This window comes from Pseudomonas shirazensis (assembly GCF_014268785.2).
GTDB lineage: Bacteria > Pseudomonadota > Gammaproteobacteria > Pseudomonadales > Pseudomonadaceae > Aquipseudomonas > Aquipseudomonas shirazensis.
Genome location: NZ_JABWRD020000001.1, coordinates 57,179 through 172,521 on the forward strand (window position 1 = coordinate 57,179; position 115,343 = coordinate 172,521).

The window sequence follows — 115,343 nt, forward strand, 5'->3', positions numbered from 1 at the left end:
GCACACTGCGGCAATCGCGGTGGGCGCAAAGCGCCGTGCGTGGCCGGCGATCAGCTCGGCGACCATTTCGCCCTGGGCCATGGCGCGGTGCGCCAGCATTGGCTCACCCGCCACATCGCCGATGGCCCAGACGTTGCGCATGCTGGTCTGGCAGCGCTCATCAATGGCCACGGCAGCACCGTTCATACTCAGCCCCAGACTTTCCAGATTGAAGCCTTGCGTGCGTGGCCGGCGACCGACGGCGACCAGCACCTGATCGGCCTCCAGCAGCAGTTGTTGGCCGTCGGCAGTGCGCGCCTGCAAGGAGCCGCCCTCATAGCCTTCGACGCTGTGGCCCAGGTATGTGGCGACGCCGAGCTTTTTCAATGACTCGGCAACCGGTGCAGTCAATTCGGCATCGTAAGTCGGCAAGATCCGCTCACGCGCCTCGACCACGCTGACCTGTACCCCAAGCTTGCGATAGGCGATACCCAGCTCCAGGCCGATGTAGCCGCCGCCGACGACCACCAGGTGCTGGGGCAGTGCCTTGGGCGCGAGTGCTTCAGTGGACGAGATCACCGCGCCGCCCAGCGGCAGCATCGGCAGTTCGACGCTGCTGGAGCCGGTGGCCAGCAGCAGATGATCACAACGGATCAACTGCCCATCGACCTCGACGCTTTTGCCATCGACGATCTTCGCCCAGCCATGGATCACGGTTACGCCGTGCTTTTTCAGCAAGGCCGCGACACCACTGGTCAAACGATCGACAATGCCGTCTTTCCAGGCCACGCTGCGGCTGATGTCCAGCTGCGGTGTGGCCACGCTGATGCCCAGGGCGGCGTGTTCGCTATGCCGGCAGGTCTGGTGAAACTGCTCGGCTACATGGATCAGCGCCTTGGACGGGATGCAGCCAACATTCAGGCAGGTGCCGCCGAGCGCCTGACCTTCGATCAATACGGTCGGGATGCCCAGCTGGCCGGCACGGATCGCTGCGATATAGCCGCCAGGGCCGCCACCGATGATCAGTAGGGTGGTGTTGAGGGTCTGAGTCATGCTCACTCCACGAACAGGCAGGCGGGTTGCTCAAGCAAGCCGCGCACGGCCTGGATGAACAAGGCGGCGTCCATGCCATCGACCACGCGGTGATCGAACGAGCTGGACAGGTTCATCATCTTGCGCACGACGATCTGGCCGTCGACCACCACCGGCCGTTCGACCATGCGGTTGACGCCGACGATCGCTACCTCCGGGGTGTTGACCACGGGCGTGCTGACAATGCCGCCCAGGGCGCCAAGGCTGGTCAGGGTGATGGTCGAGCCGGACAGCTCGTCGCGGCTGGCCTTGTTGTTGCGCGCCGCGTGGGCCAGGCGGGTGATTTCGCTGGCATTGCTCCACAGGCTGCCGGCCTCGGCGTGACGCAGTACCGGGACCATCAGGCCGTTGTCGCCCTGGGTGGCAATGCCGACATGCACCGCACCATGACGGGTGATGACCTGGGCTTCGTCGTCATAGGTGGCGTTGATCTGCGGGAAGTCGCGCAGGGCGACGACCATTGCCCGCACCAGCAACGGCAGCAGGGTGAGTTTGCCGCGGCTTTCGCCGTACTTGCGATTGAGCTGTTGGCGCAGGGCCTCCAGCGCGGTCACGTCGATTTCTTCAACGTAGCTGAAGTGGGCAACACGGCGCTTGGCATCCTGCATGCGCTGGGCGATCTTGCGGCGCAGACCGATCACCGGGACCTGTTCGCTGTCGGTGCGCCGGCTATAACCACTTGGCGCTTGCCCGGCAGCGGACTGTGGTTTGCTCATGAAGTTGTCGAGGTCTTCGTGCTGAATACGCCCGGCCGGGCCACTGCCGTGCACATAACGTAATTCGATACCGGCATCCAGCGCGCGCTTGCGCACGGCAGGGGAGGCCAGTGGTTTTTCGTTGGCCTGGCGCGGCACGATTTCAGCGCTGGGCTTGCTCGCCGCAGGCTGGCTGGTGACGCTGGCCGGGGGAGCTACTGGCGCTGGCGCTTCAGTGTGTGCAGTGCTGACGGCAGGTGCCGTAGCTACTGCAGCCGGTTTGCTGTCAGGCGCATCAACATGGTTGCCACTGCCTTCGACTTCGATGCGGATCAGCTCGCTGCCGACCGCCATTACCTCACCCGGCTGGCCGCCGAGGGCCATTACCGTGCCGCTGACCGGCGAGGGGATTTCCACCGTGGCCTTGTCGGTCATGACATCGGCCACTACCTGATCTTCGGTAATCACATCGCCGACCTTGACGAACCACTCAACCAACTCGACCTGCGCGATGCCTTCGCCGATGTCCGGCATCTTGATGACGTGCGTGCCCATTCAGACCTCCATGACCTTTTTCAGTGCCGCGCCAACCCGCGAAGGGCCTGGGAAGTACGCCCATTCCTGTGCGTGCGGGTAGGGCGTGTCCCAGCCGGTGACGCGCTCGATCGGCGCTTCGAGGTGATGGAAGCAATGCTCTTGCACCAGCGCGACCAACTCGGCACCAAAACCGCAGGTGCGTGTGGCTTCGTGCACGATCACGCAGCGGCCGGTTTTTTTCACCGAATCGACAATGGCGTCCAGGTCCAGCGGCCACAGGCTGCGCAGATCGATGACTTCGGCGTCGACGCCGGTCTCTTCGGCAGCCACTTGCGCGACATAGACGGTGGTGCCGTAGGTCAGCACGGTCACGTCGTTGCCAGGCCGCACGATCGCAGCCTTGTCCAGCGGCACTTTGTAGTAGCCGTCCGGCACCGCGCTCTGGGCATGCTTGGCCCATGGCGTCACCGGGCGGTCGTGGTGGCCGTCGAACGGGCCGTTGTACAGGCGCTTGGGCTCGAGGAAGATCACCGGGTCGTCGCATTCGATCGAGGCAATCAACAGGCCCTTGGCGTCATACGGGTTGGACGGCATGACCGTGCGCAGCCCGCAGACCTGGGTGAACATCGCCTCAGGGCTCTGGCTGTGGGTTTGCCCGCCATAGATGCCGCCGCCGCAAGGCATGCGCAGGGTCAGCGGCGAAATGAACTCACCGGCCGAGCGATAGCGCAGGCGGGCCATCTCCGAGACGATCTGATCGGAGGCCGGGTAGAAGTAGTCGGCGAACTGGATTTCCACCACCGGGCGCAGGCCATAGGCACCCATGCCGACAGCAGTACCGACGATGCCGCTTTCGGAAATCGGCGCATCGAATACCCGCGACTTGCCATACTTGGTCTGCAGACCTTCAGTGCAGCGGAACACACCGCCGAAATAGCCGACATCCTGGCCATAGATGACCACATTGTCATCGCGCTCAAGCATCACATCCATGGCCGAGCGCAAGGCCTGGATCATGGTCATGGTCGTGGTGGACATGGCGGTTTCCAGGTCGATGCTGTTGTTGTGATCGTTCATGTTCAGACCCCCAGCTCTTGGCGCTGACGGCGCAGGTGCTCAGGCATTTCCTTGTACACGTCCTCGAACATCGAGGCGGCACTGGGGATCTGGCCATTGCTCATGGTGCCGTACTGCTCTGCTTGCTTCTGTGCCTTGATCACTTCGGCTTCGAACTCGGCAGTTACTGCCTGATGTTCTTCTTCGGACCACTGGCCGATGTGAATCATATGCTGCTTGAGGCGGGCGATCGGGTCGCCCAGCGGGAAGTGGCTCCAGTCATCGGCAGGGCGGTACTTGGAAGGGTCGTCCGAGGTCGAGTGCGGGCCGGCGCGGTAGGTGACCCATTCGATCAGGGTTGGGCCAAGGCCACGGCGGGCGCGTTCAGCGGCCCAGCGCGAGGCGGCATACACCGCAACGAAGTCGTTGCCGTCGACGCGCAGCGAGGCGATACCGCAGCCAACGCCACGGCCGGCAAAGGTGGTCGACTCACCGCCGGCGATTGCCTGGAAGGTCGAGATCGCCCACTGGTTGTTGACCACGTTGAGAATCACCGGCGCGCGGTAGACATGGGCAAAGGTCAGGGCAGTGTGGAAGTCCGACTCGGCAGTAGCGCCGTCGCCGATCCAGGCCGAGGCGATCTTGGTATCGCCCTTGATCGCCGAGGCCATCGCCCAGCCGACGGCCTGGACGAACTGGGTGGCGAGGTTGCCGCTGATGGTGAAGAAGCCGGCTTCGCGCACCGAGTACATGATCGGCAGCTGACGGCCCTTGAGCGGATCGCGCTCGTTGGACAGCAGTTGGCATATCATGTCGACCAGCGACACGTCGCGGGCCATCAGGATGCTTTGCTGGCGGTAGGTCGGGAAGCACATGTCGCTGCGGTTCAGCGCCAACGCCTGAGCGCTGCCAATGGCCTCTTCGCCAAGGCTTTGCATGTAGAAAGACATCTTCTTCTGGCGCTGGGCAACCACCATGCGGCTGTCGAAGATACGCGTCTTGAGCATGGCGCGCATACCCTGACGCAGGATCTGCGGGTCGATGTCCGCAGCCCATGGGCCAACCGCGTTGCCGTGCTCATCGAGCACGCGCACCAGGCTGTTGGACAGGTCTGCGGTTTCCGCAGGCTCGACATCGATAGGGGGCTTGCGAACCTGGCCTGCATCGTTCAGACGCAGGTAGGAGAAATCAGTCTGGTAGCCTGGCCGGCCGGTAGGCTCGGGCACATGCAAACGCAGGGGGGCGTACTCGTTCATGCTGTTTACGCTCGCTCGAATATTGTTTTTGTGAGCTTTGAAGCGGTCGCCGCTGAATGCCGGCTCGTGACCAGCAGGTCAGTGCTGATTACATGGTAGTGGGAGCGCAGGAGAATATTTCTCTCTTGTTGATTGCCTTTGCCGTCAGGCCCAGATAAACATTCCGCATAAACACAAAAAACTGGTGATTTTGTCTCATGCGCAAACTCGATCGCACCGATATCGGCATTCTCAACAGCCTGCAGGAAAACGCCCGCATCACCAACGCCGAGCTGGCCCGCTCGGTCAACCTGTCACCGACGCCGTGCTTCAATCGCGTCAAGGCGATGGAGGAGCTGGGCGTAATTCGCCAGCAAGTGACCTTGCTGTCGCCTGAGGCGCTGGGGCTGGACGTCAATGTGTTCATCCATGTCAGCCTGGAAAAGCAGGTCGAGCAGTCGCTGCATCGCTTCGAGGAAGAGATCGCCGAGCGGCCCGAGGTGATGGAGTGTTACCTGATGACCGGCGACCCGGATTACCTGCTCAGGGTGTTGTTGCCGAGTATTCAGGCGCTGGAGCGGTTTCTCGACTACCTGACCCGCTTGCCGGGGGTAGCCAACATCCGCTCCAGCTTCGCCCTCAAGCAAGTACGTTACAAAACGGCGTTGCCGCTGCCAGCCAATGGCATGACCTTGCGTGAATGAGATGGACGATGTACGAGGGTGTGTAGGAACTCTGCCGTGACCCACTCATCGAAGCTAGACATTTTTGCTGACTGCGGCCTGCAGCCCGGCCTGTTTGCCCTTATGCTTGCCAGCATACCCTCCACCTGAATCGGGAGCCCCTCAGGGACGCATGCGCCAGATCTGGAAGTCTTTTCGTTCACTGTACTTTGCTGCGCTGATGATGCTGATCGGCTCCGGTCTGCTCAGTACTTACCTGGCGCTGCGCCTGGCGGCTGACAACGTTGACAGTCTGTGGGTAGGTGCCTTGATGGCGGCCAACTACTTTGGTCTGGCGCTGGGCGGCAAGATCGGCCACCGACTGATTGCCCGGGTTGGGCATATCCGCGCCTACGCGACCTGCGCCGGTATCGTCGGCGCGGCGGTGCTGGGCCATGGCCTGACCGACCTGTTGCCGGTGTGGGTCGGGCTGCGGGTCATCGTCGGTCTGGGCATGATGTGTCAGTACATGGTCATCGAGAGCTGGCTCAATGAGCAGGCCGATGCCAAGCAACGCGGTGCCGTATTCAGCGGCTACATGATCGCTTCGTATTTGGGCCTGGTGCTGGGTCAGTTGATTCTGGTTGTGCACCCTGAACTTGGCCCTGAGCTGCTGATGCTGGTCGCCATGTGCTTCGCCCTGTGCCTGGTGCCCGTGGCGATGACCCGGCGCATTCACCCGGCGCCGTTGCATCCGGCACCGATGGAGCCGAAGTTCTTCATCAAGCGTGTGCCGCAGTCGCTGAGTACCGTGCTTGGCGCGGGTCTGATCGTCGGCTCGTTCTATGGTTTGGCGCCGCTGTACGCCTCCAATCAAGGCCTGAGCACAGAGCAGATCGGTTTGTTCATGGGTTGCTGCATCTTTGCCGGGTTGTTGGTGCAGTGGCCGCTGGGCTGGTTGTCCGACCGTTATGATCGCGCAGTGCTGATCCGCAGCGCGGCGGGCGGCCTGGCGCTGGCGGCGTTGCCGCTGGCGATCCTGCCCAGTGTGCCGTTGGAAGTGCTGTTTGCGGTCGGCTTTGTCATCTCGTTGTTGCAATTCTGCCTGTATCCGCTGGCGGTGGCTTTTTCCAATGACCATGTCGAGAGCGAGCGGCGGGTGTCGTTGACCGCGATGTTGCTGGTTACCTACGGCGTGGGCGCCTGTATCGGGCCGTTGGCGGCAGGCGTGCTGATGAAGCTGCTCGGGCCGCAGATGCTCTATGCATTCTTCCTGTTCTTCGCGCTGGTGCTGGTGTGGCGGATTCGACCGAAGGCGGTTACCGGTTTGCACCAGGTGGAGGATGCGCCGCTAGGACACGTCGCGATGCCGGCTGCTGGCTCGCCATTATCGGCGGCGCTCGACCCGCGGGTGGATGAGCAGACTGTGCAGGATGTGATGCAGACGCCAGTGGCGGCGGAGGATACCGAGGAGGATCAGGTCGGTCCTGAGGGCAGGCCTTCCGAGCTGTAAGGGCTGGGCCCGCATAGCGGGCCCGGAATCTCAGTAATCGTCTTTATCGAATCGCCGCGCTTCACGCTGCAGCTGGTAGACAAAACTTTCGATCTTGCGCTGCGCCTGGCCACTCAGGTTGTGGAAGCGTACGCCAGCGAAGGTGGTATTGATGCGTTCTTCGAAGTGCAGATGACGCAGCTCGACCATCACGTCCACCAGCCCCAACGGGTTGCCCGCCTTGAATCGCTCGTAAACCTGGCCCAATTGCAGACGCTCTTCTACGTCGCCTTCAAAACGCATCTTGCAGCCGGTGGCGGAGATGTCCAGCAGCTTGCCGCGCAGTGCGCCATTGCCCTTGATATGGGTACCATCAAGCGTCACATCGACCAACTGGGAGAGTTTCAGCGCGGCGCGGAACGCGTTGCGGCGCTGGTGGTAGACGACTTCTTCCGGCAGGGGGCCGCGGTAGCTGCGGTGGCCATCGACCTCGGTGATGGTCAATGGCGAGTTGCAATCCCAGGCGATACGCACGCCGTCATGGAAGCCTTCAACGCGGAACGGTTCGCCGTTCTCTATGAATTTTTCCCCGTCGCGCGGGATCATTTCATCCAGTGCCACGCTGTTGCTGTCACGGTCAACATCCACTACATAGCTCTGGAACCGCTGGCTACGCTCGTGGAAGGTGATGATCAGCGGATCGTGGCTATCCAGCAGTTGACGCAAGTTGGCGACAATTTCCAAAGGGGTATTGAGCACCTTTGGCGGCTGGGGAGCATCGGATTCATTGAACACGGGTTATAAATCTCCAGGCAAAAACGACACACGCAATTAACGGCATTTTGCCAGTAGTACCGTGCAATGTCAGAAAAATCACACTTGGCTAAGCGCCCGCGGTTTGACCATTGGCGAGGTTGCGCCACGGCTGTCATACAGCGACGGAGAGTCGCCGCCCATGAGGATGCGGATTTGATTGGATGTGGCGTTTTGCTGGACCTGGATGATCCGCCCGTTGGTCTCGTTGACCTGTTGGCAGGTATCCATCAGCTGGGTCAGCACACCGAGCTGCTGCATGATCAGCTCGCCGTTGGGCGAGAGGTCGGCAACTGCCTGCACACCGGCGCGATCCGCCGTGAGGCCGAGGCTGGTGAGCAGGTGATTGCGGCGCTGGCCCTGCTGCTCGAGCAGCACGATCAAAGACTGCTTGCGGGCGAGAATGGTCTCGAGCACTTCGATTTCACGGCCATGCAGGGCGACTGCCTCGTTCTGTAGCAGCTCGAGCAGTTCCTGGGTGGGCGCGATGTCGTCTTCGATCAGTTGCAGCAGGGTTGTGTCGTGCATGGCTGGCTCTTTGGCTTGTAGCGTCCTTGAAGTCAGCGCGCCGAAGGCTTAGCGCTGAGCTTCGAAATCAAGCAGTTTACTGGCGACTCGACCGGCATCGACCTGGTAGCTGCCGTCGGCGATCGCTTGTTTCAACTCAGCCACGCGGGCGCTGTTGACTACGGGCTGGTCGCGCAGCTTGTCGCTGATCTTCTGCAACTGCTGAGCCTCTTGGCTGAAATGTACCGCTTCTCCGCTGACGCTGGAGCGCGCTGGTGTTTCGCTGGCTTCACCGCTTTTTTCGGTGCTGCCGGCCGCGGTGCCACCGCGTACGCCGCCAACTGATGGCGAATTGTTCAAACGACTGAAGTCGATGACCATGATCAGAAACCTCTGGGTATTAAGACGCTTGCCTTGTTTTCGGCCAAGCCGAAGAAAACTTTAGGCACGAATACGAAGCTGCCTGTCAGCAAGCCTTCGCTACCCGATTTCTGACACAGTTTAGGTAATGCGGTTCCTTACCGCCAGCACTGTTACATCGCTACTTCGACCTGGCCGGGGCCGGTAACCCGCGCCTTGACCACCCGCTTGGAGTTGAGGTTGCGCACTCTGATCTGTTCGCTGAAGCCGCCCTTGCTCAGTGCTTCGCCGGGCATGCGTACGCTGAGGGTGCCGCTGCGGGCCACGATCACCACTTGATCGCCCTTGCGGATCAGCTCTGCCTGTTCAAGGTGCTGCGGGGTGATCACCTGGTCGAGCACCACCGGTCGCATCAGTTTCATGCCCACAGCCTGGTCCAGACTGCCGAGAAAACCCTGGCTGAGGGTGCCGACGTCGCGCTCGCGCAGGGTCACGTCGTCCTCGCTTACCACGCTTTCGCGCTTGAGCGGGCGGGCCATGACCACCACTTCGCGAAACAGCCTGACCTGGGCCGGTACAAACACCGTCCACGGCGCCGCGCTGTCACAGCGCACGCGTACCGTCACACGTCCGAGCGGCTGCGCCGGGCTTTCCAGCGACGCGTCCAGCGGCTGGCTGCACAATGGCATGCGCAGGCGCGGGTCCAGGTTGTTGATCTGGATTTCGTAACGCCCGGTGGTCTGGCTGGTGGCCAGATAATCTTCGACGGTGAATTCAAGAAACCCTTGAGTGACACCGATAAGCTGTTCAGGCAAGGTTACCGCGTCGGCCAGCGCCCGAGCGGCAGGTGCCAGCAGGCACAGCGCAGCCAGGCTAGAGGCCAGCAAGCGGGTCAATCGTCGGGAAAATGTCGTTTTCATGTACATGACGCTCAAAAAAGCAAAGCCCGTGCCGACTTTAATAAGAAGGCAGAAACGTTAAGGAGTCTGGCATGGCTGGTGTTATGGATTCGGTCAACCAGCGCACGCAGCTGGTTGGGCAGAATCGTCTGGAACTTTTGCTGTTTCGCCTCAATGGCGCTCAGTTGTACGGGATCAACGTGTTCAAGGTCCGTGAGGTGCTGCAGTGCCCGGCATTGACCGTGTTGCCCAAGTCGCACCCGGTGGTGCGCGGCGTAGCCAATATTCGCGGTGCGACCATTCCGATTCTTGATCTGTCGATGGCAACCGGCTTGCCCGGCCTGCAGGAAGACATCCGCAACAGTTTCGTGATCATCACCGAGTACAACACCAAGACGCAGGGCTTTTTGGTGCATTCGGTCGAGCGCATCGTCAACATGAACTGGGAGGAGATTCATCCGCCACCCAAGGGTACTGGCCGCGACCATTATCTGACGGCAGTGACCCGGGTCGACAATCGCATGGTCGAGATCATCGACGTGGAGAAGGTGCTGGCAGAAGTTGCGCCATCGTCCGAGTCGGTGTCTGTCGGCGTGGTCGACCAGGAGGTGCACAGCAAAGCGGTGTCGCTGCGCGTGTTGACGGTGGATGACTCGTCGGTAGCGCGCAAACAGGTCAGCCGTTGCCTGCAGACGGTCGGGGTCGAGGTGATCGCCCTGAATGATGGCCGTCAGGCGCTGGATTACCTGCGCAAGCTGGTCGATGACGGCAAGCGTCCGGAAGAGGAATTCCTGATGATGATTTCCGACATCGAGATGCCGGAAATGGACGGCTATACCCTGACTGCGGCAATTCGTAGTGATCCGCGCATGCAACAATTGCACATCGTCCTGCATACTTCGTTGTCTGGGGTGTTCAACCAGGCCATGGTCAAGAAGGTCGGGGCCGATGATTTCCTGGCCAAGTTCCGGCCGGACGATCTGGCTCAGCGGGTTGTTGACCGGATCAAGGCTACGCATTAAACCGGTCGGGGTACGCCCCGGCCTTAGCGATTGAAAAGAGGCGGTTGCATTGTCTACGGGTAATTTGGATTTCGAACAGTTCCGGGTCTTCCTGGAAAAAGCCTGTGGCATCCTGCTGGGCGAAAATAAGCAGTACCTGGTCTCCAGCCGTTTGAACAAGCTGATGGAGCAGCAGGGGATCAAGTCGCTTGGTGAGCTGGTGCAGCGTATCCAGACCCAGCCGCGCAGCGGTCTGCGTGAGCAGGTAGTCGATGCGATGACCACCAACGAGACTTTGTGGTTTCGCGATACCTATCCGTTCGAGGTGTTGAAGAACAAGGTCATCCCGGAGTTCATCAAGGGCAATCCGGGACAGCGCCTGCGCATCTGGTCGGCGGCCTGTTCGTCGGGGCAGGAGCCTTATTCTCTGTCGATGTCGATCGATGAGTTCGAGCGGGGCAATCTTGGCCAACTGAAAATGGGCGCGCAGATCGTCGCGACCGATTTGTCGGGGACCATGCTGACCAACTGCAAAAGCGGCGAGTACGACAGTCTGTCGATCGCCCGTGGTTTGTCGCAGGAGCGTCTGCAGCGCTACTTCGATGTGAAGGCGCCGGGGCGCTGGGCGATCAAGGCGCCGATCCGCAGTCGGGTCGAGTTTCGTTCGTTCAACCTGCTCGACAGCTATGCGAGCCTGGGCAAGTTCGATGTGGTGTTCTGCCGGAACGTGCTGATTTATTTCTCGGCGCAGGTGAAGCGCGACATCTTGCTGCGCATCCATGCCACGTTGAAGCCTGGGGGGTATTTGTTCCTGGGGGCTTCGGAGGCGCTCAATGGGTTGCCTGATCATTATCAGATGGTCCAGTGCAGTCCCGGGATTATTTATCAGGCCAAGTGATATGGCCCCTGTTCCGTTGCGCTGACTGTTGGGGCGGCCTTGCCGGATCGCCGGCCATCCATGGCCGTCACCTCCCTGCGCAAGACCTGCGCTCGGGCTCCTGAGTCGCCGGTGGATCAAGATCACCAGCAGATCAAGATCAAGAGCACGCCTCGCTGCGCTGGCGCAGATCAAGAGCGGGGCGCCCGCAGCGGCCCCAGCTTCAGCGCCATCACCACACAGCCAATAAAAAAGGCCAGCGTCAATCGACGCCAGCCTCTTCCAGAACAACAACCAATCAACCCCTCACAAGGTCAACTCAGAAGTCATACCGTACCTTGGCCGAGAACACATCGGCATCAAATCCGGACTTGCCGATGTAGTCATAATTCAGACCCACCGTCACAGCGCCCAACTTGTAATCAGCCCCCACGCCCGCTTCGTAACTGTTGCGCACCGCATCAGCTCCGTTCGTCACGAACGGCGTATTGCCCAGCAGGAAGGTAGACGTACTGCTGGCCTGGTCGGCCGCGAAGTCGTGATAGCCCATCAACTTGAACTGCGGTTCCAGCGTCCCGGCGCCCAGGCCAACGCTTCCGGCAACCCGAACCCCAGCCCCCAGCTCGATCGCTTCATAACGCTGATCTTCGATCTTCAGCGCAGCAGAAGAACCTTTCTCACGGTAACCATCGATTTCCACTCGGCTGTAACGCGCTGCCAGGCGCGGCTCGATCAGCAACTGTGGGTTGATCCGGTAGGTATAACCTCCAACCAGATTCAGGCCCAGCAGGTCGCTGTCGTAGTCAGCCTTGGCGCGGGTGCCGGCGATGTCGCGCTTGCCTTCGTTGTCGTTGAAGCCGTAAGTCAGGCTGGCGTCAACGAAGTAGTTACCCTGCTCAAAGCCGCCGTACAGGGTGAATGCGTGGCTGTCGACTTCGGTCTGGTTGCCGCTTTTGCCGTTGACGTCGGTATTGATGAAGCTGTACGCCAGGCCCAGGGTCAGCTGGTCGTTGAGCTTGCCATCAGCACCTACCGCGATGCCGCGGCTGTAGGCGTTGTAGCCGGCAATGCCGTCGCGCTGGCCTTGGCTCGCATCGCTGTACAGCGACTGAATCCACACGCCGGTCTGCTGGAGCGTGTCGCCCGACGAAGCGCCGCGCAGGCCGCTGGTGCGGCTGGTGGTCACGCCGTTGACCAGGCTTTGGCTGGTGGTCGCTGCCTGGGTAGCACCGCCGTTGGTTTCCGGGGTCAGCTGTTCGGCAATCTTGGCCAGCTGCTTGCTGTCGGCGTTGGCCGCAGCGCGCAGCAGGGGGTCATTGGCGGCAAGCTTGGCGAGGACGCCGTCCTTGGCCAGGGCGCCGAGCGCGCGTTTGTGGTTGATGGTGCCGCCATTCAGATCCAGCACGTGGTCGATGCCTTGCTGATTCTTGGTGGTGACCACCGCCACGACCGTGTTGCCTTCGACAGCGCTGGTGTCGACATCGAGCAGTGCCGAGGTGCTGGTGACCAGCGGAGCACCTTGCAGCTCGCCGGCCTCTATCAGCTTGAAACGGCTGCCGTTGGCGCTGAAGTCACTACCGCGTGCAGTCAGTTTCAGTTGCGCACCTTCGCCGAATTCAGCGGTGCCGCTGACGCTGACGACGGCGCGAGCAGGGTTGGTGTCGGCGCCCAGGGTCAGGCCCAGTGCCGAGTTGCCAGCAACATATAGGTTGCCGTCGATGGTGGTGTGCGCCGACTGCAGTGCCAGGGTCGCCGAGTTGCCGCCTGAAACCGAACCGACGTCGATCCAGCCGTTGTCCTTGAGGCGAATGTTGGAGCCGTCAGCGGAACTGTCGGTGCCCGTGAAGGAGGTGTCGGCCTCGACTTCGATGTTCGACAGGTCGATCAGGTTGCCGACGATCACGCTGCCTTTGCGCAGGATCAACTCGACCGGGCGGTTGGCTTCGGAGGCATCGATCGCTTCATCCTGAGAGATGATGGTGCCGCTGTTGAAGATGTTCAGATCGCCGTGCAACTGGTACTGAGGTTGCAGGCCCGGGCCGTCGAAGTCGACGTTGCCGATGGTGATTGCCGCGTCTTCGGCAATGATGGTGCCGGTGTTGAGCAGGTGTACGCCATCGGCGGTGCTCAGGCTGGCGCCGTCGAGCATGATGCCGTTGGCGTCGTTGCCGGTGGCGATGATGGTGCCGTGGTTTTCGATGCCGGCCAGGTCGACCATGTCGCCGCGGTTGCTGGTGGTGGCGTCGATGGCAGTGGCGCCTTCGCCGCTGACGACGATGCTGCCGTAGTTGATCACCTTGCCATTGATGGTGCCGCCTTCGAGGTTGATCCCGCGGGCGCTTTCGCCGCTGGCCACGATACGGCCGCTGTCGGCGTTGATCAGGTCGCCTTCGATCAGCGAGGTGCCGGAGAAGTCCAGCGCGCGAGCGACATCGGTGCCGCCGCCGTCGGTCAGTGGCTCGCCGATGGCCGACAGCAAACCCTGGTTGATCAGGCTGCCGCCGATCCGCGCTGGATCGATCATGAGCGCGTTGGCGCCGCCGCCGGTGGCGCTGATGCTGCCTTTGTTGATGACGTCGCCGGCGATGTCGTTGCGTGCCCAGCTCAGGCCATCTTCCCAGCTGTCCATGTCCACGCCGCCGGCAAAGTCGCCGCTGCTGTCGATGGTGCTGTTGAGGATCAGGTCGCCGGTAATCGTCGAGCCGTTCAGTTCAATGGCGTCTTCATCGCTGCCGCCGGTGTAGCTGCCGGTGAATTCGAGATTGCCGTAGTGAGTCTGGTGCTCGCTCTTGAAGCCGGCGTTGGTCAGGTTGACCACCTGGTTGGCGAGCGGTACGGCAAAGGCGGGGAGGGCGCTGGCGGTGATGGCCAGGGCCAGCAGGGTCTTGCGGAAGATAACGGGAGCCACGGTTCTGTCCTTGAAAAACGGGGGAGCAAACGGTGCGCATCCATGCATGGCTCTAGGCAGTAAGTCAGGCGACTACGGCCTGAGGGGCCGCATGTTTGCGCGGCGCGAATCCTATCCTAAAATAGTGGCCAATTGATATTTTCGTTGGCGTCAATTTTTTGATTTGCCGCTTTTGCCGCCTAACTATTGCCGCCCGCCCCCCATTAAGCGGAAGCACTTTGCCGCTTTTCTGGCATCCATATGCTCCCAAGCAAGGCTGAACGCCCTGATTCCGTGCCTTCCAGCTCTTTGGCACAAGCCTTGCTATAACTTCGCCAACGTCACTCCGGCCCACCGGCGAAGGTTTGCATCCATGAGCATCAGTTTCGACAAAGCGCTTGGCATCCATGAAAAAGCCTTGGGTTTCCGCGCCCAGCGCGCAGAAGTCCTGGCCAACAACATCACCAACGCCGACACGCCCAACTACAAGGCGCGTGACATGGACTTTTCGTCGGTGCTCGCTGCCGAGAGCGACAAGCAGCAAAACGGCCGCTTCGCGCTCGACCGCACCAACACCCGCCACATCGATGCGCAAGGTCTGGCCATGGGCGACGACGCCCTCAAGTACCGCACGCCGACACAGCCGTCGGTCGACCAGAACACCGTCGACGCTCAGGTCGAGCAGGCCAACTACACCGAAAACGCGATCGGTTTCCAGGCCAGCTTCACTTTGCTCAACAGTAAATTCAAAGGGCTGGTATCGGCCCTGCGCGGAGAGTAACCATGTCCCTTTCCAACGTTTTCAATATCGCCGGTAGCGGCATGAGCGCGCAGAACACCCGCCTCAACACCGTCGCTTCGAACATTGCCAACGCCGAGACGGTCTCGTCGAGCATCGATCAGACCTACCGCGCACGTCACCCCGTGTTCGCCACCACCTTCCAGCAGGCTCAGGCCGGCATGGGGCAGTCGTTGTTCGAGGACCAGGGTGAAGCGGGGCAGGGCGTGCAGGTGACGGGCATCATCGAAGACCAGAGCAATCTGGAAGCCCGCTACCAGCCTAATCACCCGGCGGCCAACAAGGACGGCTACGTCTACTACCCGAACGTCAACGTGGTCGAAGAAATGGCTGACATGATCTCGGCGAACCGTTCGTTCCAGACCAATGCTGAGCTGATGAACACTGCCAAGACCATGATGCAGAAGGTACTGACCCTGGGTCAGTGATAAGGAATCCGGACCATGGCTATCAACAGTACCAACCTCAATGACGTGATCACGGCTTCTGGTGTCAGTACCGGCACCAAGAAAACGGCCACCGACACCGCCTCCAAGACCGGCACCGATTCGCTGGGCAAGGACGCGTTTCTGCAACTGCTGGTTACCCAGATGCAGCACCAGAACCCGCTCGATCCGCAGGAGAACGGTGAGTTCGTCGCTCAGCTGGCGCAGTTCAGCAGCCTTGAAGGCATCACCTCGCTGAACGAGTCGGTCAACAGCATTACCAGTTCGCTCGGCTCGTCGCAGGCGCTGCAGGCGTCGTCGCTGGTCGGTCGTTCGGTGATCGTGCAGAACGACAAGGCCGTGGTCGACACCGCCGATAGCTTCAACGGCCAGATCGTTGTGCCGCAGGCCATCAGCGAAGCCAAGATCACGGTCAAGGACAAGGACGGCAACACCGTCAAGACCATCGAGCTGGGTGAGCAGAAAGCCGGTTACGCCGACTTCATCTGGGATGGCACCAACGACAAGGGCGTCAAGGTCGATCCAGGTACTTACACCTTCACTGCCAGCACCACCTTCGAGGGCAAGTCGGTACAGATGAATACGCTGTTGCCGGCCAAGGTCACCAGCGTCAGTTTCAGCGCCAGCGGCGAAATGGTGCTCAACCTTGCCGGCGTCGGCAAGGTCTCTCTCTCCGACGTCCAAACCATCGGTATCTAAGGCCAGAACGGCACAAGGAGCAACAGCATGTCTTTCAATATCGGCCTTAGCGGTCTGTACGCAGCCAACAAGCAACTCGACGTTACCGGCAACAACATTGCCAACGTCAACACCACCGGCTTCAAGTCTTCCCGTGCGGAATTTGCCGACGTCTACGCCGGCGCCAACCGCCTCGGTGTGGGCAAGAACCAGATCGGCAACGGTGTGCGTCTGGCGGCGGTCTCGCAGCAGTTCAGCCAGGGTGACGTCAACAACACCGGCAACGTGCTCGACATGGGTATCCAGGGTCAGGGCTTCTTCGTGCTCTCGGACAATGGCAGTCAGGTGTACACCCGTGCCGGTGCGTTCCAGAACAACAAAGACAACTTCGTGGTGACCTCCGATGGTCTGCGTCTGCAGGGCTATGCCGCTGACTCCAACGGCAAGATCCAGAAGGGCATCCTCACCGACCTGAGGATCGACACCTCGGCGCTGGCGCCAAAGGCCACCACCCTGATCGATCAGGGCATCAACCTCAACTCCTCGGCCACCTCGATCCCGCTGCCGGCTTCCCCGCCTGGCCCGGGTGACATCGTCTTCGACCCGTCTGACGAAACCTCGTACACCAAGTCGTTCCCGACCAAGGTTTACGACAGTCAGGGCAACGAGCACACCATGGAGCAGTTCTATCGCAAGACCGACAAGAACGAATGGACCATGTACACCTTGATCGATGGCCGTAACCCGATGGACCCAACCAGCACCGCACCGCTGGTCGGTACTGTCAGCTTCAACGAAGATGGCAGTGTTGCTTCCATGGCCGCCGATCAGGCAGGCCTGCCTGCTGGTGGTGAGTGGAGCGTGACCAATAACACCTTCACCATGAAGGGCTGGATCCCGGCCGAGAAAGACGCTGCCGGTAACTGGGGCTCCAATGGCTCGGCAGGCAATGCCGATGGCATGCGTCTGTCGATGAACAGTACCAGCTCGTACAACAACGAGACCGCGCGCACGTCGCAGTCCCAGGATGGCTACGCCACCGGTACCCTGTCGAGCCTGAGCATCGACTCCACCGGCGTCATGTTCGCCAGCTTCAGCAACCAGCAGTCGCGTGCGATCGGCCAGGTGGCGCTGGCCAGCTTCGCCAACGAGCAAGGCCTGCAGCAGATTGGTGGTACCCGTTGGACCGAGACCTTCTCGTCAGGCATTCCGGGCATCGATTCGCCGAAGACCGGCACCCTGGGCGGCGTCGAGTCCAACTCGCTGGAAGCCTCCAACGTCAACCTGACCCAGGAGCTGGTCGAGCTGATCAAGGCGCAGAGCAACTACCAGGCCAACGCCAAGACCATCTCGACTGAAAGCACCATCATGCAGACCATCATCCAGATGGCTTGATGAAGTACTGAAGTCCAGTGGTAGACGGGCCCCTTCACTGTAAGGGGCTTGTCGTTTTCAGGGGGGGGGACATGAACAAGCTGATCATCGCCGGCGCTGCAGTGTTGTATCTGCTGCAGGCGCAGGCCGGCACCGCGCCGTGGTGGCGTTGGGAGAGCCAGGTGGACGGCCGGCTGGTCTGTTCACAGTGGTCGCCGGGCGATGGCTGGAAGCGTTTTGCCGGCCCGTTCAACAATGCCGGTTGCCGCGAGTTGTAGCCTGTTGCCGGCGGCGGCAAGCAAGCGCCGGATATCCGGCGTGGGTATTTCCCCTTTATCGCCCAAGAGCCCGTAAACACGGGCTTTTTCATGCTTTGCCAAAGTTGGTTCGGAACTTGCTTTATTGCCTGTATAGCAGCGGCGAGCGGCAAGCAATCGCCAGTGCAGCGGAGGAAGACTGTGGACAAGATGCTTTACGTGGCCATGACCGGCGCCAGCCAGAACGCGCTGGCGCAAAAGGCCCATGCCAACAACCTGGCGAACGTTTCAACCAATGGCTTCCAGCGTGACCTGGAGCAGGCGCGCTCGATTCCGGTGTTTGGCGACAGCTTTCCGTCGCGGGCGTTTGCTCTGTCCGAGCGTCCGGCCACCGACTTCACTGGCGGTGCGCTGGTCGAGACCGGCCGTGAGCTGGATGTTGCTGTGGCCGGCAATGGCTTCATCGCCGTGCAGGCCCCTGATGGCAGCGAAGCCTATGTACGCACCGGCAGCCTCAATATCGATGCCTTGGGCGTACTGCGCGCTGGCAACGGCATGCCGGTGATAGGCAATGGCGGCCCGATTGCCGTGCCGCCGGAGCAGAAGGTCGAGATCGGCGAAGACGGCACTATCAGCATTCGCGCTATGGGTGAAGATCCGCGGGTGATGGCCGAGGTCGACCGGATCAAGCTGGTCAACCCGGATATCAAGGGCCTGACCAAAGGCATCGACGGCATGATCCATACCGCCAGCGGCCAGCCGGCGGATGCCGACATCAACGTCAAGGTAGTCTCGGGCTTCCTCGAGTCGAGCAACGTCAATGCCGTCGAAGAAATGACCTCGGTGCTGGCCTTGTCGCGCCAGTTCGAACTGCACGTGAAGATGATGAACACGGCCAAGGAAGGCGATGAAGCCATGGCTCGGGTTTTGCAAATCAGCTAATCAATTTTGAACGGGTGCCGAAAAACAGGCGCGCGAGGAGAACACTATGCTTCCGGCACTTTGGGTCGCCAAGACTGGTTTGTCCGCCCAGGACACCAACCTGACGGTCATTTCCAACAACCTGGCCAACGTTTCGACCACCGGCTTCAAGCGTGATCGCGCCGAATTTCAGGACCTGCTGTATCAGATCAAACGCCAGCCTGGCGCCCAGTCGACCCAGGACAGCGAGCTGCCTTCGGGTCTGCAGGTCGGTACCGGTGTGCGCATCGTCGGCACCCAGAAGAACTTCCAGACCGGCAGCCTGCAAACCACCGAGAACCCGCTCGACCTGGCTGTGAACGGTCGCGGCTTCTTCCAGGTCTTGCAGCCTGATGGCACCGTGTCCTACACCCGTGACGGTACCTTCCACCTGAACTCCGATGGCCAGGTCGTGACCGCCAATGGCTTTGCCCTGGAGCCTGCGATTGTCGTACCCAACGACGCCCAGACCTTCACCGTGGGCCAGGACGGTACCGTGTCGATCACCACCGCCGGCAACCCGGCGGCGCAGATCATCGGCAACCTGCAGACGGCTGACTTCATCAACCCGGCAGGCCTGCAGGCAATGGGCAACAACCTGTTCCTTGAAACCGCCGCCAGCGGCGCACCGCAGGTCGGTACGCCTGGCCTGAACGGCTTTGGCACCACCTTGCAACAGACCTTGGAAAACTCCAACGTCAGCACCGTGGAAGAGCTGGTCAACATGATCACCACCCAGCGTGCCTACGAGATGAACTCCAAAGTCATCTCGACCGCCGACAAGATGCTCGGGTTCGTCACCCAGCAGCTGTAAACCTTAGGTCGCTGTTGCAGCGCCAGTTCTACCGTGAGGGAAGCGTCATGAGTCGTCTGTTGTCCGTATTCGCCCTGGGTGGGGCGGTGTTGTTGGCCGGTTGCGTCGCGCCGACGCCCAAGCCCAACGACCCGTACTACGCGCCGGTGTTGCCGCGCACCCCATTGCCGGCGTCGGCCAACAACGGCTCGATTTACCAGGCCGGTTTCGAACAGAACCTGTATGGCGACCGCAAGGCGTTCCGGGTGGGTGACATCATCACGATCACCCTCAACGAGCGTACTTCGGCGAGCAAGAGTGCCAACTCGCAGGTGGGCAAGGACAGCAAGGCCAACCTCGGTTTGACCTCGTTGTTCGGCGCCATCCCTAACACCAATAACCCGTTGGGCAGTGGTGACCTGTCGCTCGAGGCCGGCTACAGCGGTAGCCGCGCCACCAAAGGTGACAGCAAGGCGGCCCAGGGCAACACCTTGACCGGTTCGGTCACGGTGACCGTCGCGGAAGTCCTGCCCAACGGCATCATCGCCGTGCGTGGCGAGAAGTGGATGACGCTCAACACCGGCGACGAGCTGGTGCGGATTGCCGGGCTGGTGCGCGCCGATGACATTGCCACCGACAACACCGTGCCGTCGACCCGCGTCGCCGATGCGCGCATCACCTATTCGGGTACCGGCTCGTTTGCCGATGCCAGCCAGCCCGGTTGGCTGGACCGCTTCTTCCTCAGCCCGCTTTGGCCTTTCTGAGTACGGATGCCCATGCTTAATTTCAGGCAGCTGATTGCCGCCACCGTGCTTGTATCCTGTGCGTTCAGTGCCCACGCCGAGCGCCTCAAGGACATCGCCAGTATCTCCGGCGTGCGCACCAACCAGTTGATCGGTTATGGCCTGGTGGTCGGCTTGAACGGCACCGGCGACCAGACCACGCAGACCCCGTTCACCCTGCAGACCTTCAACAACATGCTCTCGCAGTTCGGCATCAAGGTGCCGCCAGGCTCGGGTAACGTGCAGCTGAAGAACGTCGCCGCGGTGTCGATCCATGCTGATCTGCCGGCGTTCGCCAAGCCGGGGCAGGTGGTGGATATCACCGTGTCGTCGATCGGTAACTCCAAGAGCCTGCGCGGTGGCAGCCTGCTGATGACCCCGCTCAAGGGTATCGACGGCAACGTCTACGCCATCGCCCAGGGCAACCTTGTGGTCGGCGGTTTTGACGCCGAAGGCCGCGATGGCTCGAAGATCACCGTCAACGTGCCCTCGGCTGGGCGCATCCCTGGCGGTGCCAGTGTCGAGCGGGCCGTGCCGAGTGGTTTCAACCAGGGCAACAGCCTCACCCTGAACCTCAATCGCCCTGACTTCACCACCGCGAAGCGCATCGTCGACAAGGTCAACGAGCTGCTCGGCCCAGGTGTTGCCCAGGCCCTCGATGGCGGTTCGGTGCGGGTCACCGCGCCGATGGACCCAAGCCAGCGCGTCGACTACCTGTCGATCCTGGAGAACCTCGAGATCGATCCGGGCCAGGCCGTGGCCAAGGTCATCATCAACTCGCGTACCGGCACCATCGTCATCGGCCAGAACGTCAAGGTTTCGCCGGCTGCGGTTACCCACGGCAGCCTCACCGTGACCATTACCGAAGACCCGATCGTCAGCCAGCCGGGGCCGTTCTCCAATGGCCAGACGGCTGTGGTGCCACGCTCGCGCGTGAACGCCGAGCAGGAAGCCAAACCGATGTTCAAGTTCGGCCCGGGCACTACGCTGGATGAGATCGTCCGAGCGGTCAACCAGGTCGGGGCAGCGCCCAGTGACTTGATGGCCATCCTTGAAGCGCTGAAACAGGCCGGTGCTCTGCAAGCCGACCTGATCGTGATTTGAGGACGCTTTAGATGAATTCCAAGAGTCTGGTTTCCAGCCAAGCCGACAGCGGTGCCTACACCGACCTCAACCGCCTGACCTCGCTCAAGCACGGTGATCGTGACAGCGAAGCGAACGTGCGCAAGGTCGCCCAAGAGTTCGAGTCGCTGTTCATCAGCGAGATGCTCAAGGCTTCGCGCAAGGCCAGTGACGTGCTCGCTGAAGACAACGAGCTGAACACCGAAACGGTCAAGCAGTACCGCGACATGTACGATCAGCAGCTGTCCGTGAGCATGTCCCGCGAAGGTGGCGGCATCGGCTTGCAGGATGTGCTGGTGCGGCAGTTGTCCAAGCAGAAAAATCCAGTGGCGACGCCTAACCCGTTCCTGCGCGGCGAAGGCGCTGGCCCGGCGCTGTGGGGGAACAAGGTGGCGACTCCGGTACACGGCGATACCAGCAGTGCTGCGCGCAATGACGTGGCTGCGCTCAATTCGCGGCGCTTGTCGCTGCCTGGCAAGCTGACCGATCGGCTGCTGGCCGGGATTGTGCCGTCCGCCGGTAACCCGGCACTGGCCGGCAATGGTGCGGCGCTGCCGGCGCGTGACGGGCAGCTGGTCAATGGCGTGGTCAAGGGCGACTGGGAGCCAGCGCAAGCGTTTGCTGCCGCCGATGGCGGTACGCGCATCCTCGGTCGGGCCATGGCCCAGCCACCGTTGGCGCCGAAAAGGGCCTTCGGCAACAGTGACGAATTCGTCTCGACCATGCTGCCAATGGCTCAACAAGCGGCCAAGCGCATCGGCATCGACCCGCGCTACCTGGTGGCTCAGGCCGCACTGGAAACCGGTTGGGGCAAGTCGGTTATGCGCAACACCGATGGCAGCAGCAGCCACAACCTGTTCGGCATCAAGGCCACTGGCAGTTGGCAGGGCGGTGAAGCGCGGGCGATCACCAGCGAGTTCCGCGATGGCGCCTTCGTCAAGGAGACCGCCGCGTTCCGTTCCTACGACTCCTACCAGGACAGCTTCCACGACCTGGTCAGCCTGCTGCAGAACAATGCGCGCTATCAAGATGCGGTCAAGTCGGCCGATAACCCAGAACAGTTTGTGCGAGAGCTGCAGAAGGCGGGGTACGCAACCGACCCGAACTACGCCAGCAAGATCTCGCAGATTGCTAAACAGATGAAGTCGTACGAGAGCTACGCAATGCTCGGTACCACCACGCAACGTTAAGGGTAGAGAACCATGGCGAGTTTGCTCAATATTGGCATGTCAGGGCTTGGAGCCGCACAGTCAGGGTTGTACACCCTGGGTAACAACATCGCCAATGCCGATGTCGAGAGCTATTCGCGCCAGCAGAACGTGCAGAAGACCAAGGGCGGCCAGCAAACTGGTCAGGTCTTCATCGGTACCGGCACCACTCTGGCCGATGTGCGACGGGTGTACAACGCGTTCCTCGAAAACCAGTTGCGCACCACCACTTCACTGTCCAGCGATGCCAACACCTACCTCAGCCAGATCACCCCACTGGACAACGCCCTGTCCAGCGCCGATACCGGTATCACCGCCGCGCTGCAGAGTTTTTTCAGCGCGATGCAGGATGCCTCGGCCAAACCGACCGAAGATGCCTCGCGCCAGTTGCTGCTGACCAGCGCGCAGACCTTGGCCAAGCGCTTCAACACGCTGTCGGCCCAGCTTAATCAGCAGAACAGCAATACCAACAGCAATATGGCTTCGCTGGCGACCCAGGTGAACAACCTGACCAAGACCATTGCTGATCTGAATACGCAGATCTCCAAGGTCGGCGTGGTCACTGGCCAGCCCAACGATCTGCTTGATCAGCGTGACGGCGCGGTTCGCCAGCTGACGTCGCTGATCGGTGCCGATGTGGTCGAGCAGAAAAACGGCAACTACGACATCTATCTGAAGAACGGCCAGGCGCTGGTATTGGGCAATACCACCCAGACCCTTGGCGTCGAGCCGAGCGCGACCGACCCGACCCGCATGAGCCTGATCCTCAATCGCGGCTCGACCAAGATGGACATCACCAACAGCACCAGCGGTGGTGAACTTGGCGGCCTGATCCGCTACCGCAAGGAAACCCTCGACCCGGCGCTCAACGAGCTCGGTCGCGTGGCACTGGTGGTGGCTGATGCAATCAACAGCCAATTGGCCCAAGGTATCGACAAAGAGGGCAACTTCGGTGCCAGCCTGTTCGGCGACATCAACAGCGCCAAGGCCATCAGCGAGCGCAGCATAGCCAAGCAGGGCAATGCCGGCACCGGCAATATCAACGTGACCATTGCCGACAGCGGCAAGCTTGGCACCAGCGACTATCAGGTTACCTTCAACAACCCGGCGAACCTGAAAGAGTACACCGTGCGCAAGTTGCCGGAAGGCACCGACATGGGCACGCATAACCTCGACGACGACCCGGCGCCGGTGTTCGATGGCTTCAGCCTGTCGGGCAATGGCGGCACCTATGCTGCCGGTGACAGCTTCAAGATCACTCCTACGCGCAATGCTGCGGCCACCATCGAGTCGGTGCTGACCGACCCCAAGCGCCTGGCCATGGCCTCGCCGCTGACCGCTACCAGCGGTTCGGGCAACAAGGGCACTGGCGTGATCACCCAGCCAACCCTTACCACCAAGTTGGACATCTACGACGCAACCGAGCTGAACAAGCTGCAGACCGGCCTCAAGTATTCCACCCCGGTCAAACTGGTGTTCGGCGACGATGGCGCCTCGCCGCAGAGCTACACCCTGTACAACGCTAAGGGTGACTCGATCGGCACCGGCACGATCATCCCCGGCCAGGACAACAAGCTGCAGTTGTCGGTCCCGCTGACCGATGCCAATGGCAACGCCTTGGGCGGCAACTTCACCTTCGAGATGAACGTCAACGGCGCGCCGAAGACCAGCGACAGCTTCAGTGTGGCGCTGACCGGTTCAGGCTCGGCGGATAACCGCAATGCCCAATCGGTTATCGACCTGCAAACCAGGTCCACCGTGGACGTAGGGGCCAATGGCAAGGGCATCAGCATCAGCGACGCCTATGCCAAGCTGGTCTCCAACGTAGGCGGCAAGGCCGGCCAGGCGAAGATGGACAGCGACGCCACCGGTGCGTTGCAGAACTCTGCGCTGGACAGCCGCAATTCCTTGTCGGGGGTCTCGGTCGATGAAGAAACCGGCAACCTGATCAAGTTCCAGCAGTACTACACCGCGTCGTCGCAGATCATCAAGGCGGCCCAGGAAACCTTCGCCACCTTGATCAACAGCCTTTAAGGAGCCGTAGACCGTGCGCATTTCCACTTCGCAGTTCTACAACACCACCAGCGCCAACTATCAGCGCAACCTTGCCAACACGGTGAAGAGCCAGCAGGAAGCCAGCGACAACCTGCGCATCCGTACCGCGGCCGACGATCCGGTAGGCGCCGCGCGTCTCCTGCAGCTTGAGCAGCAACAGAACATGCTCAAGCAGTACAGCGGCAACATCACCAACGTGCGTAACGCGCTCGGCACCAGCGAGAGCACGTTGAATGCCATTGGCAATATTCTGCAGCGGGTCAACGAACTGGCCATCAGCTCGGGCAACGCCGGTTTTACCGACTCCGATCGCAAGGCCAACGCTGATGAACTCGGCTCGCTGGAAGAGCAACTGTTCTCGCTCATGAACAGCAAGGACGAGAACGGCAAGTACCTGTTCTCCGGCTCCAAAGGCGATACCCAGCCTTATGTGAAGAACGCTGACGGCACCTACAGCTACAAAGGTGACCAGACCAGCCTGCAGCTGCAGGTGGGTGACATGCTTAGCCTGGCCGCCAACGAGACCGGTTACGATGCCTTCGAGCAGGCGCTCAATACCAGCCGCACCGAAGCCAAGTTGACCTCGCCTGCCGCGGCAGACTCGCGCATCAACATGTCCAATGGTCAGGTCGCGGGCAGCTCGGTATTCAACGACCGCTTCCGCAGCGGCGAGCCGTACACCATCGAGTTCACCAGCAGCACTCAGTTCAAGATCACGGCCGCCAATGGCGATGACGTGACCAACGAAGCGTCCCAGGGCGGTAAGTTCGACCCCAAGGGCACCAATACCTCGATCAACTTCCGCGGTGTTGACCTGCGCCTTGATATCAGCTTCAAGCCTGGTGACGAAGCCGACTATGATGCCGCGCTGCAAGGCCACTCGTTTACTCTCGGCGCCAAGCCAGACAGCATCAGCGGCACCCGTAGTGCCGGCAATGGCCCGTCCGGCAGCCAGGTCACCGGCGCAAGCATCAGCGATGAAGCCCTGTACAAGGCGGCATTCCCCGCTGGCGGCGCAATCCTCAAGATTTCTGAAACCGACCCGACCCAGTTCGACCTTTACGCCGCGCCGTTGAGCGCTGACAGTCGCCCGGTCAGCAGCGGTACATTGAGCGGCACCGGCACCGCCGCTGACCCGTATACCGCTACTGCGGCCGGGGTGACGTTCACGCTGTCGACCGCCCCGGATGCAGGCGATTCGTTCTCGGTCAAGGCTGATACTCACCAGACCCAGAATGTGCTCGACACCCTCGCCCAGTTGCGCACGGCACTGCGCACGCCGATCGATTCGGACCCGGTCGCCAAGCAGAACTTCAAGGCTTCGCTGGATGCAGCCATCGGCAACATTGGCAGCGCGATCAACCAGGTCAGCTCGTCTGTCAGTGCGATCGGCGGCCGTGGCCAGGCACTGGATGTGCAGGCAGAAACCAACGAAGCGCTGAGCACCGAGAACAGCAAGACCCAGACCTCGATTCGCGAAAGCGATCCGGCCGAAGTGATGCTGCGTCTGCAGCGCCAGACCAACATGCTGCAGGCGTCGCTGCAGGCCTTTGCCAAGGTCGCCGGGTTGTCGCTGGTCAACTACATCTGATTGTTCCAGGCCGGCATCGCCATCCATGCAGGGTCCCGTGAGGGCCCTGCAGCGTGCCACACACTGGATTCGCCATGCTGGCTGTCACAGTGAACCGTAAACCTTGTCAAGGTCGTCATCGTGAGTGATCAGCCCGTCGTCAGCATTGCCATCCCCGCCTTCAATGCTGAATTCTTCCGCGCCACGCTGGCCAGTGCCATCGCCCAGGATTACCCCAATCTTGAGATCGTCGTTTGCGACGACAGTGGCGATCAGCAGATCGAGACCATCTGCGCCGAGCTTGGCAAAGACAGCGCGGTGCCGCTGCGTTACCTGCGCAACCCGGTGCGACTGGGCTTTGCCCGCAATCTGCAGGCGTGTCTGGCACAGGCTTCGGGTGAGCTGATCAAGTTTCTTTGCGATGACGACATGCTGCTCGACAGCTGCATCAGTCGCCAGGCCAAGGTTCTGCAGGAGTTGGCGCAGGTCAGTATGGTCATCTGCCAGCGCCTGGTGTGCTCGGCTGATGACATCCTGCTGCCTTCACGCTCGCTCAACAGCGTCATTGCCCCGCAGAGTGCCGTGCTGATCGGCACAGACCTGTTGGCGAGCATTGCCGACAATGCGCCGAACCTGTTCGGTGGGATCAGCCACGCGCTTTTCCGCCGCGCCCAGGTCGAAGAATACCTAAGCCATCTGGTGCTCGACGGCCAGGGCTTTACCGCGCGCCTTGACCTTGCCTTGTATGCATGTGTGCTGCGCCGGGGCCATCTGGCCAGCCTGGAGCAGGTGCTCAGTGTCGAGCGGGTTCACGCGGCCAGGCTCAGCCACAATGTTGGCGTTATCGAAGCGTTCAAGGTCGAAACCCAGTGGCTGCAACAGATGCTTGCTGCACGTACTGGCGACCTGCCGCCCGCCAATGGCTGGGTCCGTTACCTGCCACTGGCAGCGTTCAATGGCGAGCCGGATCAGCGCTGGGAAGAGTTTGATATCCGCCGTTTCTATTCCGGCCAAATCGCCAACTTCCAGCAGCAGGTCGGCAGTCAGGCACTGAGCTTTGCCGAGCTTTATGCGCAGTGGTTGGCCTGCCGCAACCTGTCGCCGGGGCAACTGCAACTGTTGCCCAAGCGCATCGAGCAATGGCCCAACCAGCCACGCATCGTGCCGGTCATCGTTTGCCAGCAGGGTGATGAGGCGGCATTGCAGGAAACCCTCGATAGCCTGGCTGTACAGTCTTATCCAGGCGCGCAGATTCTGGTGCAGGGCCCGGCTGAGCTGGCCGGCGTGAATGCACCTGGAGTCCGCTACCAGGTCGTCCACGGCACCGGTCTGGCCGAGCTCAATCAGTGGCTGAGCGCCGCTGAGCAACCCGCCGACTGGGTATGGCTGTTGCGCGCCGGCGACCGGGTCCATGCTCACGCATTGGTGATTCTCGCCGAGCGCATGGCCCTGCGCACCGACAGCCTGTGCCTGTATACCGATGAAGACGGCTTCGACAACCTTGAGCCGGGTCGGCCGATCTTCAAGCCGGATTTCAACCTCGATCTGATGCGTAGCCTGCCTTATGTAGGGCGGATGCTCGCGTTCAACGTAACTGCGCTGCGCGCTTTGGGCGGCTTCGATACTGAGTTTTCCGGCATGGCGGCCCATGACCTGCTCTGGCGCATGGTCGAGGCCAAGGGCCTGCACGTCGTAGAGCATGTCCCACAGGTGCTGGTGCAGTGTCAGTCTGGCTATGCCGAATGGTTGGCCGAGGCGGATGCGCAGCAGCAGGCAGCCCGCGTGGTCGAGGCTCATCTGCGTCGCCTTGGCGTCAAGGCGCAGGTGCAGGGCCAGCCGGGCAGCCTGATCTGTCGCGTCAATTACCTGCATGAATCGCCAGCGAGCGTGTCGGTGCTGATCAGCGCAGGACACGACCTGCAGGCGCTCAGGCAGTGTGTCGAATCGCTGTTTGAACACACCCGGTACGCTTACTTCGAAGTGTTGGTAGTGGCTACTGGTGACGAGCCTGCCGACGTCCGCGATTGGCTGCAGGCCATGCGTAGCGTCGGCGCGGATCAGCTGCAGGTGGTCGAGGTGCAGGCGCAGGGCAGGGCCGCAGTGCTCAATCAAGCCAGCCAGCACGCGCGAGGTGATTACCTGCTGCTGCTTGAGAGCGGTTGCGCGCTGTTTGACGGGCAGTGGCTGAGCGCGCTCATGGAGCAAGCCCAGCGCCCGGAAGTGGGTGTGGTGGGGCCGATGCTGTGCGCGGGCGATGGCAAGGTAGTGTCCGCTGGCCTGGTACTTGGCCTGGGCGGTGCTGCCGCCGGCAGCCCCTTCGCCAGCAACAACCTGAACGCAGATGGCTACCTGAACCGCCAGCGCCTGGTGCAGAGCTGGAGTGCGGTGAGCCTGGATTGTCTGTTGGTGCGGCGTGAGCTGTTTGCGCAGTTGCAGGGGCTCGATACTGCCCACCTGCAGGCATCGCAGTTCGACCTTGACCTCTGCCTGCGCGCTCGCGACGCAGGCTATCTGGTGGTTTGGACGCCTTTTTCCCGAGTGGCCAAGCTGTCGCGCGCGGCCGCATCGGCAACGCCTGATCAAGTGCAACTGGCCGACACGCAAGCCTGCTACGACCGCTGGCTGGCGTCGGTGGCGCTGGACCCAGCCTACAACCCTAACCTGAGCTTGAAGCTGGGTAATTTCAATCTTGAGCCTGGTCTGCGCACTGGCTGGGATCCGTTCATTGCCAGGGTCATGCCCTCGGTGCTGGCGCTGCCGACCAATACCACGGCCATCGGCCACTACCGGGTCATCCAGCCATTCACCGAGCTGGAGCGCGCCGGCTGGATTCAGGGGCGTATCAACTACATGACGCCGGGGTTGATAGAGCTGCAGCGAGAGCAGCCGGATGTGATGATCCTGCAGTGTCGCTACACCCCGACAAACCTGCACGAAATGGCCCGCTTCAAGCGATTTTCCAATGCCAGACGAGTTTACGAGCTGGACGACTACATCGTCGAGCCACCCAAGAAGAACGACCACGCGCGCAATCTGCCAAGCAACATCCGTGAGCTGGTAGCGCAGGGCATTGGCTTGTGCGACCGCGTGGTAGTGTCCACCGAGCCCCTGGCTGACGCCCTGTCGAGCATGCACCAGGACATCCGCGTGGTGCCGAACATGTTGTCTGCACCGATGTGGAAGGGCCTCGCCAGTCGCCGCCAGACCAGTGCTCGCCCGCGCGTCGGATGGGCCGGTGGTACCAGCCACCGCGGCGATCTGGAATTACTGCTGGACGTCATCAAAGCCTTGGTTGGCGAGGTCGACTGGGTCTTCTTTGGTATGTGCCCAGAGCCGCTACGCCCCTATGTCAAGGAGTTTCACCGCGCCGTGTCGCTGGCCGAGTACCCGCGCAAGCTGGCCAGTCTCAATCTCGATCTGGCGCTGGCGCCGCTCGAGCAGAACCTCTTCAATGACTGCAAGAGCAACCTGCGCCTGCTCGAATATGGCGCGTGCGGCTTCCCGGTAATCTGTACCGATTCGCGGGCCTATGCCGGCTATCTGCCCTGCACGCGGGTGAAAGACAACAGTACGGAACAATGGCTGGATGCGATCCGTATGCACCTCGCCGACCCGCAGGCCAGCTATCGCCAGGGTGATGCCTTGCGCGAAGCCGTGCTCCACGACTACATGCTGATGCCGCACCATTTGCAGCATTGGGCCAATGCCTGGCTGGCAGACTGAACCCTGGCGCCGGGCCTGGCCCCGCGCTGCAATGACCACTGAACAGGTGCTTTATGATCAAAACCGCAATTGGCTCGCGCAGTGATGTGACCGTTGTCCTGCTGGGACACGATCAGTCAGGCAGCCGTGCCCGCGCACTGCATTACTATGCTCAGGCTGGCGTACCTTGCATGGCCCTCGAGCCGCTTTCCGAAATGAGCGCCGCCGGGGTCTGGCTTGATCATCTGAGCATGTTGCTCAAGCAAGTGCAGACGCCTTTCGTCAGCTTGGCGCTGGACACCGATTTTGTCTTGCCCACCGCGCTTGATCAGGCAGCAGCGTGTTTGCACGCGCAGCCTCAGGCCGTGGCTGCACAAGGTTATGTGTTGGCTTACGCAGCCGCCAGCAGTGAGGTTGCATATCATAAGGTTGGTTCGGCGTTTGCGCCGCTGCAAGCGCCTGACGCTGTTGCGCGGCTGACGCAGTATGCCAAGGCCGGGCAGCAGGCCTGGCGCGCAGTGCAGCGCGTGGCGATCCTGCAAGCCGCAGTGGCAGCAGCGCCGAGCGAGTTGGATTTCGCTGGCATGCGCGTGGCGTTGTCCTTGGCGCTGCTGGCTCAGGGTGAAGTTGTCCAGCTTGAACAGACCGACGTGCTCGCCGAGTGGCAAGCCGGTGACGCGGCCTGTTCCGCCCGCGAGGAGCGCCTGACCCAGACTGTCCGCGCCCTGCGTGAATGGGACGAGGCGCGCGATGGCTTGTGTGCCGGTGATGACGGCTTCGTCCTGCTCAACCAGTTTGTTCGCAACAGTTACGACCTGATCGCGGCGCCGTTGATTTTCACTTCAAAGTGGACCAGCGTGATCGACGATCCGCAGCGCGACTTTGAGCCGCGCCAGGACGTGCAACTGCCTTACTACAATGGCGCCCTGTTTGCCCAACTGACCGAGCTTGAGTTTCTCAATCACGCCTGGCCGACTGGCCAGCAGCACCAGCAGGCCCTTGAAGGGGTATGGGTACGTCAGCGCGATCTGCTGGTGCAACACCCCAACGACACTGCCGAGAGTTTGCAGTACCGCTACTGGCAAGCCTTCGCCATGGGCATGTTCAACGCTGATGTGTGCCGTGAGCTGCTGGCGAGCCTCTCTGCCGAGGCAGATGCGCAACGCCGGCATGAGCTGGTGGACTGGCTGGCACGGCTGGAGCAAGTGCCTGCTGTGGATAATCTGCAGCAATTGCAGGTCACGCCGTCGGGGCACGTGCTTGCCGCAATTGCTGCAGCCACCCCGGACGCGAGCGCTCATAAGCGCGTGCTGGCGCACCTGCACCAGCACGCCCCTGCGCAGCTCGCTTATGTCGTGCTTGACCTGGAAAACGACGACCTTGCCTTGCAAGCGACCTTTGACAGCCTGCTGGCCAGCGGCCTGCGCAACTTCAAACTATTGGTGCTCAAAGCCGGGAAACCGCCGACCATCACCACGCCGCGCGACACTCTGCATTTCATCCAGGTCAGTGATAGCAACTGGGTCAAGCATCTCAATCAAGCTGTGGCGCAACTGCCAAGCGAATGGTTGCTGCTGCTCGAGGCTGGCGACGTATTGCTCCCGGGCGGTTTGCTCCGGCTGCAGGTTGAACTGAGCGAAGCGCCTGCCTGCCAGGCGATCGCTGCCAATGAAGTCCAGCGTGACGACGAGGGTCGGCTGCATAGTGTCACGCGGCCGGGTGCCAACCTCGACCTGCTGCGTAGCCAGCCTGGGCTGATGGCGCGGCACTGGTTGCTGCGCCGTCAGGCCTTGCTCGATCTGGGTGGCTACAGCGAAGCCCATCCCAACGCGGCTGAGCTTGACGTGTTGCTGCGCCTGGTCGAAAGCCAGGGGGTGGCCAGCCTGGCGCACATGGACGAGTTCCTTGTGATTGGGCGCCAAGCGTCGCCGGCGTCCAAGCGCGACGCAGTAGCAGTCGTCAATCGCCACCTGACGCAATTGGGCTATCGCAGCCACGTCAACGATCAGGGCGCGTCTGGGCTGGTGATTGATTTCCGTCACAGCAGCACACCGCTGGTGAGCATTCTGCTGGCGTTCGAGGGCAACCTGGCGCAACTGCAGGCGTCCCTGACCTCGGTACTGCAGCGTACCCGTTACCCGCGCTACGAAATCATCGTCGCGGGTGCCGATCAGGCATTTGCCAGCGAGGCGGCTGCACGGGCATTGGGCGGGCGTGTACGTCTGGTCAGCGCGGCGCCTGGTGCGTCGCGCAGTGATCTGCTGAACCTGGCGGCCAGCCAGGCGCGCGGCGACTACCTGCTGTTGTTGTCCACGCGCTGTCATGTTGTGACCCCGGCCTGGATTGAAGGCTTGCTCAACGAAGCCCAGCGCCCTGAGGTAGGGGTGGTCGGTGCCCGCCTGCTTGAAGCTGCTGACGGCAGCCTGGCGCATGCCGGCTACGAGCTGCTCGCCGGGCCACAGGTGTACTCGCCATGGCGGGGCCTGTCGATGCTCCAGGCAGCCAGCAACAGCTGGGCCTCATCGGTGCGCAGCTGTGCGGCGGTCTCGGCGGATTGCCTGATGGTGCGCAAGGATGTGTTCGACCAATGTGGTGGTCTGCAAGGACTGGGCGGGGCCGATATCAATCTGTGCCTGGCTGCCAAGGAAGCCGGCCTGATGGTGGTGTGGACACCACGTTCGCAGTTGCTGCTCAGCACTGCCGACAGCGTGGTTGCAGATCCTGCAGCAGCGCTGGCCGAGCGCTGGCCTGGGGCCTTCCATGGCGAGGCGCAGTTCGGCCACGCCTGCCTCCCACACTCGCAGCAAGCGTGGCTCGCGCAGCTGTAATAGCTGGCGCGGGAATTGCAAAAGCCGGGTCATGGACCCGGCTTTTTTATGCCGGTGGCAATTTATTGACAGGTCGCAGGCCTGATGTAGGCGCGCTGCGCGATGGGATCGGGGATGCACAAGAAAGTCGCTGTGCTGCAGTCGAATTACATTCCATGGAAGGGCTATTTTGACCTGATCGCCAGCGTTGATGCCTTCGTCTTTTACGACGATGTGCAGTACACCCGGCGCGACTGGCGCAACCGCAACAAGATCAAGACCGCGCAAGGCGAACACTGGTTGACGGTGCCGGTCAAGAACAAAGGCCGTTTCGAGCAGTTGATCAACGAAGTCGAAGTCAGCGATCCAGGCTGGGCCGAGCAGCATTGGAAAACCATTGCCATGAGCTACCGTCGCGCGCCGTGTTTCGCCGAGATGGAAGGCAAGGTACGGGCGATCTACGAGCAAGCGGCCGAGCTCAGCCTCCTGTCGCAGATCAACCAGCACTTGATCAGCGCTTTGTGTCCGCTGCTGGGGATATCCACGCGGTTGTACCGCTCGGAAGATCTGGGGCGAGCTGACGGCAAGAACGAGCGCCTGATCCACCTGTGCCAGGCACTCGGCGCCAGCGATTACCTGTCCGGGCCTGCGGCCAGTTGCTATCTGGACCAAGCGGCATTCGCTGCAGCAGGGCTGGGGCTGGATTACATGAACTATGACGGCTATCCGGTTTACCCGCAGTTGCATGGCGAGTTTCTGCACGGCGTAAGCGTGATCGATCTGCTGTTCAACACCGGCAGTGATGCTGCAGCGTTCCTGCAGCGCCGTCCGGCCTGAACTGATCCTGGAGTTTCTGATGTCCAATACCGCGCAACCAGGCGCTCAACCTTACGACGCAGCGCTCGCGCGACTGCGTTTGATGTATGCCAAGCCAGAGCATCCCTACTACATCATGGCGCCTGGGTATCGCGAGACATCGTCAGGCATCGTCTCGATGCACTACTTGTGTCACGTGCTCAACCTTAGTGGTCGCGAGGCGTATATCCACGCCAGCGGCGCGGTGAACCCTGAGCTGAAGACGCCAGCGCTCGATGCGGGCGTGCGTGAACGGCACCGGGCACAAGGCAAGGTGCCGATTGCGGTGTATCCAGAAGTGGTCTCGGGCAATCCGTTGCTGGCAGCCGTGGTTGCGCGGTTCATGCTTAACTTCGAGAAGTTCATCACCGGCAAGGACATGCAGGCAAGTCCCGACGACCTGATGTTCTACTACGCGGCGCGGCTTGCCGAAGCGCAGGGTTTTCCGGATGGCGACCTGCTTTGCCTGCCTACCATCGATATCGAATTGTTTGCAGGCGGTGCCCCCGCAGTGGTGCGTGAAGGCAGCTACCTGTATCACAACCGCTATCCACTCGAGCGCATCGACTACACCCAGTTGCCGGAGCAGGTTCGCCTGCTCAGTATCGCCAACCCCTTGAGCCTGTCCGAGTTGGCCGAGGTGTTGCGCAAGGCCGAGGTGCTCTACACCTACGAATGGTCGATGACCTGCGTGATCGCCGTACTCTGCGGATGCCCGGTCATCTTCATGGCGGGGGTCGGCATCGACCGTGAGTTCCTCGACAACAGCTTCTTTGGCTGCATCGGTTTTGCCATGAGTGATGAAACGGATGCGCTGCAGCGCGCCAGGGCAAGCCTTGGTGCTGCCTTGCCGCGCTACGTCGAGCGCACCGCACCGTTCTGGCAGCAGCTTGACGTGTTCATCGACAAAACCCAGCGTGCCGCGCGCCTTGAAGCTGCAGGTAATCTGCTGGGCATCCTCGACTGGATCCGCCAGCGCCGCCCTCAGCCCGCGCAACTGCAGGCCATCAAGCAGCGTCTGGAGCAACTGGGGGCGCCGCGCATTGCCGTGCTGGTGATTGACCGAGGCGATCAGGTGGCTTTGGCTGCCACCGTGGACAGTCTGGTTCACAGCCGCTATCAGCAGCTGCAGATCGTCGTTCTGGGCAGGGGCCAGCCCAAGCAGAGCAATATCGAATGGCTGGCGACGGATCCACAGCAGCCGCTGGCTGCTATCAATGCGTGGTTGAGCGGTAGCCAGAGCCCCTGGCTGATGCTGGTCGAGGCGGGCACGACATTCATCCACAGCGGCCTGCTGCTGACCGCAGTAGGCTTGGCTGAAGCCGCCAGCGACTGTCTGGCGGTATACGCAGACGAGGCGTCGCGTGGCGATGATGGCGCCGTCGAACTCTGCTTGCGCCCCGATCTCAATCTCGACCTGTTGCTGTCGCGCCCAGCAGAGCTGGCAAGGCACTGGCTATACCGGCGTGAAGCCCTACAGCAGGGATTCAGCTGCGCTGCCGGGCGTGCGTTCGAACTTGAGTTGCAGCTGCGCCTGCTCAGCGAACACGGCCTGGGCTGTGTCGCCCACGCCAGTCAAACGCTGCTCATAGCGCAGGTGCCCGGCCAGGTGCCGTGCAGCGACGAACAGGTGGTGATCGGCGCTCATTTGCAGGCGCGCGGTTATGTCGACGCGCGGGTGTTGGCGCAGTCGCACGGTGGCTATCGCATTGAATATGGACTGCAGTCTCCGGCACTGGTCAGTATCGTGATTTACCTGGAGGGGCAACTGCAGCAGTTTCAACGCTGCCTCGACAGCCTGCTGACACAGACGTCCTACAGCGATTACCAGGTGCTGTTGATCGAGCCGGGCACAGACGACCCTGCTCGCCAGGCCTGGCTCGACCAGCTCGAGCAGATAGGTGCGGGCCGTTTCGAGGTGCTGCGATTTGCCCCCGGTCAGGCGCCTGCGGCCATGTGCAACGCGGCGGCGCAGGAAGCTCGCGGCGAGTATCTGCTCTGGCTCAGTGCCTGTAGCGTCCTGCTCGAGCCAGGCTGGCTGCAGGCGCTGCTCAATCACGCGCAGCGCCCGGAAGTCGGCGCGGTGGGCAGCAAGTTGCTCAACCGCGACGGCAGCATTGCTCAGGGAGGTTTGGTACTCGGCCTGTCGGGCTCGGTCGGGCCGGCATTTGCGGGCGTATCCGCCCAGGCCCCCGGCTACATGGACCGCCTTTGCCTGGACCAGAATTACTCAGCGCTGGGCGGTGAATGCCTGATGCTACGCCGGGCGCTATTCATTGAAATGGGCGGCTTTGATGCCGCTCCTTTGCTCTCCTGCTGGACCGCAGTCGATCTGTGTCTGAAGCTGCAACGTTCCGGCTACCTGAATGTCTGGACACCGCATGCGCGGCTGCTGCTCGATGCCGAGCCAGTGCCGGCGCCCAGCGCTGATCAGGAAGATGCGCTGTATGCCCGCTGGTTGCCCGCGCTGGCACGCGATCCAGCCTATAACCGCAATCTGTCGCTAACTGCCGGAAAAAGCTTCAGCCTGGAAACCAACGCGTTGAGCTGGCGGCCGGTACAGCACATCCTGCCAACAGTGCTGGCCTGCGCGGCAGGTCCGCAGCCCCTGGGCAGGGCGCGCTTGCTGTTGCCGTTCATGGCCTTGCGCGACTGCGGCGAGCTCGATGGCGCGGTGACTGCCGGGATGCTGTCGCCGGTCGAAATCGAGCGTTTCGAACCGACCAGCGTAATTGTCCAGCGCCCCTGCGATGACGCCGGTCTGCTTGCGCTGCGGCGCCTGCGGGCGTTTTCGGCGGTTTTCAAAGTTTACGATCTGGACGGCTATCTGCCGGAGATGTCCTTGCCCGGTGGATTCTCTGCCGCCGAGCTGCAGCAGCGGCTGCAGCATGGCATCAGCCAGGCCGATCGGGTGTTGGTAAGCACTCCGGCGCTGGCGCAGCTGTTGCAGGCTGAGCATGAAGATGTGCGCCTGCTGGAAAGCGCGTTGCCGAGTAGCTGGGGGCGCCTGCAAGGCGGCCGCGGCAAGGGCAGCAAGCCGCGTGTGGGCTGGCTGGGCGACAAAGACGCGGACTTGCTTGCCGAGGTCATACCGGCGTTGGCAGGGGCGGTCGAATGGGTCGTGCTGGGCGATTGCCCAGCCGCCTTGCGTGGCTGGCTGACAGCCTGGCATCCGCAGGTCGACGACAGCCGTCTGGGCCAGGCTTTGGCAGAGCTGGATCTGGATCTGGCACTGGTGCCCATGCGTGAATCTTTTGCCAACGCCTGCTCGGGCGATCTGCGCATTCTGCAGCATGCAGCCTGTGGCCAGCCGGTGATCTGCAGCCGGGTTGCAGGGTTTGTCGGTGGCGAGGTGTTGCCGTTGACGCGCGTAAGCAATGAAGCGGCAGATTGGGTCCGGGCAATCAGACTGCACCTGGACGATCAACAGGCGTCAGCCCAGTTGGGCGCTGCCCTGCAGGCCCAGATACGTAACGACTGGCTACTCGAAGGCGACCGACTGCAAGCATGGCGGCGTGCCTGGTTGCCAGATTGAGCGGCGTCAGCCACATGACAACGATCATGGCGGACATCGCTCCGATCCATGCAGGAGAAACGGCATAGATGAACAACACACTCGATACTTTCATTGGCGCTTACAGCGACAGTTTCGGCTACGCCTACGACAACAACATCATGCTGAACTGGTACCCGCGGCGGATCATGGAGCTTTGCGGCCCTGAGCTCAGCTTGCTGGAACTGGGTATCGGGCATGGTTTCTCAACCAATCGATTCTCTCGCTATTTCAACTCGCACACTGTGATCGATGGTTCGCCTTCGGTAATTGCCCAGTTCCAGGCGCAATACCCGGACAGCCCGGCGCACATCGTCGAAGGCTATTTTGAAACCTTCGAAACCGATCAGCGTTTTGACCTTATCGTCATGGGCTTTGTCCTTGAGCATGTCGAAGACCCGCAGGTAGTGCTGCGCCACTTCCGCCAGTACCTCAAGCCCAATGGCCGCTGTTTTGTTCTGGTGCCCAATGCACAATCGCTGCACCGGCGCTTCGGCCATGCCGCTGGGCTGCTTGATGACATGATGGTGCTGGGGCAGGGCGATCATGAACTGGGGCATCTGCGCGCCTACTCATTGGACACACTGACGCAAGAGCTCGAGCAGGCGGGTTTGCAGGTTGTGCGCAAGGAAGGCCTGTTTCTCAAGCCGTTCATGACCTCGCAGATGAAATCACTCGAACTCAGCGAAAGCATTACCACTGCCATGTGCACCGTGGCCATCGATTACCCGGAGCTCAGCTGCGCGCTGATGCTCGAAGCGACTGTCGTCGACCTATGAAAAGCCTGGTGATCGGCAGCACTTCGACCCTCGGCAAAGCAATCGCCCAAGCGCTGACACGCCACGGTCCGGTCCAGTTGGCGGGGCGCCGCGAGGCTGACATTGTGTTTGACCTGAGTCGGTTGGATAGGCCGGTCTGCGGGCAACCGTTCGATGTAGTGGTGCACGCCGCAGCCGATTTCGGTGGCACAGAGCCTGAAGATCTGGTGCGTGCCGAGCAGGTCAACAGCGTCGGTGCGCTGGCAGCCTGTCGCCTGGCCGAACAGTGTGGCGCACGGCACTTCATTCTGTTGTCATCGCGCTGGGCCGCGCATCAAGCGCAAGACCCGTATTACGGTATCTACGCGCTGTCCAAACGGCACGCCGAAGAAGTCGTCAGCCTGTACTGCCAGTCACGGGGCATGGCCCTGACGATTCTGCGTATCAGCCAGGTCTATGACAGTCAGGCCCAGTGTCGAATCCATCAACCGCTGCTGTACGCCATTGCCGACAGTGCAGCCGCCGGCAACACGGTCAAGCTGTACGGCAGCAACGACCCTCGTCGCAACTACCTGCACGTCGATGATCTCGCCGAGATCTGCGCACGGGTCGCCGAGCAGCGGGTCGAGGGCTTGCACAACTGTGGCCATCCAGAAGACCCGCGCCTGTCGCAGATTGCTCGAGCGGCGTTCGAGGCTTTCGGTCAGCCGGTTGATGTGCAGTTTCTGCCGGATCGGGCCGATATCCCCGATCTGCCAATGTTCGCCTGCGCGCACGCGCTGTTCGAACGGATTGGCTACGCGCCCAAGGTGGATATCCGGCGCGGCTTCGAATTGATGCGGGCACAGCGAGGGATGCACGGATGAGAACGGTAATGGTCACCGGCGTGGGCGCCATCATGGGCTATGGCCTGCTAAAATCGCTGCGTGCGGCCGACCCCGCAGTGCGCCTGGTCGGCACCGATATCTATGACGATGCGGTCGGCCGGGCATGGTGCGATGTGTTCGAACAGGCGCCGCTGACTGCCGATGCCAACTACGGCCACTGGCTACAGCAGGTAGTGCTCAGGTACCAGGTCGACTTGCTGATTCCGGGCATCGAGCAGGATGTCCACTGGCTTTGCGACCACCGTGCGCTGCTGGCGAAGACGAGTACTCAGGTGGCGCTCAATACCCAGGCTCTGATCGACTTGTCGCGCGACAAGTGGGCCATGGATCAGGCCCTGCTGGCGCTTGGCGAGCGCTGCCGCATCCCAAGCCTGATCGCTGGTGATTTCCATTCGCTGAAGCAGGCTCTGGGTCTGCCGTTTCTGCTCAAGCCGCGCAAGGGTTATGCCTCCAAAGGGCTGGTATGGGTCCACCAGGAGCAGGACTTCACGCCTTATGCGCCGCTTGTCGGTGAGGTGATGATGGCGCAGCCGATCATTGGCACTGCAGCTCAGGAGTACACCGTGGCGGTGTTCGGCGACGGCCTGGGCAATGCCGGTGCGAGCATTGCCTTCCAGCGCAGTCTGGCCTCCGACGGTTCGACCGCCAAGGCGTGGGTCTATCAGGCCGATAGCCTGGACGGCACCGTCGCCCGATTGTGCCGTGCGTTCAAACCGGTGGGTCCGACCAATCTGCAGTTTCGCCGCGATGACCAGGGCGGCTGGCGCTTGCTCGAGATCAATCCGCGGATTTCTTCGACCAGCTCGATCCGTACTGCCTTTGGCTACAACGAGGCGGCGATGTGCCTGGACTATTATCTGGACGGTAGGATTGCCCAGCAGCCGACACTCAGGCAGGGCTTCGCGGTCCGCTACATAGAGGATCTCGTTGTCTATGATCGGCATCATTTCTGACGTCCACGGCAACTACAGCGCACTGTGTACGGTGCTTGACCGGCTTGATGCACTTGGCGTGTCGCGGATCATCTGCCTGGGCGACACCGCTGGCTACTACAGCGAGGTCAATGCGTGCTGCGATGCACTGCGCGAGCGCCAGGTGCTTTCGGTGATGGGTAACCACGACTGGTACCTGGCCAATCAAGAGCGCTGCCCCCGCTCGAACAGTGCCAATGCGTGCCTGGACTATCAGGCGGGTGTTATCAGCGCGAGTAACCTTGACTGGTTGAAACGCCTGGCCACGCATGCCGTGGAGCAGGACATCCACATGGTGCATGGCGGCTGGAATGATCCGTTGGATGAATATCTGCGTCCCTCGCAAGGCTATTTCGATGCGCTGCCGGGCTGTCGCTTCGCCTCAGGGCACACCCATGTGCAGTTTCTCTGGCAAGGCCAAGGCAAGGTCTATTGCAATCCGGGTTCGGTTGGCCAGCCGCGTGACGGAGACCCGCGCGCGGGTTTCGCCACCTGGGACGGTGAGACGTTTGTACTGCACCGCGTCGCCTATGACATCGGCAGGACGCAGCGGGCGATGGCCGCTGCCGGATTCACCCCATACTTTTACCAGAACCTTGAGAAGGGCACTCAGATAGGTGGCAGGATCAGCACCGTTCCGGGGCTCTGAATGGCTAACCAGCGACCCATGGCTTCGGGTGGCGACTGCGGAAAATCAGCAATGAACACAGAAAAGATGTTCTTCAATCGCCCGCACATGACGGGCAAAGAGCTGTACTACATTGCCGAGGCCAAGTTCGGCAACATGCTGGCTGGCGATGGCCCGTATACCAAGCGCTGCCACCAGTGGCTGGAAGCCCACACCCGCAGCGCCAAGGCCCTGCTGACCCACTCCTGTACCGCCGCGCTGGAAATGACGGCGCTGTTGCTGGATATCCAGCCGGGCGATGAAGTCATCATGCCTTCCTACACCTTCGTCTCGACTGCGAACGCGTTCGTGCTGCGTGGCGCTGTGCCGGTATTCGTCGATATCCGTGCCGATACGCTCAATCTCGACGAGCGCCTGATCGAAGCCGCCATCACCCCGCGAACCAGGGCGATCGTGCCGGTGCACTACGCTGGAGTGGCCTGCGAAATGGACAGCATCATGGCCATTGCCCGCAAGCATGGCCTGGCCGTGGTCGAGGACGCCGCCCAAGGTGTGATGTCCAGCTACAAAGGCAGGGCGCTGGGCAGCATTGGTGATCTGGGTGCATTCAGCTTCCATGAGACCAAGAACGTCATTTCCGGTGAAGGCGGAGCGCTGTTGGTCAATACCCCGAAGCAGGTGCTGCGCGCCGAGATCATCCGCGAGAAGGGCACTGACCGCAGTCGCTTCTTCCGCGGCGAGGTAGACAAGTACACCTGGCAGGAGGTCGGCTCGTCGTTCTTGCCTGGGGAGTTGATTGCAGCGTTTCTCTGGGCTCAGCTCGAGGAAGCGCAAGCGATCACCGACAACCGCCTGGCCAGCTGGGATTACTACCATGGCGCCCTGGAGCCGCTCGAGCAGCAAGGCTTGCTGCGTCGGCCGATCATCCCCCTCGACGTTCAGCACAACGCCCATATGTACTATGTACTGCTCGCGCCCGGGATTGATCGCCAGGCTGTGATCGATGCGCTCAGGCAGCACGAGATCTATGCCGTGTTTCACTATGTGCCGCTGCACTCGTCCCCTGCGGGACAACGCTACGGACGCGTGCACGGCTCGATGCAAGTCACCGACAGCAGTGCTGAGCGGCTGTTGCGTCTGCCACTCTGGTGGGGGCTGCCGCGAGCGGGCCAGGATCGGCTCGTCGAGGTGCTCGGCGATTGTCTGACCGGGCAGTCCGCAGCGAACGCGTATTCGACAAAAAGAGCGTGACTTGAGAGTCAGAACGCGCATCTTCACTGTATATTGTCGGAAACCGGGAGCCGCTGCATAGCGCCTGCAAAACGGGTCAGGGATCGGTAGTCACCGTATCGCCTGGCTTTTTGTCGTTGTGCATGCAGTGGGTGTTTCGCTGTTATTGAATTGGGAAGCCATATGATTGGCATTAAAAGCATTGCCAGCTACGTGCCCACCGAAGGGGTGGACAACTACGCCCAGGGTGCGAAATTTGGCAAAGACCAGGATTTCATCTTCGGCAAGATCGGTTCGACGTTCTTGCCGCGCAAGGACGCTGGCCAGGAAACATCCGATCTGGCTGTCGAGGCTGCCAAAGCCTTGTTTGCAAATAATCCAGCGCTGGACCCGGCGGCAATTGATGTGTTGATCGTCGTTACCCAGAACGGTGACGCCGAAGGGCTGCCGCATACCGCTGCGATCGTCCAGCACAAGCTGGGCCTGCCCACCCATATCGCGGCGTTCGACATTTCTCTTGGCTGCTCTGGATATGTCTACGGTCTGTATGCCATGAAGGGCTTCATGGAAGCCGCGGGCCTGAAGAATGGCTTGCTGATCACCGCCGATCCTTACTCGAAGATCGTCGACCCTGAAGACCGTAACACCACCATGTTGTTCGGCGATGCTGCAACCGCCACCTGGATGGGTGAGGACGCCAGCTGGAAGCTCGGCAAGTCGCTGTTCGGCAGCGACGGCAGTGGCGCTGAGCACCTGCGCACCACTGAAGGCAAGTTCTACATGAACGGCCGCCAGGTCTACAACTTTGCCTTGGTGAAGATCCCCGCTCACCTGCAGCAGTTGCTCGATGCCAGCCAATTGCAGGCTGATGACATTGACCTGTTCTGCCTGCACCAGGGTAGCGCGGCGATCGTCGATGCGGTATCGCTGCGCTTCCAGGAAGGGCAACACAAGGCCAGGTTCGTCAAGGACATGGTCGAGACGGGTAACACTGTGTCGTCGAGCATTCCCTTGCTACTGGAAAAACACGTATTTGGCTCACGTCACCAGCGCGTCGCGTTGAGCGGCTTCGGCGTAGGTTTGTCATGGGGCTCGGCGATCATCGAACGATGTGACTGAGCACTGCCGCTGTATGCATAGAACGCCGCCATATCCCGGGCGGCGTTTTTGTTGGTGTGCAGGCAAGCTTGCGTCAGGGGGATATTTTTGCCCTGCGGTCTTTAAATGCGCGCCTGAATCATGGCGTCAAGTCCGCGAATTCTCTGGGCTGGCAGGATGCCACCAATTTTTTTCGAAAATCCGCTAAAGCAACGCCCGCTGACGACGATAACTATTACGAAGGTTCTCTGTGCCCCCACCCGGCGAATTGCCAAGGCCGGAAGCCGTAGTACCCAATTAACGAGGAATTCGTCATGGCTTTGACCGTTAACACCAACACTACCTCCCTGGGCGTTCAGAAGAACCTGAACCGTGCTACCGACGCACTCAGCACCTCGATGTCCCGTCTGTCTTCCGGCCTGAAAATCAACAGCGCCAAAGACGACGCTGCCGGCCTGCAGATCGCTACCCGCATGACCTCGCAGATCAAAGGTCAGACCATGGCGATCAAAAACGCCAACGACGCTATCTCGATCGCCCAGACTGCTGAAGGCGCGATGCAAGAGCAGACCAACATTCTGCAGCGTATGCGTGAACTGGCTGTTCAGTCGCGAAACGACAACAACAGCGAAGACGACCGTGCCGCACTGGACAAAGAGTTCCAGTCGATGCTGAAAGAAATCGACCGTATCGCCAACAGCACCCAGCTGAACGGCAAGAACCTGCTGAACGGCGACGCTGGCGAGATGACCTTCCAGGTCGGTTCCAACACCGGTACTGACAACCAGATCACCATCAACCTGAGCGACGCGCTGAACACCACTGGTGCACTGAGCGGTCTGACCGGCCAGAACATCACCGGTGCAGACAGCTCCGCGGCCGAGGCCACCTTCACCGCCGCCATGAGCGCGATCGATGACGCCCTGAACGCCATCAACACCACTCGTGCTGACCTGGGTGCCGTGCAGAACCGTCTGACCAGCACCATCAACAACCTGCAAAACATCAACGAAAACGCCGAAGCTGCTCGTGGTCGCGTACAAGACACCGACTTCGCCGCTGAAACTGCCCAGCTGACCAAGCAGCAGACTCTGCAGCAAGCTTCCACTTCGGTTCTGGCTCAGGCCAACCAGCTGCCATCCGCTGTACTGAAGCTGCTTCAGTAATAGTTGATTGGTCGTTGGCGGAGGAGCGCAGGATGCTGCGCTTCTCCGCTTTTTTCGTTGCGAGGTGGCAGACATGGACATGAGCGTCAAGCTGAACCAGTCTTACCCGGCCGTGCGTCCGGTCGAGGTGGTCGCCGACAAGCCAGTAGCAGATGCGCCTCTGTTGCGCTCGGCAGATACTGATCGTGTCAGTGAAACGAAACAACCGCCGGCCGTGATCGATGCCGAGCAGGTTCGCAATGCGGTATCGGAAATAGAAAAATTCCTGAGCACGTCTCGACGTAATCTGGAGTTCTCCACCGATGAGGATTCCGGCAAGATCGTGGTCAAGGTCATCGCCAGCGAAACTGGCGAGCTCATTCGTCAGCTACCCTCGGAAGAGGCGTTGCGGATCGCCAGCAGCTTGAGTGATGTCAACAGTCTTCTATTCGACGCCAAGGTATGATTGGCGGCGAATTCAGCAATAATGAATCGTGGCTGCCCTGTAACCTTGGGTGACCGCACAAGCAGAGAGGAGCACCACCATGGCAAGCTCGATCGTTTCCTCCTTGGGCCTCGGCTCTGGAATCAACATCACTGAAATCGTAAAAGTGCTGGTCGATTCCGATACTGCCGCCAAGAAGGCTCAGATCACCCGGCAGACCAGCAACAATGCTGCGTACATTTCCGGGGTTGGCGCGCTGCGTAGTGCCCTCACTGCTTTCACTACGTCGATGGGCAAGCTCAACGACAAGAATGCGCCGTCGTTCAATGCCTACGCGGCAACGTCGGCAAGCGAGAGCGTGGTCAAGGCCAAAGCCAGCAACACGGCTGTGGCGGGCTCTTACAGCATCGAAGTGAAAAACCTCGCCACCAGTTCCAAGGTCGCCAGCCAGGCGTTCCTTGAAGGTCCGAGTAAAAGCATTGATCCGGGCGAGCTGGTCATCGAGCAAGGTGGCAAGAGCTACAAGATCACTGTTGGCGATGATGCGACCCTGCAGACTGTGCGCGACCAGATCAACAAGGAGCTGAGCGCCAGCGGCATCTCTGCCAACATCATCACCGGTGAAGATGGTGCTCGTTTGGTGCTGGGTTCCACTACCACGGGCGCCAATACCGATATCAAGGTCAGCGGTATCCCTGATCTGGAGATCGACGGCACCAAATCGATGAAGACCGAAGGCGCTGGCTATATCACTGCGCTAGCTGAGGATGCGGTCATGCTGGTGGACGGCCTGGAGGTCAAGAGCGCTTCCAATACCGTCACCACTGCAGTGAGCGGGCTATCGCTCGAATTGACCGGCGCCAGCCTCGCTGGGTCGCCGACCAAGGTCACCGTGGCATCCAACACCGACGGCTTGAAAACGTCGGTGCAGAGTTTCGTCGACGCATACAACACCCTGCAGAAAACGGTTGCTGCGCTGACCAAAGCCACCACCAATGCTGATGGCAGCGTAACGCTCGGCCCGCTGAGTAACGATCCGACGACCCGGTCGCTGCTGGCCGATGTGCGCGGTGTTCTGGCCGAAGTTGGCGCAGGTGACCGGCTGACCACCTTGAGTCAGCTTGGCATCAACACGCAGAAAGACGGCACGCTGGAGTTCACCAGCAGCAAGTTCGACAGTGCCATGAATGACAAGAAACTTGGCAGCGAGATACAGCAGCTGTTCAGTGGCACCAATGGTATTTTCGAGCGCATGACCAAAGTCATTGATCCGTATAACGCGGTCGATGGCAGCCTGGTGACACGCAAGAACAACCTCGACAAGGTCGCCAAGAACCTTGCCGATCAGCAGGCTGCCCTGGATCGTCGTACCGAGGCGCTGACCACATCGCTGACCAAGAAGTACGTAGCGCTGGACACCGCTCTGGGCAAGATGAAGGCTCAGGCCAACCAGATTACCTCGATCTTCGAAGCCATCAATGCGCAGGCCAGAAAGTCCTGAACATGAGCAGCTGAAACAAGCCCGGTAGCGTTGCCAAGACGCACCGGGTTTTTTTTCGCGGCTAAAGTTTTTTGACGTGGCGGCGATATACAGGGTATACGCAACCTTTTTCGCGGTAACGAGGCAGATCCATGAATCCGATGCTGGCCCTTCGGCAGTACCAGAAAGTCAACGGTGTGGCGCAGACGTCCGAGGCGAGCCCGCATCGTCTGGTGCAGATGCTCATGCAGGGCGGGCTGGACCGCCTGGCGCAAGCCAAGGGTGCTATCGCGCGCAAAGATATCGCCCAGCAAGGCATCCTCCTCAGCAAAGCCATCGACATCATTGGCGGCCTGCGTGAAGGTCTCGACCTGGAAAATCACGCCGACAGCCTGGCCGAACTGGACAACCTGTACACCTACATGAGCCGGCGTCTGGTCGAGGCCAACCTGAAGACCGACACCGCGATCATCGACGAAGTCGCCCGCCTGTTGATCACGGTCAAGGAAGGCTGGGATGCGATCGCCGACCAACAGCCGGAAGGCTGATCCAAGGAGCGTGGCATGAGCATGGTGATCGAGCGTATCGAACAGACCCGAGAGGCGCTGCTGGCAGCGCTCGCCGGCCGCGACTGGGATGCAGTGAGCGAACTCGATCTCGAGTGCCGCCTGTGCGTCGATGACGTGTTGTCCGAAGCATCGCACAATGAAAGCCAGGTACGTGCCAGCCTTGAGCAGCTGCTCGAGGTCTATCGGCATCTGATTGATGTTGCAAGTGGGGAACGTCAAACTTTAGTCGACGAGATGACGCAAATCCGTCAGGCGAAAAATGCCGCTAAGGTATACCATCTGTTCAGCTGACACTGATGAGATGCAAAAACTGAGCGCCATAAATTTGACTGTGCGTTTTTTTTTGACTTTACTAGTGGCTGTATTCGAATTTCAGACGTCCGAACACTGACCATTCAGTCGGAATGATGTCGAGCACGCCCTCAGGGCGCCGATATGACTAGGGAAGTTGCTATTGCATGTGGCGTGAAACCAAGATTCTCCTGATCGATGACGACAGCGCCCGCCGCCGCGATCTGGCAGTGGTTCTGAACTTTCTCGGCGAAGACAACCTGTCTTGCTCAAGCCAGGACTGGCAGCAAGCGGTAGAGTCGCTGGCCTCCAGTCGTGAGGTGCTGTGCGTACTTATCGGTGCGGTCAACGCGCCTTCCAGTGTGCAAGGGCTGCTTAAGACAGTGGCAGGCTGGGATGAGTTCCTTCCGATGTTGCTGCTTGGCGATGTTTCTGCTGCGGAGTTCCCTGAGGACCTGCGCCGCCGGGTGTTGTCCAACCTGGAAATGCCTGCCAGCTACAGCCAGCTGCTCGACTCCCTGCACCGCGCCCAGGTCTATCGCGAAATGTACGACCATGCCCGCGAGCGTGGCCGTCAGCGCGAACCGAACCTGTTCCGCAGCCTGGTTGGCACCAGTCGCGCCATTCAGCACGTGCGGCAGATGATGCAGCAGGTGGCCGACACCGACGCCAGCGTGCTGATCCTCGGCGAGTCGGGCACTGGCAAGGAAGTGGTCGCGCGTAACCTGCACTATCATTCCAAGCGCCGTGAAGCACCGTTCGTGCCGGTCAACTGTGGCGCGATCCCGGCCGAGTTGCTCGAAAGCGAACTGTTTGGTCACGAAAAGGGCGCGTTCACCGGTGCGATCACCAGTCGCGCTGGGCGCTTCGAGCTGGCCAACGGCGGCACGCTGTTCCTCGACGAGATTGGCGACATGCCGCTGCCGATGCAGGTCAAGCTGCTGCGTGTGTTGCAGGAGCGTACCTTCGAGCGTGTGGGTAGCAACAAAACCCAGAGCATCGATGTGCGCATCATTGCCGCTACGCACAAGAACCTTGAGGTCATGATCGAAGAGGGCACCTTCCGCGAAGACTTGTACTATCGCCTGAACGTGTTCCCGATCGAGATGGCGCCGCTGCGTGAGCGAGTTGAAGACATCCCGCTGCTGATGAACGAGCTGATCTCGCGCATGGAGCACGAGAAGCGTGGGTCGATTCGGTTCAATTCGGCCTCGATCATGTCGCTGTGCCGCCATGGCTGGCCTGGCAACGTTCGCGAGCTGGCCAACCTGGTCGAGCGCATGGCGATCATGCATCCCTACGGTGTGATCGGGGTGTCCGAGCTGCCGAAGAAATTCCGCTACGTCGACGATGAAGACGAGCAGTTGGTCGACAGCATGCGCAGCGACCTGGAAGAGCGTGTTGCGATCAACGGCCATACGCCGAATTTCTCCAATCACGCGATGCTGCCGCCCGAAGGCCTCGACCTCAAGGACTACCTCGGTAGCCTCGAGCAAGGTTTGATCCAGCAGGCGCTGGACGACGCCAATGGCATCGTTGCGCGGGCCGCCGAGCGCTTGCGGATTCGCCGTACGACGCTGGTGGAGAAAATGCGCAAATACGGCATGAGCCGTCGCGACGGCGAGGAACAGGCAGAGGATTGACGCCTGCCGTTCCCCTTGCATAGGGCTGCAGCGCAGCCCTGATAAGCCCTCCACTCCGTTAACCCTATCTCCGGCACGGCTATTGCTATATCGCAGGCAACACACCGTTTTTATGACGGTCAGCCACGCGAGAGAGCACCATGCCCCACGCCGCCCCGATTTCCCGAGCCGCTGATCCGCAGGGTCGCATCCCGGTCGAGCAGGAAAGCCGACAGGGCCTTGAGCACGCATTCGCGTTGTTCAATCAGGTTTCCAGCCAACTGAATCAATCCTACGGCATGCTCGAGGCGCGGGTGCGCGAGCTCAAGGGCGAGCTTGCTGTAGTCAGTGCACAGCGCATGGCTGAACTGGACGAAAAGGAACGCCTGGCCAATCGCCTGCAGAACCTGCTCGACCTGTTGCCTGGCGGGGTGGTGGTGATTGATGAGCACGGCAGGGTGCGCGAGGCGAATCCTGCGGCCTGCGAGTTGCTGGGCGAGCCATTGCTCGGCGAATTGTGGCGCCAGATCATTGCCCGCAGTTTCGCCCCACGCAAGGACGACGGCCATGAAGTGTCCCTGCGCGATGGCCGCCGTGTGTCTATCGCCACCCGCTCGCTGGATGCCGAGCCTGGCCAGTTGGTCCTGTTGACTGACCTGACCGAAACCCGTCGCCTGCAGGATCAACTCGCCCGGCATGAGCGCTTGTCCTCGCTCGGGCGCATGGTTGCCTCGCTGGCGCATCAGATCCGCACGCCGCTGTCGGCGGCCATGCTCTATGCCAGCCACCTGGCGGATCCGCAGCAACAGTTGCCCAGCGAAACCCGTCAGCGCTTTGCTGGAAACCTCAAGGAGCGCCTGCACGAGCTTGAGCATCAGGTGCGCGACATGCTGGTGTTCGCCCGCGGTGAGTTGCCGCTGGCTGATCGGGTCAGCCCCAAGGGTTTGTTCCAAGCGTTGCAACAAGCCGCGCAGGTGCATGTGCAGGGCCACGCGGTGCGTTGGCAGTGCGACACCCACCTGGGTGAGTTGCTGTGCAATCGCGACACCCTGGTCGGGGCACTGCTCAATTTGCTGGAAAACGCCCTGCAGGCAAGCACGCTGCCGGCGCGGGTAAAAATTCATTTGTTCCGCCGTGGGCATGCGCTGCACCTGTGCGTCAGTGATGCCGGCTGCGGCATCGCGCCGGCGCTGCTGGCGCGCCTCGGTGAGCCGTTTCTGACCACCAAGACTACCGGTACCGGACTCGGCCTGGCCGTGGTTCAGGCGGTGGTGCGCGCACATCAGGGCGAAGTACGCATGCGCTCGCGAGTAGGTCGGGGCACCTGCGTGCAGGTGATCCTGCCGCTGCTGGGCGAGTTGCCTGGGGAGGCGCGCTGATGGGGATCAAGGTGCTGCTGGTCGAGGATGACCGGGTGCTGCGTGAAGCGCTTGGCGATACCCTCGAGATCGGCGGTTTTGCCTACCGGGCGGTGGGCAGTGCCGAAGAGGCGTTGGCCGCTGTGGCCGGTGAAGCGTTCAGTCTGGTGGTGAGTGACGTCAACATGCCTGGCATGGACGGCCATCAGTTGCTGCTGCAATTGCGCAGCAGCCATCCGCAATTGCCGGTGCTGCTGATGACCGCCCATGCTGCGGTTGAGCGTGCAGTCCAGGCCATGCGCCAAGGCGCGGTGGATTACCTGGTCAAGCCGTTCGAGCCGCAGGCGCTGTTAAGTCTGGTGGCGCGTCATGCTGGCGGTCGCGTCGGCGGTGCCGATGAAGACGGCCCGGTGGCATGCGAGCCGGCCAGCCAGCGCTTGCTGGAGCTGGCTGCGAGAGTCGCCCAGAGTGATTCGACGGTGTTGATTTCCGGCGAATCGGGTACCGGCAAGGAGGTCTTGGCGCAGTACATCCATCGCCGGTCCTCGCGAGCGGCGCAGCCGTTTGTGGCGATCAACTGCGCAGCAATCCCGGACAACATGCTCGAGGCAACCTTGTTCGGCCACGAGAAGGGTGCCTTCACCGGCGCCATTGCCGCTCAGCCAGGCAAATTCGAGCAGGCCGATGGCGGTACCTTGCTCCTTGACGAGATTTCCGAAATGCCGCTGGGCTTGCAGGCCAAGCTGCTGCGGGTGTTGCAGGAGCGCGAAGTGGAGCGGGTGGGTGGACGCAAGCCGATCGCGCTGGATATTCGCGTGCTGGCTACTACCAACCGCGACCTGGGTGCTGAAGTAGCGGCGGGGCGCTTCCGTGAAGACCTGTTCTATCGATTGTCGGTGTTCCCCTTGGCCTGGTGCCCGCTGCGCGAGCGCAGCGGCGATATTCTGCCGCTGGCCGAGCGCCTGCTGGCGCGCCATGTGGCGAAGATGAAGCACGCGCCGGTCCGGTTGTCTGCCGAGGCGCGCCACTGCCTGCAGAACCATCCGTGGCCGGGCAATGTGCGCGAACTCGACAATGCCCTGCAGCGGGCGCTGATTCTGCAGCAGGGCGGCTTGATCGAGGCGGCGGATTTTTGTCTGGGTGGGGTCATTGCCTTGTCTGCACCGGCAGCGCTGGTCGCGCCTGCGCAGGCAGTCACTAGCGATTTGCCTGCTGATTCCGGGGTGTTGGGCGACGACCTGCGCCGGCACGAATTCCAGATGATCATCGACACCCTGCGCGCCGAGCGCGGGCGGCGCAAGGAAGCGGCCGATCGGCTGGGCATCAGCCCACGCACCCTGCGCTACAAGCTGGCGCAGATGCGCGATGCCGGCCTTGATGTCGAGGCCAGCCTGTTCGGCTGATTCACCTTAATTAACCCGCTTACAGGATGGCTGGCATCGCTCTTGCTAGCACCAGCCTATCCGCTGCATGAGTGTCAAAAAAATGCGGCCGCCGGAGAGAGAAGTTCATGAGCCAAGGTATTGAATTCAATCGTCTGATGTTGGACATGCGGTCCATGCAGGCCGATGCCATGTCCCTGCCCAAAGTGGCAGCTGCGCCTGAGCTGGCGCCAGGGCAGAGCAGTTTTGCCGACATGCTCGGCCAGGCCATTGGCAAGGTCCATGAAACCCAGCAGGCCTCGAGCCAGCTCGCCAACGCGTTCGAAATTGGCAAGAGCGGCGTGGACCTGACCGACGTGATGGTTGCTTCGCAAAAAGCCTCGGTGTCATTCCAGGCGTTGACCCAGGTGCGCAACAAGCTGGTTCAGGCGTACCAGGACATCATGCAGATGCCGGTTTGAGGACTAATTGACTCATGGCCGAAGCAGTCGTCGATAACGCCCCCGCCAAGAGCGGGCCGCCAGTGGCCAAGCCGCCGCTGTTCGGCATGTCGTTCCTGGAAAACATCTCGCGGATGCCCGCCCTGCGTCAGGTCGGCCTGTTGGTCGGGCTGGCTGCCAGTGTGGCTATCGGCTTTGCCGTGGTGCTCTGGTCGCAGCAGCCGGACTACCGGCCGCTGTATGGCAGCCTGGCCGGCATGGACACCAAGCAGGTCATGGAAGTGCTTGGCGCCGCCGACATCCCCTACAACGTGGAGCCCAACTCCGGCGCTCTGCTGGTCAAGGCCGACGACCTCTCCCGTGCGCGCCTGAAACTGGCAGCCGCTGGCGTGGCGCCAAGCGACGGCAACGTCGGCTTCGAGATGCTCGACAAAGAGCAGGGTCTGGGCACCAGCCAGTTCATGGAGGCGACGCGCTACCGGCGCAGCCTGGAAGGCGAGCTGGCACGCACCGTGTCGAGCCTGAACAACGTCAAGGCCGCCCGCGTCCATCTGGCGATCCCGAAAAGCTCGGTATTCGTGCGCGACGAGCGCAAGCCAAGTGCGTCGGTACTGGTTGAACTGTATCCGGGCCGTGCGCTGGAGCCGGGCCAGGTGATGGCGATCGTCAATCTGGTGGCGACCAGCGTGCCGGAACTGGACAAGACCCAGGTCACCGTGGTCGACCAGAAAGGCAACCTGCTCTCCGATCAACTGCAGGACTCTTCGCTGACCATGGCCGGCAAGCAGTTCGATTACAGCCGACGCATGGAAGGCATGCTCACCCAGCGCGTGCACAACATTCTGCAGCCAGTGCTGGGCAATGACCGCTACAAGGCTGAAGTGTCGGCCGATGTCGACTTCAGTGCAGTCGAGTCGACCTCCGAGCAGTTCAACCCTGATCAGCCAGCCCTGCGCAGCGAACAGTCGGTCGACGAGCAGCGCACCAGCAGCCAGGGGCCGCAAGGCGTGCCGGGTGCTCTGAGCAACCAGCCGCCAGCTGCCGCTGCCGCACCGCAAAACGCCACCGCCGCGGCAACCCCAGCGGGTGCCATTCAGCCTGGCCAGCCATTGCTGGATGCCAATGGCGCGCAGATCATGGACCCGGCCACCGGCCAGCCTATGCTCGCACCGTACCCGGCCGACAAGCGCAAGCAGTCGACCAAGAACTTCGAGCTGGACCGCTCGATCAGCCATACCCGTCAACAACAGGGCCGCCTCAGCCGCCTGTCGGTGGCAGTGGTGGTGGACGATCAGGCCAAACTCGACGCAGCGACTGGCGAAACCACCCGTGCACCGTGGGGCGCCGAAGATCTGGCGCGCTTCACCCGCCTGGTCCAGGACGCGGTGGGCTTCGATGCCAGCCGTGGCGACAGCGTGACCGTGATCAACGTGCCGTTCGCCGCTGATCGCAGCCTGGAAATCGCCGATATCCCGTTCTACTCGCAGCCCTGGTTCTGGGACATCATGAAGCAGATGATGGGTGTGCTGTTCATTCTGGTGTTGGTGTTCGGCGTATTGCGTCCGGTGCTCAACAACATCACCGGCGGTGGCAAGCAGTCTGCTGCCGACGGCGACATGGAGCTGGGTGGGATGATTGGTCTGGATGGCGATCTGGCCAACGACCGTGTCAGCCTGGGTGGCCCGCAAAGCATTCTGTTGCCAAGCCCGAGTGAGGGATATGAGGCGCAGTTGAACGCAATCAAAGGCCTGGTGGCCGAAGACCCGGGCCGTGTCGCTCAGGTCGTGAAAGAGTGGATCAACGCCGATGAGTGATAACCGAGCCGTTACCGCCAAACTGAGCCGCACCGACAAGGCCGCGATCCTGCTGCTGTCGCTGGGCGAAACCGATGCCGCGCAGGTCCTGCGCCATATGGGCCCCAAGGAAGTGCAGCGAGTCGGCGTGGCCATGGCGCAGGTGGGCAACATCCACCGCGACCAGGTCCAGCAGGTGATGAGCGAGTTCGTCGAAATCGTCGGCGAGCAGACCAGCCTTGGCGTCGGCTCCGACGGCTACATCCGCAAGATGCTCAACCAAGCCCTTGGCGAGGACAAGGCCAACGGCCTGATCGACCGCATTCTGCTCGGTGGCAACACCAGCGGCCTGGACAGCCTGAAGTGGATGGAGCCACGCGCCGTGGCTGACGTGATCCGCTTCGAGCACCCGCAGATCCAGGCCATCGTGGTGGCCTACCTGGACCCTGACCAGGCCGGTGAGGTGCTGGGTAATTTCGACCACAAGGTGCGCCTGGACATCATCCTGCGCGTATCGTCGTTGAACACCGTACAGCCAGCCGCGCTCAAGGAGCTCAACCAGATCCTCGAGAAGCAGTTCTCCGGCAACTCCAATGCCGCGCGGACCACCCTGGGTGGTATCAAGCGGGCTGCCGATATCATGAACTTCCTCGACAGTTCGGTCGAAGGTCAGCTGATGGATTCGATCCGCGAGATCGATGGCGACCTGTCCGAACAGATCGAAGACTTGATGTTCGTCTTCAACAACCTTGCCGACGTCGACGACCGTGGCATTCAGGCGCTGTTGCGCGAAGTGGCCTCGGACGTGCTGGTGGTGTCGCTCAAGGGCGCCGACGAGCGGGTCAAGGACAAGATCTTCAAGAACATGTCCAAACGTGCTTCCGAGCTGCTGCGTGACGACCTCGAAGCCAAGGGTCCGGTGCGGGTCAGCGACGTCGAGACCGCGCAGAAGGAAATCCTCACCATCGCGCGGCGTATGGCCGATGCCGGCGAGATCGTGCTGGGCGGCAAGGGCGCCGAAGAAATGATCTAAGCCTTGTTCAGGCTGGCGCTGAAAGGTTCGACCTCAGGCGCCAGCGCTGGCACGCTGGATTTTTCCACCGACGCGCGCGCGAGCCGGGCGTACGTTGGCCGAACATGGTTTTTGAGAGCCCCACAGCATGTCCACCACCGAACACCCCAGCGACCTGATCCGTGCCCGCGACCTAGAAGGCGTCGATGTCTGGGCGCTGCCCAGCTTTGACCCGGCGCCTGTGCCAGCACCGGAGCCTGAGCCTGAAGTCATCGAGCCGGAAATCGAAGAGGTGCCCCTCGACGAGGTCCAGCCGCTGACACTCGAAGAGCTCGAAGCGATTCGCCAGGAAGCCTACAACGAAGGCTTTGCCACTGGTGAGCGCGAGGGTTTTCATAGCACCCAGCTCAAGGTCCGCCAGGAAGCCGAAGAAGCCCTAGCCGCCAAGCTGGGTGAGCTTGAGCAGTTGATGGCGCATCTGCTGGAGCCGATTGCCGAGCAGGACACCCAGATCGAGCGCTCGCTGGTGCACCTGGTGGCGCACATGACGCGGCAGGTCATCGGCCGTGAGCTACGCACTGATTCGAGCCAGATCACCCAGGTGCTGCGCAGCGCGCTGAAGCTGCTGCCGATGGGCGCCGACAATATTCGCATCCACCTCAATCCGCAGGACTTCGAACTGGCCAAGGCCCTGCGCGAACGCCACGAAGAGAGTTGGAAAATCCTTGAAGACGAAGCGTTGTTGCCCGGCGGGTGCCGTATCGAAACCGCCCACAGCCGCATCGACGCCAGCATGGAAACCCGCATCGAGAAGGCCGTAGCGCAGCTGTTCGACCAGTTGCACGATCAGGCGCTGCATCCGGCGCCTGCCGATATCAGCCTGGACTTGGGCAGCACCGATGCGCCTTGACCGCACCAGCTTCGGCAAGCGCCTGGGCGGCTACGCCGAGGCGATCAGCCTGCCTGAGCAGCCGGTGGTCGAGGGTCGCCTGTTGCGCATGGTCGGCCTTACGCTTGAGGCCGAAGGCCTGCGCGGCGCAGTCGGCAGTCGCTGCCTGGTGATCAACGACGACAGCTACCACCCGGTGCAGGTCGAGGCCGAGGTGATGGGCTTTGCCGGGACCAAGGTGTTCCTCATGCCGGTTGGCAGCATTGCCGGGATCGCGCCGGGCGCGCGGGTGGTGCCGCTGGATGACAGCGGGCGCCTGCCGATGGGCATGAGCATGCTTGGCCGGGTGCTCGATGGCGCTGGCCGGGCGCTGGATGGCAAAGGTGGGATGAAGGCCGAAGATTGGGTGCCGATCGACGGGCCGATCATCAACCCGCTGAACCGTGACCCGATCAGCCAGCCACTGGATGTCGGCATCCGTAGCATCAACGGTCTGCTTACCGTCGGCCGCGGCCAGCGCCTGGGTCTGTTCGCTGGTACCGGCGTCGGTAAGTCGGTATTGCTGGGCATGATGACGCGCTTCACCGAAGCCGAAATCATCGTGGTCGGCCTGATCGGCGAGCGGGGGCGGGAGGTCAAGGAGTTCATCGAACATATCCTTGGTGAGGAGGGTCTGAAGCGTTCGGTCGTAGTCGCCTCGCCGGCCGACGATGCGCCGCTGATGCGCCTGCGCGCTGCGATGTACTGCACGCGCATCGCGGAATACTTTCGCGACAAGGGCAAGAATGTCCTGTTGCTGATGGACTCGCTGACCCGGTTTGCCCAGGCCCAGCGCGAAATCGCCCTGGCCATCGGTGAGCCGCCAGCGACCCGCGGCTACCCGCCGTCGGTCTTCGCCAAGCTGCCCAAGCTGGTCGAGCGCGCCGGTAATGGCGAGGCCGGCGGTGGCTCGATCACGGCGTTCTATACCGTGCTGTCCGAAGGTGATGACCAGCAAGACCCGATCGCCGATGCGGCGCGGGGTGTGCTCGACGGCCACTTTGTGCTGTCGCGGCGGTTGGCTGAAGAAGGTCATTACCCTGCGATCGACATCGAAGCCTCGATTAGCCGGGTCATGCCGCAGGTAGTAGACGCCGATCACTTGCGCCAAGCGCAGAAATTCAAGCAGTTGTGGTCGCGCCTGTCGCAGAGCCGCGACTTGATCAGCGTGGGCGCTTATGTTGCAGGCGGCGATCCCGAGACCGACCTGGCGATTGCCTTGCAGGCGCGCCTGGTCGGCTTCCTGCGTCAGGGCCTGGACGAAAACGTCAGCGGCACGCAGAGCCGTGAGCAGTTGGCCGGCGTGTTTGCCACGCCCACAGGCGGTGGCTAAGGCATGAGCACGCCAAGCCGTGCCGCGCGCCTGGCGCCGGTGGTGAACATTGCCGAAGAGGCTGAGCGCAAAGCGGTCCAGCGCCTTGGTCACTTCCAGCAGCAGGTAGCCCAAGCCCAGGCCAAGCTGGCCGAACTCGAGCGCTTTCGCGAAGACTACCAGCTGCAGTGGATCAACCGCGGTGGGCAGGGCGTCAACGGCAGCTGGCTGCTCAACTATCAGCGCTTTCTGGCCCAGCTGGAAACGGCCATGACCCAGCAGCGGCAGAGCCTGGCCTGGCACCAGAGCAACCTCAACAATGCCCGTGGCACCTGGCAGCAGGCTTACGCCCGGGTTGAGGGCTTGCGCAAGCTGGTGCAGCGCTACATGGACGAGGCGCGCCGGCTCGAAGACAAGCGCGAGCAGAAGCTGCTGGACGAGCTGTCCCAGCGCCTGCCGCGATCCAGCGCTTACTAGGGCATTGTCGAGTTTGTTGGCGCTGTCGCTTGCAACTTGTCGGCGCGTCTTCTAAACCTTCTGAAGCTGCATCCGCCATCATCGAAGGAATCGCTAGCATGGCAGTGGAACCTACGCTTTCCCCCGACGGCAAGAAGCTGACGATTGCGATCAAGGGCCGTTTCGATTTCGCCAAGCATCAGGCGTTTCGCGATGCTTACGAGCGGCAGAACGGCCGGCCCGAGCAGGTCGTGGTCGACCTGAGTGAGGCAACCTACCTGGACAGTTCTGCGCTGGGCATGCTGTTGCTGTTGCGCGACCATGTTGGCGGTGACGACTCCGACGTGCGCGTGGTGCACGCCACAGCCGATGTGCGCAAGATCCTGGCGATCTCCAACTTCGAAAAACTGTTCGACATCAGTTGACCGCGCTCATGCCGGCTGAAGCCACCTTGCACGTGCTGATTGCCGAGGATGGCGCTGCCGATCGCCTGTTGCTGGCGCAGATCGTACGCCGCCAGGGTCATCAGGTGTTGACGGCCGAAAACGGCGCCGAGGCGGTGGCGCTGTTTCGCCAGCACCGGCCGCAACTGGTGCTGCTCGACGCTTTGATGCCGGTGATGGATGGCTTCGAGGCCGCGCGGCAGATCAAGGCGCTGGCCGGCGAGACCCTGGTGCCGATCATCTTTCTCACGTCACTGAGCGAGGAGCAGGCGCTGGTGCGCTGTCTTGAAGCCGGGGGTGACGACTTCATCGCCAAACCCTACAGTGCGGTGATTCTGGCGGCGAAGATCGGCGCCATGGAGCGCCTGCACAGGTTGCAGGCCAAGGTCCTCGAGCAGCGCGACGAAATAGCCCTGCACCACCAGCATCTGCTCAACGAGCAGCGTGTGGCCAAGGCGGTATTCGACAAGGTGGCCCATACCGGCTGCCTGCAGGCGCCGAATATCCGCTATTTGCAGTCGCCTTTTGCGCTGTTCAATGGCGACCTGCTGCTGGCGGCATACACGCCGTCGGGTGACCTGCATGTTCTGCTGGGTGACTTTACCGGCCATGGCCTGCCCGCAGCGGTCGGCGCCATGCCGCTGGCAGAGGCGTTTTATGGCATGACCGGCAAGGGCTATGGTCTGGCGCAGACGCTGCGCGAAATGAACGCCAAACTCAAGCGCATCCTGCCGGTAGACATGTTTTGCTGTGCGTTGCTGCTGAACATCAGCTACCAGCGCGGCACCGTGGAGTTCTGGGGTGGCGGGATGCCCGATGGCTATCATCTGGCGGCCAGCGGCGAATTGCTGGCGAGCTTGCCGTCTACCCAGCTACCGCTGGGTGTACTGGCCCCGGAACGCTTCGATGACCGTACCCAGGTGATGCCGCTGGCGCCAGGTGAGCGGCTGTTGCTGCTGTCCGATGGTGTAATCGAGACCAGCAACGCCGGCGGGCAACTGTTTGGGGTTGAGCGCCTGCAGCAGGTGATCGCCCTGAACCGCCCCCCCGCACTGTTGTTCGAGGAGCTGCTGCAAGCCTTGCAGGCGTTTGGTGGACGCGCTCGGGATGATGTCAGCCTGTGTGATATCCGCATGCTCGAGCCAGCCGCGGATTTACCCGCCAATGCCGGTCATGCCGACAGGGGGCGCAGCAGCCCGCTCGATTGGTCGTTAGGCTTTGAGCTGCGCGGCGAGACGTTGCGGTGGGTCAACCCAGTTCCGCAACTGCTGCAACTGCTACAGGAAATCCATGGCCTGCGACCGCTTGCCGGACAGTTGCACAGCGTCTTTGCCGAGCTCTATAGCAATGCCCTGGAACACGGCGTGCTCGGCCTTGATTCAGCGCTAAAGGGCGATGCGGCAGGGTTTGCGGAGTTTTACCGGTTGCGCGGTGAGCGACTTGCGCAGCAGGTCGACGGTTACATTCGGATAGATCTCAAGGTTGAACCCTGGGAGCGAGGAGGGCGTCTGATCATTGAAATCCGTGACAGCGGTGTCGGCTTCGATGTCGAGCAGGTGCTGGCACGGCTGCCACGCCAGGATGCCTTCAGTGGGCGCGGAATACAGCTGGTGCGGCGCCTGAGTCAGGATGCACAATGGATCGAGGGCGGTCGATGCGCCAAGGTAGAGGTGCTCTGGTGAGCACGCTGCCAGGCCCAGCCGCCTCAACAGGGAGTGAACGGATGATGGACATGCACATCGATCAGCGGGTCCTGCGTGACTTGCAGGAAATCATGGAGGGTGGCTATCAGCAACTGTTGGAGATTTTTCTGGAAGACTCCGAGCGGCGCCTGAGCCAATTGCATGGCGCGAGAAATGCCAGTGAGTTGGGCATGGCCGCGCACAGCTTCAAGGGCAGCAGCAGCAACATGGGTGCGGTCGGTTTGGCCGCCCTTTGCCAGCAGCTCGAAGAGCGGGTCAAGCAGTCACCGGCCTATGGTGTTGAAGACCTGGTCAACCGTATCGACTCCGAATACCGCCAGGTGAAGTGCTTCTACCTACTCGAATGTGAGCGCGTTTCCGGCAGTTGAGCAAAACTGGCGCGAGTCTTGCCTGTCTCTGTGCAGACGATTTTGCCGCAAGCCGGCGCGGAGACCCTCGATGCCTGTCGCACCCAACCCACTGATCCAAGCCAGCGCCCCCATCAAGCAGACCCGGGTAGGCGCCGATAAGCCACCAGTGGCCGCTGTTGCGCAGGATAAAGGCTTTGATCAAGTGATGGCAAAGCAGGCCCGTGACAGTGTCGGCCAACGTGACGACAAGGTAGCCCCGGCCAAGCCGAAGGACAAGCCCGACGCCGCCTCGGCCGGCAAGGCCGAGACCGCCGACAAGCCTGAGGTTGCCGCTGACGGCAATAACTTGCCAGGCAGCGACCCGGTGCAGCAGGCCGACGCCAGCACTGACGGCGATAACAAGGCTTCTGTGGATGCCAGCCTGGTTGCTGGCCAGGTCACCGACGCCCCAGCCGGTGCCCAACTGATCCAGGCTCAGGCGCAGGCGATTGCTCCCGTCTTGCAGGCGGGTGTGCCGGCAACTGCAGCGCCGCAAACCGGCGAGCCGGCCGAGGCTGCGTTCGACCCCGAAACTGACGCCTTGGCAGGCCTGCCAAGCCTGCGCTTTGCACTTGAGCACAGTGCTCAGGCCAAAGGCACGACCTCGGCGCATGCGGCCAATCAGTCAGAAACTGGCAAGGCACCGGCAGACGGCAACCAGGCTGCCGTCAATACCTTGGCGAACGTAGTCGAGAAAGGTGAGCACGAAGGCGACAAGTCCGAGTCAGGCCACAAAGCCTTCGGCAGCCTGATCGAGGACGGCCTGAAAGACATCAAGAGCGCCAGCAGTGATACCCGCGTCGACAACTTCGCTGACCGCCTGGCCACGCTGACCCAGGCCGCCACCGCCAAGACCGCCAACGCCGTGCCGGTCAACCCCAGTCCGCTGCAACAGCCGTTGGCAATGAACCAGGGCGCCTGGACCGAAGGCCTGGTCAACCGGGTCATGTACCTGTCGAGCCAGAACCTCAAGTCGGCGGATATCCAGCTTGAGCCGGCCGAGCTGGGTCGGTTGGACATCCGCGTCAATATTGCCACCGACCAAGCCGCGCAGATTACCTTCGTCAGCGGTCACGCCGGCGTGCGTGACAGCCTCGACAGCCAGCTGCACCGTTTGCGTGAGTTGTTCGCGCAGCAGGGCCTGGCCCAGCCTGACGTCAACGTTGCCGATCAGTCCCGCGGTCAGCAACAGCAGGCGCAGCAAGAGGCATCGCAGCTGTCCGGTGTGGCGGCACGGCGCGGCGCCGCCGCTGCGGCTGAGCAAGGTGAACAAGGCGAGCTGAGCGAGGCTTCACGCACGGCCGAGCAGCAAGTGGTGATCGGCGACAGCGCAGTCGATTACTACGCCTGACCCAGCCTTTGCTGATCCCGAACGCCGAGCCAGTCCGCCGTCACTCTGTTGGGTGACGACGGGCGGGCCTGGCGTTTTGTCTACGTTGCAATATCTGGCATAACACTTGCTCAAGCCACGTCATCCACCTACGAACCCCTGATGGACGACGGATTATTGGCATGGCGAAGAGCGAAGCAGTGAAAGACCCCGCCGCAAAAGGCAAACTCAAGTTGATCCTGCTGTTGGTAGTGGCACTGCTGCTGGCGGTTGGCCTGTCGGTGGGCGCTACCTGGTTCATCATGCACAAGAGCGAAGCGGCGCCAGCCACCGACCCGGCCCTGGCCAACGTCAAGCCGGCAGCGATCTACGAGCCGCTGGCGCCGGCCTTTGTGGTCAATTTCAACCAGAATGGCCGCCAGCGCTACATGCAGGTCAGCATCACCCTGCAGGGCCGTAACCAGGCTGACATCGACGCACTCAAGGTGCACATGCCGGTGATCCGCAACAACCTGGTGATGATGTTCTCGGGACAAGGCTTCGACACCCTGGCCAGCAGTTCGGTGGGCCAGGAGATGCTGCGCCAGAAGGCCACTGCGGTGGTCCAGGAAGTGGCGCAAAAAGAAGTCGGCAAACCGGTCATCGACCAGTTGCTGTTCACCAACTTCGTGTTGCAGTAGGAGTCCGTAATGGCCGTACAGGACCTGCTGTCCCAGGATGAGATCGACGCGCTGCTGCATGGCGTCGACGATGGCCTGGTACAGACCGAAAGTGCTGCCGACCCCGGCAGCATCAAGAGCTACGACCTGACCAGTCAGGATCGGATCGTGCGCGGGCGCATGCCGACCCTGGAAATGATCAACGAGCGTTTTGCCCGCTACACCCGGATCAGCATGTTCAACCTGCTGCGCCGCTCCGCCGATGTGGCGGTCGGTGGTGTGCAGGTGATGAAGTTCGGCGAGTACATCCATTCGCTGTACGTGCCCACCAGCCTCAACCTGGTCAAGATCAAGCCGTTGCGCGGCACCTCGTTGTTCATTCTCGACGCCAAGCTGGTATTCAAGCTGGTCGACAACTTCTTTGGCGGTGACGGGCGTCACGCCAAGATCGAGGGGCGCGAGTTCACCCCGACCGAGCTGCGCGTGGTGCGCATGGTTCTGGATCAGTGCTTCGTTGACCTCAAGGAAGCCTGGCAGGCGATCATGCCGGTCAACTTCGAGTACATAAACTCCGAGGTCAACCCGGCCATGGCCAACATCGTTGGCCCCAGTGAAGCGGTAGTGGTGTCGACCTTCCACATCGAGCTCGATGGCGGCGGCGGCGACCTGCACGTGACCATGCCCTACTCGATGATCGAGCCGGTGCGCGAGATGCTCGACGCGGGCTTCCAGTCCGACCTCGACGATCAGGACGAGCGCTGGGTCAAGGCCCTGCGCGAGGACGTGCTCGATGTCAGCGTGCCGGTCACCGCCACGGTTGCCCGCCGCCAGCTGAAACTGCGCGACATCCTGCACATGCAGCCGGGCGATGTGATCCCGGTTGAGCTGCCCGAGCACCTTGTGCTGCGGGCCAACGGCGTGCCGTCGTTCAAGGCGCGGCTGGGCTCGCACAAGGGCAATCTGGCCCTGCAGATCATCGATCCGATCGAGCGCCGCTGACGGCGTGCCGGTCGCAACCCCGAATTGAATGCTTGTCGAGGACATTATGGCTAACGAAAACGAAATCACCTCTGCCGAGGACCAGGCCCTGGCCGATGAATGGGCCGCTGCGCTGGAAGAAACCGGTGATGCCGGCCAGTCCGACATCGATGCACTGCTGGCCGCCGACAGTGGCGGAGCCGGGCGTCTGCCGATGGAAGAGTTCGCCAGCTCGCCCAAGCCCAATGAAAACGTCAGCCTCGAAGGGCCGAACCTGGATGTGATCCTCGACATCCCGGTGAGCATTTCGATGGAAGTCGGCAGCACCGACATCAACATCCGCAACCTGCTGCAGCTCAACCAGGGTTCGGTGATCGAGCTCGACCGCCTCGCCGGTGAGCCGCTGGATGTGCTGGTCAACGGCACCCTGATCGCCCATGGCGAAGTGGTTGTGGTCAACGAGAAGTTCGGCATCCGCCTGACCGACGTGATCAGCCCTAGCGAACGCATCAAGAAGCTGCGCTGAGTGAAGCCGGTGATACGCGCTGTGGCCGCTGTCGCCACGCTGCTGGTCAGCGAAGTGGTGGTTGCCTCGCAAGCGCCTGCTGCTGCCCCGGTTACCGCCGCGACGCCGCCAGGTGGTCTGGGCGGGCAACTGGCGCAGATGGTCTTTGGTTTGTTGCTGGTGGTCGGCCTGATCTTCGCGCTGGCCTGGCTGCTGCGGCGCATGCAGGGCGCCGCGCCGCGCGGTGGCCAGGTGATCGAGATCATCGGCAGTCGCACCATCGGCCCGCGCGACCGGCTGTTGCTGGTGCAGGTCGGCAAGGAACAGATCCTGCTCGGGCACAGCCCAGGCAGCATCAAAGCTTTGCATGTGCTGGCCGAGCCGGTCGAGGTGCCTGCCAGTGCCCGCCCGGCGACCCCAGAGTTCGCCCAGCGGCTGTTGGAGCTGATGGGCAAGGATCAGAAGGACACCAAGTGATGACCGGCGCCGTGCGCATGCTGTTGACCCTGGCGCTGCTGCTGGCCGCGCCGCTGGCCCTGGCCGCCGACCCGCTGTCGATCCCCGCCATTACCTTGTCCAGTGGCGCCGACGGCCAGCAGGAGTATTCGGTCAGCCTGCAGATCCTGATGATCATGACTGCGCTGAGTTTCATTCCAGCGTTCGTCATTCTCATGACCAGCTTCACCCGCATCATCATCGTCTTTTCGATCCTGCGCCAGGCCCTTGGCCTGCAGCAGACGCCATCCAACCAGGTGCTCACCGGCATGGCCTTGTTCCTGACCCTGTTCATCATGGCGCCGGTGTTCGACAAGGTGAACAAGGACGCCCTGCAGCCGTACCTGAGCGAGCAGATGACGGCTCAGCAGGCCATCGACAAGGCCCAGGGGCCGCTCAAGGACTTCATGCTGGCGCAGACCCGGCAGAGCGACCTGGACATGTTCGTGCGCCTGTCCAAGCGCACCGACATTGCCAGCCCCGAGCAGGCACCGCTGACCATTCTGGTACCGGCGTTCGTCACCTCGGAGCTGAAGACCGCGTTCCAGATCGGTTTCATGATCTTCATCCCGTTTCTGATCATCGACATGGTGGTCGCCAGCGTGCTGATGGCGATGGGTATGATGATGCTGTCGCCGCTGATCATCTCGCTGCCGTTCAAGATCATGCTGTTTGTGCTGGTCGATGGCTGGGCACTGATCATGGGCACCCTGGCCGGTAGTTTCGGTGGCCTCTGACACCGTCAAGGAGAGCGTGGCATGACCCCTGAAGTTGCCGTTGACCTGTTCCGTGATGCGCTCTGGCTGACCGCCCTGATGGTCGCCGTGCTGGTAGTGCCGAGCCTGCTGGTCGGCCTGGTGGTGGCGATGTTCCAGGCCGCTACCCAGATCAACGAACAGACCCTGAGCTTTCTGCCGCGCCTGCTGGTGATGCTGGTGACGCTGATCGTGGTCGGGCCTTGGCTGGTGACCAAGTTCATGGAATACATGCTTGGTCTGTACACCAGCATCCCGCAGTTGATCGGTTAGCCGGCGATGCTGGAGCTTACCGACGCGCAGATCGGCACTTGGGTAGCGACCTTCATGCTGCCCTTGTTCCGCGTCACTGCGGTGCTGATGACCATGCCCATTTTCGGCACCAAGATGCTGCCGGCGCGGGTGCGCCTGTATGCCGCGCTGGCGATTACCGTGGCCATCGTGCCGGGGCTGCCGCCAATGCCGGAGTTCGACCCGCTGAGCCTGCGCGGGCTGATGCTATGCGGTGAGCAGATCCTGGTGGGCGCGCTGTTCGGTTTCTCGTTGCAGATGCTGTTCCAGGCGTTTGTCATCGCCGGGCAAATTGTCGCGATCCAGATGGGTATGGCATTCGCCTCTATGGTCGACCCGGTCAACGGCGTCAACGTGGCGGTGGTCAGCCAGTTCATGACCATGCTGGTGAGCATCCTGTTTCTGCTTATGAACGGCCACTTGGTGGTGTTCGAGGTGCTCAGCGAAAGCTTTACCACCTTGCCGGTCGGCAATGCCCTGGTGGTCCAGCACTTCTGGGAAATAGCCGGGCGCCTGAGTTGGGTATTTGGCGCTGGGGTGCTGTTGATTCTGCCGGTGGTCACCGCGCTGCTGGTGGTCAACGTATCGTTTGGCGTAATGACCCGTGCGGCGCCGCAGTTGAACATCTTTTCGATCGGTTTTCCGCTGACCCTGGTGCTCGGCCTTGGCCTGTTCTGGGTCGGCCTGGCCGACATCCTCTCGCATTACCAGGCACTGGCCAGCGAAGCGCTGCAGTGGTTGCGTGATCTGGCCCGGGCGCGCTGAGCATGGCAGAAAGCGAGAGCGGCCAGGACAAGACGGAAGACCCCACCGACAAGCGCAAGCGTGACTCGCGCAAGAAAGGTGAGATTGCCCGTTCCAAAGAACTCAATACGGTGGCGGTGACCTTGGCCGGCGCCGGTGGCTTATTGGTGTTCGGCGGTCATCTGGCTGACACCCTGATGGACTTGATGCGAATCAATTTCTCGCTGTCGCGCGAGGTGTTGATCGACGAGCGCTCGATGGGTCTTTTTCTGCTGGCATCAGGCCAGAAGGCGCTGTGGGCGGCGCAGCCATTGTTGATCATGCTGTTCGTGATTGCCTTTGTGGCGCCGATCATTCTGGGTGGCTTCATCTTCTCCGGCAGCCTGCTGCAACCCAAATTCAGCCGGATGAATCCTCTGGCCGGGATCAAGCGGATGTTCTCGCTGAACGCGCTGACCGAACTGCTCAAAGCGATGGCCAAGTTTGTACTGATCCTGTTTGTGGGCTGGATGGTGCTGCTCAATGACCGTGTAGCGCTTTTGTCCATTGCCAACGAGTCGCTGGAGCAAGCGATCATCCACAGTGCGGTAGTGGTCGGCTGGAGCGCGGTGTGGGTCTCGGCGGGACTGCTGCTGATCGCTGCGGCGGACGTGCCGTTCCAGCTCTGGCAGACGCAGAAAAAGCTCAAGATGACCAAGCAGGAAGTGCGCGATGAGCACAAGGACTCCGAGGGTAAACCCGAGGTCAAGCAGCGCATCCGGCAATTGCAGCGCGAGGTCTCGCAGCGGCGCATGATGGCGGCGATCCCTGATGCCGACGTGATCATCACCAACCCGACCCACTATGCCGTTGCCCTACAGTACGACCCAGAGAAGGGCGGAGCTGCGCCTTTGCTGCTGGCCAAAGGTAGCGACTTCATCGCCCTCAAGATCCGCGAGATCGGCGCCGCGCACAACGTGCAGATTCTCGAGTCGCCGGAGCTGGCGCGGGCGATCTACTACTCCACCGAGATTGAGCAGGAAATCCCTGCCGGCCTGTACCTGGCGGTAGCCCAAGTGCTGGCGTTCGTCTTCCAGGTCCGCCAGCACCGCGCCGGCAAGGGCAAACGGCCTGATCCGTTGAACAAAGACCTGCCAATCCCGGATGATCTGCGCCGGGAATAAGGTGCAGATGTGGGGGGGGGCGGAAAGTTAATCGAAGCCAAGAGTCCCTAGGTTCTGTACGAAATCCCGAGAAACCCAATCGGCGTCCCTCGGAAGCTGATTTTTTGTAAGGTTTCCAACCATCTACGGAAAGGAATCCTGTGATGGCAAAGCGTTACGAACTCTCGGATGAGGCTTGGGCTGTGGTTGCTGATCTCTTCACCGAAACCCATGGCCGGGGGCGGCCCCGCCTGAGCGACCGACTGATGCTCGATGGCGTGCTCTGGGTGCTCTGCTCAGGTGCTGCGTGGCGAGATATGCTGGAGCGCTTTGGCCCATGGTCAACGGTGTATCAACGGTTTCGGGTTTGGCGAAACCAAGGCACGTTTGATCAGATGCTCATACGCTTGCACCTGAGGTTGAATGAGCAAGGTTTGATTGATCTACAGACCTGGATGATCGACTCAACTGCTGTACGCGCAACCCGAGCCTCATCAGGCGCCGGGAAAAAAGGGGGCCTGACGAGCCTGCCGATCACGCTCTAGGCCGCAGTCGCGGTGGCCTGACAACCAAAATCCACATGCTCTGCGACGCCAACGGGACACCGTTGCGCTTCCTCCTCTCTGGCGGTCAAGTCAGTGACATCAGCTACGCCCAACCCTGTTGGACGAGGTCAGCATTCCATCGAGCCAACGTGGCCGCCCGCGTAAACGCTGTAAATGGTTGCTTGCCGACAAGGGCTACGATGCCGAAGCGCTACGCCGTTATTGCGACCGATATCGAATGCAACCCGTCATCCCGCTGCGCTCGATGAAGCGCAAACCCAAGCCTGGCTTACCAAGGCTGTTTGATCGGCCCAAGTACCGACAGCGCAACATCATCGAGCGCATGTTTGGCTGGCTGAAAGAGAACCGACGCATCGTGACGCGCTTCGACAAGCTCGCGAAAAGCTATGCCGCTATGGTCTCGCTGGCTTGTTCCATGCGGTGTTTGCGACATCTCTTTTCGTACAGAACCTAAGTTTCTTCTATCTGTAGCCCAATTACTCATCGCCCAGCCACTCTCTCGTCCTCTGGCCAGATCCGCAGCACACCGGCAAGCGTTGAATAGGCTTACAGGATCACTGCTGTTCAGCGCTCTCCCGGACTTCGTGCCGCTGATGCATTCGGGCGCGGATATGGCAATGGCTCGGATTTGTCGAGAAAAATTTCCGCTTGTTGATTTGCGGCTACCCCTGACTGCTGGGTCTAGCTCAGAGCTCTGCAATGGCATGGACTACGTTCCCTTTGGCCGGCAAGATGCCGTTTTCTTTTTATTGGATATTGGATACAGTAGCCAAGGATGCCAGTCTAGGAGCCAAGAAAATGAAACAAAATGTAATCGCGCTGATTTTTGGAGGGAGGAGTACGGAGCGCTCGGTTTCGCTCAGGTCGGCAGCTACAATTCATGCCGCGCTCGTGGAGTTGGGCAAGGAGGTCCACTGCATAGGGATAGATGAGCAGGGCATCTGGCGTTATCTAGGTCGACCCCACCTTTTTCCAGAAAACTGGGAGCCGTCGGCTCCGGTTGTCTCGCTGCGTCCTGGGTCTTGCTCAATTTTTCTAGGCAGCAGGGGCGTTGTGGATGAGATCAATATCGACATACTTTTCCCCGCACTGCATGGCCGTTGGGGAGAAGATGGAACGATCCAAGGATTGGCAGCAATGTGCGGCATTCCTTGTGTGGGGTCCGGGGTGCTGGGCTCCGCCGTGTCGATGGACAAAGACATAGCAAAAAGACTGCTCCAGGCCTGCGGCATCCGCGTAGCGCCATGGGTGTCGATGCGGTCACTACATCCTTGGGGGCGCCTGGTTGAGCGCCTGGGTAGCACGACACTTTTCATCAAGCCTGCCAACTCGGGTTCTTCCATTGGCATATCTCGGGTGACTGACGCTGCGGGGTATGCCGAGGCCTATGCCTTGGCTGTGCAACATGATCGAAAGGTGTTGGCAGAGGCCGAGATAGTGGGCAGAGAAATAGAATGCGGCGTGCTGGAGAGAGGCGATGGATTATTCGTCTCATCACTGGGTGAAATCATTAAAAATGAAGGGCAAGCCTACTACGATTATGAAGCGAAATATGACCGTCGTAGTGGTGCTGAGCTCCGCGTTCCTGCCGTGTTGCCTCTGGCCATCGCTGCGCGCATTCAGGAATATTCCAAGCAAGCCTTCGAGTGTCTCGATTTGAGAGGCTTGGCAAGAGTGGACTTTTTCTTGACGGATGAAGGAGAGGTGATCCTCAATGAGGTTAATACCCTGCCTGGTTTCACGAGCGCCAGCATGTATCCGAGGGTGCTGGAGTATTCCGGCCATCCGATGAGTCAGTTGGTCGAGATTCTCTTAAGAAATGCCTGCTTGCCAGCAGATGGAGAGGGCTCTATGACAGGTCTGGCTGGCGGCGCTTTTCAAGAAATGTAACGATCGAATCTCGTCCTTCGGACAGATGAGAGGCCAGGCATTTTTTTGCTGCCTCACGATCACCTCTAGAGCAAGCGCTCAAGATATCCTTGTGATCCTGCTGCGATTTATTATTGTAATCAAGATTGGTCAGCAAAAAACGAAGATGGCGATCCACAGAGTCGTGCAGCGTCTTTATCAATGCAAGCAATCTTGGGCGTCGCGCTTTTGAATAAAGGAGGTGATGAAACCGCTCATTAAGTTCGCTCAGCTGATGAGCGTCCGTAATATCGTCCATTTCGGACAGCAATTCAGACATTTTTGCGACATCATCGCCAGTGATGTCGCTGAAACCGAAATCAAGAGCAGCGCATTCGGCCATTATTCGCATATCATAAATTTCAACGATGTCTTCAATCGTCATGATGGCAACCGACGCCCCTTTATGGGCCTCATAAGAAACCAGCCCCTCTGCTTCTAGTTGCCTTATTGCGTCTCTTATCGGCATACGGCTCAAGCCGAATTTCGACGCGAGCTCTTCTTGGCGTAGAGGGGTACCTTCAGCAATGGCGCCTGAAAGTATGCCCGCTCTCAGAGATTCCACAACAAAATCCATCGCAGTTTTATAACGGTGCTTGTCCGAAATGATGAAGCTATCAAGAGAACTTGCCAAAATAATCCCCAGCCGAGCAAGGTAGCAGTATCGCTGGCGAAGGTAGCACAGACGCTAGCGAGCTGCCAGAATTCAGAAGGATGCCCTTGTCTTTATACACGCCGTTGATTTGGACTTTTTGATCGGTGGTTTAGAGGCACATCTAGGTAGCGAGATGACTTGTGTAGGTGCTTCACTATATAGCAGGACTGAGCTGAGACCGTAGAGCTCACAGGCAAGCACAGTTCAGATTTTGCCCGGCCCGCGCCGGCAAGGGCAAACGGCCTGATCCGCTCAACAAAGACCTGCCAATCCCGGACGATCTGCGCCGCGACAGCTGATCGCAGGCATCGGATGGCAAAGTTGGACAGCTTCTTGCAAAGGCAGCGCAGGCGCTCTACAGGCGTCAAAGTTTTGCTTGAAGAGGAATCGCGGTGGATCGCAGTCAGTTAATCAGCAACGCGCGCAGCAACCTGAGCGGACTCGGTCGGGGCAACCTGGGTGTGCCGTTGTTGCTGTTGGTGATGTTGGCAATGATGATGTTGCCGATCCCGCCGTTCCTGCTCGACGTGTTCTTCACCTTCAACATCGCCCTGTCGCTGGTGGTGCTGCTGGTCTGCGTCTATGCCCTGCGGCCGCTGGACTTCGCCGCGTTCCCGACCATTCTGCTGGTAGCGACGCTGTTGCGCCTGGCGCTCAACGTCGCCTCGACGCGGGTGGTGCTGCTGCACGGCCACGAGGGCCATGGCTCGGCGGGCAAGGTCATCCAGGCCTTTGGTGAGGTGGTGATCGGCGGCAACTACGTGGTCGGTGCCGTGGTGTTCGCCATCCTCATGATCATCAACTTCGTGGTGGTGACCAAGGGTGCCGGGCGTATCTCAGAAGTCAGCGCGCGCTTCACCCTCGATGCCATGCCCGGCAAACAGATGGCGATCGACGCCGACCTCAACGCCGGCCTGATCGATCAGGGCCAGGCCAAGGCGCGCCGCGCCGAAGTCGCCCAGGAAGCCGAGTTCTACGGCTCTATGGACGGTGCCAGCAAGTTCGTTCGCGGTGACGCCATTGCCGGCCTGCTGATCCTGTTCATCAACCTCATCGGCGGCGTGCTGATCGGTATCCTCTCGCACGGCATGTCGGGCGGGGAGGCCGGTAAGGTCTACGCGTTGCTGACCATTGGTGACGGTTTGGTGGCGCAGCTGCCATCCTTGCTGTTGTCCACCGCCGCCGCAATCATGGTGACGCGCGCCTCGGGCTCCGAGGACATGGGCAAGCTGATCAACCGGCAGATGTTCGACTCGCCCAAAGCCTTGGCCGTGTCGGCCGGCATCATGATCGTCATGGGCCTGGTCCCGGGGATGCCGCATGTGGCCTTCCTCAGTCTCGGTGTAATGGCCGCCGGTGGCGCCTATCTGGTCTGGCGCAAACAGCAGGTCAAGGCGGTCAAGGCGCTGGAAGAAGTGCAGCGCCAGCAGGATCTGCTGCCGTCGCCACAGCGCGCAATGGACACCAAGGAGCTGGGCTGGGACGACGTCACTCCGATTGACATGATCGGCCTGGAAGTAGGCTACCGGCTGATCCCGCTGGTCGACCGCAACCAGGGCGGCCAGTTGCTGGCGCGGATCAAGGGCGTGCGCAAGAAGCTCTCGCAGGATCTGGGCTTCCTCATGCCGACCGTTCACATCCGCGACAACCTCGATCTGCAGCCAAGTGCCTATCGCCTGACCCTGATGGGGGTAATCCTCGCGGAAGCCGAGATCTACCCGGACCGCGAGCTTGCAATCAACCCAGGCCAGGTGTTCGGTACCCTCAATGGTATCGCCGCGCGTGACCCGGCGTTCGGCCTGGAGGCGGTTTGGATCGACATCGGCCAGCGCGCGCAGGCGCAGTCGCTGGGCTACACCGTGGTCGATGCCAGCACTGTAGTGGCGACCCACTTGAACCAGATTCTGCAAAAGCACTGCCACGAACTGATCGGTCACGAGGAAGTCCAACAACTGTTGCAGGTGCTGGCCAAGGCCTCGCCTAAGTTGGCTGAAGAATTGGTACCAGGTGTCATTTCCTTGTCGGGGCTGCTCAAGGTCCTGCAAGCTCTGCTCTCCGAGCAAGTGCCGGTGCGCGATATCCGCAGCATTGCCGAAGCTATCGCCAACAACGCTGGCAAGAGTCAAGATAATGCCGCGCTGGTCGCCGCAGTTCGCGTCGGATTGTGTCGCGCCATCGTGCAAAGCATTGTCGGCGTTGAGTCCGAGCTGCCTGTTATCACCTTGGAGCCAAGGTTGGAACAGATTTTGCTCAATAGTCTGCAAAGGGCCGGGCAAGGTCAGGAAGATGGTGTTCTTCTTGAGCCGAGCATGGCCGAAAAGCTACAGCGTTCGCTTATCGAAGCGGCCCAGCGTCAGGAGATGCAAGGTCAGCCAGCTATCCTTCTGGTAGCCGGGCCGATCCGGGCGATGCTGTCGCGCTTCGGCCGTCTGGCTGTACCGAATTTGCATGTTTTGGCGTATCAGGAAATACCTGACAACAAGCAAGTCACCATCGTTGCCACCGTGGGCCCGAACGGCTGAGGTAGTGGAGTATGCAAGTTAAGCGTTTTTTCGCCGCAGATATGCGTCAGGCCATGAAGCTGGTCCGCGATGAGCTTGGCTCCGATGCCGCTATCATCGGTAACCGGCGCATTGCCGGCGGCGTTGAGCTGACCGCTGCACTGGACTACAAGCTGTCGGCGCTGGCGCCGCGGGTGCCCAACCCTGAGCTTGAAGACGAGCTGCGCAAGACCCAGTCGCGCATCGCTACCGCCCAGGCCGAACTGAGCAGCCGCAGCGATGCCGATGACGGCAACCGTCAGTTGTTTGCCGGCCTCTCGCTGACCGCTTCCGAGCCATTGGTCGAGCCGCACGTCGAACAGCCCGCCGCCCCGGCTGCGCCGGCAGTGGCGCCGGTTGATCCGCGCCTGTTCGATGCCATGCGCTCGGAGCTGTCCGGCCTGCGTGAACTGCTCGAAGTACAGCTCGGCTCGCTTGCCTGGAGCCAGTTGCAGGGCAGCAAACCGCTGCAGGCCAACCTCTGGCGGCGCCTGCAGCGTGTTGGCCTGACCGGTGCGCTGGCCCGTGAACTGCTCGACCTGACCGGCGAAATCGACGAGCCGCGGCAAGCCTGGCGGATGATCCTCGCGCACCTGGCGCGAATGATCGATGTACCCGAGATCGAACCGATCGAGGAGGGCGGGGTAATTGCCATGGTTGGCCCGGCCGGCATGGGCAAGACCACCACCCTGGCCAAGCTGGCAGCGCGTTATGTGCTCAAGTACGGCGCGCAGAACCTGGCGCTGGTGAGCATGGACAGCTTCCGTATCGGCGCTCAGGAGCAACTCAAGACCCTGGGCCGCATCCTCAACGTGTCGGTGACCTACGTCGACCCGGGCGAGTCCCTCGCCCAGGCCCTGGAGCCGCTGCTGCGCAAGCGTGTGGTGCTGATCGATACCGCCGGCCTGCAGGCCAGTGATCCGGCCCTGCGCATGCAGCTGGAGACGCTCGCCGGGCGCGGTATCGCTTCGAAGAATTATCTGGTCCTGGCAACCACCAGCCAGAAACAGGTGCTGACCGCCGCTTATCACAGCTACAAGCGCTGTGGCCTGGCTGGCTGCATCCTGACCAAGCTTGATGAAACCGCTTGTCTCGGTGAAGTACTGAGCCTGGCGATCAGTCATGAACTGCCCGTGGCCTATCTTACCGACGGCCCGCGTATTCCTGACGACCTGCACCTGCCGCGCAAGCACCAACTGGTCAGCCGCGCCGTCAGCGTGCAAATGCAGGAAGACCCCAGCGAAGAGGCCATGGCCGATATGTTCGCTGATCTGTACCACAACTCCGGCAAACGCGTGGGTTGAGGATGAACACAATGCAAAGTACCTACAGCAAGGGCTTCAATCACAGCCCTCCATGTGGCCTCGGTTCAAGCGCGACAAGGTAAAGAACAAATATGGGTAGCATGCATCCCGTACAGGTTATCGCCGTGACCGGTGGCAAAGGTGGCGTCGGCAAGACCAACGTTTCAGTCAACCTGTCCCTGGCGTTGGCCGAACTCGGCCGCCGGGTCATGTTGCTGGACGCCGATCTGGGTCTGGCCAACGTCGACGTGCTGCTGGGGCTGACGCCCAAGCACACCCTGGCCGACGTCATCGAAGGCCGCTGCGAGTTGCGCGACGTGCTCTTGCAGGGGCCTGGCGGGGTACGCATCGTGCCGGCCGCCTCGGGCACCCAGAGCATGGTCCATCTGCAGCCGGCGCAACACGCCGGGCTGATCCAGGCCTTCAGCGAGATTGGCGACAACCTCGACGTGCTGGTCATCGACACCGCTGCCGGTATCGGCGATTCGGTAGTGAGCTTTGTCCGCGCCGCGCAGGAAGTGCTGCTGGTGGTGTGCGACGAGCCGACCTCGATCACCGACGCCTACGCGCTGATCAAACTGCTCAATCGCGACTATGGCATGAACCGTTTCCGCGTCCTTGCCAACATGGCCCAGAGCCCGCAGGAAGGGCGCAACCTGTTCGCCAAGTTGACCAAGGTCACAGACCGCTTCCTTGACGTCGCCCTACAATACGTCGGCGCCGTGCCGTACGACGAATGCGTGCGCAAGGCGGTGCAGAAGCAGCGTGCAGTCTACGAAGCCTTCCCTCGCTCCAAGTGTGCGCTGGCGTTCAAGGCCATCGCGCAGAAGGTCGATAGCTGGCCGCTGCCTGCCAACCCTCGTGGGCATCTGGAGTTCTTCGTCGAGCGCCTGGTGCAGCCCACCAGTGCGGGACCAGTGCTATGAGTGCAAGCGGTTTTCAGATGTACAGCAAGGCTTCCAAGGACGCCCAGTACGAGTTGGTCGAGCGTTACGCGCCGCTGGTCAAGCGCATCGCTTACCACCTGCTGGCGCGCTTGCCGGCCAACGTGCAGGTCGAGGATCTGATCCAGGCCGGCATGATCGGCCTGCTCGAAGTGTCCAACAAATACGATGCCAGCAAGGGTGCCAGCTTTGAAACCTACGCCGGTATCCGCATCCGTGGCGCCATGCTCGACGAGGTCCGCAAGGGTGACTGGGCGCCGCGTTCGGTGCACCGCAATACCCGTATGGTCAGCGACGCGATGCGCGCTGTTGAAGCAAGAACCGGTCGCGACGCTAAAGATCACGAGGTTGCTGCCGAACTCCAATTAGGTCTCGATGATTATTACGGGATTCTGAACGATACCCTGGGCAGCCGACTGTTCAGTTTCGACGACCTGTTGCAGGACGGCGAACATGAAGGTCTGCACGAGGATGGCGCCAGTGCGCAGGTCGAACCGTCGCGTGATCTGGAAGAAGAACGCTTCCAGTCGGCGTTGACCGATGCGATCGCCAACCTGCCGGAACGCGAGCGGTTGGTGCTGGCGCTGTACTACGACGAAGAACTCAACCTCAAAGAAATCGGTGAGGTGCTGGGGGTCAGCGAGTCGCGTGTCAGCCAGTTGCACAGCCAATGCGCGGCACGTCTGCGCAGCCGGCTGGGTGAATGGCGAGCGCGTTGAAACCGGGGTCGCTGCAGTCGTTTTGACGGTGTACCGAATTGATTGAATGCGCGCTCGGGGCCGAGCGCGTTTAAGACTGCTTGGAGGTCTAATTGAACAAAGACATGAAAATCCTCATCGTTGACGACTTTTCGACGATGCGGCGGATCATCAAGAACCTCTTGCGTGATCTGGGCTTCACCAATACCCAGGAAGCCGACGATGGCCTGACCGCCATGCCGATGCTCGAAAGCGGCCACTTTGACTTCCTCGTCACCGACTGGAACATGCCCGGCATGTCCGGCATCGACCTGCTGCGCAAAGTGCGTGCCGATGAACGTCTGAAGACGCTGCCGGTGCTGATGGTAACTGCCGAAGCCAAGCGTGATCAGATCATCGAAGCGGCCCAGGCCGGCGTCAATGGTTACGTGGTCAAGCCGTTCACCGCCCAGGTGCTCAAAGAGAAGATCGAAAAGATCTTCGAACGCGTGAATAGCTAAATCACGCCAGGGGGCGCCATGGACTCTAACAACAACTCTTTGGGTGAGTTTGAAAACACCCTGAAGAAGCACGCTCAGGAACTGGTCGAGAGCCTTGAGCGCGGCCGGTTCGGCGATGCGGTGCAGCTGATTCATCAGCTCAACCAGACACGCGACCGTGGCCTTTACCAGGAAGTCGGCAAACTGACCCGCGAGCTGCACAGTGCGATCGTCAGTTTCCAGATCGACCCGGCAATGCCGCAGGCCGAGGAAGTCTCGCAGATCACCGATGCCACCGAGCGTTTGTCCTACGTGGTCAAACTGACCGAGGGCGCCGCCAACCGCACCATGGACCTGGTCGAAGCGAGCACCCCGGTACTCAACGACCTCGCCGGTGAGGCCCAGGCGCTGAGCACTGACTGGCAGCGCTTCATGCGCCGTGAAGTAGCCGCGCCGGAGTTTCGCGATCTGGTCAAACGGGTCGACAGTTTCCTGACGCACAGTGCCGAGGGCAACCGCAAGGTGTCCGGGCACCTCAACGATATCTTGCTGGCTCAGGACTATCAGGACCTGACCGGCCAGGTGATCAAACGCGTCACCGCGTTGGTCACCGAAGTTGAAAGCAATCTGCTCAAGCTCGTGCTGATGGCCAGTCAGGTCGACCGCTTTGCTGGTATCGAACATGACCACGATCAGTTGCGCGCTGAAAAAGATCAAGAAAAACATCCGACTCGGGGTGAAGGTCCGCAGATTCATGCCGATAAGCGTGAAGACGTTGTGTCCGGTCAGGACGATGTCGACGATCTGCTGTCCAGCCTTGGTTTTTAGGGAGCACGTTTAATGAGCTTCGGCGCCGATGAAGAAATCCTTCAGGATTTCCTGGTAGAAGCCGGGGAAATTCTTGAGTTGTTGTCCGAGCAATTGGTCGAGCTGGAAAGCCGACCGGATGATGCCGACCTGCTCAATGCGATTTTCCGCGGTTTTCACACTGTAAAAGGGGGCGCCGGCTTCCTCCAGCTCAATGAGCTGGTGGAGTGCTGCCACATTGCCGAGAACGTCTTCGACATCCTGCGCAAAGGTGAGCGCAGGGTCGACGCCGAGCTGATGGACGTGGTTCTGGAAGCGCTGGATTCGGTCAACAGCATGTTCGGCCAGGTGCGCGAACGCACCGAGGTGACCCCGGCTTCCCGCGAGTTGCTGGCAGCGCTGTCGCGTCTGGCCGAGCCGGGTGCGGCGCCCGCGCCTGCTGCGGTGGTCGAGCCTGAGCCAGCGGTGGTCGAGGAAGACATCACCGACACCGAGTTCGAACAACTGCTCGACTCGCTCGATGCGGTCAAGGCCGAGGCCGAGGCTGCCGAACAGCCGCAGCACGGCGCGGCCAGCGCCGAGTCGGATGAAATCACCGACGCCGAATTCGAATCTCTGCTCGATCAACTGCACGGCAAGGGCCAGTTCTCGGTCGAGGCGGCCACGGTCGCTCCCGAGGCTGTCGCGCCAGCGCCGGCCGGTGACGAGATTACCGATGACGAATTCGAAGCATTGCTCGACCAGTTGCATGGCAAGGGTACCTTTGCTGCAGATGCGCTGCCGACTGCTGCGGTTGCCGCGGCAGCAGCCAGCCCCGCGCCGGCTGCCAGCGGCGACGAAATCAGCGAGCACGAGTTCGAAGCGCTGCTCGATGAGCTGCACGGCAAAGGTAAGTTCTCGACCGATGCCGCCGAAGCGGCTGCTGTGGCCGTTGCTCCGGTAGCAGCCAAGGCTGAGGTGAAAGCTGCGCCCAAGCCTGCTGCGCCAGCACCGGCAGCTGCCAAGCCTGCGCCTGCTGCCCCGGCGCGTGCGCCAGCGCCGGCCGCACCCGCAGAGAAGCACGCCAGCGAAGCCGAGACGACTGTACGCGTCGATACCGCGCGGCTGGACGAGATCATGAATATGGTTGGCGAGCTGGTGCTGGTGCGTAACCGGCTGGTGCGCCTGGGCCTGAACAGCGGCGACGAAGCCATGTCCAAGGCTGTGTCCAACCTCGATGTGGTCACCGCAGACCTGCAGACTGCGGTGATGAAGACCCGCATGCAGCCGATCAAGAAAGTCTTCGGGCGGTTCCCGCGGCTGGTTCGCGACCTTGCCCGCCAGCTCAAGAAGGAAATCAACCTGGAGCTGGTCGGCGAAGAAACCGACCTCGACAAGAACCTCGTCGAGGCCCTGGCCGACCCGTTGGTCCACTTGGTGCGCAACGCGGTCGACCACGGCATCGAAATGCCCGACGAGCGCGACGCCTCAGGCAAGGCTCGCACCGGCAAGGTGGTGCTGTCGGCCGAACAGGAAGGCGACCATATCCTGCTGTCGATCTCGGACGACGGCAAAGGCATGGACCCCAACGTGCTGCGTGCCAAGGCCGTGGAAAAAGGCCTGATGGACAAGGACGCCGCCGAGCGCCTGAGCGAATCGGACTGCTACAACCTGATCTTTGCCCCGGGCTTCTCTACCAAGACCGAGATTTCCGACGTGTCCGGCCGCGGCGTCGGCATGGACGTGGTGAAAACCAAGATTTCCCAGCTCAACGGCTCGATCAACATCTACTCGGCCAAGGGCCAGGGTTCGAAGATCGTCATCAAGGTGCCGCTGACCCTGGCGATCATGCCGACCCTGATGGTGATGCTGGCCAACCAGGCGTTTGCCTTCCCGCTGGTCAACGTCAACGAGATCTTCCACCTCGACCTGTCGCGCACCAATGTCGTCGACGGCCAGGAAGTGGTCATCGTCCGCGACAAGGCGCTGCCGCTGTTCTACCTCAAGCGCTGGCTGGTCCAGGGCCAGGTGCATGAAGAGCAGCACGAGGGCCATGTGGTGATCCTCTCGGTCGGCACCCAGCGCATCGGCTTTGTGGTCGACCAGCTGGTCGGCCAGGAAGAGGTGGTGATCAAGCCGTTGGGCAAGATGCTGCAGGGCACACCGGGCATGTCTGGCGCGACGATCACTGGCGATGGCCGGATTGCGTTGATCCTCGACGTCCCGAGCATGCTCAAGCGTTACGCCGCCAAGCGTTATTGATTTTCGGTGGCGCAGCCTCGCGGTTGCGGCATCTAATGGAGTGTTTATGGCAGTCAAGGTCCTGGTGGTGGATGATTCCGGTTTCTTCCGCCGGCGCGTTTCGGAAATTCTCTCGTCCGACCCGACGATCCAGGTTGTGGGTACCGCGACCAATGGCAAGGAAGCAATCGACCAGGCGCTGTCGCTCAAGCCCGATGTCATCACCATGGACTATGAAATGCCCATGATGGACGGCATCACCGCGGTGCGGCACATCATGCAGCGCTGCCCGACGCCGGTGTTGATGTTCTCGTCGCTGACCCATGAAGGCGCCCGGGTAACCCTCGACGCGCTGGATGCCGGGGCGGTCGACTACCTGCCGAAAAACTTCGAAGACATTTCGCGTAACCCAGAAAAGGTTAAACAGATGCTCTGCGAGAAGGTACATACCATCTCGCGCAGCAACCGCCGCCTGAGCAGCTATGCCGCACCGGCGCCCGCGCCAGCTGCGAGCAGCCCTGCACCGGCCAGCAGCCTTGGCCACACACCCGCACCGCGCACTCCGACGCCTGCTCCCGTGCGTAGCCCGGCAGCGACTGCTGCGGCGCATTCGCCGGCGCCCAAGCGCAAGCCCTACAAGCTGGTTGCGATCGGCACCTCGACCGGTGGCCCGGTTGCGCTGCAGCGTGTCCTGACGCAACTGCCCGCCAACTTCCCGGCACCGATCGTGTTGATCCAGCACATGCCCGCGGCGTTCACCAAGGCCTTTGCCGAACGCCTCGACAAGCTCTGCCGGATCAACGTCAAGGAAGCCGAAGACGGCGACATGCTGCGCCCAGGTCTGGCGCTGCTAGCGCCTGGCGGCAAGCAGATGATGGTCGATGGACGCGGCATGGTGAAAATCCTGCCGGGCGATGAGCGCCTCAACTACAAGCCATGTGTGGATATCACCTTCGGCTCGGCGGCCAAGTCCTACGGTGACAAGGTCCTGTCGGTAGTACTTACCGGCATGGGCGCGGATGGCCGTGAAGGTGCGCGCCTGCTCAAGCAGAGCGGTAGCACGGTGTGGGCGCAGGACGAAGCCAGCTGCGTGATCTATGGCATGCCCATGGCCATCGTCAAGGCCAACCTGGCCGACGCGGTGTACAGCCTTGACGATATCGGCAAGCACCTGGTCGAGGCCTGCGTCTGATGGACGTACTCAGCCTGATCGGCCTGATCCTCGCTTTCGTCGCCATTGTCGGCGGCAACTTCCTCGAGGGCGGGCATGTCGGTGCGCTGCTCAACGCGCCAGCTGCGTTGATCGTGCTCGGCGGCACCCTCGGCGCGGCCATGCTGCAGGCACCGCTGCCGTCGTTCAAGCGTGCGCTGCAGATCGCTCGCTGGATCATCTTCCCGCCGCGGGTCGACCTGGCCGGTGGTATCGATCGGGTAGTCAATTGGAGCCTGACCGCACGCAAGGAGGGCCTGCTCGGCCTGGAAGGCGTGGCTGACGGCGAGCCTGATCCGTATGCGCGCAAGGGCTTGCAACTGCTGGTCGACGGCGCCGAGCCGGAGGCTATCCGGAGCATCCTCGAGGTGGATTTCCTGACCCAGGAAAGCCGCGATATCCAGGCGGCAAAAGTGTTCGAAAGCATGGGCGGCTATGCGCCGACCATCGGCATCATCGGTGCGGTGATGGGCCTAATCCATGTCATGGGCAACCTGGCCGACCCGTCCCAACTGGGCAACGGCATCGCCGTGGCGTTTGTCGCTACCATCTATGGCGTGGCCAGTGCCAACCTGATCCTGCTGCCGGTCGCCAACAAGCTCAAAGCCATCGTCATGCGTCAGTCACGCTACCGCGAGATGCTGCTCGAAGGCCTGCTGTCTATCGCCGAAGGCGAAAACCCACGCTCGATCGAGCTGAAGCTGCAAGGCTTCATGGAGTAAGCCATGCGTCGCCGTCGCCATACCGAAGAACCCGAGAATCACGAGCGCTGGCTGGTGTCGTACGCCGACTTCATTACACTCCTGTTTGCCTTTTTCGTGGTCATGTATTCGATCTCTTCGATCAACGAGGGCAAGTACAAGGTCGTCTCGCAGGCCTTGCTCGGCGTGTTCAATGACCCTGAGCGGGCCATGCGGGCCATCCCGATCGGCGAAGAACAGCCGCTCAGCATCAAGCCAGCCGAGCCGTTGATCAAAGACAGCGAGCAGACCGACGCGGGCCTCGGCCAGACCAGCGCCGACCCGCTGCAGACCATCAGCGATGATGTGCGCAGCGCTTTCGGCGATTTGATCAGCTCCAACCAGATGACCGTGCGCGGCAACGAACTGTGGGTCGAGGTTGAGCTCAATTCGGCGCTGTTGTTTGGCAGTGGCGATGCCATGCCCAGCGACGCTGCATTCGCGATCATCGAGAAGGTGGCGAATATCCTCAAGCCGTTCGCCAACCCGGTGCACGTCGAGGGCTTTACCGACAACCTGCCGATCCGCACTGCGCAGTACCCGACCAACTGGGAACTGTCGGCCTCGCGTGCGGCCAGTATCGTCCGCCTGTTGGCCATGAACGGCGTCAATCCCGGGCGCATGGCCTCGGTCGGCTATGGCGAGTATCAACCGGTCGCCAGCAACGATACGGCCGAGGGCCGTGCGCGCAATCGACGGGTCGTGCTGGTGATTTCGCGCAACCTGGAAGTACGCCGCAGCCTGACCGCAACCGGCAGCGCCAATGCGACCCCGGATGCGGCGATGCGCCGGGCTGGCACACAAAGTGCACCGCCAAGCGCAGTAGCGGCGGGAGGGGGCTAGCCCCGTCAAATCCCCGTCACAGAATTTCACACCGTTCCCGGGAGGGCAGGCGGCCATACCGGGAGGAAGCAGCGCACCATGAGAGTCTGGGCAGTAGCCAATCAAAAAGGTGGCGTCGGCAAGACCACCACAACCATAGCCCTGGCCGGCTTGCTGGCCGATGCGGGCAAGCGCGTGGTCGTTGTCGATCTCGACCCGCACGGCTCTATGACCAGCTATTTCGGGCATAACCCGGATGCGCTGGAGCACAGCTGCTACGACCTGTTCCTGCACAAGGGCACGGTGCCCGAGGGCTTGCCGGGGCAGCTGCTGCTGCCGACCAGCCACGAACGTATCTCGTTGCTGCCGTCGAGCACAGCGCTGGCGGTGCTCGAGCGGCAGTCGCCGGGCCAGAGTGGCCTGGGCCTGGTGATCGCCAAGAGTCTGGCGCAGCTGTGGCAGGATTTCGACTTTGCCCTGATCGACAGCCCGCCGTTGCTCGGCGTGCTGATGGTTAACGCGTTGGCGGCCAGCCAGCAGTTGGTGATCCCGGTGCAGACCGAGTTCCTCGCCGTCAAAGGCCTTGAGCGCATGGTCGGCACCTTGGCGATGATCAACCGCTCGCGCAAGCAGGCGCTGCCGTATCAGATCGTGCCGACCCTGTTCGACCGTCGCACCCAGGCATCACTGGGCACCCTCAAGGTGCTGCGTGATACCTATGCCGACAGCGTCTGGCAGGGCTATATCCCGGTCGACACGCGTCTGCGCGATGCCAGCCGGGCCGGGGTCACGCCATCGCAGTTCGATGGCAAGAGCCGCGGCGTTGTGGCCTATCGGGCCTTGCTCAAACATATGCTCACCTACAAACCCGCATTGCAGGTGGCCTGATGAAACACGCGCAACAGCTTGCCAGCAAACCGCAACTGGCCTTGCAGAGTTACCTCGATGGCCTGTTGCAGGAGGCTACCGAGCCCCTCGACCTTGACCTGCCAGCAGTAGTGGTCGAGGAGGCGCCAAGCAGCGACTTCGAAGCCGCCGTGCGCGAAGAGCAGGCACGTGATGCCCAGCGCAAGGCTGCTGTTGTCGACGTAGCTGGCGCCAGGCCGTTTGCCGAGCCGCAGGCCAAGCTGCTGCCGACCGTGCTGGCACCCGCTGTGGCAGCGCCAGAACCGCTGCTCAGCGTTGTCGAGACTACGGTGGTGGCTGAGGCGAGCATTCCGTTGCTGACCGAGGTCGAAGCGCCTGAGCCGGTCGCGCCGTTGGTCGAAGTGCACTTGCCGGCAGCCAATGTGCCGACGCCGCCTGCGACCAGCGATGGTCGTCCGGCCTGGGCTGCGGAGCCGTTCGAATGCCTGTTGTTCGATGTAGCCGGGCTGACCCTCGCGGTGCCGCTGGTGTGCCTGGGTTCGATTTACACCCTGGCCGGGCAGGAGCTGACCCCATTGTTCGGTCAGCCGGACTGGTTCCTGGGCATCCTTACCTGCCAGGCAGGCAACCTCAAGGTGCTCGATACGGCGCGTTGGGTGATGCCCGATCGCTATCGCGACGACTTCCGTGAGGGCTTGCAGTACGTGATTTCAGTGCAGGGCTACGAATGGGGGCTGGCGGTGCATCAGGTCAGCCGCTCGTTGCGCCTGGATCCCAACGAGATCAAGTGGCGTAGTCAGCGCGGGCAGCGGCCCTGGCTGGCCGGCACGGTCATCGAACACATGTGTGCGTTGCTCGACGTCGCTGAACTGGCCGAGTTGATCGCCAGCGGCGCCGTCAAGCAGATGCACGCCAAACACCAATAATTCGCGGCCACGGCCGCACCGAGCACACCGCCGCTGGCGGCATTTGAGGGTAGGGGAATGAAAAAGTCGTCCGCACAGGGTTCTGAAGATCCGATTCTGCAGTGGGTTACCTTCCGTCTGGACAACGAGTCCTACGGCATCAACGTCATGCAGGTGCAGGAAGTTCTGCGTTACACCGAGATCGCGCCAGTGCCGGGTGCGCCGAGCTATGTGCTGGGCATCATCAACCTGCGCGGCAACGTCGTCACCGTGATCGACACCCGCCAGCGCTTTGGCCTGGTGCCGACCGAGGTCACCGACAATACTCGTGTGGTGATCATCGAAGCCGACAAGCAAGTGGTCGGCATTCTGGTCGACAGCGTTGCCGAAGTGGTTTACCTGCGGCAGTCGGAAATCGAAACCGCGCCGAACGTGGGTAACGAAGAGTCGGCCAAGTTCATCCAGGGCGTGTGCAACAAGAATGGCGAGCTGTTGATCCTGGTCGAGCTGGACAAGATGATGACCGAAGAAGAATGGTCCGAGCTGGAGAACATCTGAGTTGATTTTCGAAGCTGCTGTCGTTTTCCTGGCGCTGCTTTGGGCGCTGAGCCTGTGGTTTTTCCTCAAATACCGCAAGCACCAGCAAGAGCTGGCAACGCAGCAGGCCCAGGGCGATGCCGTGCGTGATCAACGCATCAAGGAGCTGGCCAAGCGGGTGGACGACTATCAGAACGGCACCGTGCGCATGGGCGAGGCAATCCATGAGTTGCGTGCAGTGGTTGCGCCGCTGCCGGACAAGCTGCAGCAACTGGAGCAGCGTGATCCCAACGATGTGACCTTTTCCCAGGCGGCCAAGCTGGTTGGCATGGGCGCCAGTGTCAGCGAGCTGACCCAGACCTGTGGCCTGACCCAAGCCGAGGCGGAGCTGATGCGCAAATTGCATCGCGGTAACTGAAGTTGCGTGGCGGGGGCCAGCAATCTGGGCCCTGCCACGCAGCACGTGCCAGGCAACTGTTGTCAATCAAGACTGCGGGGGCGCCAGCAGGACGCTGGCGGGCGTGATGTCGCGCGGCGTCGCATCAGCCTCGGCAAACCCGACCGGGACCTTGCCGCGCAACTGCCAGGCAAACGCAATGATTTCGGCAATGGTCAGGTACAGCGCCTCGGGAATCTGATCACCCAGCTCCAGGCGGGCCAGCAGGCGCACTAGCTCGGCATTCTCGTAGATGGGCACTTCGTGCTCGCGGGCAATGGTCAGGATCGCCTCAGCTAGCTCATCTTCACCTTTTGCGCTCAGTGTCGGTGCCTGTTGACCGTCATAGCTGAGGGCAATGGCCTGACGTGATTGCTTGTCACTCATGCGGTCTCATCCACCCAGCGTTGTTCGACACGTGTTTTCGGACCTTGTGGCGGCGTGCCGGCATGGCATTGCAGGTCACCGACTTCGAGGCCACGGTCAAGCAGGCGTGTGCGCAAGCTGCCCAGTTGGCTGTCGATCAATTGCGCGGTCTGCGCAAGCTCCGCCCACAATTGCCCGGACAAGCGGCCCTGACTGAGCTGCGCCTGCACCTGCAACGGGCCGAGCGGCGGCAGGTCGAAGGCCAGTTCGATGCGCCACAACGACTCGAGCGGATCGCGTTGCTCGCGCTGGCCGTCAGCCTGCTGCTGCGGGGTTTCTTCGCGCTGCAGCTTGGCTTGCAAAGGGATGAACTCCTGGCCGTGGCGGATCGGGATTTCGGCCTGCCAGGTGGTCTGCAGGTTACCGTTTTCGCTCACACCGGTCTGTTGCAGGCTGCTCAGGGCGTGGCTCTGCAAGCGCGACACGGCAGCCGCAGCCAGACGCAGCAGTTGCTCCAGATCGCCTTCCTGCTCCAGGCTCTGCAGCAACCGTGACGGTAGTGGGAAACTGCCTGGTTGCGGTCGGGGGCTGACCCGGTCAAGCATGCCCAGTGCACTGCGGGCGAAGCCGGGCATCACCTGCGCCAAGGCATTGGCTGCAACGGTGGGGTTGCTCATGGGGCTGGTGGCGTTCGGCAGCGCCTGCGCAACCAGCCTGATCAACTGCGCTTTGAGGTCTGGGGCGATACCCGCAGGCAAACCGGCCAACAGCTTCGCCTCAAGAAAACCACCACTGTTGCTCAATGCCTGCGCCACGCCTTTGGGATCGCTGAGCTGGCGCGCATCCGGCAGGCTGGCCAGCAGGCGCTCGGCGCTGGCGCGCAGTTGGCTGCCCGTGTCGGGATCGCTGGCGAGCTGCTGCAATGCGCTGAGCACACCGGGCAGCGAAGCTTGCCGAGCCTGCTGGTTGGCCAGTTGCTGGCTGATCAGCAACTGATCCTGACGCCCGCTCAACGGCACGAAGCGCAGTGACTGGTCGCCCTGCACCAAAGCGCTGAGCAGGCTGCCCACCGGCAACGGGCGCGGGCTGTCGATACTCAGGGTGGCGCCGGCCTGGCTGCTGTTGAGCAGGCTGACCAACGCGCGAAAACTGGCAGTTTCACCGGGGTTGACAGGCAATGCCTGGTTGCTCAGGACCTTGCCCTGCAGCAGAGTACCGATCGGCACCTGGCTGGTGTCGAGGCGGGTGAGGGTGGTGACATTGTTGGCGTTGGCCTGCTGCACCATGACTGCCAGGCGATTGCTGTCGGCCTGGCTCAGCAGCAGCTGGCTGCCCGGCGCCAATGGTTGGCTGGCGGTGGTCTGGACCTGGGTCTGAGTACCGTTGGCGGCAGTCAGGCGCAGCAGCAACTGAAAGTCGACGCCAAGCTGGCGCAGCGACATGACCTCGGCCTTGGCAGTCTCGCCGGGCGCGATCAGCCCGGGCTGCGGTTGCAGCAGGCGCAGCAGTTCGCCGGTCATGGCAGCCTTGGCTACCTGCGGGGCGATTGCGCTTTGTGCGCCGAGACTATTGATTTCAGTCATGATTGTATACAACCTGTCAAAGCAGCCCTCTTGGCAGCGCGGCGGCGCGTGTAATAATGCCTGCCACGTCGCCCACCACTGTCAGTATAACGGCAGGCCAGGGGGCGACTTGAGACTCAGGCTCCACACAGAATAAGGCGGTACCGTGACCCTTGACCTTCGAGCCACCGGCCTGGCGTGCGAGCGCGACTGGCGCCTGCTGTTTGAACACCTGGATTTTCAGCTGGGCCCAGGCGACATGCTGCAGATCAGCGGCCCCAACGGCAGCGGCAAGACCAGCCTGCTGCGGCTGTTGGCCGGGCTGATGCAGCCCACCGCCGGGCAGATCCAGCTCAATGGCCAGCCATTGGCCGAGCAGCCGCAGGCACTGGCCAGCATCCTGCTGTGGATCGGTCATGCGGCGGGTATCAAGGATTTGCTCACGGCCGAAGAGAACCTCGCCTGGCTCTGCGCGCTGCATCAGCCGGCCAGTGTCGAGGCGATCTGGCAGGCCCTGGCCGCAGTCGGCCTGCGAGGTTTTGAAGATGTGCCCTGCCACACCCTGTCTGCCGGCCAGCAGCGGCGGGTGGCGCTGGCCCGGCTGTACCTGGCCGGGCCGCCACTGTGGATTCTCGATGAGCCGTTCACCGCCCTCGACAAACAGGGCGTGGCTCAGCTGGAAGCGCACCTGGCGGCGCACTGCGAGGCGGGCGGCACAGTGGTGCTGACCACGCACCACAGCCTCACGCTCAAGCCTGCCGGCTACCGTGAACTGAATGTGGGGCAGTGGGCCGCATGAGTGTATTCGTCCTGTTGTTGCGCCGCGAAGCGCGCCTGCTGTTCCGCCGCCCGGCCGAGCTGGCCAACCCTTTGGTGTTTTTCGCCATTGTGGTGGCGTTGTTCCCCCTTGCCGTCGGCCCCGAGACGCAATTGTTGCAAACCTTGTCGCCTGGCCTGGTCTGGGTAGCCGCGCTGCTTGCGGTACTGCTGTCGCTGGACGGCTTGTTTCGCAGCGATTTTGAGGACGGCTCGCTCGAGCAATGGGTGCTGTCGCCGCATCCGCTGGCGCTGCTGGTGCTGGCCAAGGTGCTGGCGCATTGGATCTTTTCCGGGCTGGCGCTGGTATTGTTGGCGCCGCTGCTGGCGCTGATGCTGGGCCTGCCGGCGAGCTGCCTGCCGGTGCTGCTGGCCTCGCTGCTGCTGGGCACGCCGGTGCTGAGCCTGCTCGGTGCAGTGGGCGCCGCGCTGACCGTGGGCCTCAAGCGCGGTGGTTTGTTACTGGCGCTACTGATTTTGCCGTTGTATATCCCAGTATTGATCCTGGGCAGTGGCGCCTTGCAAGCGGCGTTGCAAAATATGCCCGCCACTGGCCACCTGTTGTGGCTGGCCAGCCTGACTGCCCTGGCTGTGACCCTGGCACCCTTTGCGATAGCGGCCGGCCTGAAGATCAGCGTCGGCGAATAACGAGATCTGGGCCTACGGCAGAATGCTCAAGGCCCAGCCAAGACCGGATGTACCTGATGAAAATAAGCTGGACGTGGTTCCACAAGCTCGGCTCGCCCAAATGGTTCTACGCCATCAGCGGGCGCATGCTGCCCTGGCTGACAGTGGCCGCCGTGCTGTTGCTGACAGTCGGCATGGTCTGGGGCCTGGCCTTTGCGCCGCAGGACTATCAGCAGGGCAACAGCTTCCGCATCATCTATATCCATGTGCCGGCGGCCATGCTCGCGCAGTCCTGCTATGTGCTGCTGGCGGTGGCCGGTGTGGTCGGGCTGGTGTGGAAAATGAAGATCGCCGATGTCGCTCTGCAGTGCGCGGCTCCCATTGGCGCCTGGATGACCGCCGTAGCGCTGGTCACCGGGGCCATCTGGGGCAAGCCGACCTGGGGTAGCTGGTGGGTCTGGGATGCGCGCCTAACGTCGATGCTGATCCTGCTTTTTCTGTACTTCGGCATCATTGCGCTGGGCCAGGCGATCAGTAATCGTGACAGCTCGGCCAAAGCCTGTGCGGTGCTGGCGATCGTGGGCGTGATCAACATCCCGATCATCAAGTACTCGGTGGAGTGGTGGAACACCCTGCACCAGGGCGCGACTTTCACCCTCACCGAAAAGCCGGCGATGCCCGCAGAGATGTGGCTGCCGCTGCTGCTCACCGGGCTTGGCTTCTACTGCTTCTTCGGCGCTGTGCTGCTGTTGCGCATGCGTCTTGAAGTGCTCAAGCGCGAAGCCCGCGCCAGCTGGGTTCGTGAAGAAGTGCTGAACAGCCTGGGGCGGAGGGCAGCATCGTGAGTTTTGCCTCGTTCAGCGAGTTTCTCGCCATGGGCCACCACGGCTTGTACGTATGGTCGGCCTACGGCATCTGCCTGGCAGTGCTGGCGCTCAATGTCGCCGCACCGCTGTTGGCCCGCCGTCGTTATCTGCAAGAAGAGGCGCGTCGTCTGCGCCGGGAGAACAATCAGTGAATCCGCAGCGCAAGAAACGCCTGTTGCTCATCGGTGCCTTGCTGGTCGGGGTCGGCGTCGCCGTAGGCTTTGCCCTGAGTGCCCTGCAGCAGAACATCAACCTGTTCTACACCCCGACCCAGATCGCCACCGGCGAAGCGCCGCTGGACACGCGCATTCGCGCCGGTGGCATGGTCGAGAAGGGATCTGTGCAGCGCTCGGCTGACTCGCTCGACGTACGGTTCGTGGTCACCGATTTCAACAAGTCGGTGCCGATCACCTATCGCGGCATCCTGCCGGACCTGTTCCGCGAAGGGCAGGGCATCGTTGCCTTGGGCAAGCTCAATGCCGATGGCGTGGTCGTGGCGGATGAAGTGCTGGCCAAGCACGATGAAAAGTACATGCCGCCTGAGGTGACCAAAGCACTCAAGGAAAGCGGCCAGGCGGCCAGCGGCGCGGAGCAGAAGCCATGAATGCTGCCCTGGTAGTGCCCGAACTGGGTCAGTTGGCGATGATCCTGGCGATCTGTTTCGCCGTGGTTCAGGCAAGCGTGCCGCTGCTCGGCGCCTGGCGCGGCGACAGTCTGTGGATGAGTCTGGCGCGACCTGCGGCCTGGGGACAGTTCGCTTTTCTGGTGTTTGCGTTCGGCTGCCTCACCCATGCGTTCATGACCGACAATTTCTCGGTAGCGTACGTTGCCAGCAACTCCAATACCGCGTTGCCGTGGTACTACAAATTCAGCGCAGTGTGGGGCGCGCATGAAGGCTCGTTGCTGCTGTGGGCATTGATTCTGGGCGGCTGGACCTTCGCCGTGTCGGTGTTCTCGCGCCAGTTGCCACAAGTCATGCTCGCCCGCGTACTGGCGGTGATGGGCATGATCAGCGTGGGCTTCTTGTCCTTCCTGATCGTCACCTCCAACCCGTTCCAGCGCCTGTTGCCGCAGGTGCCGGGCAACGGCCGTGACCTCAACCCGCTGCTGCAGGACTTTGGCCTGATCGTCCATCCGCCGATGCTGTACATGGGCTACGTCGGCTTCTCGGTGGCTTTCGCCTTCGCTATCGCTGCCTTGCTCGGTGGCCGCCTGGATGCCGCCTGGGCGCGCTGGTCGCGGCCATGGACCATCGTCGCCTGGGCCTTCCTCGGGGTTGGTATCACCCTGGGCTCGTGGTGGGCGTACTACGAACTTGGCTGGGGTGGCTGGTGGTTCTGGGACCCGGTCGAAAACGCCTCGTTCATGCCCTGGCTGGTGGGCACCGCCCTGATCCACTCGCTGGCCGTCACGGAAAAACGCGGCGTATTCAAGAGCTGGACGGTATTGCTGGCGATCGCCGCATTCTCGTTGAGCCTGCTCGGCACCTTCCTGGTGCGCTCCGGCGTGCTGACCTCGGTGCATGCCTTTGCCGCCGACCCGGAGCGCGGTGTATTCATCCTGATCTTCCTGCTGTTCGTGGTGGGGGGCTCGCTGACCCTGTTCGCCCTGCGCGCGCCGGTGGTGAAAAGCCAGGTCGGCTTTGCCCTGTGGTCGCGGGAGACCTTGCTGCTGGCCAACAACCTGGTGCTGGTGGTGGCTGCATCGATGATTCTGCTGGGTACGCTGTACCCGCTGGTGCTCGATTCCCTGACCGGGGCCAAACTGTCGGTCGGCCCGCCGTATTTCGATGCGCTGTTCCTGCCGTTGATGGCATTGCTGATGGTGGTGCTCGGGATCGGCGTGCTGGTGCGCTGGAAGGACACGCCGGGCAAATGGCTGGCTGGCATGCTCACACCGGTATTGATTGGCAGCGCAATTCTGGCGCCGATTGCCGGGCTGATTGCCGATGACTTCGACTGGCCGGCGCTGGCGACCTTTGCCCTGGCGGCGTGGGTAGTGCTCGCCGGCCTGCGCGACATCTTCGACAAGACCCGCCACAAAGGCCTGGGCAAGGGCGTGCGCGGCCTGTCCCGCAGCTATTGGGGCATGCAGGTCGCGCATCTGGGCCTGGCTGTGTGCGCCCTGGGCGTGGTGCTGTCGAGCAACAACAGCGCCGAGCGCGACCTGCGCATGGCACCGGGCGAGACGGTCGAGCTTGGCGGCTATCACTTCCTGTTCGAAGGCGCCAAGCACTTCGAAGGGCCAAACTTCATCTCCGACCGTGGCACCGTGCGGGTTTCCAAGGACGGTCGCGAGGTCAGCGTGCTGCACCCCGAGAAGCGTCTGTACACCGTGCAGCAGTCGATGATGACCGAGGCCGGGATCGATGCCGGTTTCACCCGTGACCTCTACGTGGCCCTCGGCGAGCCGCTGGAAAACGGCGCCTGGGCCGTGCGCGTGCACATCAAACCGTATGTTCGCTGGATCTGGCTGGGCGGTCTGCTGACCGGCCTGGGCGGGCTACTGGCAGCCTTCGACCGGCGTTACCGGGTCAAGGTCAAGAGCCGCGTGCGTGAAGCCCTCGGCGCGACTGGAGCAACTGCATGAAGCGTTGGATGATGGTCCTGCCGTTGGCGGTGTTTCTGCTGATGGCAGTGTTTCTCTACAAGGGCTTGTTCCTTAAGCCCGATGAGCTGCCGTCGGCGATGATAGGCAAGCCATTCCCGGCCTTCTCGCTGGCCTCCACCCAAGGCGACCGCAGCCTGACCCAGGCCGATCTGCTCGGCCGGCCGGCGCTGGTCAACGTGTGGGCCACCTGGTGCCCGTCGTGCAAGGTTGAGCATCCTTACCTGAACAAGCTGGCCGAGCAGGGCGTGGTCATCCATGGCGTCAACTACAAGGACGATAACGCTGCGGCGTTGAAGTGGCTCGCCGAGTTCCACAATCCGTATCAGCTGGATATCCGCGACGAGCAGGGCACTCTGGGTCTGGACCTTGGTGTGTATGGTGCGCCGGAGACCTTTCTGATCGATGCCAAGGGCATCATCCGCTACAAGCACGTCGGTATTGTCGATGCCACGGTCTGGCGCGAGCAGCTGGCGCCGCTGTACCAGGGCCTGGTCGATGAGGCCAAGCCATGAAGCGCTGGTTGGCAGCAGCCGTGCTCGGCCTGAGCCTGGTGAGCGTGGCAAAGGCCGCGATCGACACCTATCAGTTTCGTGACGACGCCGAGCGCGAGCGCTATCAGCAACTGACCAAGGAGCTGCGCTGCCCCAAGTGCCAGAACCAGGACATCGCTGACTCCAATGCGCCGATTGCCGCCGACCTGCGTCGGGAGATCTTCCGCATGCTCGGCGAAGGCCAGAGCAATCAGCAGATCGTTGCCTTCATGGTTGATCGCTATGGCGACTTCGTCCGTTACAAACCGGCCTTGAGCGGGCGCACCTGGCTGCTCTGGTTCGGCCCGGCAATTCTGCTGGCGGGGGGCTTTGTCATGCTGGCGGTGATTGTCCGCCGGCGCCGGCAGCCGCTGGCAAGCGGCAGCGCGCAGCTGTCGGTGGAAGAACGCGAACGTCTCGCCAAACTGTTGGATAAAGAAGCTACCCATGACTGAATTCTGGCTTGGCGCGGGCCTGTTGTTGCTCGCCGCCCTCGGCTTTCTGCTGATCCCGATCCTGCGTGGCCGTGGCCGCCAGCAGGAACAAGACCGTACCGCCCTGAATGTGGCGCTGTATCAGGAACGTGTCGCCGAATTGAGCGCGCAGCAGGCTGCCGGCGTACTCGATGCCGAGCAACTGGCCAGCGGCCGTGATGAAGCCGCGCGGGAACTGCTGGCCGATACCGAAGGCGCCGGCGAACCGCGCCAAGCTCATCTGGGGCGGGCGGTACCGCTGTTGGCAGCGTTGCTGGTGCCGGTGATGGCGGTGGGGCTGTATCTGCATTTTGGTGCTGCGGACAAGGTCGAGCTGACCCGTGAGTTTGCTCAGGCGCCAAAGACCATGGACGAGATGACCAGCCGCCTCGAGCGCGCCGTGCAGGCCCAGCCGGATTCAGCTGAAGGTTTGTACTTCCTCGGTCGCGCATACATGGCCGACCAGCGCCCGGCTGACGCAGCGAAGATCTTCGAGCGTGCCGTTGCCCTCGCTGGTCGCCAGCCAGAGCTGCTCGGGCAGTGGGCCCAGGCGCTGTACTTTGCTGCCGACAAACAATGGAGCGCACAGCTGCAGGAGCTTACCGACGAAGCGCTCAAGGCTGACCCCAAGGAAGTCACCAGCCTCGGCCTGCGCGGCATCGCCGCGTTCGAAGGCGAACGCTATCAGGAGGCCATCGACTACTGGCAGCGCCTGCTGGCGCAATTGCCTGAGGGTGATGCCTCGCGCGCCGCGTTGCAGGGCGGTATCGATCGCGCCGCCGACAAGCTCAGCGGCGCGCCAGGCAAAGCGGCCGCACCAGCTGTATCGCCCGCGCGCTTGCAGGTACGGGTCGAGCTGGCCACAGCGCTGCAGGGCAAGGTTCAGCCGAGCGACACGGTGTTCATCTTCGCCCGCGCCAAAAGCGGCCCGCCGATGCCGTTGGCGGCCAAGCGGGTGACGGTGGGCCAGCTGCCGATCGAAGTTGAACTGTCAGACGCTGATGCCATGGTGGAGCAGATGAAACTGTCCGATTTTGCCGAAGTCCAACTGGTTGCACGGGTGTCCCGCGCAGGCCAGCCGACTCAAGGCGAATGGATCGGCCAGAGCGCGCCGATGAGCAATCGCACGCCGGGCACTCTGCACCTGACAATCGACAGCCCTGACCAATAAGAGAGCCCACCATGAAGCATGCCGTCCGCTTGACCCTGATCACCCTGGCCCTGGGTCTGTCTGCGTGTACGGTGCGCGAGCCGGTCCAGCAGCCGCTGCCACCGGTCGAAGGCGTGCCGCCGCGCCAAGGGCCGGCGGTCACGCCATTGCCGGGTAGCAAGCCGGGTACGCAACCGAGCAAGCCAACCGCAGCGCCGAAGGCCATGCCGCGCACTTCGGCCAGCTTCGCCCCACCGCCAGGTGGTGCCAGCCATTGGGACCCGAAAATGGGCGTGTATGTGCTGGAGAAAAAACCCAACACCTTCTACCGTCAGCGCACCTATTACCGCTATGACGGCGGCTGGAGCTGGTCGCTGAGCCCAGAAGGTCCATGGCAGGAAACCGACAGCAGCGGTGTGCCGGGTGGCCTGGGTCGCGCCTTCGCGCAATAAGCATCTGCAGCACCTCTCTACCAGGGCCGGTACAGTACAGTTGAAGGGCAATTCTTCGATTGACTGTACTTGCCCCTGACCCCGCATAATCCCTCCTCGCATAGAGCCGGAGGGTGCATGAGCAAAACAGTCCTGGTACTGGTTGAAACCGTCGACGATTACCTGCCGCTGCTGGAGCAGGCGGGCTATCGACTGATTCGTGCGCCGAATGCGCAGCTGCGCGCTGCGGCCATCGCTCAGCATGCCGATGAAATCGACGCGGTGCTCACCCGCGGCCCACTTGGTCTGACTGCCAGCGAGATTCAGGCGCTGCCGAACTTGCAGATCATCTGTGTGATCGGTGCCGGCTATGAACAGGTCGATCTGACCGCCGCTGCAGCTCGTGCCATTACCGTCACCAACGGCGCCGGCGCCAACGCTGCAGCAGTCGCCGATCACTGCCTGGCCCTGCTGCTGGCCTTGTTGCGCAACATCCCCAACGCTGACGCAAGCACTCGCCGCGGTGAATGGAACCGGGTGATCAGCCCGTCGGTGTCGGGCAAGCGCCTGGGCATCATCGGCCTCGGTGCTGTTGGCCAGGCGATTGCCAAGCGCGCGTCGCTGGGCTTCGACATGCCCGTCAGCTACCACAGCCGTACACCGCGTAAAGAACTTGCCTACACCTGGTACGACAGCCCGCTGCGTCTGGCCGATGCGGTCGACGTCCTGGTGATTGCTACACCCGGCGGCGCTGCGACCCAGCATCTGGTCGACGCCGATGTGCTCAAAGCACTCGGTGCAGAGGGCTACCTGATCAATATCGCCCGCGCTAGTGTGGTCGACAGCGCCGCCTTGCTCGAGGCGCTGGAGCAGGGCTGTATCGCTGGCGCGGCACTCGATGTATTCGACGACGAACCCAACGTACCCGACGCCCTCAAGGCACTCGGCAACACCGTGCTGACCCCGCATGTGGCCGGGCAGTCGCCCGAGGCCGCACGCGATACGGTGACCCTGGTGCTGCGCAATTTGCAGGCGTTTTTTGCTGGCGAATCGGTGCTGACCCCCGTTCGCGGCTGAATTTTCTACCAAGCCAGTCATGGACAGTGGAGCTTATTGCATGCAACTCGAGATCTTTCAGGTAGACGCTTTTTCCAGCAAACCTTTCGGCGGTAACGCGGCAGCCGTGATCCCGCTGGAGCAGTGGCTGGACGATGCCACACTGCAGCGCATCGCCGAAGAGAACAACCTTTCCGAGACTGCCTACTTCGTCAAGCAAGGCGCCGGCTACCAGCTGCGGTGGTTTACCCCGGCGGTGGAAGTCGACCTGTGCGGGCACGCCACCCTGGCCTCGGCCTGGGTGTTGTTCGAGCAACTTGGCGAGCAGACTGAGGTGCTGCGCTTCAGTACCCGCAGCGGCGAGCTGCGGGTCAGCCGTGGCACTGACGGCATGCTGGAAATGGACTTTCCGGCCAAGCAGCCGCAGCCGGTAACGACCCCGCCAGGCTTGCTGGAGGCGCTCGGTCTGGACAGCGCGCGTGAGGTGTACCGCAGCGATGACTACCTGGTGGCGATTGACGACGTGTCGTTGATCGAGACCCTGCGCCCGGACTTCGCCGCGTTGGCAGCCTTCGATGTGCGCGGTATTGCGGTGACTGCGCCGGGCCGCGGTTTTGACTTCGTTACCCGCTGGTTCGGCCCTCGGGTGGGCGTCAACGAAGATCCGGTGACCGGGTCGGCGCACACTTCGCTGGCACCGTACTGGGCGCAGCGTCTGGACCAAAGCAGCCTGCGCTGCGAGCAGGGCGGTGCGCGCAAAGGCCAGTTGCACTGTGAGGTGCTGGGCAACGGCCGGGTTATCATCAGCGGCCACGGCGCGCTGTACCTCAAGGGCAGCGTGTTCATCTGAGTGCAGCGGCAGCTATCCCAAGGAGCTTCATGAACAACGAATTACAGATCACCGACCTGCTCGAAGGCGACGGCAAGGCTGTGGTCAAGGGCGCATTGATCACCACCCAGTACACCGGCTGGCTGGCCGATGGCAGCGAGTTTGATTCGTCCTGGTCGCGCGGTAAGCCGTTCCAGTGCGTGATCGGCAGCGGCCGTGTGATCAAGGGTTGGGATCAGGGTTTGATGGGCATGCGTGTCGGCGGCAAGCGCAAGCTGCAGGTGCCGGCGCACCTGGCCTACGGCGAGCGCAGCGTCGGCGCGATTCCGGTCAATTCCGACCTGACTTTCGAGATCGAATTGCTCGAAGTGCTGACCCGCGACGACTGAAACTGTAACAACTTCACCCGGCAAGTTTGCCCCGGCGAATGAATTTCGTTCACATTTCTAGGTCAAGATGATCCCGTATGCACGGCTGGCTCGCCAGCCTGTGTAGATGATCACGAAATGCAGGCACGGACGCCTTCCTTCTTTTGCCGGATGAGTCCATCGCCATGAAGTTGCTGCAGTCCTTGCGACGCCGCCGTCTCTACCTCGCCACTGCGTTTGCGGCAGTCCTGGTGCCCCTGACCTATGCCGTGGTGCACAACCATGAAGAGCCAGTCGATGGCACCCAGACTCTGGTATTTCTGCGCCACGCAGAGAAGCCTGGCGAAGGTCTTGGCCAGCTGAATTGCCAGGGTCTGAATCGGGCCATCGAGTTGGCCAGTGTGCTGCCGGAGCGTTTCGGCGATGCCGATTATGTCTTCGCTGCCAACCCCTCGCGGCACGTCGAAGAGGGTAGCCAGGACCAGCGCTACAGCTACATTCGCCCGCTGATGACCATCAGCCCCAGTGCCATTCGTCTGGGTCTGCCGGTCAATATCGACTTCGGCGCCAATGACTACGACGAGTTGGCCGACGAGTTGCTGACCGACAAGTACCGCAACGCCACCGTATACACCGCCTGGTCGCACGGCTACCTGCCTGATCTGATCAATGCCGTGGCCGGCAAGGCCCTCGGTGACGAGCGAGTCATCACCGAGGACTGGAACAACGAGGATTTCGACAGTCTGTATGTGATTACCCTGACCTGGCACGACGGCAAGGCGAGCATGCTCAGCCGTAACGTGCGTCAGGGTCTGGATGGTGGCAACAAGGCCTGCCCGACCTGAGCCGGGCAGGGATGATCAGCGGCCCAGGCGCATTGGCCAGCCGACGACCTTTTTCACCCGCGGCGTAGCGTAGGTGCGTACCTTGGAGGTACTCAGGCCAAGCCGCACCAGCGACTCGGCAATGGTTACCGCGGCGCTGACACCATCCACCACCGGCACCCCGGTGCGCTGGCGAATCTGCTCGTCGAGGCCGGCCATGCCGCCGCAACCGAGGCAGATCACCTCGGCTTTGTCTTCGCGCACAGCGCGCTCGGCCTGTTCGACGATGGCGTCCACCGCCCGTTGCGGGTTCTCTTCAAGCTCCAGCACCGCCAGGCCGCTGGCGCGCACCGAGGCGCAGCGGTCATACAGCCCGGAGAGTTTCAGGCGATCTTCGATCAGCGGTACGGTGCGGTCCAGGGTGGTTACCACCGAGTAGGCGTGGCCGAGGTACATGGCGGTGCTGGCGGCGGCGTCGGTAATGTCTACTACCGGCACATCGAGCAACTCCTGCAGCCCCTCGCGGCCATGCTCGCCGTAGCCTGCCTGGATCACCGCATCATAGGGCTGGTCGTAAGCCAGCACGCGGTCCATCACGGCGATGGCCGCCAGATAACTTTCGAAATTGCCCTCCACCGACTCGGCGCCAAAGTACGGCGTCAGGCCGACGATCTCGGTGCCTGGCGCGGCGACGCTGCGGGCCTGCTCGGCAATAGCCTCGGTGATGGCTGCGGTAGTGTTGACGTTGACGATAAGAATGCGCATGCAGATTCTTCCTTGATCAATGGCTGCTGTGGTCGACGGCGATGCACTCGCCGCTGACGTCGTGGTATTGGCGATTGCGCGGAGCAATCAGCAGGTACAGCGCAGCCGCGATACCGGCACCGATCAGCCAGGAGAACGGCGCCACGCCGTGGAAGTTGGGTACCAGCGCAAGGATGATGGCCAGCAGCGCCGCCGGTGCGAAGGCCGCCATCGCCCGCCAGTTGATACCGCGGGTGTAGTGATAGGCGCCAGCCGGGTTCTCGCTGTACAGCTCAGGCACGTTGATCTGGCCTTTGCGCAGCAACCAGTAGTCGGCCATGATCACCCCGTACAGCGGGCCGAGCAGCGCGCCCAGGCCGGACAGGAAGTAGACGATCACCAGTGGGCTGTTGTAGAGGTTCCACGGCAGGATCAGTACCGCCAGCGTGGCGCTGATCAGGCCGGCGCGGCGGAAGTTCAGGTGGCGCGGGGCGAGGTTGCTCAGGACAAATGCCGGGGCGACGAAGTTGGCCATGATATTCACCGCGACGGTGACGATCAGGAACGCCAGGCAACCGAGTACCAGGAACAGCGTATTAGGGATGGTCGCAACGATCTGGGTGGGGCTGTCGATGATGTGGCCGTTGATCTTGAACTGCGCACCGCTGAGCACCACGGTGATCACCGCGAACACCAGAATGTTCACCGGCAGGCCCCAGAAGTTGCCGACGCGGATGGTCTTGCGGCACGGCGAGGAGCGGGCGAAGTCGCAGAAGTTCAAAACCAGGGTGCCGTAGATCGCCAGCCACAAGGCGCCACCGGCAAAGATATTGCGCCACATTTCGTATCCGGTCAGCGGCTCGGCCACCGACCAGGCGATGCGCGTGTCGGCCTGGAAGTACATCCAACCGGCCAGGCTCGCGACTGTCAGCAGAATCACTGGGCCGGCGAAGCCTTCATAGCGGCGCACCATTTCCATGCCGTAGGCAAGGATCACCAGCTGCACCAGCCAGATCGCGACGAAGCACACCCAGCCCAGGCTCGACAGGCCAAGGATGCTGTCTTGATCGTATGCGGCCACCTGCGGCCAGATGGCGGTGAGCAATACCCGCAGTACCACCGAGGCGAGATAGGTCTGGATACCGAACCAGGCGATGGCGATCACTGCGCGAATCAACGCCGGCATCTGCGCGCCATGGATACCGAAGGCGATGCGGCTGATGACCGGGAAGGGCACGCCGGTCTTGTGCCCCATATAGCCAGACAGGTTCATGAAGAAGTACACCAGCACTGCGCCGATCGCCAGCGACAGGAGAATCTGCCAGCCACCCAGGCCGAGCGCGAACAGGCCCATGGCAAACGAGTAGTTGGCGATGTTGTGCACATCGTTGGTCCACAGCGCGAAGATGCTGTAACCGCCCCAGCGTCTCCCCTCGAGACGGGTCGGCGCAAGGTCGCGGTTGTGCAGGCGCGGGCTGAGTTCGAGGGCCGGCGATGCGCCGGTCAAGGTTGATGGCTGGGCTGTGCTGGCGACGGATAGTTCAGGGGCAAGGTCGAGGCTGCTACTCATTCCGGCGGCTCCTGATGCGCAGGTTGCAGTGAAGGGCGAGGGTGCACGGTCTCGTCTTGTCACGGCTGAACCTGGGCATCACTGGGTTCTGGAGGCTGCGGCCTGCTTGGGGCAGGCGCTGCGCGTTGTTGTGTATTTAGGTTTTGTTTAAGTTGTATACAAAACACAAGCACAGCAAAGCCAGTTCCATGCCATCGGGTGTGCAAGTTCACATTTGGCTGTTCCGTGAACTCTCTATCTAACTCTCTAACTTACTGAATTAATGTGTTTATAAATTGACCGATTGAACAAGTTAAATTTTTTACCCACTTCCTTTGCTGATCAAATGGTCAAATTATCTAGCGCTGCGCGTGTAACGTCTTGGTGCTGTGCTTCCCAGAAGTGCACACAAAAATGGCACCTTAGGTGACAATCCTGTGTACAAAAAATAAGCAGCACAATCTGGCCGTGCCGGTCTGTAGGAAAGCCGCTCACTCGGCCATCGGCGGCAGGCGGCGTTTCACCGGGCTCTTCTTGATGATCGCGGTGTTGGTTTCGGCCAGGACATTGATGCGGTCGAGCAAGCTGTCCAGCTGCTCCATCGAGCGCACATACAGGCGGGCGATAAAGCAGTCCTCGCCGGTCACCTTGTCGCACTCGGTGAACTCGGCAATCGCGATGATCTGGCGCTCGACTTCCTGCAGTTGGCCGGGCAGCGGGCGGATGCGCACAATCGCCTGCAACTGATAGCCGAAACAGCGCGGGTCGATCTCGACGGTGTAACCGCGCAACACGCCGCGCTCTTCCAGCCGGCGCAGCCGCTCGCTGACGCTGGGTGCTGAAAGCCCGCTGATCTGCGCCAGCGCCTTGAGCGAGCGGCGCGAATCCTCCATCAGGGCGGTGATCAGCAGTTGGTCGATGGCATCGGTCATAAGCACCTCGTTAGGTAAAGCGTCTGATTTGCCTTGATCGTAAAGGTGAACGGCGATTTTTGCCTTGGTTATCCGCTGGAAGGCGCCAGCCAGCCCTCGTCATACTGTTGACATCATCAATGGAGGTGGCCGATGGACAGTTCAATACGCCGTGGTTCGCTGGAAATGATCGTTGCCATGCTTATTTCCGGGACGATTGGCTGGTTCGTGCTGGTGTCCGGGCAACCGGTGCTGGAGGTGGTGTTCTGGCGCTGTGTGTTCGGCGCGGGGGCGTTACTGGGGATCTGCGCGAGCCTGGGCCTGCTCAAGTCCGGCGTGATCAGCCGCGGCGCCGTGTTGCTGGCGATTGTCAGCGGGGTGGCCATCGTCGGTAACTGGGTGCTGCTGTTCGCCTCGTATTCGCGGGCGTCGATTGCCATCGGTACTGCGGTATACAACGTGCAGCCGTTTCTGTTGGTCGGCCTGGCGGCGGTGTTTCTCGGCGAGAAGATTACCCTGGCCAAACTGAGCTGGCTGGGGCTGGCGTTCGTCGGCATGCTGGCCATCGTCAGTGCCCATGGTAACGGCCAGAGCAGTGGCAGCGACTATCTGCTGGGGATTGCCCTGGCCCTTGGGGCGGCGTTGTTGTATGCGATTGCGGCGTTGATCATCAAACGCCTGAGCGGTACGCCGCCGCACTTGATCGCGCTGATCCAGGTCAGCACCGGCATCGTCCTGTTGGCGCCGTGGGTCAAGCTTGGTGGGTTGCCCACTGAACTGCCGGCGCTGGCCAGTTTGCTGACCTTGGGCATCGTCCATACCGGGCTGATGTATGTGCTGCTGTACAGCGCGATCCAGCGTCTGCCGACTGCATTGACCGGCGCGCTGTCGTTCATCTACCCGATTGCGGCGATCCTGGTCGACTGGTTCGCCTTTGGCCATCGGCTGGCGCCGTTGCAGTGGCTGGGGGTGGCGTTGATTCTGCTGGCCGCTGCCGGCATGCAACAAGGCTGGTGGTTTCGCGCCCCGGTCAAAGCGGCGCCAAGCCCATGCGACTGAGCGCAGTTGAAGCGGGTAGAATGCCCTCTTTTGATCCTCAGCGACGCGCCCATGACCTCCGTGATTGATACCCTCGAGCAGCACCTGCTCACCGCTCTCGACCCTGCTCCGTTGGAAACCCGGCGCCTGTTCCATGGCCGTGGCCGCTGCTGGGCAGGGCTTGAGCAGATCACGGTCGACTGGCTGCAGGGCGTGTTGCTGGTGGCGTTGTTCCGCGAGCCACCCGAGGGCCAGCTGGCTGAGCTCGAGGCGATGCTGCGGGCACTGGCCGAGCGCCCGTTGTGGAACGGCGAGGCGATTTTGATTCAGCACCGTTACCTGCCCGACAGCCCCGGCCAGTGGTTGCTCGGCGAGCCGGTGCAGCAGCGTGAGGTGGTCGAAGACGGCCTGACCTACCTGCTCGATCTGGGCGTGCGCCAGAACAACGGTCTGTTTCTGGACATGCGCTATGGCCGGCGCTGGGTGCGTGAGCACGCCGCTGGCAAGCGGGTACTCAATCTGTTCGCCTATACCTGCGGTTTCTCGGTGGCGGCAATCGCCAACGGCGCTGCTCAGGTGGTCAATCTGGACATGGCCAAGTCGGCACTGTCGCGTGGACGCGAGAACCATCGGCTCAATGGCCATGATGTGGGTCAGGTGGCGTTTCTGGGCCATGAACTGTTCAAGTCATGGGGCAAGGTGCGCAAGTACGGGCCGTATGACCTGATCATCATCGACCCGCCGACGTTCCAGCGCGGCAGCTTTGTGCTGACCCAGGACTACGCGAAAATCCTGCGCCGCTTGCCCGAGTTGCTCAGCGCAGGCGGCACGGTGCTGGCGTGTGTCAACGACCCGGCGATTGGCTCGGACTTCCTGATCCAGGGCATGGCTGAACAGGCGCCGGGCTTGCAGTTCATCGAGCGTCTGCAGAATCCACCGGAGTTTCCCGATGCTGATCCTGAGGGTGGCTTGAAGGCGCTGGTGTTCCGCCAAGTATGAGCTGCCGCCCTCGACAGCGAGGGCGACAGTGCTTGGCAGGGTTCAGGCAGGCAATGCGCGGGCCTGGGCGGGCATCGGGTAGACCTGAGCGAAAGCGACGTTGTCGGTTTGATCGACGCGCTTTTTCAGGCGTTCGTTGAAGGCCCGGCTGACCGCATACTGGCCACCGGAAATGGTCCGGAACTGCGCGGTCAGAACAAACCCGTTAAGGTCCATGCGGTCGACGCCGAACACCTGCAGCGGGCCTTGCAGGTTGATCCGCAGCAGTGGGTCTTCGCTGATCGACTTGCCCACTTCGTGAATCAACGCCAGCGACTGATCGACGTCACTGTCGTAGGTAAACTGCACCGAGAAGAACGCATAGGCAAACTGCCGCGACTGGTTGGTAACCGCCTTGATCTGGCCAAACGGCACCGAGTGGACGAAGCCCTTGCCGTCGCGCAGGCGCAGGGTGCGGATGGTCAGGCTCTCGACCGTGCCGGCGTGGCCGGAGTCGAGCACCACCCAGTCACCGATCGAAATGGTGTCTTCGATCAGGATGAACAGCCCGGTGATCACATCCTGCACCAACTGCTGCGAACCAAAGCCGATGGCCAGGCCAATTACCCCGGCACCGGCCAGCAGCGGCGCAACGTTGATGCCCAGGTTGGCCATGGTGGTGATGGTGCAGATCACTACCAGGATCACTTTCACCGCATTACGCAGCATCGGCAGGATGGTGCGCACGCGAGTGCTGGGCTGGCGCGAGCTGCGCTTGCCGACGGGTGGCTTCAGCGCCTCTTGAATGGCGGTGTCGAGCACCACCCATAGCAGCCAGGTCACCAGCAGGATCAGGCCGATACTTGAAATCGAGTTACTGATGGCCTGGCCGAGGCGGTTGCTCAGGGCGAAGTCGATCACCGAGAAACCCCAGATGCGCCCGAGCAGCTCGATAAAGGTAATCGCCATGGCGATGCGCAACAGCGCATGGGCGAGGCTGCGTAGCAGCTCCTTGTAGGGGCGGATCTTCTGCTGCGTATCAACCTTGCGTGACGCCAGCAGGTGTTGCAGCAGGGTGCTGAGGAACAGCGTGGCCACCAGCAGCACGGTGGTCAGCAGGGCATTCTGCAGGGCTTTCTGGCTCTCTTCACCGGCACCGATCAGGTTGATCGCCGAGACCAGAATCATCATCAGGATCGGCAGATACCACAGCTTGGAGAAGATCCGCAGCGTCTCCTGCACCGCACGGTGATGCAGGCGGTCGTGCAGGTCGCGGTTGCGGATCAGGTGACCCACCGGCCGGCGCAACCGCAGGACCAGGCTGGCGAAGATGAAGGTGGCGAACAGGCCGGTGATCACGGCGATGCTGGCGGTGATATTGCCGCCGACCTGGCGAGCGATCTGCGGGCTGGTCAGCGCGTCGCTCCAGGCGGCGAGAAAGCCGATCATGAATAACGCACGCGGTGCCATCTGCCTGATCACGGCGACGGCAGGGCGTTTGTGGCCTGCATCGAACAGGGTGATCAGGCACAGGATGATCGAAGTCGAGAACAGGCCGCTGCTGGTCGCGTAGGCCAGGCTCAGGCCCAGTGCGCGGGCAATCGACGGGTCGAGAAAGCGGCTGGCATACAGCGTCAGCGGCAAGCTCGCGAGGGCCGGCAAGGTATAGGGCAGCAAGTACCCCAGCAAGCCACGCAGGCGCTTGCGCCGTTGCAGCAGCGCGGTGCGCGCGCAGCGGGCGGCGAGCCAGCGGCCGAGCAAGCTGAGCAGCAAGAAACTGGCGGCCCAGGCTACCGTCAGCAGGACAAAATCGCCGATCAGTTGCAGGCCGTCGTGACCCGAGTGGCGGTCGACCAGGCGCTCCACCTCTTTGCTGGCGCGGTCGGTGCGCAGGCGCCAGGTGTCCAGCACATGGGCATCGAGGTCGAGGTCTTTGGCTGCACTGTCGAGGCCATCGGCCAGGGCACCCAGCAAGCCACCCTGCAACACCGGAGCAGGTTCTTCGGCGGGAGCTTCTGCAGGCGCGGGGTCAGCGGCGTAGAGTGAGGTGCTCAGCAAAAGGCTGAGAAGTAGCGGGGTTAGCAAGCGCAGCACTGGAGTACTCCTTGGGCCGTGGCGGGCGTGGGGGTTACTCAAGGAACTGATTGCCGAAGGCGAGGGAAGTTCGAAGCAATCCGGGCCATGGCTTGGCCCGGACTGCTCTGGCAAGGGTCAGTCGATCACTGGCCGGTGTAGATCCGGTCGAACACGCCACCGTCGTTGAAGTGGGTCTTCTGCACTGTGCGCCAGTCACCAAAGGTCTTCTCTACCGAGAGGAAGTCGACTTTCGGGAAGCGGTCGGTGTACTTGGCCAGTATCGTTGGATCACGCGGGCGCAGGTAGTTGTTGGCAGCGATTTCCTGGCCTTGTGGCGACCACAGGTACTTCAGGTATTCTTCGGCGGCGGCGCGGGTGCCCTTCTTGTCGACCACCTTGTCAACCACGGTGACCGGCGGCTCGGCTTCGGCCGATACGCTTGGGTAGACCACTTCGAACTGATCGCGACCGAATTCGCGGGCGATCATCTCAGCTTCGTTTTCGAAGGTGACCAGCACGTCGCCGATCTGGTTGGTCATGAACGTGGTAGTAGCCGCCCTGCCACCGGTGTCGAGCACTGGCGCCTGCTTGAACAGCTTGCCGACAAAGTCCTTGGCCTTGTTTTCGTCGCCGCCGTTTTTCAGCACGTAGCCCCAGGCCGAGAGGTAGGTGTAACGGCCGTTACCGGAGGTCTTGGGGTTGGGCACGATCACCTGGACGCCGTCCTTGAGCAGGTCAGGCCAGTCTTTCAGCGCTTTCGGGTTGCCTTTGCGCACGATGAACACGGTGGCCGAGGTGAACGGCGCGCTGTTGTTCGGCAGGCGCGTGACCCAGTTGTCCGGGACCAGCTTGCCATTGTCGACCAGGGCATTGATGTCGGTCGCCATGTTCATGGTGATGACGTCAGCCGGCAGGCCATCAATCACCGAGCGCGCTTGCTTGCTCGAACCGCCGAAGGACATCTGCAGGTTGATCTTCTCTTTGTGCTCGGCTTCCCAGTGCTTCTGGAAGGCGGCGTTGTAGTCTTTGTAGAAGTCACGCATCACGTCGTAGGACACATTCAACAGGGTCGGGGCGGCGTGGGCCAAGTTGCCCAGCGCCAGGCCGGCAGCCAGTAGCGAGGCGGTGAATAGCTTTTTCACGAAGCATTCCTTGTTATGGTTCAGAGGGTTGGCAGTGTGCCACGCACTATAGCCGTTCGCTTCGCGGCGATTAAAGACCGAATGGCTCTTTACTTATGCGTGCTTCCAGGCGGGTGTTAGCTATCTAACCACTTTCACCCCCGTGCCATACCTAAGCTCACGCCTCCCGAAGGAGGAGCGAGCCATGACTTACCAAACCGACCAGCAGCCCGATGGACTTGCCCTGGAACAAGCCTTCCAGGATCAACTGATTGCCGCACGTCTGCCACAGTGGCTGCGAGCAGCCCGCGCCGAACACTTGCCGGACCTGAGTGAGGCGTTGCGTCAGAGCCTGGTCTTGCGCCAGCAACTCAGTGCAGTGCTTGCACGCCTGGAAGGTATCGACAGCTTTGCGAAAGGCCGTCTGGAGCAGGCATTGGAAGGGCCCGATGGCGAGCCTTTCAATGTGCATCTCTGGTCCTTCATTGCCGGCCACCGTGAACCGGTGATCAACGCACAGCCTGTGGGCGTGCACCTTACCGAACTGGTGTATGACGACATGCCGCTGCTGGAAGCGGCGCTGCGCAATTTCACTAAAGATCAAGCCGAGGAGGGCGGCCAGCCGCGGGGTAACCGGTTGACCAGTGCGCGTAGTGGCGCTGTCAAGCCGCCGTCGGCCGTGGCGTTTGCCAAGCTTTGTCGCAGCCTCGACCTGGGCGGTCAATATCAGGCTCACCTGAACAGCGTGCTGCTGGCGCCGACGGCTCAGGGTGCAAGCGTCGCGATGCTGTTGGGTAACGCCCAGCGCCAGCAGATGCTGGTGGAGGCCTATAGGGCCAGGCAGGGAGGGGTACTCGACGACGACGAACTGCAGATGATTGGGGGGTTATGCCGCGACGGCGCGCCGCCGCGGCTGCAAGGCGATCCGGTGGTGGCCAGGCAACTGAGCCTGTTGGGCTGTAATCTGGAGCAGATAGTGCTGCTGGATGTCATCGATGAGGGCTGGGTTCGCAACACCACCCGGCGTTTGCTGGCGTACGTGCCGGATGATCCCCATGGGCCGTGGTGTGTGGCCAGCAGTCTGCGGCACCTGGCCAATGACCTGGGGCGGCGGTTACGTACCCGTGACTACCAGCGGTTCTTCAGCCGCTTCGTGCGGCGCCGGGACAGCCAGGCATTTTTCTCTGTGATCATCCCGGCTTACGCTGATCTGGCGGATTGGGCCAACTACGACCTCAGTGAGCACATGCAGGCCGTACGCCTGCCATTGTTCGAAACCCTGGGCGCGGCGCGTATCGCGCAGATCAAGGATGACGCGGCGATGATCGCCGCCCCTGTCGCTAACATCGACCGGGCCGTGCAGCAGGCGCACGACCAACGTCTGGCCGCAGAGGGCTGGGCGCTGCTGAACCTGGCTGGCCTGTTCATTCCGGTGATTGGCTCAGGTTTGCTGGCATTTACTGCATGGGGCTTGCTCAAGGAAGTGTTCCATGGCGTCGAGGCCTGGCATGAAGGCGACACCAGCGCGGCGCTCGATCACTTGACCCATGTCGCTACCGACCTTGCCGTGATGGGCGCCACTGCCGTCGGTGTGGGTGTGGCACTGCGTACCTGGCGGCGGTCGCAGATGGTGGACAGCTTGCTGCCTGAGCAACTGGAAGACGGTAGTACCCGGCTGTGCCGTCCGGTATTGGCCGATTACCGCAGCATGCCACCCCTGCAGGCGCAAGTGGATGAAGAGGGCGTGCATCGGCTCGATGGCCGCGCCTGGGTCGAAATGGACGGCCACTGCTATCCCGTGCTGCAGCATGGCGCACAGGGTGAGTGGCAGCTACGACCGCGTGGCGGGTATGGCCCGCAGCTGAGCCACAACGGTGCTGGGGCGTGGCGCCTGTGGTTCGAGCAGCCGGCACAGTGGGACGACACCTACCGACTGTTTCGCCGGCTTGGTGGACGCCTGCATGAGTTGGGTGACGAGCAGATCGAGCAGATTCTGGTGGTTCACAATCTGCAGGCCGATTACCTGCGCGCTCTGCATGTCGAGGGCCGGGCACCCGACGCTGTGCTGCTCGACAGCGCCGAACGCTTTTTACTGGACCGACGTATCAGTGTGCTGATCGAGCGTTTGCGCGCCGGGCAGCCGTTCGATGATGCTGCACTCTTGGAGCAAGCACGCGCATTGCCTGGTGGCCAGGGGCTGGCCGATCAGGCGTTGGCCGAGCTCGCCGCCGCTCGCCGTCGGTTGCTCTTCCAGCAGGCCTACGCGGCTACCCAGCCTCCATCGAGTGCAGAAACCGCAGTATTGCGTCGAGTCTTTCCAAGCCTGCATGAATCTGCGGCACGCGCTTTGTGGCGTACTGCTCCCTTGGCAGACCGCCAGCGACTGGTCGACAACGGGCGTGTGGCATTGAGGCTTGCTGAGGCGGCGCAGGTGCATGTCCGGCGGATTCGTCAGGTCAGGGTGTTCGAAGCGTTCTACCTTGAGGTGGAGCAGCAGCTGGACCTTGCTCGGGTGGCGCTTTCCATGCTCAGGCACTTGCCAGCGGGCGGTGGCGTGCGCTGGGCCTTGTTCGATGGCGATGCCGGTGCTCCCTTGCTGGTTACCGGGGAACGCGGCCCTGAATGTGCGATCCGCCATGAAGATGGCCAGTTTCGCCGCCTGGATGGTGCAGGCCAGCCGCTGGGCCTGGCTGGCGAGCTGTTCGAGGTCATGGCCTCTGCCTATGACGACCATCTGCGCGATACGTTGGGGGTCGGGGAGCCATTCGCCCATAACTTGCGTGTACTGCTCAGCCGCCAGGCCGTAGCGCGTCGCGCTGAGGTTATTCAGCTGTTGGGTGAACAACCCTCGCGCGGCTGGTTTCGCCTGCCTCAGCGCCAGCTCGATGGTCGTCTGGGCTACCCGCTGAGCGGGCGGCGTGGAAGGTCTCCACAAGGGTTGTTTGCCTCAGTGCGCAATTTGTATCCAGGCTTTTCCGACGGGCAGATACTGGCCTGGATTGAGGGCCTGCGCACCTCAGGCAGCGATGTCCATGGGGAAATCACCCGGCTGGGCAACGAGCTTGCGGCGTTGCGCGAACGGCTGCAGCAGTGGGAGCGTCAGGCAACATCACGGGGCCTGCGAGAAGAGCGCCGTTATTTCCGGCGTTGCCTGATCGACTGCTGGCAGCGGCGGATCACTGCGGGGGTGAACGATATCCAGGCGCCGCAGAGTTTCCGCTTAGCCATGTTCGCTGCCATGCCCGGCCAATTGCCTGAGCTGCCCACCCAAGTCAGGTTTTCTCATATTTTTGAACTGGCGTTGCTGGGGATGCAGCTAGAGGATATTCCTGTGGCATTCCTGAGCGCTTTTCCAGAGCTTCGCATCCTTGAGCTCAGTGGCAATCGCCTGAGCCGAGTGCCGGCGGCGATCGCGCAGATGCCCAGCCTGAACGAGCTGGACCTGTTCAACAACCGCATCGTGCTCGACCCTGAACAGGCGGGCATCCTGGCCCATTGCGAATCCCTGGAGTACCTCAACCTGTCGTTCAACCCATTGGGCCGCGGTTTTTCTCTGCACGCAATGCCTCGGCTGAGACGGCTGTATTTGCGCAATACCGGCCAGACGGAGTTGCCGCCCGGGGTACTGCGTTGCCCCGACCTGCTGCAAGCCGACTTGCGCGACAATCGTATCGCCACATTGCCTGCAAGCTATTATCGGGCACCGGTATGGAGCCGGCGCATGCTCATGCTCTGGGGCAACCCGTTGAACGATCGCGACCTTGCGGGCCTGCAAACGTCGATGCCACACCTGGACATGGAAGCACAACCGGGGACCACTTTCTTGCGTCAGCGCTGGCTGGACAGTGCCAACGTGCTGGCACGTGACGAATTGTCGGCGTGCTGGGAGGCGCTGGAGATGGAGCCCGGTGGCGACGACTTCTTCCGGATGCTGGGCCGCTTGCTGGACACCGCAGAGTTCAGGCAGAACGGCGCAGCACTGGCGGAGCGGGTGTTCATCATGCTGCAGACCATGCAGGAGCACGCCAGCCTGCGAGAGATGATGTTTCACCAGGTCAACCAGCACCTCACTTGCCAGGACAGCGTGGCGTTGTGCTTCAGCAACCTGGAACTGAGCATGCTGGTCTGGCGTGCGCGTATCGAGGCCGGGAGTGGCGATCAACAGGGCGCCTTGCTCCACCTGGGCCGACAACTCTGGCGGTTGGATGAGGTCGATCGCATCGTTGTGGAAGACATTCAAGCTCGCCGCGCCGCAGGCGCCGATCCGGATGAGATCGAAGTTGGCCTGGCCTATCGCGTGGCATTGCGTGATGCACTTGATCTGCCCGCCCAACCTGGGGGTATGCTGTTTAGCGCAGTGGCCGGAGTGGGGCCTGAACGCGTCGAGGCGGCGCGAGCGCGGGTGCAGGCAAACGAGACAGATGAGCAGATTGCGGTCTCGCTGGCTCAGCGCGAATTCTGGCAGGAGCATCTGCAACGCACGCAGGCATCACGCCTGGAGGTGGCCGATGCGCCATTTCACGAGCGCATGCAAGCAGTGCTGGAGAGCGCCGAATCGGTACCCGAGGCCGAGTACCTGGCCAGGGTCGGGGTAGTCCACGCCGAGCGCCAGGCAGCACGCAGCGACCTGCTGCTGGCGCTGACACGCGAGGCGCTGGCGCAGGATCAGTCGCGCTTGCCGAACAGTGCGTGACCACAGCGCGAGCAGAATGCCGCGTCGTGGCCATGCGTGCCCTTGTGGCAGTTTGGGCAGTCATGCCGCAACTGTTCGCCACGCATGGCATTGGCCAGTTCGGCAGTGAAAATCCCGGTGGGCACGGCGATGATCGAATAACCGGTGATCATCACCAGTGACGATAGCACCTGGCCTAGCGGCGTCTTCGGCACGATATCGCCAAAGCCCACGGTGGTCAGGGTGACGATCGCCCAGTAGATGCCTTTGGGGATGCTGGTGAAGCCATGCTCGGGCCCTTCGACCACGTACATCAAGGTGCCGAACACGGTCACGAGAGTCGATACGCTGACCAGAAACACGATGATCTTCTGCTTGCTGCCGCGCAGCGCGCTCATCAGGTAGTTGGCCTGCTTGAGGTACGGGCTCAACTTGAGCACGCGGAAAATCCGCAGCATGCGGATCACGCGGATGATCAGCAGGTACTGAGCGTCGCTGTAATACAAGGCGATGATGCCCGGCACGATGGCCAGCAGATCGACCAGGCCGTAGAAGCTGAAGGCATAGCGCAGCGGCTTGGGCGAGCAGTACAGGCGGGTCAGGTATTCAGCGAGAAAGATCGCCGTAAAGCCCCACTCGATGGCGGCGAGCAGGCCTGAATAGTTCTGGTGAACCTCATCGATACTGTCGAGGATCACCACCACCAGGCTGGCCAGAATGATCAGCAGCAGGGCCTTGTCGAAGCGTCTGCCAGCGGTGGTGTCGGATTGAAAAACCAGAATGTAGAGCCGCTCGCGCAGGCTCGCCGGGGAGTTCATGGGGCGCGTTCCATTATGCAATGGGCAGAGCCTAGGGCTTGCCCCTCAGCTGTGCAAGCGACGTGGTTTACCGCCCGCCAGCCCGCGCGGCAGGCGGCTGCTCAGGTGCAGCAACCAGCAGGCGGCCACAAACGGCGCGGTCAAGGCGGCCACCGGCAGCAGGTTGAACAGCGGTTGCAAGGCGATGGCCAGGATGATCGCCAGCAGCGGCAGCCACGGCCGTTCGCGCTGGCCGCAAAAGGCCAGTGCCGCCAGCGCGGCATTGAAACCGAGCAAGCCCATCCCGGCGCTGTGGACATCGCCCATGAGCAGCGCAACGCAGGCGCCGAGGCCTGAGCCGAACAAGGCCCAGAGTGCAGCGCTGCGATTGGAAAGGAACAAACCGATGGCAATCAGCAGCCCCGCCAGCGGCTGCTCCAGCAGAAACACCTGGCCCAGGCCACGCGCCAGTGCCTGCAGAGGCTCGGCACTGACCGCTGTGCCGGCGGCAGACGGTTGCGCTGCCAATAGCGCGGCCCAGCCGAGCAGCACGAACGGTGCGGTATAGGCCGGCAGCAGGCAGGCGCCGTGTTTGCGCCATTGATGGACGAGGATGCTCGACAGGCCACTGGCGGCGATGATCAGCGGCGGCAGAATCACTGACCATGGCAACACTGCGCTGAACAGGATGCCGATCAGCACGCCGTTGTAGCTGTACAGGCCGGCCTGGCGATCAGCCCGGTCGTAGCCGCGCCGCTGCGCCGTGAGCAACCCTCCCAGCGCGCCCAGCAGGGCACCACCGACCAACTGCGGAGCGGTCAGGAGGATGGCGAGCAAACAACACAGGCCGCACAGCGGGCTACGCTGCAGCAGCACCTGGCTGAAGCCGTTGAGAAGCGCCGTGGCCCAATCGGGGCACGGGGTGACGAAATTTTGTGTGTACATGGGCAGTCAGTAGGTTGAAGTTGGCGGTGGGCCTCTTTGGGCCTCGGTTCCGCGGTTGGTCTTTTGGGCCGCTCTGCGGCCTTCGCGGGTGAACCCGCTCCCACAGGGTTTTGTGTGGGAGCGGGCTTGCCGGGACGCCGGACCGCCACGAAGGCTGCAAAGCAGCCCAATACGGTCCTAGATCAAAGTCTCGATGCGCAGCGTGTTGGTCGTGCCCGGCTTGCCAAACGGCACACCGGCGGTGATCAGCAGCGTATCGCCGATGCTGGCCATGCCTTGCGCCTGGGCAATTTCCAGCGCGGTCGAGCAGATTTCGTCGACCTGGCGCAGGCGGTCGTTGACCACCGAATGCACGCCCCAGGTCACGCTCAGGCGGCGCGCCGTCACCAGATTTGGCGTCAGGTTGAGGATCGGTGCCCGTGGCCGTTCGCGGGCGGCGCGCAGGGTCGAGGCGCCGGACTCGCTGTAGTTGACCAGCACCGCCACCGGCAGAATGCCGCTGATACGGCGGATTGCGCAGCTGATCGCATCCGAGGTGGTGGCCTCGGCTTTTGGCCGGCCAACGTCGAGCTGTGCCTGGTAATCCGGACCGTTTTCGACCTGGCGGATGATCTTGCTCATCATCTGCACGGCTTCCAGTGGGTAGTCACCGGAGGCGGTTTCGGCCGACAGCATCACCGCATCGGCGCCTTCGGCGACCGCGTTGGCGACGTCGGTGACTTCGGCGCGGGTTGGCGCAGGCGAGAAGCGCATCGACTCGAGCATCTGCGTTGCCACCACCACCGGGCGGCCGAGCTGGCGACAGGTGTTGATGATGTGCTTCTGGATCTGCGGCACGCTCTCGGCGGGGACTTCCACGCCCAGATCGCCACGCGCAACCATGATTGCGTCGGACAGTTCGGCGATGGCCTGCAGCTGGTCGACCGCCGACGGCTTCTCGATCTTGGCCATGAGGTAAGCGCGGTCGCCGATCAGCTCGCGCGCTTCGATGATGTCCTCAGGGCGCTGCACGAACGACAGCGCCACCCAGTCCACCCCAAGCTCCAGACCGAAGGCTAGGTCGCGGCGGTCTTTCTCGGTCAGCGGGCTCAACTCGAGCACCGCCTGCGGCACGTTGACACCCTTGCGGTCGGACAGCTCACCGCCGGCCAGCACTTGGGTATCGATGGCGTCGTCATGCTTGGCAGTCACGCGCAGGCGCAGTTTGCCGTCGTCGAGCAGCAAGTCCATGCCTGGCTGCAATGCAGCGATGATTTCCGGGTGCGGCAGGTTGACCCGGTGGCTGTCGCCCGGGGTGCTGTCCAGGTCCAGGCGCAGGGCCTGGCCACGCTGCAGCTGGATCTTGCCTTCGGCAAAGCGACCGACGCGCAGCTTGGGTCCTTGCAGGTCCATAAGGATGCCCAGCGGGTAGTTCAGCTGTTGCTCGACTTCGCGGATCCACTGATAGCGCAGGGCGTGGTCGGCGTGCTCGCCGTGGCTGAAGTTGAGGCGAAAGATATTCACCCCGGCTTCGACCAGCTGGCGTACATCGTCGATGCCGTTGATGGCAGGGCCGAGGGTGGCGAGGATTTTGACTTTTTTATCAGGCGTCATGATTGGGCAGTCTCGAGAATCAGAATGGCGCGGAAGTCGTTGACGTTGGTACGGGTCGGCTCGGTTACGATCAGGGCGTCGAGCGCGGCGAAGTAGCCGTAGCCATTGTTGTTGTCCAGCTCATCGCTGGCCGAAAGCCCCAGGGCAGCGGCGCGGGCATAGCTGGCCGGGGCCATGCTCGCGCCGGCATTGTCTTCCGAGCCATCGATGCCGTCGGTGTCGCCGGCCAGGGCATACACGCCCGGCAGACCTTTGAGGTTTTCGGTGAGGCTGAGCAAAAATTCCGCATTGCGCCCGCCACGGCCATTGCCGCGCACGGTCACGGTGGTTTCACCGCCGGAGAGAATCACGCAGGGCGCCTTCAGCGGCTGGCCGTGCTGGACGATTTGTCGAGCGATGCCGGCATGCACCTTGGCCACCTCGCGCGACTCGCCTTCAAGGTCACCGAGGATCAGCGGGCTGAAGCCGGCCTGGCGGGCTTTCACGGCTGCCGCCTCCAGCGACTGCTGGGGCCTGGCGATCAATTGGAAGTGGCTGCGGGCCAGGGCCGGGTCGTCGGCTTTGACGGTTTCCGAAGCCGGGTTGTTGAGCCAGTCGATGACCGCTTGCGGCGCTTCGATGTTGTAGCGTTTGAGGATCGCCAGCGCTTGCGCCGAGGTGCTCGGATCGGCCACCGTCGGGCCTGAGGCGATTACCGTGGCGAGGTCGCCGGGCACATCGGAGATGGCATAGGTGTACAGCGTGGCCGGCCAGCAGGCTTTGGCCAGGCGGCCGCCCTTGATCGCCGAGAGGTGCTTGCGCACGCAGTTCATCTCGCCGATGGTCGCGCCCGACTTGAGCAGGGCCTTGTTGATCTGTTGCTTGTCGGCCAGGGACAGGCCTGCGGCTGGCAAGGCGAGCAGGGCAGAGCCGCCGCCAGACAGCAGGCAGATCACCCGGTCGCTTTCAGTGAGGTTGCTGACCAGCTCCAGCACGCGCTTGGCCACGGCCAGGCCGGCGGCATCGGGAACAGGATGGGCAGCTTCGACCACTTCGATTTTCTGGCAGCTGGCGCCGTGCCCATAGCGGGTCACGACCAGCCCGGAGACTTCACCTTGCCAGGTTTTTTCGACCACTTCGGCCATGGCTGCGGCGGCTTTGCCGGCGCCGATGACGATGACCCGGCCACTACGGTCGGCGGGCAGGTAGGCTTCGAGGACCTGGCTTGGGTGGGCGGCGGCGATGGCTGTCTCGAACAGTTCGCGCAGAAATTGTTGCGGATCGACCGACATGGCAGGCTCCCAAAATTCTTGTTGTTATGCGTAATAAAAAACGCCCCCGGAACGACCTCCGTGCAGGCTGAACCAGGGGCGGGTGTTGCTCGGTTGCGGGTCAGAGACCCCTGGGGGCTGCGTCGCAAACCCCCGGATTCAAATCAATTCAGATCACTTCTCGTCGCGAATAGAGAAATTGGCCATGTGCTCCAGGCCCTTGATCAATGCCGAGTGGTCCCAGTTGCCGCCACCCAGTGCTACGCAAGTGCTGAACACTTGCTGCGCGTTGGAAGTGTTCGGCAGGTTGATGCCCAGCTCCTTGGCGCCTTGCAGGGCCAGGTTCAGGTCCTTCTGGTGCAGGTTGATGCGGAAGCCTGGATCGAAGGTTCCTTTGATCATGCGCTCGGCATGCACTTCAAGAATCTTCGACGAAGCGAAACCGCCCATGAGTGCTTCACGCACCTTGGCTGGGTCCGCGCCGTTCTTGGCAGCGAACAGCAGCGCCTCGCCAACTGCCTGGATGTTCAGCGCGACGATGATCTGGTTGGCGACCTTGGCGGTCTGGCCGTCACCGTTACCGCCGACGCGGGTGATGTTCTTGCCCATCAATTCGAACAGCGGCAGGGTGCGCTCGAAGGCTTTCGGGCAGCCACCGACCATGATGCTCAGCGTGGCCGCCTTGGCGCCCACTTCGCCGCCGGACACCGGGGCGTCCAGGTAGGCCGCGCCAGTGGCCTTGATTTTCTCGGCAAAGGCTTTGGTCGCGGTTGGCGAGATCGAGCTCATGTCGATGACGATCTTGTTCGGGCCAACACCTTCGGCAACGCCGTTTTCACCGAACAGGACAGCTTCGACCTGCGGGGTATCCGGGACCATGACGATGATGAATTCAGCTTCCTGAGCCACTTCCTTTGGATTGGCCAGGGCCACGGCGCCAGCGGCGATCAGGTCAGCCGGTGCTGCGTCGTGATGGGTCGAAACGAACAGGCTGTGACCTGCTTTTTGCAGGTTTTGGGCCATGGGCTTGCCCATGATGCCAGTGCCGATAAAACCGATTTTAGCCATGAGAGATACCCTCTTTTGTAATTGTCGAATCTCGATGAACCAGGCGCAGCCGGATCAGATCGCGTTGTGCGTCTTCAGCCAGCCCAGGCCCGCTTCAGTGGTGGTCAGCGGCTTGTACTCGGCGCCGACCCAGCCCTTGTAGCCGATGCGGTCCAGGTGCTCG

Annotated in this window: 107 protein-coding genes and 1 pseudogene (2 of these 108 running past the window's edge); 85 read left to right on the plus strand and 23 right to left on the minus strand. The window is 61.9% G+C overall.

The window, feature by feature from the left end:
• The 4 genes in view from lpdA to HU736_RS00290 are tightly spaced (at most 2 nt apart) and all read right to left on the minus strand, a layout consistent with a single transcriptional unit that may run on beyond the window.
• A protein-coding gene (lpdA, locus tag HU736_RS00275; RefSeq protein ID WP_103436613.1) for a dihydrolipoyl dehydrogenase crosses the window boundary here: on the minus strand, positions 1-1,032 show its 5' portion. It extends 348 nt beyond the left edge of the window; only the first 1,032 of its 1,380 coding nucleotides appear in the window; the start codon lies at positions 1,030-1,032; its stop codon lies off the left edge, out of view.
• Between the two features lie 2 nt (positions 1,033-1,034).
• Positions 1,035-2,321: a dihydrolipoamide acetyltransferase family protein gene (locus tag HU736_RS00280; RefSeq protein ID WP_186698590.1), complete on the minus strand. Its 1,287-nt coding sequence runs from the start codon at positions 2,319-2,321 to the stop codon at positions 1,035-1,037.
• Positions 2,322-3,380: an alpha-ketoacid dehydrogenase subunit beta gene (locus tag HU736_RS00285; protein ID WP_103436615.1), complete on the minus strand. Its 1,059-nt coding sequence runs from the start codon at positions 3,378-3,380 to the stop codon at positions 2,322-2,324.
• Between the two features lie 2 nt (positions 3,381-3,382).
• Positions 3,383-4,615, minus strand: a complete 1,233-nt coding sequence (locus HU736_RS00290) for a 3-methyl-2-oxobutanoate dehydrogenase (2-methylpropanoyl-transferring) subunit alpha (protein WP_186698592.1) — start codon at positions 4,613-4,615, stop codon at positions 3,383-3,385.
• A gap of 197 nt (positions 4,616-4,812) precedes the next feature.
• Here HU736_RS00290 and bkdR point away from each other — a divergent pair, with 197 nt between their 5' ends.
• Both bkdR and HU736_RS00300 read left to right on the plus strand, forming a co-directional pair.
• Entirely contained in the window at positions 4,813-5,298 is a 486-nt protein-coding gene (gene bkdR / locus HU736_RS00295) for a Bkd operon transcriptional regulator BkdR (protein WP_027593063.1), read from the plus strand.
• A 151-nt stretch (positions 5,299-5,449) separates the two neighbouring features.
• Entirely contained in the window at positions 5,450-6,769 is a 1,320-nt protein-coding gene (locus tag HU736_RS00300) for an MFS transporter (protein ID WP_103436617.1), read from the plus strand.
• Positions 6,770-6,799: 30 nt separating this feature from the next.
• On the opposite strand, the gene HU736_RS00305 is transcribed toward HU736_RS00300, so the two are convergent.
• The 4 genes from HU736_RS00305 to flgA form a co-directional block, all read right to left on the minus strand.
• Positions 6,800-7,543, minus strand: coding sequence for a flagellar brake protein (locus HU736_RS00305; protein ID WP_186698594.1), 744 nt, complete (start codon positions 7,541-7,543; stop codon positions 6,800-6,802).
• A 78-nt stretch (positions 7,544-7,621) separates the two neighbouring features.
• Positions 7,622-8,089: a flagella synthesis protein FlgN gene (locus HU736_RS00310; RefSeq protein ID WP_101317752.1), complete on the minus strand. Its 468-nt coding sequence runs from the start codon at positions 8,087-8,089 to the stop codon at positions 7,622-7,624.
• Between the two features lie 48 nt (positions 8,090-8,137).
• Positions 8,138-8,449, minus strand: a complete 312-nt coding sequence (gene flgM, locus HU736_RS00315) for a flagellar biosynthesis anti-sigma factor FlgM (RefSeq protein WP_186698597.1) — start codon at positions 8,447-8,449, stop codon at positions 8,138-8,140.
• Positions 8,450-8,601: 152 nt separating this feature from the next.
• Positions 8,602-9,354, minus strand: coding sequence for a flagellar basal body P-ring formation chaperone FlgA (gene flgA, locus HU736_RS00320; protein ID WP_186698599.1), 753 nt, complete (start codon positions 9,352-9,354; stop codon positions 8,602-8,604).
• A 65-nt stretch (positions 9,355-9,419) separates the two neighbouring features.
• Here flgA and HU736_RS00325 point away from each other — a divergent pair, with 65 nt between their 5' ends.
• Both HU736_RS00325 and cheR read left to right on the plus strand, forming a co-directional pair.
• Positions 9,420-10,349, plus strand: a complete 930-nt coding sequence (locus HU736_RS00325; RefSeq protein ID WP_103436620.1) for a chemotaxis protein CheV — start codon at positions 9,420-9,422, stop codon at positions 10,347-10,349.
• Positions 10,350-10,398: 49 nt separating this feature from the next.
• On the plus strand, positions 10,399-11,226 hold the full coding sequence (gene cheR / locus HU736_RS00330; protein ID WP_103436621.1) for a protein-glutamate O-methyltransferase CheR: 828 nt from the start codon (positions 10,399-10,401) through the stop codon (positions 11,224-11,226).
• Positions 11,227-11,524: 298 nt separating this feature from the next.
• On the opposite strand, the gene HU736_RS00335 is transcribed toward cheR, so the two are convergent.
• Positions 11,525-14,113: an autotransporter family protein gene (locus HU736_RS00335; RefSeq protein ID WP_367615274.1), complete on the minus strand. Its 2,589-nt coding sequence runs from the start codon at positions 14,111-14,113 to the stop codon at positions 11,525-11,527.
• A 352-nt stretch (positions 14,114-14,465) separates the two neighbouring features.
• On the opposite strand from HU736_RS00335, the gene flgB reads away from it, so the two are divergent.
• The 50 genes and pseudogenes from flgB (at position 14,466) to HU736_RS00585 (ending at position 68,748) form a co-directional block, all read left to right on the plus strand.
• Positions 14,466-14,873: a flagellar basal body rod protein FlgB gene (gene flgB, locus HU736_RS00340; protein WP_103436623.1), complete on the plus strand. Its 408-nt coding sequence runs from the start codon at positions 14,466-14,468 to the stop codon at positions 14,871-14,873.
• Between the two features lie 2 nt (positions 14,874-14,875).
• Positions 14,876-15,319 carry a flagellar basal body rod protein FlgC gene (flgC, locus tag HU736_RS00345; protein WP_101317767.1) on the plus strand — a complete coding sequence of 148 codons (444 nt, stop codon included), beginning with the start codon at positions 14,876-14,878 and terminating at the stop codon, positions 15,317-15,319.
• A gap of 15 nt (positions 15,320-15,334) precedes the next feature.
• A complete protein-coding gene (flgD, locus tag HU736_RS00350) occupies positions 15,335-16,036 on the plus strand; it encodes a flagellar hook assembly protein FlgD (protein WP_181107571.1) in 702 nt (233 codons plus the stop codon).
• Between the two features lie 27 nt (positions 16,037-16,063).
• On the plus strand, positions 16,064-17,410 hold the full coding sequence (gene flgE, locus HU736_RS00355) for a flagellar hook protein FlgE (RefSeq protein ID WP_186698603.1): 1,347 nt from the start codon (positions 16,064-16,066) through the stop codon (positions 17,408-17,410).
• Between the two features lie 71 nt (positions 17,411-17,481).
• On the plus strand, positions 17,482-17,667 hold the full coding sequence (locus HU736_RS00360; protein WP_103436626.1) for a hypothetical protein: 186 nt from the start codon (positions 17,482-17,484) through the stop codon (positions 17,665-17,667).
• Positions 17,668-17,847: 180 nt separating this feature from the next.
• Complete coding sequence (locus HU736_RS00365) at positions 17,848-18,588, plus strand: flagellar basal body rod protein FlgF (protein WP_103436627.1); 741 nt, start codon at positions 17,848-17,850, stop codon at positions 18,586-18,588.
• A gap of 46 nt (positions 18,589-18,634) precedes the next feature.
• Positions 18,635-19,420: a flagellar basal-body rod protein FlgG gene (gene flgG / locus HU736_RS00370; RefSeq protein ID WP_101317777.1), complete on the plus strand. Its 786-nt coding sequence runs from the start codon at positions 18,635-18,637 to the stop codon at positions 19,418-19,420.
• Between the two features lie 47 nt (positions 19,421-19,467).
• On the plus strand, positions 19,468-20,163 hold the full coding sequence (flgH, locus tag HU736_RS00375) for a flagellar basal body L-ring protein FlgH (protein ID WP_103436628.1): 696 nt from the start codon (positions 19,468-19,470) through the stop codon (positions 20,161-20,163).
• Positions 20,164-20,175: 12 nt separating this feature from the next.
• On the plus strand, positions 20,176-21,285 hold the full coding sequence (locus tag HU736_RS00380) for a flagellar basal body P-ring protein FlgI (protein ID WP_101317781.1): 1,110 nt from the start codon (positions 20,176-20,178) through the stop codon (positions 21,283-21,285).
• 11 nt (positions 21,286-21,296) lie between these two features.
• The gene (flgJ, locus tag HU736_RS00385) at positions 21,297-22,493 is read left to right on the plus strand and encodes a flagellar assembly peptidoglycan hydrolase FlgJ (protein WP_186698605.1); all 1,197 of its coding nucleotides are present in this window, start codon (positions 21,297-21,299) and stop codon (positions 22,491-22,493) included.
• A gap of 12 nt (positions 22,494-22,505) precedes the next feature.
• Positions 22,506-24,545, plus strand: a complete 2,040-nt coding sequence (gene flgK, locus HU736_RS00390; RefSeq protein ID WP_186698607.1) for a flagellar hook-associated protein FlgK — start codon at positions 22,506-22,508, stop codon at positions 24,543-24,545.
• Between the two features lie 13 nt (positions 24,546-24,558).
• On the plus strand, positions 24,559-26,157 hold the full coding sequence (locus tag HU736_RS00395; protein WP_186698609.1) for a flagellar hook-associated protein 3: 1,599 nt from the start codon (positions 24,559-24,561) through the stop codon (positions 26,155-26,157).
• A gap of 120 nt (positions 26,158-26,277) precedes the next feature.
• The gene (locus tag HU736_RS00400) at positions 26,278-29,859 is read left to right on the plus strand and encodes a glycosyltransferase (protein WP_186698611.1); all 3,582 of its coding nucleotides are present in this window, start codon (positions 26,278-26,280) and stop codon (positions 29,857-29,859) included.
• A gap of 53 nt (positions 29,860-29,912) precedes the next feature.
• Positions 29,913-32,666, plus strand: a complete 2,754-nt coding sequence (locus HU736_RS00405; RefSeq protein WP_186698613.1) for a glycosyltransferase — start codon at positions 29,913-29,915, stop codon at positions 32,664-32,666.
• A 114-nt stretch (positions 32,667-32,780) separates the two neighbouring features.
• Complete coding sequence (locus HU736_RS00410) at positions 32,781-33,482, plus strand: WbqC family protein (RefSeq protein ID WP_186698615.1); 702 nt, start codon at positions 32,781-32,783, stop codon at positions 33,480-33,482.
• 19 nt (positions 33,483-33,501) lie between these two features.
• Positions 33,502-37,035 carry a glycosyltransferase gene (locus tag HU736_RS00415; protein WP_186698616.1) on the plus strand — a complete coding sequence of 1,178 codons (3,534 nt, stop codon included), beginning with the start codon at positions 33,502-33,504 and terminating at the stop codon, positions 37,033-37,035.
• A 68-nt stretch (positions 37,036-37,103) separates the two neighbouring features.
• Positions 37,104-37,832, plus strand: a complete 729-nt coding sequence (locus HU736_RS00420) for a class I SAM-dependent methyltransferase (RefSeq protein WP_186698619.1) — start codon at positions 37,104-37,106, stop codon at positions 37,830-37,832.
• Positions 37,829-38,677, plus strand: a complete 849-nt coding sequence (locus HU736_RS00425) for an NAD-dependent epimerase/dehydratase family protein (RefSeq protein ID WP_186698621.1) — start codon at positions 37,829-37,831, stop codon at positions 38,675-38,677. Before HU736_RS00420 ends, HU736_RS00425 begins: the two co-directional genes overlap by 4 nt.
• Entirely contained in the window at positions 38,674-39,651 is a 978-nt protein-coding gene (locus tag HU736_RS00430) for an ATP-grasp domain-containing protein (protein ID WP_186698623.1), read from the plus strand. Before HU736_RS00425 ends, HU736_RS00430 begins: the two co-directional genes overlap by 4 nt.
• Complete coding sequence (locus HU736_RS00435) at positions 39,632-40,318, plus strand: metallophosphoesterase family protein (RefSeq protein ID WP_186698625.1); 687 nt, start codon at positions 39,632-39,634, stop codon at positions 40,316-40,318. The genes HU736_RS00430 and HU736_RS00435 overlap by 20 nt, the downstream gene beginning before the upstream one ends.
• A gap of 51 nt (positions 40,319-40,369) precedes the next feature.
• On the plus strand, positions 40,370-41,548 hold the full coding sequence (gene rffA / locus HU736_RS00440) for a dTDP-4-amino-4,6-dideoxygalactose transaminase (protein ID WP_186698627.1): 1,179 nt from the start codon (positions 40,370-40,372) through the stop codon (positions 41,546-41,548).
• A 162-nt stretch (positions 41,549-41,710) separates the two neighbouring features.
• Positions 41,711-42,646, plus strand: a complete 936-nt coding sequence (locus HU736_RS00445) for a ketoacyl-ACP synthase III (RefSeq protein WP_186698630.1) — start codon at positions 41,711-41,713, stop codon at positions 42,644-42,646.
• A 293-nt stretch (positions 42,647-42,939) separates the two neighbouring features.
• Positions 42,940-43,791: a flagellin domain-containing protein gene (locus HU736_RS00450; RefSeq protein WP_186698632.1), complete on the plus strand. Its 852-nt coding sequence runs from the start codon at positions 42,940-42,942 to the stop codon at positions 43,789-43,791.
• 73 nt (positions 43,792-43,864) lie between these two features.
• Positions 43,865-44,236 (plus strand): flagellar protein FlaG, encoded by a 372-nt coding sequence (locus HU736_RS00455; RefSeq protein WP_186698634.1) that lies wholly within the window; start codon positions 43,865-43,867, stop codon positions 44,234-44,236.
• A gap of 79 nt (positions 44,237-44,315) precedes the next feature.
• Positions 44,316-45,716, plus strand: a complete 1,401-nt coding sequence (gene fliD / locus HU736_RS00460; protein ID WP_186698636.1) for a flagellar filament capping protein FliD — start codon at positions 44,316-44,318, stop codon at positions 45,714-45,716.
• 131 nt (positions 45,717-45,847) lie between these two features.
• A complete protein-coding gene (fliS, locus tag HU736_RS00465; protein ID WP_150569774.1) occupies positions 45,848-46,243 on the plus strand; it encodes a flagellar export chaperone FliS in 396 nt (131 codons plus the stop codon).
• 15 nt (positions 46,244-46,258) lie between these two features.
• Entirely contained in the window at positions 46,259-46,555 is a 297-nt protein-coding gene (locus tag HU736_RS00470) for a flagellar protein FliT (RefSeq protein ID WP_103436645.1), read from the plus strand.
• Positions 46,556-46,722: 167 nt separating this feature from the next.
• Positions 46,723-48,198 (plus strand): transcriptional regulator FleQ, encoded by a 1,476-nt coding sequence (gene fleQ, locus HU736_RS00475; protein ID WP_103436646.1) that lies wholly within the window; start codon positions 46,723-46,725, stop codon positions 48,196-48,198.
• A 140-nt stretch (positions 48,199-48,338) separates the two neighbouring features.
• Positions 48,339-49,556, plus strand: a complete 1,218-nt coding sequence (locus HU736_RS00480) for a sensor histidine kinase (RefSeq protein WP_103436647.1) — start codon at positions 48,339-48,341, stop codon at positions 49,554-49,556.
• Positions 49,556-50,938 (plus strand): sigma-54-dependent transcriptional regulator, encoded by a 1,383-nt coding sequence (locus HU736_RS00485; protein ID WP_186698638.1) that lies wholly within the window; start codon positions 49,556-49,558, stop codon positions 50,936-50,938. Before HU736_RS00480 ends, HU736_RS00485 begins: the two co-directional genes overlap by 1 nt.
• 107 nt (positions 50,939-51,045) lie before the next feature.
• A complete protein-coding gene (gene fliE / locus HU736_RS00490; RefSeq protein WP_103436649.1) occupies positions 51,046-51,378 on the plus strand; it encodes a flagellar hook-basal body complex protein FliE in 333 nt (110 codons plus the stop codon).
• Between the two features lie 14 nt (positions 51,379-51,392).
• A complete protein-coding gene (gene fliF / locus HU736_RS00495) occupies positions 51,393-53,171 on the plus strand; it encodes a flagellar basal-body MS-ring/collar protein FliF (RefSeq protein WP_103436650.1) in 1,779 nt (592 codons plus the stop codon).
• Positions 53,164-54,183, plus strand: a complete 1,020-nt coding sequence (fliG, locus tag HU736_RS00500) for a flagellar motor switch protein FliG (protein WP_101317844.1) — start codon at positions 53,164-53,166, stop codon at positions 54,181-54,183. The genes fliF and fliG overlap by 8 nt, the downstream gene beginning before the upstream one ends.
• A 127-nt stretch (positions 54,184-54,310) precedes the next feature.
• Positions 54,311-55,072 carry a flagellar assembly protein FliH gene (gene fliH, locus HU736_RS00505; RefSeq protein ID WP_186698640.1) on the plus strand — a complete coding sequence of 254 codons (762 nt, stop codon included), beginning with the start codon at positions 54,311-54,313 and terminating at the stop codon, positions 55,070-55,072.
• Positions 55,062-56,423 carry a flagellar protein export ATPase FliI gene (gene fliI / locus HU736_RS00510; protein ID WP_101317848.1) on the plus strand — a complete coding sequence of 454 codons (1,362 nt, stop codon included), beginning with the start codon at positions 55,062-55,064 and terminating at the stop codon, positions 56,421-56,423. The genes fliH and fliI overlap by 11 nt, the downstream gene beginning before the upstream one ends.
• Positions 56,424-56,426: 3 nt before the next feature.
• Entirely contained in the window at positions 56,427-56,879 is a 453-nt protein-coding gene (gene fliJ / locus HU736_RS00515) for a flagellar export protein FliJ (RefSeq protein ID WP_103436652.1), read from the plus strand.
• Positions 56,880-56,977: 98 nt separating this feature from the next.
• The gene (locus tag HU736_RS00520) at positions 56,978-57,283 is read left to right on the plus strand and encodes an STAS domain-containing protein (RefSeq protein ID WP_101317852.1); all 306 of its coding nucleotides are present in this window, start codon (positions 56,978-56,980) and stop codon (positions 57,281-57,283) included.
• Positions 57,284-57,291: 8 nt separating this feature from the next.
• Positions 57,292-58,983 (plus strand): ATP-binding SpoIIE family protein phosphatase, encoded by a 1,692-nt coding sequence (locus HU736_RS00525; protein WP_186698642.1) that lies wholly within the window; start codon positions 57,292-57,294, stop codon positions 58,981-58,983.
• A gap of 41 nt (positions 58,984-59,024) precedes the next feature.
• Positions 59,025-59,372, plus strand: a complete 348-nt coding sequence (locus HU736_RS00530) for an Hpt domain-containing protein (protein WP_186698644.1) — start codon at positions 59,025-59,027, stop codon at positions 59,370-59,372.
• 70 nt (positions 59,373-59,442) lie between these two features.
• Positions 59,443-60,744, plus strand: a complete 1,302-nt coding sequence (locus HU736_RS00535; protein WP_186698646.1) for a flagellar hook-length control protein FliK — start codon at positions 59,443-59,445, stop codon at positions 60,742-60,744.
• Positions 60,745-60,905: 161 nt separating this feature from the next.
• Positions 60,906-61,403: a flagellar basal body-associated protein FliL gene (gene fliL / locus HU736_RS00540; RefSeq protein ID WP_103436656.1), complete on the plus strand. Its 498-nt coding sequence runs from the start codon at positions 60,906-60,908 to the stop codon at positions 61,401-61,403.
• Between the two features lie 9 nt (positions 61,404-61,412).
• A complete protein-coding gene (gene fliM, locus HU736_RS00545; protein ID WP_101317862.1) occupies positions 61,413-62,381 on the plus strand; it encodes a flagellar motor switch protein FliM in 969 nt (322 codons plus the stop codon).
• 46 nt (positions 62,382-62,427) lie between these two features.
• On the plus strand, positions 62,428-62,886 hold the full coding sequence (fliN, locus tag HU736_RS00550; RefSeq protein WP_101317864.1) for a flagellar motor switch protein FliN: 459 nt from the start codon (positions 62,428-62,430) through the stop codon (positions 62,884-62,886).
• Positions 62,887-63,342, plus strand: a complete 456-nt coding sequence (fliO, locus tag HU736_RS00555) for a flagellar biosynthetic protein FliO (protein ID WP_101317866.1) — start codon at positions 62,887-62,889, stop codon at positions 63,340-63,342. It abuts the gene before it with no gap.
• Positions 63,342-64,097: a flagellar type III secretion system pore protein FliP gene (gene fliP / locus HU736_RS00560; RefSeq protein WP_103436657.1), complete on the plus strand. Its 756-nt coding sequence runs from the start codon at positions 63,342-63,344 to the stop codon at positions 64,095-64,097. The genes fliO and fliP overlap by 1 nt, the downstream gene beginning before the upstream one ends.
• Positions 64,098-64,118: 21 nt before the next feature.
• Entirely contained in the window at positions 64,119-64,388 is a 270-nt protein-coding gene (gene fliQ, locus HU736_RS00565) for a flagellar biosynthesis protein FliQ (protein WP_101317868.1), read from the plus strand.
• Positions 64,389-64,394: 6 nt separating this feature from the next.
• Positions 64,395-65,171 (plus strand): flagellar biosynthetic protein FliR, encoded by a 777-nt coding sequence (gene fliR, locus HU736_RS00570; RefSeq protein WP_101317871.1) that lies wholly within the window; start codon positions 64,395-64,397, stop codon positions 65,169-65,171.
• A gap of 2 nt (positions 65,172-65,173) precedes the next feature.
• Positions 65,174-66,313, plus strand: a complete 1,140-nt coding sequence (flhB, locus tag HU736_RS00575) for a flagellar biosynthesis protein FlhB (protein WP_186698648.1) — start codon at positions 65,174-65,176, stop codon at positions 66,311-66,313.
• 143 nt (positions 66,314-66,456) lie between these two features.
• Positions 66,457-67,312 (plus strand): annotated as a pseudogene (locus HU736_RS00580) (IS5 family transposase).
• A gap of 245 nt (positions 67,313-67,557) precedes the next feature.
• Positions 67,558-68,748, plus strand: a complete 1,191-nt coding sequence (locus HU736_RS00585; protein WP_186698650.1) for a D-alanine--D-alanine ligase family protein — start codon at positions 67,558-67,560, stop codon at positions 68,746-68,748.
• Here the strand turns inward: HU736_RS00585 and HU736_RS00590 are convergent.
• Positions 68,708-69,400 (minus strand): GntR family transcriptional regulator, encoded by a 693-nt coding sequence (locus tag HU736_RS00590; protein WP_225912953.1) that lies wholly within the window; start codon positions 69,398-69,400, stop codon positions 68,708-68,710. The two genes, HU736_RS00585 and HU736_RS00590, sit on opposite strands and share 41 nt — an antisense overlap.
• Positions 69,401-69,813: 413 nt before the next feature.
• Between HU736_RS00590 and flhA the strand changes: the two genes are divergently transcribed.
• The 14 genes from flhA (at position 69,814) to HU736_RS00660 (ending at position 83,912) form a co-directional block, all read left to right on the plus strand.
• Positions 69,814-71,943: a flagellar biosynthesis protein FlhA gene (gene flhA, locus HU736_RS00595; protein WP_103436659.1), complete on the plus strand. Its 2,130-nt coding sequence runs from the start codon at positions 69,814-69,816 to the stop codon at positions 71,941-71,943.
• A gap of 11 nt (positions 71,944-71,954) precedes the next feature.
• On the plus strand, positions 71,955-73,265 hold the full coding sequence (gene flhF, locus HU736_RS00600; protein ID WP_101317881.1) for a flagellar biosynthesis GTPase FlhF: 1,311 nt from the start codon (positions 71,955-71,957) through the stop codon (positions 73,263-73,265).
• 92 nt (positions 73,266-73,357) lie between these two features.
• The gene (gene fleN / locus HU736_RS00605; RefSeq protein WP_101317883.1) at positions 73,358-74,191 is read left to right on the plus strand and encodes a flagellar synthesis regulator FleN; all 834 of its coding nucleotides are present in this window, start codon (positions 73,358-73,360) and stop codon (positions 74,189-74,191) included.
• The gene (fliA, locus tag HU736_RS00610; RefSeq protein WP_103436660.1) at positions 74,188-74,928 is read left to right on the plus strand and encodes an RNA polymerase sigma factor FliA; all 741 of its coding nucleotides are present in this window, start codon (positions 74,188-74,190) and stop codon (positions 74,926-74,928) included. The genes fleN and fliA overlap by 4 nt, the downstream gene beginning before the upstream one ends.
• Positions 74,929-75,032: 104 nt before the next feature.
• Positions 75,033-75,407: a chemotaxis response regulator CheY gene (locus HU736_RS00615; RefSeq protein ID WP_181003786.1), complete on the plus strand. Its 375-nt coding sequence runs from the start codon at positions 75,033-75,035 to the stop codon at positions 75,405-75,407.
• A gap of 18 nt (positions 75,408-75,425) precedes the next feature.
• Positions 75,426-76,214, plus strand: a complete 789-nt coding sequence (locus HU736_RS00620; RefSeq protein ID WP_103436662.1) for a protein phosphatase CheZ — start codon at positions 75,426-75,428, stop codon at positions 76,212-76,214.
• A gap of 12 nt (positions 76,215-76,226) precedes the next feature.
• The gene (locus HU736_RS00625) at positions 76,227-78,434 is read left to right on the plus strand and encodes a chemotaxis protein CheA (protein WP_186698652.1); all 2,208 of its coding nucleotides are present in this window, start codon (positions 76,227-76,229) and stop codon (positions 78,432-78,434) included.
• Between the two features lie 46 nt (positions 78,435-78,480).
• A complete protein-coding gene (locus HU736_RS00630) occupies positions 78,481-79,605 on the plus strand; it encodes a protein-glutamate methylesterase/protein-glutamine glutaminase (protein WP_186698654.1) in 1,125 nt (374 codons plus the stop codon).
• Entirely contained in the window at positions 79,605-80,345 is a 741-nt protein-coding gene (locus HU736_RS00635) for a flagellar motor protein (protein WP_101317895.1), read from the plus strand. Before HU736_RS00630 ends, HU736_RS00635 begins: the two co-directional genes overlap by 1 nt.
• Before the next feature lie 3 nt (positions 80,346-80,348).
• Positions 80,349-81,206 (plus strand): flagellar motor protein MotD, encoded by an 858-nt coding sequence (gene motD / locus HU736_RS00640; protein ID WP_101317897.1) that lies wholly within the window; start codon positions 80,349-80,351, stop codon positions 81,204-81,206.
• 78 nt (positions 81,207-81,284) lie between these two features.
• Entirely contained in the window at positions 81,285-82,073 is a 789-nt protein-coding gene (locus HU736_RS00645; RefSeq protein WP_101317899.1) for a ParA family protein, read from the plus strand.
• Entirely contained in the window at positions 82,073-82,978 is a 906-nt protein-coding gene (locus HU736_RS00650) for a CheW domain-containing protein (protein ID WP_186698657.1), read from the plus strand. The genes HU736_RS00645 and HU736_RS00650 overlap by 1 nt, the downstream gene beginning before the upstream one ends.
• Positions 82,979-83,035: 57 nt before the next feature.
• Entirely contained in the window at positions 83,036-83,515 is a 480-nt protein-coding gene (locus HU736_RS00655; protein WP_101317903.1) for a chemotaxis protein CheW, read from the plus strand.
• Between the two features lies 1 nt (position 83,516).
• A complete protein-coding gene (locus HU736_RS00660) occupies positions 83,517-83,912 on the plus strand; it encodes a DUF2802 domain-containing protein (RefSeq protein ID WP_103436666.1) in 396 nt (131 codons plus the stop codon).
• A 66-nt stretch (positions 83,913-83,978) separates the two neighbouring features.
• Here the strand turns inward: HU736_RS00660 and HU736_RS00665 are convergent, their stop codons facing one another.
• Both HU736_RS00665 and fliK read right to left on the minus strand, forming a co-directional pair.
• Positions 83,979-84,317, minus strand: coding sequence for an EscU/YscU/HrcU family type III secretion system export apparatus switch protein (locus HU736_RS00665; RefSeq protein ID WP_186698659.1), 339 nt, complete (start codon positions 84,315-84,317; stop codon positions 83,979-83,981).
• Positions 84,314-85,879 (minus strand): flagellar hook-length control protein FliK, encoded by a 1,566-nt coding sequence (gene fliK / locus HU736_RS00670; protein ID WP_186698661.1) that lies wholly within the window; start codon positions 85,877-85,879, stop codon positions 84,314-84,316. The genes HU736_RS00665 and fliK overlap by 4 nt, the downstream gene beginning before the upstream one ends.
• Positions 85,880-86,024: 145 nt before the next feature.
• Here fliK and ccmA point away from each other — a divergent pair, with 145 nt between their 5' ends.
• The 14 genes from ccmA (at position 86,025) to HU736_RS00740 (ending at position 96,459) form a co-directional block, all read left to right on the plus strand.
• Positions 86,025-86,657 carry a cytochrome c biogenesis heme-transporting ATPase CcmA gene (gene ccmA / locus HU736_RS00675; RefSeq protein WP_101317915.1) on the plus strand — a complete coding sequence of 211 codons (633 nt, stop codon included), beginning with the start codon at positions 86,025-86,027 and terminating at the stop codon, positions 86,655-86,657.
• Positions 86,654-87,322, plus strand: a complete 669-nt coding sequence (ccmB, locus tag HU736_RS00680) for a heme exporter protein CcmB (RefSeq protein WP_101322971.1) — start codon at positions 86,654-86,656, stop codon at positions 87,320-87,322. Before ccmA ends, ccmB begins: the two co-directional genes overlap by 4 nt.
• Before the next feature lie 56 nt (positions 87,323-87,378).
• On the plus strand, positions 87,379-88,146 hold the full coding sequence (locus HU736_RS00685) for a heme ABC transporter permease (protein ID WP_101317917.1): 768 nt from the start codon (positions 87,379-87,381) through the stop codon (positions 88,144-88,146).
• Entirely contained in the window at positions 88,143-88,319 is a 177-nt protein-coding gene (gene ccmD / locus HU736_RS00690) for a heme exporter protein CcmD (RefSeq protein ID WP_101317919.1), read from the plus strand. Before HU736_RS00685 ends, ccmD begins: the two co-directional genes overlap by 4 nt.
• Positions 88,316-88,771 (plus strand): cytochrome c maturation protein CcmE, encoded by a 456-nt coding sequence (gene ccmE / locus HU736_RS00695; protein WP_103436670.1) that lies wholly within the window; start codon positions 88,316-88,318, stop codon positions 88,769-88,771. Before ccmD ends, ccmE begins: the two co-directional genes overlap by 4 nt.
• The gene (locus tag HU736_RS00700) at positions 88,768-90,756 is read left to right on the plus strand and encodes a heme lyase CcmF/NrfE family subunit (protein WP_186698663.1); all 1,989 of its coding nucleotides are present in this window, start codon (positions 88,768-88,770) and stop codon (positions 90,754-90,756) included. Before ccmE ends, HU736_RS00700 begins: the two co-directional genes overlap by 4 nt.
• Positions 90,753-91,289 carry a DsbE family thiol:disulfide interchange protein gene (locus HU736_RS00705; RefSeq protein ID WP_103436672.1) on the plus strand — a complete coding sequence of 179 codons (537 nt, stop codon included), beginning with the start codon at positions 90,753-90,755 and terminating at the stop codon, positions 91,287-91,289. The genes HU736_RS00700 and HU736_RS00705 overlap by 4 nt, the downstream gene beginning before the upstream one ends.
• Positions 91,286-91,762 (plus strand): cytochrome c-type biogenesis protein, encoded by a 477-nt coding sequence (locus HU736_RS00710; RefSeq protein WP_103436673.1) that lies wholly within the window; start codon positions 91,286-91,288, stop codon positions 91,760-91,762. Before HU736_RS00705 ends, HU736_RS00710 begins: the two co-directional genes overlap by 4 nt.
• Entirely contained in the window at positions 91,755-92,951 is a 1,197-nt protein-coding gene (gene ccmI / locus HU736_RS00715) for a c-type cytochrome biogenesis protein CcmI (protein WP_186698665.1), read from the plus strand. The genes HU736_RS00710 and ccmI overlap by 8 nt, the downstream gene beginning before the upstream one ends.
• 11 nt (positions 92,952-92,962) lie before the next feature.
• Positions 92,963-93,382 (plus strand): hypothetical protein, encoded by a 420-nt coding sequence (locus HU736_RS00720; protein ID WP_181088107.1) that lies wholly within the window; start codon positions 92,963-92,965, stop codon positions 93,380-93,382.
• A gap of 117 nt (positions 93,383-93,499) precedes the next feature.
• The gene (locus tag HU736_RS00725; protein ID WP_186698667.1) at positions 93,500-94,438 is read left to right on the plus strand and encodes a 2-hydroxyacid dehydrogenase; all 939 of its coding nucleotides are present in this window, start codon (positions 93,500-93,502) and stop codon (positions 94,436-94,438) included.
• A gap of 40 nt (positions 94,439-94,478) precedes the next feature.
• Entirely contained in the window at positions 94,479-95,267 is a 789-nt protein-coding gene (locus tag HU736_RS00730) for a PhzF family phenazine biosynthesis protein (RefSeq protein ID WP_103436677.1), read from the plus strand.
• Positions 95,268-95,296: 29 nt separating this feature from the next.
• Positions 95,297-95,635 carry an FKBP-type peptidyl-prolyl cis-trans isomerase gene (locus HU736_RS00735; RefSeq protein WP_101317938.1) on the plus strand — a complete coding sequence of 113 codons (339 nt, stop codon included), beginning with the start codon at positions 95,297-95,299 and terminating at the stop codon, positions 95,633-95,635.
• 164 nt (positions 95,636-95,799) lie between these two features.
• On the plus strand, positions 95,800-96,459 hold the full coding sequence (locus tag HU736_RS00740) for a histidine phosphatase family protein (RefSeq protein ID WP_103436678.1): 660 nt from the start codon (positions 95,800-95,802) through the stop codon (positions 96,457-96,459).
• Between the two features lie 15 nt (positions 96,460-96,474).
• Here the strand turns inward: HU736_RS00740 and HU736_RS00745 are convergent, their stop codons facing one another.
• From HU736_RS00745 to HU736_RS00755, 3 genes are all read right to left on the minus strand, one after another.
• A complete protein-coding gene (locus HU736_RS00745) occupies positions 96,475-97,203 on the minus strand; it encodes an aspartate/glutamate racemase family protein (RefSeq protein WP_101317942.1) in 729 nt (242 codons plus the stop codon).
• A 16-nt stretch (positions 97,204-97,219) separates the two neighbouring features.
• Positions 97,220-98,752: an NCS1 family nucleobase:cation symporter-1 gene (locus HU736_RS00750; protein WP_186698669.1), complete on the minus strand. Its 1,533-nt coding sequence runs from the start codon at positions 98,750-98,752 to the stop codon at positions 97,220-97,222.
• 470 nt (positions 98,753-99,222) lie between these two features.
• Positions 99,223-99,663, minus strand: a complete 441-nt coding sequence (locus tag HU736_RS00755; protein WP_186698671.1) for an Lrp/AsnC family transcriptional regulator — start codon at positions 99,661-99,663, stop codon at positions 99,223-99,225.
• Positions 99,664-99,795: 132 nt separating this feature from the next.
• On the opposite strand from HU736_RS00755, the gene HU736_RS00760 reads away from it, so the two are divergent.
• Positions 99,796-100,701 carry a DMT family transporter gene (locus HU736_RS00760; RefSeq protein ID WP_186698674.1) on the plus strand — a complete coding sequence of 302 codons (906 nt, stop codon included), beginning with the start codon at positions 99,796-99,798 and terminating at the stop codon, positions 100,699-100,701.
• Between the two features lie 51 nt (positions 100,702-100,752).
• Complete coding sequence (locus tag HU736_RS00765) at positions 100,753-101,679, plus strand: class I SAM-dependent methyltransferase (RefSeq protein ID WP_186698676.1); 927 nt, start codon at positions 100,753-100,755, stop codon at positions 101,677-101,679.
• A gap of 42 nt (positions 101,680-101,721) precedes the next feature.
• Here HU736_RS00765 and HU736_RS00770 read toward each other — a convergent pair whose 3' ends face one another.
• A complete protein-coding gene (locus HU736_RS00770; RefSeq protein WP_186698678.1) occupies positions 101,722-103,752 on the minus strand; it encodes a mechanosensitive ion channel family protein in 2,031 nt (676 codons plus the stop codon).
• Positions 103,753-103,877: 125 nt separating this feature from the next.
• Positions 103,878-104,876 (minus strand): sulfate ABC transporter substrate-binding protein, encoded by a 999-nt coding sequence (locus HU736_RS00775; RefSeq protein WP_186698680.1) that lies wholly within the window; start codon positions 104,874-104,876, stop codon positions 103,878-103,880.
• A 184-nt stretch (positions 104,877-105,060) separates the two neighbouring features.
• Between HU736_RS00775 and HU736_RS00780 the strand changes: the two genes are divergently transcribed.
• Complete coding sequence (locus tag HU736_RS00780; RefSeq protein ID WP_186698682.1) at positions 105,061-109,548, plus strand: NEL-type E3 ubiquitin ligase domain-containing protein; 4,488 nt, start codon at positions 105,061-105,063, stop codon at positions 109,546-109,548.
• Here HU736_RS00780 and HU736_RS00785 read toward each other — a convergent pair.
• The 6 genes from HU736_RS00785 to hyi all read right to left on the minus strand — a co-directional run.
• The gene (locus tag HU736_RS00785) at positions 109,521-110,345 is read right to left on the minus strand and encodes an ion transporter (RefSeq protein WP_103436684.1); all 825 of its coding nucleotides are present in this window, start codon (positions 110,343-110,345) and stop codon (positions 109,521-109,523) included. The genes HU736_RS00780 and HU736_RS00785 overlap by 28 nt on opposite strands.
• A gap of 45 nt (positions 110,346-110,390) precedes the next feature.
• Positions 110,391-111,269 (minus strand): urea transporter, encoded by an 879-nt coding sequence (locus tag HU736_RS00790; RefSeq protein WP_186698684.1) that lies wholly within the window; start codon positions 111,267-111,269, stop codon positions 110,391-110,393.
• A gap of 177 nt (positions 111,270-111,446) precedes the next feature.
• Entirely contained in the window at positions 111,447-112,862 is a 1,416-nt protein-coding gene (gene pyk / locus HU736_RS00795; RefSeq protein WP_186698686.1) for a pyruvate kinase, read from the minus strand.
• A complete protein-coding gene (locus HU736_RS00800) occupies positions 112,859-114,133 on the minus strand; it encodes a glycerate kinase type-2 family protein (RefSeq protein WP_186698688.1) in 1,275 nt (424 codons plus the stop codon). Before HU736_RS00800 ends, pyk begins: the two co-directional genes overlap by 4 nt.
• Before the next feature lie 153 nt (positions 114,134-114,286).
• A complete protein-coding gene (locus HU736_RS00805) occupies positions 114,287-115,180 on the minus strand; it encodes a 2-hydroxy-3-oxopropionate reductase (RefSeq protein ID WP_101317964.1) in 894 nt (297 codons plus the stop codon).
• A 54-nt stretch (positions 115,181-115,234) separates the two neighbouring features.
• Positions 115,235-115,343, minus strand: partial view of a hydroxypyruvate isomerase gene (hyi, locus tag HU736_RS00810; RefSeq protein ID WP_103436688.1) — the final stretch only. It continues 674 nt past the right edge of the window; the window shows 109 of its 783 coding nt (coding positions 675-783); its start codon lies off the right edge, out of view — the gene reads right to left on this strand; it ends in the stop codon at positions 115,235-115,237.

Coding starts and splice junctions, on each gene's coding strand:
- HU736_RS00280 (WP_186698590.1), bottom strand. CDS start 2,321: ATGGGCACGCACGTCATCAAGATGCCGGACATCGGCGAAGGCATCGCG.
- HU736_RS00285 (WP_103436615.1), bottom strand. CDS start 3,380: ATGAACGATCACAACAACAGCATCGACCTGGAAACCGCCATGTCCACC.
- HU736_RS00290 (WP_186698592.1), bottom strand. CDS start 4,615: ATGAACGAGTACGCCCCCCTGCGTTTGCATGTGCCCGAGCCTACCGGC.
- bkdR (WP_027593063.1), top strand. CDS start 4,813: ATGCGCAAACTCGATCGCACCGATATCGGCATTCTCAACAGCCTGCAG.
- HU736_RS00300 (WP_103436617.1), top strand. CDS start 5,450: ATGCGCCAGATCTGGAAGTCTTTTCGTTCACTGTACTTTGCTGCGCTG.
- HU736_RS00310 (WP_101317752.1), bottom strand. CDS start 8,089: ATGCACGACACAACCCTGCTGCAACTGATCGAAGACGACATCGCGCCC.
- flgM (WP_186698597.1), bottom strand. CDS start 8,449: ATGGTCATCGACTTCAGTCGTTTGAACAATTCGCCATCAGTTGGCGGC.
- flgA (WP_186698599.1), bottom strand. CDS start 9,354: ATGTACATGAAAACGACATTTTCCCGACGATTGACCCGCTTGCTGGCC.
- HU736_RS00325 (WP_103436620.1), top strand. CDS start 9,420: ATGGCTGGTGTTATGGATTCGGTCAACCAGCGCACGCAGCTGGTTGGG.
- flgB (WP_103436623.1), top strand. CDS start 14,466: ATGAGCATCAGTTTCGACAAAGCGCTTGGCATCCATGAAAAAGCCTTG.
- flgC (WP_101317767.1), top strand. CDS start 14,876: ATGTCCCTTTCCAACGTTTTCAATATCGCCGGTAGCGGCATGAGCGCG.
- flgD (WP_181107571.1), top strand. CDS start 15,335: ATGGCTATCAACAGTACCAACCTCAATGACGTGATCACGGCTTCTGGT.
- flgE (WP_186698603.1), top strand. CDS start 16,064: ATGTCTTTCAATATCGGCCTTAGCGGTCTGTACGCAGCCAACAAGCAA.
- HU736_RS00360 (WP_103436626.1), top strand. CDS start 17,482: ATGAACAAGCTGATCATCGCCGGCGCTGCAGTGTTGTATCTGCTGCAG.
- flgG (WP_101317777.1), top strand. CDS start 18,635: ATGCTTCCGGCACTTTGGGTCGCCAAGACTGGTTTGTCCGCCCAGGAC.
- flgH (WP_103436628.1), top strand. CDS start 19,468: ATGAGTCGTCTGTTGTCCGTATTCGCCCTGGGTGGGGCGGTGTTGTTG.
- HU736_RS00380 (WP_101317781.1), top strand. CDS start 20,176: ATGCTTAATTTCAGGCAGCTGATTGCCGCCACCGTGCTTGTATCCTGT.
- flgJ (WP_186698605.1), top strand. CDS start 21,297: ATGAATTCCAAGAGTCTGGTTTCCAGCCAAGCCGACAGCGGTGCCTAC.
- flgK (WP_186698607.1), top strand. CDS start 22,506: ATGGCGAGTTTGCTCAATATTGGCATGTCAGGGCTTGGAGCCGCACAG.
- HU736_RS00405 (WP_186698613.1), top strand. CDS start 29,913: ATGATCAAAACCGCAATTGGCTCGCGCAGTGATGTGACCGTTGTCCTG.
- HU736_RS00410 (WP_186698615.1), top strand. CDS start 32,781: ATGCACAAGAAAGTCGCTGTGCTGCAGTCGAATTACATTCCATGGAAG.
- HU736_RS00415 (WP_186698616.1), top strand. CDS start 33,502: ATGTCCAATACCGCGCAACCAGGCGCTCAACCTTACGACGCAGCGCTC.
- HU736_RS00420 (WP_186698619.1), top strand. CDS start 37,104: ATGAACAACACACTCGATACTTTCATTGGCGCTTACAGCGACAGTTTC.
- HU736_RS00425 (WP_186698621.1), top strand. CDS start 37,829: ATGAAAAGCCTGGTGATCGGCAGCACTTCGACCCTCGGCAAAGCAATC.
- HU736_RS00430 (WP_186698623.1), top strand. CDS start 38,674: ATGAGAACGGTAATGGTCACCGGCGTGGGCGCCATCATGGGCTATGGC.
- HU736_RS00435 (WP_186698625.1), top strand. CDS start 39,632: ATGATCGGCATCATTTCTGACGTCCACGGCAACTACAGCGCACTGTGT.
- rffA (WP_186698627.1), top strand. CDS start 40,370: ATGAACACAGAAAAGATGTTCTTCAATCGCCCGCACATGACGGGCAAA.
- HU736_RS00445 (WP_186698630.1), top strand. CDS start 41,711: ATGATTGGCATTAAAAGCATTGCCAGCTACGTGCCCACCGAAGGGGTG.
- HU736_RS00450 (WP_186698632.1), top strand. CDS start 42,940: ATGGCTTTGACCGTTAACACCAACACTACCTCCCTGGGCGTTCAGAAG.
- HU736_RS00455 (WP_186698634.1), top strand. CDS start 43,865: ATGGACATGAGCGTCAAGCTGAACCAGTCTTACCCGGCCGTGCGTCCG.
- fliD (WP_186698636.1), top strand. CDS start 44,316: ATGGCAAGCTCGATCGTTTCCTCCTTGGGCCTCGGCTCTGGAATCAAC.
- fliS (WP_150569774.1), top strand. CDS start 45,848: ATGAATCCGATGCTGGCCCTTCGGCAGTACCAGAAAGTCAACGGTGTG.
- HU736_RS00470 (WP_103436645.1), top strand. CDS start 46,259: ATGAGCATGGTGATCGAGCGTATCGAACAGACCCGAGAGGCGCTGCTG.
- fleQ (WP_103436646.1), top strand. CDS start 46,723: ATGTGGCGTGAAACCAAGATTCTCCTGATCGATGACGACAGCGCCCGC.
- HU736_RS00480 (WP_103436647.1), top strand. CDS start 48,339: ATGCCCCACGCCGCCCCGATTTCCCGAGCCGCTGATCCGCAGGGTCGC.
- HU736_RS00485 (WP_186698638.1), top strand. CDS start 49,556: ATGGGGATCAAGGTGCTGCTGGTCGAGGATGACCGGGTGCTGCGTGAA.
- fliE (WP_103436649.1), top strand. CDS start 51,046: ATGAGCCAAGGTATTGAATTCAATCGTCTGATGTTGGACATGCGGTCC.
- fliF (WP_103436650.1), top strand. CDS start 51,393: ATGGCCGAAGCAGTCGTCGATAACGCCCCCGCCAAGAGCGGGCCGCCA.
- fliG (WP_101317844.1), top strand. CDS start 53,164: ATGAGTGATAACCGAGCCGTTACCGCCAAACTGAGCCGCACCGACAAG.
- fliH (WP_186698640.1), top strand. CDS start 54,311: ATGTCCACCACCGAACACCCCAGCGACCTGATCCGTGCCCGCGACCTA.
- fliI (WP_101317848.1), top strand. CDS start 55,062: ATGCGCCTTGACCGCACCAGCTTCGGCAAGCGCCTGGGCGGCTACGCC.
- fliJ (WP_103436652.1), top strand. CDS start 56,427: ATGAGCACGCCAAGCCGTGCCGCGCGCCTGGCGCCGGTGGTGAACATT.
- HU736_RS00520 (WP_101317852.1), top strand. CDS start 56,978: ATGGCAGTGGAACCTACGCTTTCCCCCGACGGCAAGAAGCTGACGATT.
- HU736_RS00525 (WP_186698642.1), top strand. CDS start 57,292: ATGCCGGCTGAAGCCACCTTGCACGTGCTGATTGCCGAGGATGGCGCT.
- HU736_RS00530 (WP_186698644.1), top strand. CDS start 59,025: ATGATGGACATGCACATCGATCAGCGGGTCCTGCGTGACTTGCAGGAA.
- HU736_RS00535 (WP_186698646.1), top strand. CDS start 59,443: ATGCCTGTCGCACCCAACCCACTGATCCAAGCCAGCGCCCCCATCAAG.
- fliL (WP_103436656.1), top strand. CDS start 60,906: ATGGCGAAGAGCGAAGCAGTGAAAGACCCCGCCGCAAAAGGCAAACTC.
- fliM (WP_101317862.1), top strand. CDS start 61,413: ATGGCCGTACAGGACCTGCTGTCCCAGGATGAGATCGACGCGCTGCTG.
- fliN (WP_101317864.1), top strand. CDS start 62,428: ATGGCTAACGAAAACGAAATCACCTCTGCCGAGGACCAGGCCCTGGCC.
- fliP (WP_103436657.1), top strand. CDS start 63,342: ATGACCGGCGCCGTGCGCATGCTGTTGACCCTGGCGCTGCTGCTGGCC.
- fliQ (WP_101317868.1), top strand. CDS start 64,119: ATGACCCCTGAAGTTGCCGTTGACCTGTTCCGTGATGCGCTCTGGCTG.
- fliR (WP_101317871.1), top strand. CDS start 64,395: ATGCTGGAGCTTACCGACGCGCAGATCGGCACTTGGGTAGCGACCTTC.
- flhB (WP_186698648.1), top strand. CDS start 65,174: ATGGCAGAAAGCGAGAGCGGCCAGGACAAGACGGAAGACCCCACCGAC.
- HU736_RS00585 (WP_186698650.1), top strand. CDS start 67,558: ATGGCATGGACTACGTTCCCTTTGGCCGGCAAGATGCCGTTTTCTTTT.
- flhF (WP_101317881.1), top strand. CDS start 71,955: ATGCAAGTTAAGCGTTTTTTCGCCGCAGATATGCGTCAGGCCATGAAG.
- fleN (WP_101317883.1), top strand. CDS start 73,358: ATGGGTAGCATGCATCCCGTACAGGTTATCGCCGTGACCGGTGGCAAA.
- fliA (WP_103436660.1), top strand. CDS start 74,188: ATGAGTGCAAGCGGTTTTCAGATGTACAGCAAGGCTTCCAAGGACGCC.
- HU736_RS00615 (WP_181003786.1), top strand. CDS start 75,033: ATGAAAATCCTCATCGTTGACGACTTTTCGACGATGCGGCGGATCATC.
- HU736_RS00620 (WP_103436662.1), top strand. CDS start 75,426: ATGGACTCTAACAACAACTCTTTGGGTGAGTTTGAAAACACCCTGAAG.
- HU736_RS00625 (WP_186698652.1), top strand. CDS start 76,227: ATGAGCTTCGGCGCCGATGAAGAAATCCTTCAGGATTTCCTGGTAGAA.
- HU736_RS00630 (WP_186698654.1), top strand. CDS start 78,481: ATGGCAGTCAAGGTCCTGGTGGTGGATGATTCCGGTTTCTTCCGCCGG.
- HU736_RS00635 (WP_101317895.1), top strand. CDS start 79,605: ATGGACGTACTCAGCCTGATCGGCCTGATCCTCGCTTTCGTCGCCATT.
- motD (WP_101317897.1), top strand. CDS start 80,349: ATGCGTCGCCGTCGCCATACCGAAGAACCCGAGAATCACGAGCGCTGG.
- HU736_RS00645 (WP_101317899.1), top strand. CDS start 81,285: ATGAGAGTCTGGGCAGTAGCCAATCAAAAAGGTGGCGTCGGCAAGACC.
- HU736_RS00650 (WP_186698657.1), top strand. CDS start 82,073: ATGAAACACGCGCAACAGCTTGCCAGCAAACCGCAACTGGCCTTGCAG.
- HU736_RS00655 (WP_101317903.1), top strand. CDS start 83,036: ATGAAAAAGTCGTCCGCACAGGGTTCTGAAGATCCGATTCTGCAGTGG.
- HU736_RS00665 (WP_186698659.1), bottom strand. CDS start 84,317: ATGAGTGACAAGCAATCACGTCAGGCCATTGCCCTCAGCTATGACGGT.
- fliK (WP_186698661.1), bottom strand. CDS start 85,879: ATGACTGAAATCAATAGTCTCGGCGCACAAAGCGCAATCGCCCCGCAG.
- ccmB (WP_101322971.1), top strand. CDS start 86,654: ATGAGTGTATTCGTCCTGTTGTTGCGCCGCGAAGCGCGCCTGCTGTTC.
- HU736_RS00685 (WP_101317917.1), top strand. CDS start 87,379: ATGAAAATAAGCTGGACGTGGTTCCACAAGCTCGGCTCGCCCAAATGG.
- HU736_RS00700 (WP_186698663.1), top strand. CDS start 88,768: ATGAATGCTGCCCTGGTAGTGCCCGAACTGGGTCAGTTGGCGATGATC.
- HU736_RS00705 (WP_103436672.1), top strand. CDS start 90,753: ATGAAGCGTTGGATGATGGTCCTGCCGTTGGCGGTGTTTCTGCTGATG.
- HU736_RS00710 (WP_103436673.1), top strand. CDS start 91,286: ATGAAGCGCTGGTTGGCAGCAGCCGTGCTCGGCCTGAGCCTGGTGAGC.
- ccmI (WP_186698665.1), top strand. CDS start 91,755: ATGACTGAATTCTGGCTTGGCGCGGGCCTGTTGTTGCTCGCCGCCCTC.
- HU736_RS00720 (WP_181088107.1), top strand. CDS start 92,963: ATGAAGCATGCCGTCCGCTTGACCCTGATCACCCTGGCCCTGGGTCTG.
- HU736_RS00725 (WP_186698667.1), top strand. CDS start 93,500: ATGAGCAAAACAGTCCTGGTACTGGTTGAAACCGTCGACGATTACCTG.
- HU736_RS00730 (WP_103436677.1), top strand. CDS start 94,479: ATGCAACTCGAGATCTTTCAGGTAGACGCTTTTTCCAGCAAACCTTTC.
- HU736_RS00735 (WP_101317938.1), top strand. CDS start 95,297: ATGAACAACGAATTACAGATCACCGACCTGCTCGAAGGCGACGGCAAG.
- HU736_RS00740 (WP_103436678.1), top strand. CDS start 95,800: ATGAAGTTGCTGCAGTCCTTGCGACGCCGCCGTCTCTACCTCGCCACT.
- HU736_RS00745 (WP_101317942.1), bottom strand. CDS start 97,203: ATGCGCATTCTTATCGTCAACGTCAACACTACCGCAGCCATCACCGAG.
- HU736_RS00750 (WP_186698669.1), bottom strand. CDS start 98,752: ATGAGTAGCAGCCTCGACCTTGCCCCTGAACTATCCGTCGCCAGCACA.
- HU736_RS00755 (WP_186698671.1), bottom strand. CDS start 99,663: ATGACCGATGCCATCGACCAACTGCTGATCACCGCCCTGATGGAGGAT.
- HU736_RS00760 (WP_186698674.1), top strand. CDS start 99,796: ATGGACAGTTCAATACGCCGTGGTTCGCTGGAAATGATCGTTGCCATG.
- HU736_RS00765 (WP_186698676.1), top strand. CDS start 100,753: ATGACCTCCGTGATTGATACCCTCGAGCAGCACCTGCTCACCGCTCTC.
- HU736_RS00780 (WP_186698682.1), top strand. CDS start 105,061: ATGACTTACCAAACCGACCAGCAGCCCGATGGACTTGCCCTGGAACAA.
- HU736_RS00785 (WP_103436684.1), bottom strand. CDS start 110,345: ATGAACTCCCCGGCGAGCCTGCGCGAGCGGCTCTACATTCTGGTTTTT.
- HU736_RS00790 (WP_186698684.1), bottom strand. CDS start 111,269: ATGTACACACAAAATTTCGTCACCCCGTGCCCCGATTGGGCCACGGCG.
- pyk (WP_186698686.1), bottom strand. CDS start 112,862: ATGACGCCTGATAAAAAAGTCAAAATCCTCGCCACCCTCGGCCCTGCC.
- HU736_RS00800 (WP_186698688.1), bottom strand. CDS start 114,133: ATGTCGGTCGATCCGCAACAATTTCTGCGCGAACTGTTCGAGACAGCC.
- HU736_RS00805 (WP_101317964.1), bottom strand. CDS start 115,180: ATGGCTAAAATCGGTTTTATCGGCACTGGCATCATGGGCAAGCCCATG.